Raw genomic sequence first — 114,311 nt, 5'->3', positions numbered from 1 at the left:
GGCAGGTCGAGCAGATGATGCGCGAGATCGCCAAGTTCGGGGCGGTCGGCGGCGCGGGCCTGCTCGTCAACCTGCTGGTGTTCAACCTGGTGCGCAACGTCACCGGTCTGCAGGTGGTCCGGGCGAGTGTCATCGCCACGGTCGTCGCGATCGTCTTCAACTACATCGGGTTCCGCTACTTCACCTACCGGGACCGGGACAAGAACGGCCGTACCCGCGAGGTGGGGCTGTTCCTGCTGTTCAGCGCCGCGGGCCTGTTGATCGAGAACGGCGTGCTGTACGCGGCGACGTACGGGTTCGGCTGGGACACCCCGCTGCAGAGCAACATTTTCAAGTTCCTCGGCATCGGCCTCGGCACCCTGTTCCGCTTCTGGTCGTACCGCTCGTGGGTCTTCCGGACGATGCCGGCCGGGGAGGCCGTGGCGGGCGCCGAGTCGATACTCGAGCAGGCGGAGAAGGACCAGCGCATCAACCGCTGACCTCGGACCTCCCGGCTCACCTGACCGTCGGCTCCGGTTCGTCGTCCGGCGGGGGCATCCTGAGCGGGGTGCGGGACAGGAACAGGCCGAAGACCGGAGGCTTGGTCTGGAGCATCTCCAGCCGGCCGCCGTCGGCCTCCGCGAGGTCCCGGGCCACCGCGAGGCCGATGCCCGTGGAGTTGCGGCCGCTGATCGTGCGCTCGAAGATGCGGGACCCCAGCTCCGGCGGGACGCCCGGCCCCTCGTCGGTGACCTCCACGACCGCCTGGTTGCCGGTGACACGGGTGCGCAGCGCCACCGTGCCGCCGCCGTGCATGAGGGAGTTCTCGATCAGGGCCGCCAGCACCTGCGCGACCGCGCCCGGTGTGCCCACGGCCCGCAGATGCCGCTTGCCCGAGCTGACGATCGCCCGTCCCGCGCTGCGGTAGGCGGGGCGCCACTCGGCGAGCTGCTGCTGGATGACCTCGTCCAGGTCGAAGGAGACCGCGGAGCCGGTGCGCGGGTCGCGGGCGTTCGTGAGCAGCCGTTCCACCACGTCCGTGAGCCGCTCCACCTGCGTCAGCGCGATGGTCGCCTCCTCCTTGACGGTGTCGGGGTCATCCGTGAGGGTGATCTCCTCCAGCCGCATCGACAGGGCGGTGAGCGGCGTGCGCAGCTGGTGGGAGGCGTCGGCGGCGAGCCGCCGCTCGGCCGTCAGCATGCGCCCGATCCGCTCGGCGGAGGCGTCGAGGACATCGGCGACCCGGTCCAGCTCGGGGACGCCGTACCGCTTGTGGCGCGGGCGGGGATCGCCGGAGCCGAGGCGCTCCGCGGTCTCCGCGAGGTCGGTGAGCGGCGAGGCGAGGCGGTTGGCCTGGCGCACGGCGAGCAGGACCGCGGCGATGATCGCGAGCAGCGCCACCAGCGCGATGATCAGCAGTGTGCGGCCGACCTCGCGGGTCACGGCGGAGCGGGGCTCCTCGACCCGTACGCTCTCGCCCCGCTCGCCCTCGGCCGTGGCGTGGATGACGTCACCGGCCGGTTTGGCGCCGATCTGGATGGGAGCCTGGCCGGGGATGTCGATGAGCGCGTAGCGATCCCCGGTGACCTGGGCCTCGAAGACCTCGCGGTTGACCTTCTCGTGGCCGAGGAGCCGGCTGTCCACGATGCTCGCGAGCCGCAGCGCCTCGGAGTCGACGCGTTCCTGAGCGCTGTTGCTGATCGTCCGGGTCTCGACGATCACGAGGGAGACCCCGAAGACGGCGATCACGACGAGGACGACGGCGAGGGTGGACTGGATGAGACGACGACGCACGGGGCCCTCCGGGCGATGGCTTTACGACGACCAGTGTGCCCCGGACACGCCGGCACCCCGCGAGGGGCGGCGGCCTTCGACGGGCAGCGAGCCGTGCCGTCGTACGGCTCGGCCGTCGTGGGCGCGGCCGTGGCGGGGTGACGCGCGTAGCCACGCGCGCCGCGTCCCGCCGTTCCGGCCGTGCCCGGCGGCAGCTCCCAGTGCCCCTGTCAGGGCACTAGTTCTTCTCGAAGCGGAAGCCCACTCCCCGCACCGTGGCGATGTACCGCGGGTTCGCCGCGTCGTCGCCCAGCTTCTTACGCAGCCAGGAGATGTGCATGTCGAGGGTCTTGGTGGACGACCACCACGTGGTGTCCCAGACCTCCCGCATCAGCTGATCGCGCGTGACGACCCGGCCCGCGTCCCGGACCAGGACCCGCAGCAGGTCGAACTCCTTCGCCGTGAGCTGCAGCTCCTCTTCGCCCATCCACGCGCGGTGGGACTCGACGTCGATGCGCACCCCGTGCGTGGCGGGCGGCTGCGCGGGCTCGGTGGCTCCGCGCCGCAGCAGGGCCCGCACGCGGGCCAGCAGTTCGGCGAGCCGGAAGGGCTTGGTGACATAGTCGTCGGCGCCCGCGTCGAGACCGACGACGGTGTCCACCTCGTCGGCCCGTGCGGTCAGGATGAGGATGGGGACGGTGTGGCCCTCGGCGCGCAGCCGGCGGGCCACCTCCAGGCCGTCCATGCCGGGCAGTCCGAGGTCCAGCACGACCAGGTCGACGCCGCCCTGCATTCCGGCGTCGAGCGCGGTGGGTCCGTCCTCGCGCACTTCGACCTCGTATCCCTCCCGGCGGAGGGCACGGGCCAGCGGCTCCGAGATGGACGCGTCGTCCTCGGCGAGCAGTACACGGGTCATGGGGTGATGGTAGTCCGCCCGCGACCTGAGCAAAGGTGTGATCGCGGGTGTGACCGGCGCACGGGCGTTCTTACCTTCGGCTGGCATCATCCGGCGTCCCCCACCTCGGTTACGCAGCGCATTCGTGCCTGCGGCTTCGAGGTGTCATCCTGGCAGAGACCTTCGAATGAACCTCCCGGGTTCCGATATCGCCTGTGATCCCGGTCTCAAGTCCTTCCATATCCGGCACTGTCATGTCGTAAGGTGACCGAAACGCCTCTAGCACCATCAGGGACCTTTGGCGGGCACTCGACGCTGAAGGTCTTTTTTGTCGTGCGGGCTGGTTCTCACCAGTCTTGGAAGGAATGACCTAGGGCCGGGCCCCGGGCGCATGCACGCGCTCAGGGTGTGGATCCCGGTGACCGTCGTCCGCTGCTCCGTGATCCGGAGTGGACACCCCGTGGGCGTGGGGTGGGCGACCGGTCCTGCCGGTGCCGGCCGCCCATACCGGGTGCGCATGCCCCTTGAACTCTCGGCTCCGCCCGAGTGTGAGGGACCCCCACGGCAGCGCGCCCCGACCAGCAAGGAACGACCATGGCGTCCAGCCTGACGAAGGACTCGGTCCACCCGGGCACACCCGGGTCCGAGAAGACCTTCTTCGGCCACCCCCGCGGACTGGCCACCCTCTTCATGACCGAGATGTGGGAGCGCTTCAGCTTCTACGGGATGAGGGCTCTGCTCGTCGTCTATCTGCTCTCCGGCGGCCCTGACGCCAAGAAGGGCAGCATGGGCGGTGGCCTCGGCATGGACCTGGCCACCACGACTGCGATCTACTCCGTCTACCTGTCGATGGTGTACCTGCTCGCCATGCCCGGTGGCTGGCTCGGCGACCGCGTCTGGGGGCCGCGCAAGACGGTGACCATCGCCGCGATCACGATCATGTCCGGCCATGTGGTGCTGGCGCTGCCCGGCGGCCAGGCATCCTTCTTCGCCGGTCTGGCCCTGGTCGCGCTCGGCTCCGGTCTGCTGAAGGCCAACATCTCCACCATGGTCGGTCACCTCTACAAGGGTCCGGACGACCCGCGCCGTGACGGTGGCTTCACGATCTTCTACATGGGCATCAACATGGGTGCCTTCTTCGCGCCGCTGATCATCGGCACCGTCGGTCAGCAGGTGAGCTGGCACCTGGGCTTCGGTCTGGCCGCCGTGGGTATGGCGATCGGCCTCGTGGCCTTCCTCGTCGGCACCCGAACCCTGAGCCCGCAGAGCAGTGTCGTCCCCAAGCCGCTGGACGCCGCGGAGCGCGCCTCCTGGCTGCGCAAGGGTCTGCTCTGGCTGGCCATCGCGGCCGTCTTCTACGGCATCGTCGGCGGCACCGGCCACTTCACCCTGAACTGGGCGATGATCCCGCTCACCGTCATCGGTCTGATCATCCCGGCCGGTGTGCTGCTGCGCATCAAGCGGGACAAGGAGCTGTCGGACGTCGAGCAGTCGAAGATGACCGGCTACATCTGGTTCTTCATCGCGGCCGCCGTCTTCTGGATGATCTACGACCAGGGCGGCTCCACGGTCCAGGCCTTCGGTGAGACCAAGGCCTCCGGCTCGCTGCTGGGCTTCGACTTCCCGTCCTCCTGGTACCAGTCGCTGAACCCGGTGTTCATCATGGCCCTGGCCCCGGTCTTCGCCTGGTTCTGGGTCTGGCTGAACCGGAAGAGCAAGGAGCCGAGCACCGTCACGAAGTTCGCGGTCGGCCTGTTCTTCATCGGTGTCTCGTTCTTCTTCTTCCTGCTGCCGCTGGGCATGGCCACCAACGGCACCCTGGTCAGCCCGATGTGGCTGGTGGGCATCTACCTGATCCAGACCGTCGGCGAGCTGTGCATCTCCCCGGTCGGCCTGTCGGTGACGACGAAGATGGCGCCGGCCAAGTACGCCAGCCAGATGATGGGCGTCTGGTTCCTCGCGGTCACCGCGGGCGACTCAGTGACCAGTCTGCTGTCCAACCCGGCCGTGGCCGGTGTGGACCTCAGCGGCAAGGGAGCCGTGGCCGTGGAGGCCGTCCTGGCCGCCCTCGCGGGCGTCGCGGTCTACCTGTACCGCCGGAAGGTCAAGTCCCTGATGGGTGACGTCCACTGACGTTCCCCGGACACACGGAACGGGCCGCCGCACCCTGGGTGCGGCGGCCCGTTCCGTGTGTGACGACCGGTCTGATCGTCAGGCCACGATCAGGACGGTCGGTCAGGCCTTCGTCTCGACCTTCCACGACCGGGTGAAGCTGCTGAAGCCGCACATCACCGTCGACTTCTCGCCCGGCTTCTTCCACGGACCGAACACCGTCCACGGGATCTCGTGCGGGTTGCCCCGGCCCCGGATGACATCGCAGACGAGCACGACGCGGTGCCGGGAGACCTTCTTGCCCGATCCCGACCTCGTGCACTTCGACGTTGCCTTGGGGCGGCCGAGGTCCAGATGGACCTCGGCCGAGCACTTGTACTTCGCGCCTGCCGCCTCCGCCGGTGCCGCCGCGGCCAGGCCCGCCCCCGTGGTCATGAGGACAGCCGCGAACGCCCCCGTCGCGGCCCTCTTCCCCCAGATCATCTGTTCCTCTCCCTGCCGGGCAACGGACTTGGGCGGATCCGCCCACCTGTGCGGTTGCTCGGCATGCGATGACTTCGCGCACGTGCCGGCGCGACGAGGAGGGACGCTATGGCGTGTTTGATCATGAAAGCAAACCAGAAGCCGCATTCTGAGCAAGATTTGAGGGGCCGGGGCCTGCTCCCCCTTGAATGCGAAGGGACCGACGCTGTCCAGCCCGGCTACGGGGCGTCCGCCTCCGTCGCGCTCCCCCGGTCCGTGTCCGGGGTGAACCAGGGCAGTGCCGCGGCGGTGCGGGTTGCGAGGCCGGGCCGGGAGAGGCGCGGCCCCGGCGGGCGCCGGATGAGCCCCGGCAGGCGTGGACCGGGCCGGCGGGCCCGCCGTCCCTCCGGTCCGCGCGGCCGGACCCGGTCCACGACGGCCACGCCCAGCCGGAAGACGGCGGTCGGCACGACCGCACAGGCCAGGATCCAGAAGACGGTGACGCCCCAGGGGCGGCCCACGCCCCACGGCTGCTCGGCGAGGACTCTTCCGCCGTACTCCAGGGAGACCGTGTAGTCACCGTGGGCGCCCGCCGGCAGCTCCACCGGCAGCGCGATGCGCGCCCGACCGCCGGGCGCGAGGGTGCCCTGCCACTGCTGCTCGTCCCACTGCGGGGCGAACACCCCGTGGGAGGTGCCGACCCGGAAGACCGGGTCCTTCACCGGCGACGGGCCGACGTTGCCGACGGTGAAAACGAGCGTGCGGGACGCCGGCGCACCGAACCGGGTCAGCAGGCCGTCGGTGCCGTCGAGCCGCGTGTCCGTCAGCACCGAGAGGCGTCCGGAGACGGACTCGGGGGGCAGTGGCTCCACCGCGTGCCCGGCGACCTCGAGGGCCGCGTCGGCGTCCGCCGCGGCCCCGGTGACCGTGGCGACGTGCACCACGCAGGGACAGGGCACGGGCGGTTCGGCGACCGGGAGCCTCCGGCGGAACGTCCCCCGTGCGTCGGTGGTGACGGCCCGTCCGTCGGCGTTGGCGCAGGAGCCGGTGCCTCCGGTCACCCCGCGGGAGGGCACCGACTGTCCGCAGATCAGGATCGTGAGCAGGGCCTCGGGCCGCCAGCCGCTGCCGGTCACGGTGATCGAACCGCCCGCTCCGCCCTGGGAGGCGGACAGGCCGACGGCCGGTCCGGCGGCGGCCAGGGCGGGCGCCGCCAGGGCCGCCGGAGCGAGCGCGAGCAGCGCCGTCAGCGCCGAGACTCTCCGCTTCACCTCACCGCTCCCGTCAACTCGACCTTGCTGCACGACAGTTCCACCGGCTCCGGTTCCGGCGGACGGCGGCGCCCTCGACGTCGTACGACCGTGCCCCTGGGCCGATGCGATCAGTGGCGGGCCGTCTGACGGCGGGTCAGCCACAGCGCCCCGGCCGCGCCGGCCAGCAGGACCGTGCCGCCGAGGGTGCCGAGGGCGATGACGGAGTCGTCGGGGCCCGTCCGCGGGAGCTGCCCGCCCGGGTCCGTGCCGCTCGGGGCGGAGCCGGAGGACCCGCCGCCCGCCGCGGTGACGTCCAGGCGCAGGGACGCGCCCGGACTGTTGGTCGGCGAGCAGGTGGTGGTCGTGCCGAGCGCCTTGATGGTCAGCACGCCCGCGGTGAAGGTGACCTTGCCGGCCTTCTTCGGTGTGTAGGCGCCGCTGAGGTCGTTGACCTTGATGGGGGTGTTCGCGGGGATCGCCGCCTGGTTGGCGGGGCCGGTCACCGTCATGGTGCCGCTGTCGGCACCGCCCAGCACGATGGTGGCGCTCGGGTTCATCGCGCCCTTGCCCAGTTCGACCGGGCTGGAGGAGACGCCCTTCTGCCAGGACATGGTGATCTTGTAGCCGTTCCCGCTTCTGACGCCCTTGATGTCGATGGGCGACACGGCGGTCTTGACGCCGATCGGCGTCTGACAGCGGTAGTTGACGTCGACGACATCGGCCCGGGCCGCCGGCGCGGCCAGCAGCACCGCCGAGCCGGCCAGGGCCGCGGCGGACGCGAGGGCGGCGGTTCGCTTGGGGTACGACACGATCCCCTCATTCCTGACGGCACATCAGATGGGCCGTCAAGGTACGCCCGGCACCTTGTGGAGGGAAGACACAGTGCGCGCCGGATCTGTGGTGATCCGGCGCGTATCGAGTGAGGTGCCTGTGCTGTCCGAGTGAGGTGCTCGTGCCGTACGGAGAGGGCTCGCACCGGCGGTGCGCACCTGAGGCGGGGTCAGGCGGGGGCGCCCAGCTCCGCCCACACGGTCTTGCCCGCCAGGCCGGGCGTGCGCACGACCCCCCAGTCCAGACAGAGCCGCTGCACGATGAACATCCCGTGGCCGCCGGGGCGCCCGGCGCGGTGCGGGGTGCGCGGGGCGGGCTGTCCCGGTCCGTGGTCGGCGACCTCGACGCGCAGCACCTTGTTGTCGCAGGCGATCCGCAGCTCCTGCGGGCCCTCGGCGTGCAGACACGCGTTGGTGACGAGTTCGGAGACGACGAGCAGCACATCCTCGGCGGCGGCCCGCCGGTCGGCGGTGGCGGCGGGCAGCCAGCCCCATGCGTACAGCGCCTGGCGGGTGAAGTCGCGGGCGAGCGGTACGACGCCGCTCTGGCCCTCGAAACTCAGCCTGCGGGCCTGCGGGGCGCGGTCCGGCGCCCCCTCGCCGGGCACGCCGGACGCGGCGTCCTCGGCGGGCGGCTCCTGCGCGGGCATACCGGAAGCGCCGCCGGGCTCAGGTCCGCGGTCGCCCGGCGAGCAGGGCCGGGTGGTGCTCATCAGCGCTTCACCTCACCGATTCACCAGTTCACGATTGAAGTCTCAGTACAGGGATGTACGGCGTTGCCGCCGGTTGTCACTCAAGCTGCGCGCGGGGACTCTCCCTGCGACCCCGCACCGGGCCGCCGGCATGCTCAGCATGTCTCCTGCCCGACCGGACCGCCGGAACACCCACGGATTCGGCCGGGACCTGTGACACCTGTAACGCACCGGTCACACAGGGGCGTCCCAGGGCGCGGGCGCGCACCCCGCGCTACTCGGACAGGGCCGCGTCCAACGTGTCATGAACAGTGAAGACGGCATCCGCCCCAGTGATCTCGAACACGCGGGCCACCACGGGCTGCATCCCGGCCAGATGGATCCCACCGCCCGCGGCCTCGGCCTTCAGCCGGGCGGCGAGCAGTACGTTCAGCCCGGTGGAGTCGCAGAACTCCAGTCGTGAGCAGTCCACGACCAAGCGCGCGAAACCCTTCCCGAGGCAGTTCTCGAGCGGTTCGCGCAACAAGTCGGCGGTGTGGTGATCCAGCTCACCCGCCGGAGTCACGACGGCACTCGTGCCTTCTTGTCGCACCTCGACCAGAAGCCGGCCCGACTGTGCGCTGCCGACCGTCCCGCGGTCCATGCCGTGTCTCTCCCGACGTCGTCGCTGTTGATGGACGCCCTCGAACACTACGCCTTCCTTGCGCTTCCCGACACCCGAACAACCCCACTAAAACGGACATTTCCTAATGAAACGCACTTGCGGACGGCCGATGAAAGCGGGTAGGGCTAGTAGAGACACCCGTACGACACGGCCGGCTTCGGAGGCGCCGCACACCGCAGTGCACGTACAGGCATCGGCGGCCATACGCCGAGAACGATGGAGGACATTCATGTCACCCCGGCTCGACGCGTCGCAGACCCAGAGGGCGACGTCGGCACCCTCTCCGGTACGACCGGACGATTACCCCACGACCGCCACGGCACACCACGACCGCATCCCCACACAGCGCGGTCCGGTCGATCTCCCGGAGATCCCCCCGTACGACGAGGTGGGGGCCGTGGACGCGCGGGCCCTGTCCAAGACGCTCTTCGAGCGGCTGGAGTCGCTCGAGGAAGGCACGCACGAGTACTCCTACGTCCGCAACACCCTCGTCGAGCTCAACCTGGCCCTGGTCAAGTTCGCCGCCTCCCGCTTCCGCTCCCGCAGCGAGCCGATGGAGGACATCATCCAGGTCGGCACGATCGGTCTGATCAAGGCCATCGACCGTTTCGAGCTCAGCCGCGGGGTGGAGTTCCCCACCTTCGCGATGCCGACGATCATCGGCGAGATCAAGCGCTTCTTCCGTGACACCTCGTGGTCCGTGCGCGTCCCACGACGGCTCCAGGAACTCCGCCTGGATCTGGCGAAGGCGGGCGACGAACTCGCCCAGCAGCTCGACCGCGCGCCCACCGCGACGGAACTGGCGGAGCGCCTCGGCCTGTCGAGGGACGAGGTCGTCGAGGGCATGGCCGCCTCCAACGCCTACACGGCGAGTTCCCTGGACGCACAGCCGGAGGAGGACGAGTCCGAGGGCGCGCTCGCGGACCGTATCGGATACGAGGACCACGAACTCGAAGGCATCGAGTACGTCGAGTCGTTGAAGCCGCTGATCGCCGAACTGCCGCCCCGGGACCGGCAGATCCTGTCGCTGCGCTTCGTGGCCAACATGACGCAGTCGGAGATCGGCGAGGAGCTGGGCATCTCGCAGATGCATGTCTCGCGCCTGCTGTCCCGGACGCTGGTACGGCTGCGCAAGGGACTCACGGTCGAGGAGTGAACGAGGCCGCTCTGCGGCAACCCCGCCCATGAGGAGGGGGGTTGCCGCAGGGCGGCCCCGGCAGCACACCTTGAGTTACCCCGGGACACCCCTTTCCACAGGAGTGCTCTTCCACCACTATGTCACCCACCAAACTGGCTGGTTCGTCAGCAACACGGCGGATGGCCGCCAGGGCGCGAGGAGGCAGGTGGATGGCCCGGGCCGACGGGACCGACGACGACGTCGAGGCCACAGGCGGGGTGCACGCGGACGCGTCCGACGGGCAGCTCACCGAGTTGCTGCAGGCCAAGACGCCCGACGTCTATACCGCACTGCAGGAGGTGCGCGCGCGGCATCGGCCGTCCGTGCTCCGGTACGCCCGTCTGTGCACGACGAGCGAGTCGTCGGCACGGCAGCTCGCCGCGCAGGCGTTCACCCTCGCGGCCCGGGCGACGGCACGCGGCAGCGACCCCGGTGTCCCGCTCAGGCACCAGCTCCTGCTGCTGACCGCGCGGCTGGCCGCCGCCTGGGCCCGCGACGAGCGGGCGGGCGGTCTCGACCCCGCCTTCCTGGTGGCCCTCGGACCGACGGGAGGCGACGGCCCCGTCCCGCCGATGCTGGCCGCGTACCAGTTCCTGCCGTCGCGCTCCCAAGGGCTCCTCTGGTACGGGGTCGTGGAGCGGGAGCCCGCGGACCGCACGGCGGTCCTCCTCGGCCTGACCCGCGAGGACGTCGACCACGGCATCCCGCAGGCGCTGGCGGCTCTCGGCCAGGCGTCCCTCCGATCCCGGCTGGCCGCCTCCCCCGACCCGCACTGCGCGGACTTCCGCCGCCTGATCGAGGAGTCCGTACGGCCGGACAACCCGCGCCACAGCAGCGATCTGCACGCCCACATGGCGCACTGTCCGCACTGCACGGCCGCGTTCGAGGAGCTGTCCGCCCTGCGCGACCAGCCGCGCACGGCACTCGCGGAGGGCCTGCTGCCCTGGGGCGGCGCGGCCTATGTCACCCGCCGCGAGACCGATCCCCCGGCCGGGCCCCGGGCGGCCACGGCCGCCTGGCCGCACTCCCGCCGGCTGGCCCTGGCCTCGGCGGGCCTCGGCGTGGCCCTCGTCCCGCTGCTCCTGTTCCTGGTCGCGTCCGGCAACGCGCCGCAGCGGCACTCCGTCCAGACCGCCGCGACCGCCGCACCCGTGGGGCCGCCGCCGGTCACGGTGACGGCGACGGTCTCGGCGCCCCCGCCGAAGCCGAAGCCCTCCCGGTCCTCCGCGTCCCCCTCCCCGGCCCCGAGTCCCACACCGTCGAGGACGGCACATCCGAAGCCGACCCCCAAGCCGACCCCGCGCCCCGTTCCGACACACGCGCCGAACGGCACCTTCGCGCAGGTGGTGAACGTCGCCTCGGGCCTGTGCCTGGAGGTCGCCGGGGACTTCGCCGACGGCACGGACGTGGTCATCGTGCCCTGCACGTCCTCCCCCAGCCAGCGCTGGCGCGTCGACTCCGACCGCGAGGTCCTGCAGTCGTCCGCCGACCCCGATTACTGCCTGGACAGCCGCGGCTCGGTGGACAACGGCCTCGGGATCTGGGAGTGCGACTCGGTCTACGGCCGCAACGGCCGGAACCTCAAGTTCAGCGTGGACGACAACGGTGTGATCAGCCCGGCCATCGACTACGACACCGCCCTCACCGCCGACGACTACGGCCTGTCGCTGTCGCCGCTGACCGGGGACGCGGACCAGCGGTGGCGGGCGGGCGCGACCTGACGGTCAGACCACCCGGACGCCGCGCCGCCACACACCGGTGACGAGCGGTACGCCCGGCCGGTAGGCCAGATGGACATGGCTCGGGGCCTCGAGGAGCGCCAGGTCCGCGTACGCACCCGGGGTGAGCCGGCCGATGTCCGTACGCCGCAGGGCCTGCGCTCCGCCCGCCGTCGCCGACCAGAGGGCCTCGTCCGGCGTCATCCCCATGTCCCGGACGGCCAGCGCGACGCAGAACGGCACGGAGGACGTGAAGGACGACCCCGGGTTGCAGTCCGTGGACAGAGCCACCGTGACACCCGCGTCGAGCAGCCGGCGGGCGTCGGGCCACTGCGCCCGGGTGGAGAACTCGGCGCCCGGCAGCAGCGTGGCGACCGTGCGGCTGCCGGCCAGCGCGTCCACGTCGGCGTCCGTGAGATGGGTGCAGTGGTCGGCGCTGGCCGCGTCGAGTTCGACGGCGAGCTGCACACCGGGGCCGTAGGACAGCTGGTTGGCGTGGATGCGCGGATGCAGGCCCTTCGCCTTGCCCGCGGTGAGGATCGCGCGGGCCTGGTCGCCGTCGAAGGCGCCCTTCTCGCAGAACACGTCGATCCACCGGGCGTGGGGGGCGCAGGCGTCGAGCATCTCGCCGGTGACCAGGGCCACGTAGGCGGCGGGGTCGTCGGCGTAGTCCGGGGAGACGATGTGCGCGCCGAGGTAGGTGACCTCGTCCGTGTGCGCGGAGGCGATGCGCAGGGCGCGCGCCTCGTCCTGGACGGTGAGGCCGTAGCCGGACTTCGTCTCGAAGGTGGTGGTGCCCTGGCGGAGGGCCTCGGCGAGGTAGCGGACGAGGCCCGCCTCCAGCTCCGCGTCCGTCGCGGCGCGGGTCGCCGCGACGGTCGTGCGGATGCCGCCCGCCGAGTAGCCGCGGCCCGACATACGGGCGTTGAACTCCTCGGTGCGGTCGCCCGCGAAGACGAGGTGCGAGTGGGAGTCCACGAAGCCCGGGATCACCGCCCGGCCGCCGGCGTCGACCCGGTTGTCAGTGGCCGGTGCTTTGCTTGACTCACCGATCCACGCGACGCGGTCGCCGTCGACGACGACGGCCGCGTCCCGGATCAGTCCGAGAGGAGAGGTGTCGCCGAAGGAGGGGTCGTTGGTGACCAGGCTGGCGATGTTGGTGATGACCGTGCTGCTGCTCATGGGTTCCTCGTGGGTGGCCGGGCCGGTGGGGGGCGTCAGGCGCGCAGGGCTTCGACGGCGTCCGCCAGCGCCCGCGGCACGTCCGGTACGCGGGTGTGCGCCCCGTCGCGGACGACATGGCGTCCGCCCACGACCGTATGGCGCACATCCGCGGCCGTCGCGGCGAATACGGCCGTCTCGGCGCCCAGCCGCGGCAGCGGTCCCGCGGTCCTGACCGAGTCGAGCGTGATCGTCGTGAAGTCGGCGGGCGCTCCGGCCTCCAGGATGCCCGCGTCCGGCCAGCCGAGCGCGGCATGCCCGTCGGCGGAGGCGGCCCGCAGCAGCGCCGCCGCCGTCCAGTGGCCGCGGGTGCGGGTGCGCAGCCGCTCGTCGAGCTCCATGGCGCGCGCCTCCTCGAACAGGTCGATGACGGCATGGCTGTCGGAGCCCAGCGAGAGCGGGGAGCCGGCCGCCTGCAGGGCCACGGCCGGGCCGATGCCGTCCGCGAGGTCCCGTTCGGTGGTCGGGCACATACAGGTGCCGGTGGAGGTGGAGCCGATCAGCCGGATGTCCTCGTCCGTGAGATGGGTGTTGTGGACGCCGGTGGTGCGCGGCCCGAGGACGCCGTGGTCGGCGAGGAGGCGGGTCGGGGTGCGGCCGTGGGCCTGCCGGCAGGCGTCGTTCTCCGCCGTCTGCTCGGACAGGTGGACATGCAGCGGGGCCCGCCGCTCCTCGGCCCACCGCGCCACGGTCGCCAACTGGTCGGCGGGCACGGCCCGTACGGAGTGGATGGCCGCGCCGATGCGCGCGTGCTCCCGTTCCTTGAGAACTGAACAGCGTTCGGCCCAGGCCTCGGCGGTGCCGTCGGAGAAGCGGCGCTGGTGGGCGTCGGGCGCCTGTCCGAAGCCGGAGGACAGATAGGCGGTGTCGAGGAGGGTGATGCGGATGCCGGCCTCGGCGGCGGCGTCGATGAGGGCCTCGCCCATGGCGTTGGGGTCGGCGTACGGAGTGCCGTCGGGGGCGTGGTGGACGTAGTGGAACTCGCCGACGGCGGTGATCCCGGCCAGCGCCATCTCCGCGTACACCGCGCGGGCGAGCGCGTGGTACGTCTCGGGGGTGAGCCGGTCGGCGAACGCGTACATCGCCTCCCGCCAGGTCCAGAAGGTGCCGGAGCCGACCTGGACCGTGGAACGCAGGGCGCGGTGGAAGGCGTGCGAGTGGGCGTTGGCGAGCCCGGGCAGGGTGAGTCCGCGCAGGATCTCGGCACCGGGCGGCGGGGTGGCGACGCCCCTGCGGACCGAGGCGATACGGCCGTCGGCGACCTCCAGGGCGACGCCCGGCTCGACGGCGGGGTCGAGCCAGGCGTGCTCCAGCCAGTACATCTGCGTCACCTGCGGACCAGCCCTTCCAGTACGTCGGCGAGTGCGGTCACCCCGGCCAGGCAGTCGTCCTCGGCGGCGTACTCGGCCGGGGAGTGGGAGACGCCCGTGGGGTTGCGCACGAACAGCATGGCGGTCGGGATGCTGCCGGAGAGGATTCCGGCGTCGTGTCCGGCACCGGTACCCAGCACGGGGACGGTCAGTCCCGGGTCCCGGTCCCGGCCGAGGAGGCGGGCCAGTTCGTCGCGCAGTGCGTGGTCGAACTCCACGACGGGCGTGAAGGACTCGCGGACGACGTCGAGTTCGATGCCGTGGGCGTCCGCATGCTCCCGGGCCGCCTTCTCGACACCGGCGACGACGGCGTCCAGGCTCTCCTGGCCGGCGGCCCGGGAGTCGAGCCAGCCGCGCACGAGGGACGGGATGGCGTTGACGCCGTTCGGCTCCACGGCGACCTTGCCGAAGGTGGCGACGGCACCGGCGAGTTCGGCCTCCCGGCGGGCGGCGAGGACGGTCTCGGCGTACGACAGCATGGGGTCGCGGCGGTCCACGAGCCGGGTCGTGCCGGCGTGGTTGGCCTCGCCCCGGAAGTCGAACCGCCATCGCCCGTGCGGCCAGATCGCGCTGGCGACGCCCACGCGGTCACCGCTCAGGTCCAGGGCCCTGCCCTGCTCGACGTGCAGTTCGACGAACGCGCCGATACGGCCGAGCCGCTCGGGGTCGGGCCCGATGGCCTCGGGGTCGTACCCGGCGGCCTCCATGGCGCGCGGCAGCGTGATCCCGTCGCCGTCGGTGAGCCGGTGCGCCTGCTCGACGGTGAGCTGCCCGGCGGTCAGTCGCGACCCGACGCAGGCGAGCCCGAACCGGGCGCCCTCCTCGTCCCCGAAGTTGACGACCGCGAAGGGCTTGGCGAACTCGACGCCCCGGGCGCGCAGTTCGTCGAAGGCGGCGAAGGAGGACACCACGCCGAGGGGTCCGTCGAAGGCGCCGCCGTCGGGCACGGAGTCCAGATGCGACCCGGTGACCACGGCGTCCCCGGCGGCGGGGTCACCGAACCAGGCCCACTGGTTGCCGTTCCGGTCCACCTCGTGGGCCAGACACCGGGCCCGGGCCTGCTCCTCGAACCAGGCCCGGCACTCTGCGTCGGCACCGGTCCACGCGAAGCGCCGGTAGCCGCCGGAGCCGGGGTGGCGGCCGATGGGTTCCAGCTCCCGCCACATCGCGTGGAAGGAGCTGCCGGAGACGGGCCGGGGCGGCACGGCCCCGTCCCGTCCGGCTGCCTCGTGCGTCACGCGTCGTCACCTTCACGCATCGGAACGCGCACGCCCCGCTCCCCGGCCACCGACTCCGCGATGTCGTAGCCCGCGTCGACATGCCGGATGACGCCCATGCCGGGGTCGTTGGTGAGCACGCGGCGGATCTTCTCCCCGGCCAGCCGCGTGCCGTCGGCCACCGTCACCTGACCGGCGTGGATGGACCGGCCCATGCCGACCCCGCCGCCGTGGTGGATGGACACCCAGGACGCGCCGGAGGCCACGTTGACCATGGCGTTGAGCAGCGGCCAGTCCGCGATCGCGTCGGAGCCGTCGAGCATCGCCTCGGTCTCGCGGTAGGGCGAGGCGACGGATCCGCAGTCGAGGTGGTCGCGGCCGATGACGATCGGTGCGGCCAGCTCCCCGCTCGCCACCATGTCGTTGAACCGCTCACCGGCCTTGTCCCGCTCGCCGTAGCCGAGCCAGCAGATACGGGCGGGCAGGCCCTGGAAGTGGACCCGCTCACCGGCCATCTTGATCCAGCGGGCGAGGGACTCGTTCTCGGGGAACAGGTCGAGGATCGCCCGGTCGGTCTTCGCGATGTCGGCCGGGTCGCCGGACAGCGCCGCCCACCGGAAGGGGCCCTTGCCCTCGCAGAACAGCGGCCGGATGTAGGCGGGCACGAAGCCGGGGAAGGCGAAGGCCCGGTCGTATCCGGCCAGTTGGGCCTCGCCGCGGATCGAGTTGCCGTAGTCGAAGACCTCCGCGCCGGCGTCCATGAAGCCGACCATCGCCTCGACGTGCCGGGCCATCGACTCCCGGGCGCGGGTGGTGAAGCCGGCCGGGTCCTTGGCGGCGTAGGAGGCCATGTCCTCGAAGGCGACACCGAGCGGCAGATACGCCAGCGGGTCGTGGGCCGAGGTCTGGTCGGTGACGATGTCGATGGGGGCGCTCATGGCGAGCAGCTGCGGGACGAGCTCGGCGGCGTTGCCGAGGACGCCGATGGACAGCGGCTTGCGCTGGTCGCGTGCCTCGACGGCCAGCTGGAGGGCGTGCTCCAGGGAGTCGGCCTGCACGTCCAGGTAGCGGTGCTCGATGCGGCGCTCGATGGCGCGCGGATCGCAGTCGATGCAGATCGCGACACCGTCGTTCATCGTGACGGCGAGCGGCTGGGCGCCGCCCATGCCGCCGAGGCCGGCGGTCAGGGTGATCGTCCCGGCGAGGGTGCCGTTGAACTTCTTGGCGGCGACGGCGGCGAAGGTCTCGTAGGTGCCCTGGAGGATGCCCTGAGTGCCGATGTAGATCCAGGAGCCGGCGGTCATCTGCCCGTACATGGTCAGGCCGAGGGCCTCCAGACGGCGGAACTCCTCCCAGTTGGCCCAGTCGCCGACGAGGTTGGAGTTGGCGATGAGGACGCGGGGCGCCCACTCGTGGGTCTGCATGACGCCGACGGGCCGGCCGGACTGGACGAGCATCGTCTCGTCCTGCTTGAGGGTCCTCAGCGTGCGGACCATCGCGTCGAAGGAGCGCCAGTCGCGCGCGGCCTTGCCGGTGCCGCCGTACACGACCAGCTTGTCGGGATGCTCGGCGACCTCGGGGTCGAGGTTGTTCTGCAGCATCCGCAGGGCGGCCTCCTGCTGCCATCCCAGGGCGCTCGGTTCCGTGCCACGCGGCGCTCGGACGGGGCGGGGTCCTGACATGGTCTGCCTCCTGGTGGACGGCCGCACGCGGCCCGGAGGGGGCGCGCGGGGACTGTTGCAGCGGTTATTCACATCCTCGCTTCCTGAATAGAGCTAGTCAATACGTTCTTGCGCCAGCACCGGAGGGGCCGGGATGTTTGGCTGGAGACAGGCCCGCGGCGGCCGGGGCTTCGAACCGGAGAACACCCGAGAACCGGGGGTCCGCGGGGCGCCACACGGGGGAACGGGGGCGTGGCGAACATGAGGCACGGCGGGACGGGGGACGCGGTGAATATGAGGCACAGCGGGACGAAACACAACAACCACCACGGGGACGACCGCCCCGACGACGCCGAGCGGGTGGCGCGCCGGGACGAGGCCGTGCGCAGCGCCGTGGAGCAGGGACTTCTGGGGCCGGACACGCCCCTCGTCGGTCTGCTGGACGTCGTCGGCATCCGGGACTCGGCGGCGGCGCTGCGGGCGGCCTTCGACGCGGTGGTCGCGCCCGGCACGGCGGTGCTGCACGCCTTCGCGGTGAAGGCCGCCCCGCTGGTCCCGGTGCTGCGGCTGCTGCGGGAGGCGGGCATCGGCGCCGAGGTGGCGAGCCCCGGGGAACTGGCGCTGGCCCGCACGGCCGGGATGGAGCCGGAGCGGACGGTGCTGGACTCGCCCGCCAAGACGGCTCAGGAGCTGCGCGAGGCGCTGGCGCTGGGCATCGCCGTGAACGCGGACAACCCCCAGGAGCTGGAGCGGATCGACGCCCTCGTCCGGGAGGCGAAGACGTCCTCCCCACTCGGGATGCGGGTGAACCCGCAGGTCGGCGCGGGTGTGATCGACGCGCTGTCCACGGCGACCGCGACCTCCAAGTTCGGTGTGGCGCTACGGGACGAGGGGGCGCGCGACTGGCTGATCCGCGCCTATGCCGAGCGGCCCTGGCTGACCCGGCTGCACGCGCACTCCGGCTCCCAGGGGGTCCCGCTCTCGCTGATGGCACGGGGCATCGCGGAGTGCTACGCGCTCGCCGAGGAGATCAACCGGCGGACCGGCCGCCGCCAGATCGACACGATCGACCTCGGCGGCGGGCTGCCGGTCAACTTCGCGTCGGACACGACGACCCCGACGCACGCGCAGTACGCACGGCTGCTGGCGGAGGCGGTGCCGGGGCTCTTCGACGGGCGGTACGGACTGGTCACGGAGTTCGGGCGGTCGCTGCTGGCCAAGCACGGGACCGTGGTGGCGCGGGTGGAATACGCCAAACGTGCGGGCGGCCGGGCGGTGGCGATCACCCATGCGGGCGTGCAGGTCGCGACCCGCACGGTGTACGCACCGGGGGCCTGGCCGCTGCGGATCGCGGCGTACGACGCCAAGGGGCACCCGAAGGAAGGGCCCGTCGTGGCGCAGGACGTGGCGGGGCCGGCGTGCTTCGCGGGCGACCTGCTGGCCGTGGCGCACCCGCTGCCGCTGCTGGAGCCGGGCGACCATGTGGCGGCCCTGGACACCGGGGCGTACTACTTCGCGCACCACTACGCGTACAACTCCCTGGCTCGGCCCGGGGTGTACGGCTATGCGCCGGGCGCGGACGGGGGGACGCGGTTCGCGGTCGTACGGGATCCGCAGACCGTCGAGGAGATCGTCACCGAATCGGGCGGGGGGCGCGTAGGCGCATTGACGGAGCTCTGAGAAGCGCGCGGGACGGCACCCCATCGGGTGCGCGCCGCCCGCATCCGCGCTGGTCAGCGCGGATGCGCCGGGTCCACCCCAACGTCCCCGTGAACAAGGTCAGTTGACCTACCCTAGCGATCCCGCGCATGTTCCACTGGAAAATGCCGGAAGCCTCACTCCCCACGCACACGTTGCGTAGCGTCAGGGTCACTCAGCCGTACCCGAGGCGGGAGGGGAGCCACGGTGCCCGGAATCGACGAGTGCCTGTTGGAAGCCATGCGACTACCCGGTGCCAGGGGCGCCGCGGTGGTCGACTGGACCAGCGGGCTCGCGCTGGGCACAGTCGGGGAGTCGCCCGGCGGTGACCACGAGACGACCGCGGCGGAGGCCGCGGAGCTGGCCCGGCTGGCCGCCGAGCACCGGGCGTTCGCCCCGGAGGAGGACGCCGACTGGTCCGACGCCGCTTGCCCGGTCGAGGACCTGATCATCGCCAACCGGGACAGCTACCACCTGCTGCGGTTCGTCCCGACGACGTTCGACAGCAGCGTCTTCCTGCATCTGTGGCTGGCCCGCTCGGAAGGCAACCTCGCCCTCGCCCGCATCCGGCTCGGCGAGATGGCCGGGCGGCTGGTGCTGGGATGACGATGGTCGCTACTCCTCCGCCCCCGCTGCCCGTGCGGCGGCGTACGCAGATCCCGAGCGGCGGTCTGTCCCCCATGCTCGGCCGGCTCGCCGTCGAACGGGCCACCGGAGTGCTGATGCGCGAGGGTGGTCTGCTCCATCTGGTCGACGGCCAGGTGGTGTACGCCGAGAGCCCCTCGACCCCCGGCCTCGACGTCCTGCTCATCGCGCACGGCGCGCTCGACGAGGACGGCTGGCGGGAGGCGGTCGCCGAGGCGGCGACCCGGCGGCGGGTGGGACGGTTCCTGGTCGACAGCGGCCGGATCAGCGAGGGCGCCCTGGAGCTGTGCCATCTGGGTGCGCTCTACGACGCGGCGTACTTCGTCCTCGGCCCGAGCAGCGCACCCGCCCGCTTCCGCTACGGCGAGGCGCACTGGCTGGGCCCGGTGCACCCGGTACCGGTGGCCGGGGTGGAACGCGAGACACTGCGCCGCCGCGAGTTGCTGCAACGCATCTGGCCCGACCCGGCCATCGACGAGGCCCCGCTCCAGCGCACCGGCCGCGAGGCCGGCCCGGCGGTCACCCCCCGCCAGGGGGAGGTGCTCGATCTGATCGACGGAGTACGCACGGCGGCGGACATCTCCCGGGCGCTGGGCCGACCGGCGTTCCACACGCTGGTCGACGTACGGCGGCTGGCGGGGGCGGGCGCCGTCACGACCCGTCCGCACCAGGCCCCCGGCCCGGCACCGGAACCGCGTCCGGTTGCGGACCCGTTGCCGAATCCGGTTCGCAATCCGGTTCCGGATCCGTCGCCGAGTCCGGTGCCGGAGGCGTTTCCGGCCCCGGCCCCGGTCGCGGCCCCCGACCCGGTCCCGATCCCGCTGCCTCCCGCACAGGCGCCGTCGCCCGCACCGGAGGCCGGGGCGCCCGTGCCCGCCGACGTGCTGCCGCCGTTCGCCGACCCCCACGTCACGTTGCTGAAGAGGCTGAGGGATGCGCTGGAGGCCCTTTGACCGGCTCGACCGCCCACGCCCCGCCGAGAGGAGACCCCTGATGGACGCGGAGCCCGAGGTCCTCGACGAACTCCGCCGCCTGAGAACCCGTATCCCCCAGCTGACCGGTGCCCTCGCAGCCAGCGTCGACGGACTCGTCCTCGCCCAGGACACCGCCGGCGTCGAACCGGAGGGGGTCGCCGCGCTCACCGCCGCCGCGCTGGGTGTCGCCCTGCGGCTGGCGGAGGCGACGGGACAGGGCGACTTCCGCGAACTGCTCGTGCGCGGCGTCCACGGTTACGTCGCCACGTACGCGGCGGGCCGCAACGCCGTGCTCACGCTGCTCGCCCAGGACCGCGTCAACGTCGGCCGGCTGCATCTGGAGGGCCGTCGCGCGAGCAGCCGGATCGGCGAGCTGATCGACGAGGCCGTCCTGCGGGCCGAGCCGCCGCAGTCCCGCACCGCCAGGACCCCCGCCACTGCCACCACCAGGTCCGCCCCCTTGCGGACCCGCACCGCGCGCACCCCCGCGAGCCCACGTTCGGCCGCGAACGCGCGTACCACCACGGAAAGTTGAAAGGACACACTCCGAAAATGGCCAACACCGAAACCACACTGAAAGAAGCTCTCGCCTCCATCGAGGGCGCGACCGCAGCCGCCCTCGTCGACTACACGAGCGGCATGGCGCTGGGCACGCTGGGCGGCAGCAAGAGCTTCGACCTCACGGTCGCGGCGGCCGGCAACACCGATGTCGTCCGGGCCAAGCTGCGCACCATGGAACACCTCGGGCTCAAGGGACAGATCGAGGACATCCTGATCACGCTGTCCGACCAGTACCACCTGATCCGGCTGCTCACCGGCCGCGGCGGCAACGGCCTGTTCCTGTACCTGGTCCTCGACGCCAAGCGCGCCAACCTGGCGATGGCCCGCCACCAGCTGAAGAAGATCGAGGAGGACCTGGAGGTCTGACCGCCCGGCCCCTCCGCTCCCGGTCCGCGCTACACCAGCTCCGCGGTACGGCGGCGCGCCCCGCCAGGGGCCGCGTCGCCGGCCGCGATGCCGGTGCTGCGGTAGCCCTTGACCGCTGTGCCCGCGGGCGTGCCGCCGCTGCGGCCGAGCCAGTCCACGCGCACCCAGAGCAGTGCGTCGTCGGCGCGCTCCCGGCGGCCGAGCCAGGCGGCCTTCAGCCACAGCCCGGCGCCCGTCCCGGCGAGCAGCATCCCGCCGGCGGCGGACACCGCGAAGGAGCAGGCGAGCGCGGCGGCGAAGGCGGCGAGCAGCCACCAGCGGTGCCCGCGCCGCCACATCCGCACGGTGACATGGCGGTCCTGGAGCACGTCGTACTTGCCGGCGCGGGCGGCACCCCGCGCGAGGGCCGTGTACCGCTTGCGGCGGGTGTACGCGACCACCGCCGCCGCCACGACGAACAGCGCGGCGCCCGCCAAGGCGCCGATGCGACGCCCCGTCACTCCGGGCACCAGGATCCCGATACCGGCCGCGAACACCCCGAGCCACCACAGCGGTGCGGCTCCGGCCCGTACGACGACGGCCACCCGTGCCAGTCCCTGACCTCCGTGCGCCACCTCAGCCTCCCGTCCTGCCCGGTCCAGTGCTTGGTGGCGCAGGCTAACGAGTGAACGTGAGACGAGTCTGAAAACGGGCTACTCCACGAACAGCCCCCGGGCCACCGCCCTCGTGTCGAACTCCTCCAGACGCGCCTGGGCGTCCGGCAGGTCGTCGCACATCGCCTCCAGAAGGACCCGGCCGAGCAGCATCGGCGCGCAGGCCGTGTCGAAGGCGAGCCCCGTGCCGACGGCGGCCGGCAGCAGCAGGTCCGAGACCTTGGCCACCGGCGCGAACACCGAGTCGGCCACCGTGACCACCGTCAGATCCGCCTCCCGGGCGTAGGCGAGGGTGTCCAGGACCTCGCGCGGATGCCGAGGCAGCGCGAAGCACAGCAGAGCGCTCGCGCCGGCCCGTACGGCCGCGTCGATGCGGTCGTTCAGCATCGTGCCGCCCTCGTGCAGCAGCCGGACGTCCGGATGGACCTTGGCGGCGAAGTACGCGAAGCCGTACGCCTGGGAGGCCGCGGCCCGCAGGCCGAGCACGGGCAGCGGGCGGGAGGCGGCGAGGATCCGTCCGGCCTGCTGCACGGGCCGGGGGTCGGCCAGCACCTCGGCCAGGTGCCTCAGGTTCTCGATCTCGGCCTCTACGGCCTGCTGGTACTCGTTGTACGCGCCGGGGTCCGCCGTCTGTTCCGCGGGCGCGACCTCACGCAGATGCCTGCGCAGCGCCGGGTAGCCGTCGAAGCCGAGGGCGACCGCGAACCGGGTGACCGACGGCTGGCTCACTCCGGCGAGTTCGGCCAGCTCCACGCTCGACAGGAACGGCACGTCGGCGGCGCGCCGCACCATGCTGTGCGCGATACGCCGCTGGGTCGGCGTGAGCCGGTGCCCCTCGAAGAGCGTCTGCAGCCGTGCCGCAGGGCTTTCGGTCACGCTCATCACGTCCTCCCCCTCCAGATGTTCCGCGCGCCGGGCCCGGCTCCGACGCGACGGGTTCCGGCGCCCACGGCCGCGGTCGGCCACCAGACGGTACGCGCTGCGGGCACGCGGTGTCTCACGTCCGGGCCCTCTTCCGGGCAGTGCACACCTATTCAAACACCACAGCACCTGCATGGCGATATGCAGGCGGGGCACGCGCCGTGGTGCGGCGCACGCTCCGGAGCATGCGGACGGATGCCCCGGCCGACGGCCAAGCCGCGGTATCGCGGCATCGATGATCCGACGACGAATCCGCCAAGCATCCTTAAATCGACACATACAGCCACCGTGCGAATACCTACGGTGAACAGGCGCCGCGCTCAACGCCCCCGGTGAGCGCGGCGCTCCAGGACTCTTCGGCGAGCCCCACCCCGAAGAGGGGGGCTTTCCCCAGTGCCCCGGGCCTCCCGGCTCCCTAGCGTGGTGTGCATGACGGGAATGGACGGCCGGGGCGCCGACCTCAAGAAGGAACTGGACGCCACCTTGGGGGCCCGCAGGGAACTGGGCGAGGAGTACGACGCGGCGCTGGTCGAGTCCTTCCTCGAGAAGGTCGACCGGCGCATCGACAGCGCGGTCGACCGCCGCCTGCGCAGACAACTGGCCGAGCAGCAGATGATGGAGGCGCGCGGCGCGCGGTCCCCGCAGGCCACGGACTCCTGGGGCGAGCGCTTCGGCTTCGGCATCGTCTCGCTGGTGCTGGCGATACCGCTCTCCGCGATCGGCGGCGGCATCGGCCATCTGCCCGGTCTGCTGATCGCCTGGGCGGGCATCGTCGGGGTCAACGCGGTCCAGGCCGCGCGCACAACTCCGGGCCTCTTCGGCCGCCGCCACCGGCCCTCGGGGGACGGCGACTGGGAGGACTGACGGACCGGACGGACCACGACGGCCCACCGGAAAGAGAGACCCCTTCAAGGAAGCGCGCGGGGACCGCTGAAAAGAAATGCGCGGGGACCGCCGCACCCCCGTTGCCGGGGGGCGGGACGACGGCGGTCCCCGCGAGGGACGCGGGCCGGGTCAGGGCCGGGCTTGCGCGTCCGTGGCGTCCATGGAGGTCCGGGAGCCGCTCCGGAGGTTCCTGGCGCCGTTTTGGTTGCCGACCGGGACGGGGAGCCGCTCCCGCCCTGCCGACACCCCTAATGTGCCGGACGCGTGTTAAGCGGGTGCTGCGCGCACGTGACGCGCTCGTACCACTTCCGAGAAGCCCCGCCCCCGCGTGTCACCGTGCGTTCTCCGGTGACACGCATGGTTCACCGGACGTTCGTCACTGCTTTCCGCCCTTGGCCAGGAACGCCAGCAGGTCCTGGCGGCTGACCACGCCGGTCGGCTTGCCCTCGACGATGACGATCGCCGCGTCGGCCGTACCCAGCACGGACATCAGGTCCGCGACCGGTTCGCCGGAGCCGACCTGCGGCAGCGGCGCGGACATGTGCTTCTCCAGCGGGTCGTCCAGCGAGGCGCGCTTGGTGAACAGCGCGTCCAGCAGTTCACGCTCGACGACGGAGCCCACGACCTCGGCCGCCATGACGTCAGGGTGCCCGGCGCCCGGCTTCACGATCGGCATCTGCGAGACGCCGTACTCGCGCAGCACCTCGATGGCCTGGCCGACCGTCTCGTCGGGGTGCATGTGGACGAGGGAGGGGATGCCGCCCTCCTTGTCGTTCAGCACGTCCCCGACACGGGCGCTCGGGCCGGCGTCCTCCAGGAAGCCGTAGTCGGCCATCCACTCGTCATTGAAGATCTTGGTGAGGTAGCCGCGCCCGCTGTCCGGCAGCAGCACGACCACGACATCGTCCGGCCCCAGCCGCTCGGCGACCCTCAGCGCCGCCACGACCGCCATACCGCAGGAGCCGCCGACCAGCAGGCCCTCCTCCTTGGCCAGCCGCCGCGTCATCTGGAAGGAGTCCTTGTCGGACACGGCGACGATCTCGTCGGTGACGGTCCGGTCGTACGCGGTCGGCCAGAAGTCCTCCCCGACGCCCTCGACGAGATACGGCCGCCCGGAGCCGCCCGAGTACACCGAGCCCTCGGGGTCGGCGCCGATGACCTTGACCCGGCCGTCGCTGGCCTCCTTCAGGTAGCGCCCGGTGCCGGAGATCGTGCCGCCCGTGCCCACGCCCGCGACGAAGTGGGTGATCTTCCCCTCCGTCTGCTCCCACAGCTCGGGGCCGGTCGAGTGATAGTGCGAAAGGGGGTTGTTGGGGTTGGAGTACTGGTCCGGCTTCCAGGCGCCGGGGGTCTCCCGGACGAGCCGGTCGGAGACGTTGTAGTACGAGTCCGGGTGCTCCGGGGCGACCGCCGTCGGGCACACGACCACTTCGGCGCCGTACGCGCGCAGGACGTTGATCTTGTCAGTGGAGACCTTGTCAGGGCACACGAAGATGCACTTGTAGCCCTTCTGCTGGGCCACGATCGCGAGACCCACGCCCGTGTTGCCGCTGGTCGGCTCGACGATCGTGCCGCCCGGCTTGAGCTCGCCGCTCTCCTCGGCCGCCTCGATCATGCGCAGCGCGATGCGGTCCTTCACCGAACCGCCGGGGTTGAAGTACTCGACCTTCGCGAGGACGGTCGCCTGGATGCCGGCGGTCACGCGGTTGAGTCTGACCAGCGGGGTGTTGCCGACCAGGCTGATCATCGAGTCGTGGAATTGCACCGTTGTCTCCGGTTGCTTGCCAAAAAGTGGTCGTGATGGTGCCGCCAGCGTAAGCGCTCCCGCGTCAGGACGGTCCGCAACAGCAAAGGTCCGGGCGTTCACGCGCCGTTGAGATTGGACGACGGTGCGTACGGGGCAAGCAGTGGATGTACGGCTACGAGGAGGTGGCGGCGACGCATGTCGAGCATGTCGAGGGCGAGAGTGGCCCGGCGCATCGCGGCGGGCGCGGCGTACGGCGGCGGCGGAATCGGCTTGGTCGGAGCAGCCGCCGCCGGGCTGCTGCTGGCCGAGGTACAGATGGCCAAGCGCCATGTGGGCAACGGGCACAGCCCCTACCCGCCGAGCGCTGACGGCCTGTACGGGCGAGGGTACGCCGGTCTGGACGGTCCGCCGCTGAGACTGATGATGCTCGGCGACTCCACGTCCGTGGGGCAGGGAGTGCACCGCTTCCGCCAGACCCCGGGCGCGCTGCTGGCCTCGGGGCTCGCGGCGGTGGCCGAGCGTCCGGTGGAGCTGCGGGTGGTGGCGGTTCCCGGAGCGCAGTCGGACGACCTCGACCGTCAGGTGTCGCTGGCGCTGGAGGGGCCGGACCAGGTCCCGGACGTCTGCGTGATCATCGTCGGCGCGAACGATGTGACACATCGCATGCCCCCGACGCGCTCGGTGCGCCATCTGTCGGCGGCCGTGCGCCGGCTGCGCACGGCGGGCGCGGAGGTCGTGGTGGGCACCTGCCCCGACCTCGGGACCATCGAGCCCGTCCAGCAGCCGCTGCGCTGGCTGGCCCGTCGGGCCTCCCGCCAGCTCGCCGCGGCGCAGACGATCGGCGTGGTCGAGCAGGGCGGCCGTACTGTGTCGCTGGGCGACCTGCTGGGCCCGGAGTTCGAGGCGAATCCCCGCGAGCTCTTCGGCCCCGACAACTACCACCCCTCGGCCGAGGGGTACGCCACGGCGGCGATGGCGGTCCTGCCGACGGTCTGCGCGGCGCTGGGCCTGTGGCCGGCGGACGAGGAGCGCCCCGACGCGTTCCGCCGGGAGGGTTTCCTGCCCGTGGCCCGCGCGGCCGCGGAGGCGGCCTCGGAGGCGGGCACCGAGGTCACGGCCGCTCTGCCGACGGGTCCCAGGGGCCCCTGGGCCCTCCTCAAGCGGCGGCGCCGCCGGCGTCTGCCGACCCCGGACGCGAGCCCGGCCACCGAACGGGAGCCGCTGCCCTGACGGGCGGCCACCCGTCCCGGCTTCCGGCCTCCGCCTCGCCCCGTCCTGGTCCCGGAGCGGCCCGGATCGGGGCGGAGGCGCCCGCACCCGGCTCGCGAAAAAGCAAGCGCTTAGAAAAGTGCGGCCGGTGTCACACCCCACGGCCCGTGACCTCCAACGTACGTACGGGTAACTTCCCCCACAGCCCTGCCCTCCTCGTGCAATGGAGCCGTGATGCCCGAAGCCGTCATCGTCTCGACCGCCCGCTCGCCCATCGGCCGCGCCGGCAAGGGTTCCCTCAAGGACCTGCGCCCCGACGACCTGACCGCGACCATCATCCAGACGGCGCTCGCCAAGATCCCCGAGCTGGACCCGAAGGACATCGACGACCTGATGCTCGGCTGCGGTCTGCCCGGCGGCGAGCAGGGCTACAACCTCGGCCGGATCGTCGCCGTGCAGATGGGCATGGACCATCTGCCGGGCTGCACGGTCACCCGTTACTGCTCCTCCTCGCTGCAGACCTCCCGCATGGCCCTGCACGCCATCAAGGCCGGCGAGGGCGACGTCTTCATCTCGGCCGGTGTCGAGACGGTCTCCCGCTTCTTCAAGGGCAGCTCCGACGGTCTCCCGGACACCCGCAACCCCCTCTTCGCCGAGGCCGAGGCGCGCACCGCCGCTGTCGCCGAGTCCGGGAGCGACGAGTGGCACGACCCGCGTGAGGACGGCCTGCTGCCCGACCCGTACATCGCGATGGGCCAGACCGCGGAGAACCTCGCCCGCCTCAAGGGCATCACCCGCGAGGAGATGGACGAGTTCGGCGTCCGCTCGCAGAACCTCGCCGAGCAGGCCATCGCCAAGGGCTTCTGGGAGCGCGAGATCACCCCGGTGACCCTCCCCGACGGGACGGTCGTCAGCAAGGACGACGGTCCGCGCGCCGGCGTGACCCTCGAGGGCGTGGCCGGGCTCAAGCCCGTCTTCCGCCCCGACGGCCGCGTCACCGCCGGCAACTGCTGCCCCCTGAACGACGGCGCCGCCGCCCTGGTCATCATGAGCGACACCAAGGCCCGGGAGCTGGGGCTGACGCCGCTCGCCCGGATCGTCTCCACCGGTGTCTCCGGGCTCTCCCCCGAGATCATGGGCTACGGCCCGGTCGAGGCCACCAATCAGGCCCTCAAGCGCGCCGGCCTCACCATCGGCGACATCGACCTCGTCGAGATCAACGAGGCGTTCGCGGCCCAGGTGATCCCCTCCTACCGCGACCTGGACATCCCGCTGGACAAGCTGAACGTCAACGGCGGTGCCATCGCCGTGGGCCACCCCTTCGGCATGACCGGCGCCCGCATCACCACCACACTGATCAACTCTCTCCAGTGGCACGACAAGCAGTTCGGCCTGGAGACGATGTGCGTCGGCGGCGGCCAGGGCATGGCGATGGTCATCGAGCGCCTGAGCTGACGGACTCACGTCCGGCACGCCCCCACGACAACGGTCCGAAGCCCCTGTCCCTCACGGGCTTCGGGCCGTTTTGTGATCCAATCTCCCCCAGGATGTGACCTATCTCCCTCCGACTAGGGTTTACCCAGGTCAGAGCCGTTTCCGGGGGAGGCTTGCACACCCGGACGCTGTCCGTTTCGTGACGTTACGCACTGACAGCTGGTTAGTCCACCCTTCAAGCTGATGTAGGAAGTCCGGGGCCGACCTTGAACCGGGAGTACGTCAGTGAGCGCCATGCCGATTGCCCTGCTGCTCACCACGACCGCCACCGCGGGCGTGGGCGTCGCCGTCCTGCGCAGCGTGCGCACGCTGCGCCGGCAGATCGCGGCCCTGCGCAGCGAACTCGCCGAGGGCCGCGCCGCGCAGGCACAGGGCCTGGTGCCCGCCGCCCGCCCCGGCACGGACGCGGAGGAGATACGCACCGCCGTGGCCGAGGCGCTGGCCGAGGAGCGGGAGCGTGAGCTGGCCGAGGCGCGGGCCTTCTGGGCCGCCCAGGAGGCCCGGGACATCGCCGACGCCCCCACCCTGTTCGGCCTGCCCGACAGCGAGCTGTTCGTGCCCCACCAGTCGGACTTCGCGGGCCTGGAGCACGACAGCCTGGAACCGGTGGCGGAACCCTTCCTCGAGAAGAACGAGTTCGCTCAGAACTCCTCCGTGGACGAGGGCCTCGGGGGGGAGTCCCCCGAGCTGGCCGCCGCCCGCCGTCGGCACCCCTCGCACCCCGACTTCGTCCCGTCCCCGTCCCCTGTGGTCAACGACCACGAGCGCACGGTCGCCCGTCTGGAGGAGCTGGCCGCCGCTCGTGTCGAACTCGCCGATGTGCGCCCCGGCCCGCTGGGGACCCTCGACGTCTACGTCTTCGCGGACGGTACGACGCTGTGCATGACGCCGGGCCACCGCGAGACGGCGGAGCGCCTGACGGCGGCCCTGGACGCCGGCCACGCGCCGGTCCTGCTCGGCGGCTCGGGCGTCTCGGGGGCGTACGCGCTGACGTTCGAGTGCGGCGACGAGAGCGTCTACATCCTGGCGGACCGCGTCATCGCGACCCTCTGACGAGACCGGTGGCACACGGCGGCCACCGGCACGGCTCCCGGGGGATGCGATCGCGCCGAAGGCGTACGCGCCTCAGACCCCGGCGCGTTGCTGTGCCTCCTGCACCAGCGTCACGGCCTGGGCGAGTTCCTCCTCGTCGCTCAGGACGACCGCGAGATCGTGTGCGGCGACCGTGATCTGGTCGGCGACCGCGAACATACCCGCGTCCGGCATGTCGCGGGGCTCGGCCGAGGGATCCTCCAGGAGCTGCGCGCGGCGCGCCAACTCCCTTGCCAGGCCGAGCGCCTCGGCCGCGGCGCTCCGTTGCAGCCGGCTCTGGGGCGCGGCCCGCAGGCGGTCGGCGAAGTGATCCACAGCCTGGGTCAAAGGCGTCGTATCAAGCACGCGGCGAGACTACGCGTCGCGGCAGGACTGTTGCCAACAGGCGAACACTCAGGCACGGTGACTTGAAGGACCGGCTTCGTCGAACGCGTCCGGAGGCGCCGATGTCCCAAGTCTTCTCCGAAGAGACCCATCGCAATCTGCTCGCCCGCATCCCGCACTGCACCGGTCGTGAAGTGTCCGACTGGCTTCGCACCGTCGCCGAAGGCCCCGCTCTCTGCTTCGAGGAGAAGGTCAGCTGGCTCCGGCACGAGCACAATCTCGCCTACGGCCACGCCAAGGCACTCATTCACGAGTACGACCTGAGAAGGGCCGCGCGCAAACTCGCCTGAGCGCGCACCGTCGAACCCGACTCCATATGCCGAAGGGCCCCCGAACCGTGGTTCGGGGGCCCTTCGGCTGAGACCGACCGGCACTGACCGGTACTAGTCGTTACTGCTGAAGATGGCGACCAGCCGCAGCATCTCCACGTAGATCCACACCAGGGTCATGGTCAGGCCGAACGCGGCCAGCCAGGACTCCTCGCGCGGTGCGCCGTACGCGATGCCGTCCTCGATCTGCTTGAAGTCGAGGGTGAGGAAGAACGCACCGAGCAGGATCGCGATGATGCCGACGAGCGCGCCCAGCGGGCCCATGCTGCGCAGCCCGCCGTCGGGGGCGGCGCCGAACGCGACCAGCAGCAGGTTGACCGCCATCACCAGGACGAACGCGATGGCGATGGCCATACCGATGCGGGCGTACCGCGCGGTGACCCGGATCCAGCCCGCCTTGTAGACGAGCAGGGTCGCGCCGGACACCGCCATGGTGCCGAGCACCGCCTGGAAGGGCGCGCCGGACCACTGCGCGTTGTACATCTCGCTGATGACGCCGAGGAAGACGCCCTCGAAGGCGGCGTACCCCAGGATCAGGGCGGGCGAGGGGGTGCGCTTGAAGGACTGCACCATCGCCAGCACGAACGCGATCAGCGCGGAGCCGACCGCGAGGCCGTAGCCGGTGGCCGAGATCGGCAGCAGCGTCCACGCGAGGATCGCGCCGACGGCGACCGTGCCGAGCGTCATCGCCGAGCGCATGACGACGTCGTCCATCGTCATCCGGCCGGTGGAGGCCGGGGCCTGCGGCGGGGCGCCGTACTGCGTCTGCTGGGCGTAGGGGTTCTGCGCGTAGGGGTTGGCACCGCCCGCGTAGGGGTTCTGCGCATACGGGTTGCCCTGCGTGCCGACAGCGGCTCCCCCGGCCTGCGGCGCGGTGTTGAAGCTCGCGTAGCCGTTGTCGCGGCTGAACCCCCGACGCGAGAAGACCGGGTTGCTGCTCCTCATTTCACTCCTCCATGGCCACCCTGCGTGGCCTTGGCTCAAGAGTAATAGGTAGGCAAAGGATTGACCCTACTGCTTGGGGAGGATCTTTCCCTCGTCCTTGCGCGCAACACGCTACGCACCTGCGTGATTCCCAGCACGTAAGCGGCCCATCCATGACCGAGTCGGAACAGAGTCGAGACCGGCCACGGACCGGCCACGGCCCGCTCTTCACCCGGACGGGTGACACCGGCCGCCGCCGACCCCACCCGGACGGACCTCCGAGGACCCACCCCGAGGAAACCCCGAGGTCTCCCCCTAGGGGGTGCGTCTGCCGGAAGCCCGTGCAACGGACCGCGGGCCAGGGGCCGGTCGGCGGCGCCCGCCTCATGACCTCCGCCCACCGGAAAACGCCCCCGGTCGGAACGGGAAAAGGGATCTCGGAAACCCTCGCTCTCGACGGCCGGAGGCACTTTCCACGGAAACGTCAACCAGCGCGCCAGCCATCACCGGTATTTCCCCGGGGAGGAGCGGGCGGAGCGGCAGGGAACGAATAGGTCTCCAGCATGTGCCCGTCTTCGTCACGGGCCGACAACGAGATCTCTGCCATGCCGTCCACTGTCAGACCGAAGGCGGCGACATTCACTCCGGGACAGCGCGGGACCGGATAGAGCCGGAGTTCGGTCGGCTCGGCCGATCCCACCGTCAGGGTCAGTTGTGCGACGGAATCCGCGGCTCGCACGACGATTCCGAGGAAATCGCCCTCTCTGCCCCAGTAGAGGTTGAGGTCGCGATGCTCCGCGAGCGCCGGTCCGCCCATGCCGCCGCCGAACACCGCGGCACCCCGTCTCCTGACGCCGAGCATCGTCGTGACATCGTCCGGGCGGACCGTGACGGTGAGCTGCCAGTCCTCTCCGGACGGAAGCACTCCCCGGGCGACGACCGCTTCATCGTCCTGCATGTCGCTCCTGTCGAACCGTATTTCGTTTCGTCTGCGACCGGATCAGCGGTGCACGGTGGCACACGGATATCCGGTGATTTTCGTCCACGCGTAGCACAGCTTGGTGTTCTGCGGATAGGTCGTGTTCGGGTTCGCGTAGGGGTAAACGCCCGGGTTGCTGTTCGGCGGACAGATGGGAGCCGACTCGAAGACCTGGTTCGAGTTCCGCACGTACTTCACCCGACTGCACCCCACATTGGCGTTGGCCGTGGTGTTCCACATGTTCGCCTTGAGCCCGGTGCCCCGGACGTCGATATACACGTCCGCGTTGCATCCGAAGTGGCTCTGCGGCTCCGCCGCGACAGATTTCGCCTGGTTCTCGAGGAACCCCGGGCGTGCTCGCAGACAGTCGTTGGACACCCATCCGCAGGCGGCATCACCGTTCTGCACCGACACCACCTCGTCCTGCTGCACGTCGGTCGACACCTCGGTGGTCGCCCCGTGAGGAGCGCGGCAGCACGTGCGGTGCCGACGGCGAGCATAGGGGCACATCAAGGCAATTCCCCCGTTTTCGGTGAGCGGCCCGCCCTCTGGGGCACTCGCGCCGAGTTGTGGTCGATCACGACATTAGCGGCGATTGATGCGCTCATGACATGAGCGGCGCGTTCCTTGGCGGTTCCTTGACCGGGCCTTTCAACGTTGAACGAGGTCCGGGCCACGGCCAGGCGGTCGGGGTGCGGCCGCTCGGGTCGGGAGAACTCGCGTCGGCGATGCCCACCCGACGTTCACACTCTCACCTCAAGCCGGCGGGTTCGTGAGGGCTCACGGTCCGTCAGATCCACGGCCGGGCCCCGAAGATGCCTCACAGCTCCCGCCACAGCCATGAGCGGCCGACCCGCCGACACCCCCTCCCCGTCACCCAGCGTCAGGCACATGCCACGCGCAAGCTCCCGAAGAATGCGGCAAACAGGGGCGAAAACGCACGCGAGAGGGCAGAAATGCAACCAGGGGGCCACCGTCGCGTCACTTCGACAGAGGCCCGCGGCCTACCGCCGCAGGCATGGAGGTGCCCGGAACCGGACTTGAACCGGTACGCCCGCGAGGGGCAGCGAGGTTTAAGCTCGCCGTGTCTGCATTCCACCATCCGGGCAGGCCATGGGCTCCGCATCGAGCGTTCCGAGCCTATCGGGAGGCATCCCCCGAACAGCGGGCGCACGATGCGATGTTGTCTTATTTTATTGAGGTCTGAGGGAGCATCAGCACTCGGTACGGGCCATCCGCACTTGCCAATAGCCTTTCGGGCGACCATGGGCCGTGTATGCGGAATGACGGAATTTCACCGTCCTGAAGGAGGGCACTGCGACCTGCACGTATCGGCTGACCAACCGCTTTCTGCTCTGGGCGGACGCGGGGACGCCCTCAGGGGCGCTCCTCATCCCCAGGTATGAGACCGATGGGCCCGGTCCGACTCGAGGCTGTCCCGGGAACGGGAACAGCGGCTGACTCCACGGGACCGATCGGCGGCGACGATGGAACACGTCCCCTTGACCTTCGTCGTCCCGACAGGAGCACCCGCCCGTGACCAGCACCCCTCTCGCCGACCGGACCACCACGGTGGCCGCCCGCGCCACGGACCTGTCGAAGGTCTACGGACAGGGCGAAACCCAGGTGGTGGCCCTGGACCGAGTGACCGTCGACTTCCAGCAGGCCCAGTTCACGGCCATCATGGGCCCCTCGGGCTCCGGCAAGTCGACGCTCATGCACTGCGTCGCCGGGCTCGACACCTTCTCGTCCGGCTCCGTCCGCATCGGCGACGTCGAACTGGGCTCGCTGAAGGACAAGCAGCTCACCAAGCTGCGCCGGGACAAGATCGGCTTCATCTTCCAGGCGTTCAACCTGCTGCCCACCCTGACCGCGCTGGAGAACATCACCCTCCCGATGGACATCGCGGGCCGCAAGCCGGACAAGGCGTGGCTGGACACCGTGATCCAGATGGTCGGGCTCGCGGGGCGGCTGAGCCACCGGCCCGCGCAGCTGTCCGGCGGTCAGCAGCAGCGTGTGGCGGTGGCGCGGGCGCTCGCGTCCAAGCCGGACATCATCTTCGGCGACGAGCCCACCGGAAACCTGGACTCGCGCTCGGGCGCGGAGGTGCTGGGCTTCCTGCGCAACTCCGTGCGGGAGCTGGGGCAGACGGTCGTGATGGTCACGCACGACCCGGTGGCGGCGGCCTACGCGGACCGGGTGATCTTCCTGGCGGACGGCCGGATCGTGGACGAGCTCCACGAGCCGAGCGCCGACGCGGTGCTGGACCGCATGAAGCAGTTCGACGCCAAGGGCCGGACGAGCTGAGGTCCCCGTACCCCGCCCCCGGGGCCCGCGCCCCAGGACCCCCGTCGGCCTGACCGGCCCGTCCCCCGTCCCGACCCCAGCCCAGGAAGAGAAATGTTCCGTACCGCCCTGCGCAATGTGCTCGCGCACAAGGCCAGGCTGCTCATGACCGTCCTCGCCGTGATGCTCGGCGTAGCCTTCGTGTCGGGCACCCTGGTCTTCACCAACACCATCTCGGACGCCTACCAGAAGAGTTCGGCCAAGGGCTTCGACCAGGTCGACGTGGCCATCCGGCCCGACGGCGGCCACCAAACCCGTAGCGACAGGATCGCCGAGGAGCCCCAGCTCACCCAGGCCCTCCTCGACAAGGCCGCCAAGGTGCAGGGCGCCGGGTCGGCCGTCGGCGTGGTCAACGGCTTCACCGCCATCGCCGACAAGCACGGCAAGCTCATCGGCGGCGGCTTCCAGTCCCAGGGCGGCAACTACTGGAAGACCGCTGACGCCCGGTACCCGATCGTCGGCGGGCATGCCCCGACGGGCGCGGACCAGATCCTCATCGACTCCAAGACCGCCGAGCGCGCCGGATACAAGGTGGGCGACACCGTGCGGCTGTCGATCGACGGCCCGGTGCTGACCCCGAAGGTCACCGGCATCTTCACCACCGACGACGGCAACGTGGCGGCCGGCGGCAGCCTCGTCCTCTTCGACACGGCCACCGCCAGCGCCTGTTCCACAAGCCCGGCGCCTACGACGAGATCGATGTGAAGGCGGCCTCGGGCACCAGCCAGATCGCGCTGCGCAACGCCCTCGACCAGATCCTGCCGAAGGACACCGCCTCCACCACCACCGGCAAGCAGCTCGCCGACGACCAGGCCAAGGAGATCGCCGACGCCACGAGCAGCATGCGCACCGCCCTGCTGGTGTTCGCGGGCATCGCGCTGTTCGTCGGCACGTTCATCATCGCCAACACCTTCACCATGCTGGTCGCCCAGCGCACCAAGGAGCTGGCACTGCTGCGCGCCGTCGGCGCCTCCCGCCGCCAGGTCACCCGGTCCGTGCTCATCGAGGCGTTCGTGGTCGGCGCGGTCGCGGCCGTCACCGGTCTGGTGGCCGGCATCGGCATCGGCGCGGGGCTGCGCTCGCTGGTGGGCTCGCTGGGCGGGACCGTTCCGGACGGGCCCCTCGTCATCACCCCGGGCACGGTCGTCGCCGCCCTCGCCGTAGGCATCCTGATCACGATGCTGGCCGCCTGGCTGCCGGGCCGCCGCGCGGCGAAGATCCCGCCGGTCGCCGCGATGAGCAGCGTGCACGCGAAGGCCACCACCAAGTCCCTGGTCGTACGGAACACGATCGGCGCCCTGTTCGCCGCGGCCGGCGTCGGCACCGTGGTGTACGCCACCACGCTGAACGCCTCGGACGGCCAGGGCCCGATGGGCCTCGGCGCGGTCCTCCTCATCATCGGTGTCTTCGTGCTCACCCCGCTGCTGTCCCGCCCGCTGATCGCGGCCGCCGCGCCGGTGATGCGCGTCTTCGGGATCGCCGGGAAGCTGGCCCGGCAGAACTCGGTGCGCAACCCGCGCCGCACCGCGGCCACCGCGTCGGCCCTGATGATCGGCCTGACCCTGATCACCGGTCTGACGGTGATGGCGGGCAGCCTGCAGACCGCGATCGACAAGATGGCGTCCTCCGCCATCAAGGCCGACTACGTGGTGTCCATGGCGAACCGCAACGAGCTGTCGCCCGATGTCGAGAAGACGCTCCGGACGACGGACGGCGTCACCGCGATCAGCCCGCTGCGCAACGCTCCCGCCCGCATCGAGGGCGACACCGAGTACGTGACCGGCGTCAACGGCCCCGCCATCGGCAAGCTGACGGATCTGAAGGTCGACGACGGCGCCTTCAAGGTCGGCGGCAGCCAGGTCGTCGTGGACGACGAGACCGCCAAGAACCACCACTGGACGGCGGGCTCGCGGTTCACGGTCGCCTACGAGGACGGCCGCAAGCAGCAGCTGACGGTCACCGGTGTCTACCAGAGCACCGAGATGATGCGCGGCATCATGCTGGACAACGCGACGCTCTCCCCGCATCTGCGCCACCCGGCCGACATGCAGGTCATGGTGAAGATGGCGGACGGCGCCACCGCGTCGGCCAAGAGCACGCTGCAGAAGGCGCTCGGCGACAACCCGGCCATCCTGGTCCAGGACAAGAAGGACATCTCCAACGGCATCGCGCAGATCTTCACGCTGATGCTGAACATGCTCTACGGCCTGCTGGCCATGGCCGTGATCGTCGCCGTCCTCGGCGTCATCAACACTCTGGCCATGTCGGTCTTCGAACGCTCGCAGGAGATCGGCATGCTGCGGGCGATCGGCCTCGACCGCAAGGGCATCAAGCGGATGGTCCGGCTGGAGTCCCTGGTCATCTCGCTGTTCGGCGGAGTCCTCGGCATCGGCCTGGGCGTGTTCTTCGGCTGGGCGGCCGGTGAACTGCTCGGCACCAAGATGTCGACGTACGAACTGGTCCTGCCCTGGGGCCGGATGGCCGTCTTCCTCCTGCTGGCGGGGGTGGTCGGAGTGCTGGCCGCCCTGTGGCCGGCCCGGCGGGCGGCTCGTCTGAACATGCTGGCGGCGATCAAGTCGGAGTAGCGGCAACCGTCGCGAAGGGGCCCCGTTCCCACCGGAACGGGGCCCCTTCGTCGTACCGTCGCCCGCCTCCTACGGGCTCGCCCGCACGGATGTCAGCCGTGCCAGGTGCGGGGACGCAGCGGCAGCCCGGACGCGCCCGACTCCGGCGTTCGCACGGCGAGGACCTGGTTGACGCCGATGCGGTTGCGTTCGAACGCGAGGGCGGAGGCGGCCATGTACAGACGCCACACACGGGCACGGCCCGGGCCGGCGAGGGACTGCGCACGCCCCCACTGCGCCTCCAGCCCGCCGACCCACGCGCGCAGGGTGAGGGCGTAGTGCTCGCGGAGCGACTCCACGTCGCGGACCTCGAATCCGGCGCGCTCCAGCTGGGTCACGGTGGTGCCGACGGGGGCGAGTTCACCGTCGGGGAAGACATAGGCGTCGATGAACGCGTCGACGGAGTACGCGGACTCGTCCTGCTGGGGGCGCCGCCCGATCTGGTGGTTGAGCAGCCGCCCGCCGGGCCTCAGCAGGCCGTACAGATCGCGGGCGTACTCCAGGTACCGTTCGGCACCGACGTGCTCGGCCATGCCGATGGAGGAGATCGCGTCGTAGGGGCCGTCGACGACGTCCCGGTAGTCCTGCACCCGGATCTCGACGCGGTCGGCGAGACCCTCCTCGGCGATCCGCTTACGGGCGTAGGTGGCCTGCTCCTGGGAGAGGGTGACGCCGACGACGCTCACCCCGTGCTCGCGGGCCGCGTGGATCGCCATGGAGCCCCAGCCGCAGCCGACGTCGAGGAGACGCTGACCGGGCTTCAGCCCGAGCTTGCGGCAGACGAGTTCGAGCTTGTCGCGCTGGGCGTCCTCCAGGGTGGCCCCGGGCGCGTCCCAGTAGGCGCAGGAGTACACCATGGACGGGCCGAGAACGATCTCGTAGAAGTCGTTCCCCACGTCGTAGTGGTGGCTGATGGCGCGTTTGTCACTGCGCCGGGTGTGGAGGTGCCCGCGGACTCTGCGGATCTCCTCACGGGGCGGCGGGGGCGGCGGGAAGGGGCCGGCCAGCCGGGCGAGCCCGCGGACGGCGGCGCGCACGTCCGGGTCGCGGACCGCCTGGAGGAGGGTGCGGGAGTCGTCGCCGCGCTCCCAGACGAGACCGGCCATCAGACCGAGGGCGGTGTACAGATCGCCGTCGATGGTGAGGTCCCCGGCGACCCAGGCACGGGCCAGCCCCAACTCCCCCGGCTTCCACAGCAGGCGGCGCAGGGCACGGCGGTTGCGTACGACGAGGACGGGAGCACCGGGAGGGCCGGCTTCCGAACCGTCCCAGGCGCGGATGCGCACCGGGAGCGGTGCCCCCAGCAACTGTTCGACGAGACTCTTCAGCCGCGGCGCGGCGTCGGCCATGGTGCACACCTCCGATGGAGATATCCCCTGCTCGCACCGGACGGAGAACCGCACGGGGAGCCCGGGGAAGGGTTCCGGGATGTCCAACACCACGTAAACACCTGCGGGGCCGCGCCGCAGTCCCCCGATGGCGTTACGGCTGGGCAAAATGCCCGTGTACGAAGGCTGGTGGGCGCCGCTTTGCGAGGTCAGGCACCGAAAGCACGCCGAACGCCGAAGGGCCTCCCGCACCACGGATGGCGGGAGGCCCTTCGGCTGGAACGGTGACCTTCAGGTCAGGAGGCCTTGGCCTTCTCCCCGGTCTTGGCCGCGGCGACCGGCGCCGGCTTGGCGGCCTCGTAGAACTCCTCGCGCGGAGACTCGATGGCGCCGAGCGAGACGACCTCGCGCTTGAGGAACATGCCGAGCGTCCAGTCCGCGAAGATCCGGATCTTGCGGTTCCAGGTCGGCATCGCCAGACCGTGGTAGCCACGGTGCATGTACCAGGCGAGACGTCCCTTGAGCTTGATCTTCGTCTTGCCCATGACGATCATCGCGACGCCCTTGTGCAGACCGAGGCCCGCGACCGCGCCCTTGTTGGCGTGGCTGTACTCCTTCTGCGGGAAGCCCCGCATACCGGAGACCACGTTGTCGCCGAGGACCTTGGCCTGGCGCAGCGCGTGCTGCGCGTTCGGCGGGCACCAGGCGTTCTCGTTGCCCGCCTTTCGGCCGACGAGGTCGGGCACCTGGGCGTTGTCACCCGCGGCCCAGATGTAGTCGGTGCCCTGGACCTGGAGGGTGGCGGCGGTGTCCACGTGACCGCGCGGACCGAGCGGGAGGCCGTAGCGGGCGAGCGCCGGGTTCGGCTTGACGCCGGCCGTCCACACGATGGTGTTGGAGTCGACCTCGAGGCCGTTCTTGAGCACCACGTGCCCGTCGACGCAGGACTCCATCGAGGTGGACAGGTAGACCTCGACGCCGCGGCCCTCGAGGTGCTGCTTGCCGTACTGGCCGAGCTTCGGACCGACCTCGGGGAGGATCTTGTCGGCGGCGTCGACGAGGACGAAGCGCATGTCCTCACGGGACACGTTCTTGTAGTACTTGGCCGCGTCCCGGGCCATGTCCTCGACCTCACCGATGGTCTCCGCACCGGCGAAGCCACCGCCGATGAAGACGAAGGTCAGCGCCTTGCGGCGGATCTCCTCGTCGGTCGTGGAGTCGGCCTTGTCGAGCTGCTCGAGGACGTGGTTGCGCAGGCCGATGGCCTCCTCGATGCCCTTCATGCCGATGCCCTGCTCGGCGAGGCCGGGGATCGGGAAGGTGCGGGAGACCGCGCCGAGCGCGATGACCAGGTAGTCGAACGGCAGCTCGTACGCCTCGCCGACCAGCGGCGCGATGGTGGCGACCTTGCGGTCCTGGTCGATGGTGGTGACCCGACCGGTGAGGACCTCCGCCTTGGGCAGGACGCGTCGCAGCGGGACGACGACATGCCGGGGGGAGATGCTGCCGGCGGCGGCTTCGGGGAGGAAGGGCTGGTAGGTCATGTACGAGCGCGGGTCGACGACCGTGACGGTCGCCTCGCCGTAGCGCATCTTCTTCAGGATGCGTCGAGCTGCGTACAGGCCTACGTACCCACCGCCTACTACGAGGATCCTGGGACGCTCCGTGGTGCTCATGCCATCGAGTATCCACCCGCCCCCGAGGGGTCGCTCGTGCGCCCCTTCACAAGGTTCTTGAGGGCCCGTGCTACACTCCGCGACCCGCGTGACACAGGTCATGGCGGCGGACGGGAACCGCGGCACACCATGATCCGTTGTCAATGCCGCGTGAGCTGCCTCTCTGGGCGTACAAGGCGACCGTGAGGGTGCCCGAACACCCCTGGAACATTCCCTTCCGGGCCCCTCTCACACCTACCGACTGAACATGTTCAAACGGTTCAGAGTCCCGCGCAAGGGCCGACCGGCCCCCTTTGACGGCGGCACGCGGCGGTTTTCCTTGTGAAGAACTTCACGAAGTTTTCCGACCGACCGTCGGCGAGGCGCCCCGAAGGGCCCCTCGGCGTCGCTCAGACGTTATCCGACCTGCTCAGTCGATGACTACCGATGAGTAACAAAAGAGAGCTACACCACCGCCCGACGGCGCAGACCACGCCACAGCCTGGCGACGCGCCACGGCGTCAGAGTGATCGCGACTCCGCCCGCGAGCAGGCTGCCGATGGCGATCCCCCAGCAGGGAATTGAGGCTCCGGGCTGATCCGTCCAGTCCCACCACCGGAACCGTCCCAGGCCGTCGGTCTGCCAGTACGTCAGGGGGAACAGGGTGACCAGCGGAAGGATCCAGGAGAACCGCCACCCCTTGGTGATCACTGGCCCGCGAACAAGCCGGACCCCGACCGGACCCGACCGTGCCGGGGCGCGGTGAATGCCCTGCAACAACCGCAGGCCCGGCTCCCGTTCGAGGGGAGTCGGGCCTGCCGGTTCGTTGTCCGAGTGGTTCCTACGCCACCGACCACGCGATGCCGTCGAGGATGTCGTGTTCGCTGACCACGACCTCGGTGGCCCCGATCCGTTCCATGATCGCGAGCAGGACGAGGGCGCCCGCGCCGATGACGTCCACGCGTCCCGGATGCATCGACGGGATCGCCGCCCGCTCGGCGTGCGTGGACCGCAGGAGCCACTCGGTGATCTCGCGCACGCGCTCCAGGGAGACGCGGGAGTGGTGGATCCTCGTGGAGTCGTACTCGGGGAGTTCCTGGGCGATCGCCGAGACGGTGGTGACCGAGCCCGCGAGGCCGACCAGCGTGTGCGCCTCGTGCAGCGGCACGGTCTGCTCCACCAGGTCCAGCGCGGCCTCGATGTCGGACCGTATGGCGGCGATCTGCTCCTCGGTGGGCGGGTCGGTGACGGCCCCGTGGTGCACAAGATGCCGCTCCGTCATACGGACGCAGCCGATGTCGACGGACCGGGCACCGTCCACCCGCTCGTCGCCGACGACGAACTCCGTGGAGCCGCCGCCGATGTCCACGACCAGATAGGGCCTGGCGAGGTCGTCCCGGCCCGCCAGTTCCTTGGTCGCGCCCATGAAGGAGAACTCCGCCTCCTGGTCGCCGGAGATGACCTCGGGCTCGACACCGAGGATGTCCAGGACCCCGCGGACGAACTCGTCCCGGTTCTCGGCGTCCCGGGAGGCGGACGTGGCGACGAAACGCAGCCGTTCGGCGCCGTACCCCTTGATGGTCTCCGCGTACTCACGGCAGGCTGCGAACGTGCGCTCCAGCGCCTCCGGGGCGAGCCGCCCGGTGCGGTCCACGCCCTGGCCGAGCCGGACGATGGTCATCCGCCGGTCCAGCTCGACGAGTTCACCGGTGGCGGGGTCGGCGTCCGCCACCAGGAGCCGGATGGAGTTCGTACCGCAGTCGACGGCGGCTACGCGTGTCACTTGCCCTTCCCCTTCTCTCCGGCCCCGTTCTCCTCGGCGGCGGGAACCTGGACGGGCTGAACGGCGAACCAGCCGGTGTCCGTCGTCTCCACCTCCCACTCGTCGCCGGACGGCGGCCCGGCGGGCGACACGCACGACCCCTTGCGCCACCACTCCGGCAGCATCTCGATCGCCTCGTCGCCGAGCGGGTTGACCCCCGGCCCGGCGGCCAGCGAGTGGGCCACGAGCACATGCAGGCACTTCACCCGGTCCGGCATGCCGCCCGCGCTCGGGAAGCCCTCCAGGACCTCGATGGCGTCGCGGCGGGCGATGTAGTCCTCGTGCGCGGCGCGATAGGCGGCGGCCAGCTCCGGGTCGGTCCCGAGGCGCTCCGTCATCTCCTTCATGACGCCGTTGGCCTCCAGCGTGCCGATCGCCGAGGCGGCGCGCGGACACGTCAGGTAGTACGTCGTCGGGAAGGGGGTGCCGTCGGGGAGCCGAGGCGCCGTCTCCACGACGTCCGGCTGCCCGCACGGGCAACGGTGCGCGATCGCGCGCAGCCCGCGCGGTGTGCGGCCGAGCTGCTGCTGGATGGCCTCGACATCCGCGTCCGTGGGCTCGGTGGGCGGGGTGGGCGGCGGGGGCGTTTCCATGCGGTACGAAGTCTCTCTTGGTCTCTCTTGTGTCGCTGCCGGGCTCTGGCGGGATCCGGCAGGTACGGCGGGCGGGGTCCGGCGGGTCACCGGGCGGGGTTCGGCGGGTTCACCGGGTGGGGTCCGGCGGGTTCACCGGGCGGGGTCCGGCGGGTTCACCGGTCCGACGCGTCGGCCTTGTCCACCCCGTCCCAGACGCCGGTGTACCAGGGGCGCGCGAAGGCCGTCCGGTGTACGCGGGACTGCCTGGCCGGGTCCGGGGCGACCACGATGTACCCGGTCTCGCCCGGCATCACATAGTGCAGCCGCTGCCGGATCTGCTGCTCCGCGTACGCGTCGTCCTGCCAGCGCGCCTTGAGGTCGCGCAGCTGCTCGACCCGGTTGCGGGCCTCCTGGCGCTGCCGCTCCAGGCCGGCGATCTGGGCACGCTGGGAGACGTACTGCCGTATCGGGTACGCGAGCGCCACGATCAGCGAGCACAGCACGAGGGCGAGCAGCGCGGCCCGGCCCGTGAGCCGGGAACGGCGGGCCTGCCGTCTGGTCTGGGAACGGTAGACCCGGGCCGCCGTCTGCTCGCCGAGCAGCCGCAGCCTGGTCGCGGTGGAGAACCGGTCACGGTCCTTCACGGCCATGTCTTCCGCCTCCCCTTCACGTGCGTACGTCCCCGCACACGGTACGGGACCGCGTACGGGGACGTACGGACGACTGGCTAAGGCGTTGCCCTGCGTGCTCAGCCCTTGAAGCGCGGGAACGCGCTGCGGCCGGCGTACACCGCGGCGTCGTCGAGGATCTCCTCGATGCGCAGCAGCTGGTTGTACTTGGCGACGCGCTCCGAGCGTGCCGGGGCACCGGTCTTGATCTGACCGCAGTTGGTGGCGACGGCCAGGTCGGCGATGGTGACGTCCTCGGTCTCGCCGGAGCGGTGGGACATCATGCACTTGAAGCCGTTGCGCTGGGCCAGCTCGACGGCGTCGAGGGTCTCGGTCAGCGAACCGATCTGGTTGACCTTGACCAGCAGGGCGTTGGCGGTGCCCTCCTCGATGCCGCGGGCGAGGCGCTCGGGGTTGGTGACGAACAGGTCGTCGCCGACGAGCTGGACCTTGTCGCCGAGGCGGTCGGTGATGACCTTCCAGCCGGCCCAGTCGTCCTCGAACAGCGGGTCCTCGATGGAGACGAGCGGGTAGGCCGCGACGAGCTCCTCGTAGTACTCCGTCATCTCGGCGGCGGAGCGCTCCTTGCCCTCGAAGAGGTACTTGCCGTCCTTGTAGAACTCGGAGGCGGCGACGTCGAGGGCGAGGGCGATCTGCTCACCGGGGACGTACCCGGCCTGCTTGATGGCCTCGAGGATGAGGTCGAGGGCCTCGCGGTTGGAGCCGAGGTTCGGGGCGAAGCCGCCCTCGTCGCCGAGGCCGGTGGACAGGCCCTTGCCCTTCAGCACCTTCTTGAGGGTGTGGTAGACCTCGGTGCCCCAGCGCAGGGCCTCGGAGAAGGACTCCGCGCCGATCGGGGCGATCATGAACTCCTGGATGTCCACGTTGGAGTCGGCGTGCGAGCCGCCGTTCAGGATGTTCATCATCGGCACCGGCAGCAGGTGCGCGTTCGGGCCGCCCAGGTAGCGGAAGAGCGGGAGGTCGCTGGCCTCGGAGGCGGCGTGGGCCACGGCGAGGGAGACGCCGAGGATGGCGTTGGCGCCGAGGGAGCCCTTGTTGTCGGTGGCGTCCAGGTCGAACATCGCCTGGTCGATCAGGCGCTGCTCGGTGGCGTCGTAGCCGACGAGCTCCGGGCCGATCTGCTCGATGACCGCGAGGACGGCCTTCTCGACACCCTTGCCCTGGTAGCGGTTGGGGTCGCCGTCGCGGAGCTCGATGGCCTCGAAGGCGCCGGTGGAGGCGCCGGACGGAACGGCGGCACGACCCGTGCTGCCGTCGTCGAGGCCGACCTCGACCTCGACCGTGGGGTTGCCTCGGGAGTCCAGGATTTCCCGGGCTACGACGACGTCGATGGACGGCACGAGCATCTCCTTCGTGGAATGTGACGCTGAAAGTGCGGGGCTGGTGTGCCTTGCGACTAGAGCCTAACCGTCCCGGGGCATCGGCCAGCCGACCGACCGTCCCGCGGACAGGGTGACGGTACACATTGTTCGTTCCCGGAACAAAGGGCGGGTGACGAAGGAGGGACGCCGAAGCGAAGAGCCCCGCTCCGATGCGTTCGGGGGTGTACGCATCGGAGCGGGGAGCCCGTGGGGACGGGGCGTCCTCAGGGGGCGCCGACCGTGGGGGGCGCGACCCGGGGGAGGCCGCGGGCCGGCCGCCTCACAGCTGTCACTTCAGGTGCAGCTGCTGGCCCGGGTAGATGAGGTCGGCGTTCTCGACGATGTCCTTGTTCAGCTGGAACAGCTTCTCCCAGCCGCCCTGGACGTGGTGCTTCTCGGCGATCGAGCTGAGGGTGTCGCCCTTGACCACCTTGTACTCGCCGTCACCCTTCTTGACCTTCTTGCCGGTCGGGGTGGTGACGGTCTTCTTGGCGGCCGGACGCTGCGCGGAACGATTGGCCGCCTGCGGCTCGGTCGAGCGGGTGGTGGTGCTCTTCACGGAGTTGCCGGAGCCGGTGGAGCTGCCCGTGGAGGCCGCGCCGCCGTTGTAGGGGGCACTGGTCAGACCGGTGCCGCACACCGGCCACGCGCCCTTGCCCTGACCCGCGAGGACCTTCTCGGCGACGGCGATCTGCTGGCCCTTGGAGGCCAGGTCGGCGCGCGCGGCGTAGGCGGTGCCGCCGTAGGCGGCCCAGGTCGAGTTGGTGAACTGCAGGCCACCGTAGAAGCCGTTGCCCGTGTTGATGGACCAGTTGCCGCCGGACTCGCACTGCGCGACGGCGTCCCACTGGGAGGCGGTGGCGGCGGAGGCGCTGCCGGCCGCCATCAGCGGGCCGGCGACGGCGGCGCCGGCGACACCGGCGAGCGCGATGGCGCGGACGGCCTTGGACGGACGGCGGTGCTTTCCCTTGCCGGAACACAGCATGGTTCGATCCCCTCACCGACGCCTGCGAGGTGAGCTGTCGGGTTCGGGCCGGTTGAGTTGCCCGGCCGCGCGCCTCCCCGGCGCACGGCTCCACCCCTAGCCGCACCCGGTCAACTCCCGGGCGCGGCACTTACCTTGGGTCCCCCGCTCCTGCCTACGGCGCTGGAAGCGTCGACTGTTCCCGTACGGCCGCTGGCAGGATTCGGCGTTGCGACCGTCGGGGCCCGCTGTGGCGAGCGGTCACGACCGTAAGCAGGCGACGCGCCGAATTTCAAAGACGATCAGGGCTTATGAGACTCATATCTCACTCTCGCCAAACCGGACATTCAGCGCGAAGCGGGGCGTGAAATAGCTTCGTCGAGGCGGCAGTTCGAGCGACTGTTCAGGACTCGTCGCCGGACAGTCCAGCCGTCACCACAAGGCTCAGACCGGGCATGATGTGGTTGGGGTCGGCGCCGATCTCCTGCTTGTTCGCGTCGTACAGCGCATGCCAACCGCCCTTGAGGTCAAGGAAGTCGGCGATGCTCGACAGGGTGTCTCCGAGACGGACGAGGTACGAGTCGTCGGCGGTCTCGCGCCCGGCGGCGGAGCCGCGCGAGGCATGACGGCCGGCCGACTCGCCGCTGCGGCCGTCCGTGTCGCCCTCGTCGGCGCTGTCGCCACGGTGGCGGCCGGCACCCGAGGCCGAAGACGCCCCGTTCTGCGCGACCTTGTCCGACTCGTCGCTCTTCGTCGTGGCCGAGAGCGTGCCGAGCAGGTCGTCCGATCCGTTGTCGTCCTCGTTGCCCCCGGTCGAGCCGTCCGTCGCCGTCGAGGACGACGGGGAGGACGGCGAGGACGAGGGGGAGCCGGAGTCGGACGAGGAGGGAGCGGAGGGGGACGACGGGGACCCGGAGGAAGACGGAGACGACGAAGGCGACGTCGACGGCGAGTCGGACGAGCCCGACGAGTCCGACGGCTTGGCCGAGTCCGACGCTCCCGACGAGTGGTGCGACTTGGACGACTGGGATGCGTCGTGCGTATCGGGCGACCCGAAGCCCACCCCGGTGTCCGAGAAGAAGACGGCGCCGCCGCCGGAGGGGTGGTCGCCCACGCCCGTGTCGACGTCCGCGGTGGCCGAGTCCTGACCCAGGCCGGCGGCCACGCCGCAGGTACCCCACGCGAGAGCGCCGCGCTTGTCCAGGATCTTCTCGGCGACGGCGATCTGCTGGGAGCGGCTCGCCTGGTCGGGACTGGTGGCGAACTCGAGGCCGCCGTACTTGTCCCAGTCCTCCTGCGTCAACTGGAGTCCGCCGTAGTGGCCGTTGTCGTGGTCGGCGCTCCAGGCGCCACCGCTCTCGCACTCCGCGACCCGGTCCCAGGTCGTACCGCTGGCCGCGCTCGCGCCTGTGGCGGCCAAAAGCGGGATGGCGATCGCTGAGCCGGTGACCCCTGCGGCGACAAGGAGTGCCGGAGCCTGGCGGGGGCGACGGTGTCGACCGTTCCCGGAGAGCATGCGGTTGCCTTTCACACGACAGCAGGGGCCAACGCGGCGGCTGTGGCGTTCCGCCGTGTTGATGCGTGAAGGTATCCGCAGACGATCACTTGTCACAAGTTAATGCAGCACAGATCACGTGAAGATTACGGAGCTGAGAAACTGTCACTTTTCTGTGACCGTCCGCGTGTCCGCCACCTCATTCGGCGGCATCGGCGGTACGGCAGTGATCTTCCCCCGGAATCGGGGTGAACTCCACCGGAAGCGTGCGCAATCCACGCATAATGAGCCCTCCGCGCCAGCGCAAATCAGCGGAATCCACCGCGAGTCGCAGGTCCGGGAGACGGGTGAGGAGCGTGGCGAGCGCGGTCTGTCCCTCCAGCCGGGCGAGGGGCGCACCGAGGCAGTAGTGGATCCCGTGCCCGTAGCCGAGGTGCTGATTGTCACGGCGGGAGAGATCGAGCACATCGGGCTCGGCGAACCGCTCAGGGTCCCGGTCCGCGGCCGCGAGCACCACGAGAACGGGATCACCGGCGGCGACGTCCTGCCCGCCGATGGAGAGCGGCCGGGTCGCGAACCGCCACGTGGCCAGCTCGACCGGGCCGTCGTAGCGCAGGAGTTCCTCGACGCCGGTCTCCAGGAGGTCCCTCTCGCCACGGCTGATCGAGGTCTGGAGGCGGGACCGCTGCTCGGGGTGGGTGAGCAGGGCGTACGTCCCGTTGCCGATGAGGTTGACGGTGGTCTCGAACCCGGCGAAGAGCAGGATGAACGCCATTGCGGCGGCCTCGTTCTCGGTGAGGTGCTCTCCGTGGTCGGAGGCGCGGATGAGCCCGGAGATCAGGTCCTCGCCGGGGCCGGGCGTCTCGGACAGGGCCTCGCGCTTGCGGTGGATGAGGTCGGCGAGATAGCCGCGCATCTTCTTCACGGACCGCGCGACCCCGCCCCGCGGGCCTCCCCCGTGGCGGATCATCATGCCCGCCCAGTCCCGGAAGTCGTCCTGGTCCTCGCGGGGGACGCCGAGCATGTCGCAGATCGCGTAGATGGGGAGCGGGAAGGCGAACTCGTGGATGAGATCGGCGGTCCCGCGGTCCGCGAACCGGTCGATGAGCTGGTCGGCCAGCTCCTGCACCCGGGGCGCGAACTCGGCGACGCGGCGGGGCGTGAACGCCTTGGAGACCAGTCGGCGCAGCCGGGTGTGGTCCGGTGGGTCGATGTTGAGCAGGTGCGTCATCAGCTCGGCCTTGCGCTCACCGGGGATGCCGGTCTTCCCCTTGGCGTGCGCGGGCTCGTCGTGGTGTGCCGGGTTCTTGCTGAGCCGCTGGTCGGCCAGGGCCTGCTTGGCGTCGGCGTAACGGGTGACCAGCCAGGCCTCCACACCGCTCGGCAGCCGCGTCCGGTGCACGGGGGCGTGCTCGCGGAGCCAGGCGTAGGCGGGGTAGGGGTCGGCGGCGAACTCCCAGGTGAAGAGTTCGGGGCCGGGGGCGGAAGCGGGGCGGGCGGGCTGGTGCTGGTCGGTCACTCCCCGACGGTATCCACGGCCGCCCCGGCCCGCCCTGCCAGGTCGCCCCCGGCCCCCGGGACACCTCCGGCCGACGAACCCACCGGCCTTCGCCCCCGGCTCCGCGGCCATCGACGGCTTTCTGCGGGAGCTGCTCCTAGACCTCCGACCCGAGCCCGTCGCTCTCCGGCCCGGACTCCTCGGTGCCGGGCCCGAGCCCCTCGGCGGCCCGTACGGCGTCGCGGTAGGCGCGGGCGGCGGCGCGCAGGGCCGCCTCCGGGTCCACCCCCTCCGCCTCCGCGTGCGCGGCGAGCGCCAGCAGTTCGTAGCCGACGCCCTCGCCCTGCGGGAGCGGCACGTCCAGGCCCGCCGAGCGCACCCGGGAGGACAGCTTCGCCGCCAGGGCCAGACCCGGCTGCCCCAGGGGAACGCCCTCCGTCACCGATGTGCGCTGCTTCTCGATCGCCTTGGTGCGCAGCCAGTGCTCCTTGACCTCCTCCGGCGTCGTCGCGGTCTCGTCGCCGAAGACATGCGGATGGCGGTGGATCAGCTTGGCGACGATGCCGCCCGCCACGTCGTCGACGGAGAAGGGCGCCTCGGGGTCCTCCTCGGCTATCCGGGCGTGGAAGACGACCTGGAGCAGGACGTCGCCCAGCTCCTCGCGCAGTTCCTCCCGGTCGCCCGCCTCGATCGCCTCGACCAGCTCGTACGCCTCCTCGATGCCGTACTTGGCGAGGCCCTTGTGGGTCTGCTGCGAGGACCAGGGACACTCGGCCCGGATGCGGTCCATGACCTGCACCAGGTCGAGCAGACGGGCGCCCGGAAGGTCGTAGGAGGCGGGGAGCAGCTCCAGATCCGGCATCCGCACCCGGCCCGAGCCCGCGAGCCGGGCGAGGCCGTCGGTGAGACGCGGCTCGCCCTCGCCGGTCGCGACGACGACCACCGTGCGGCCGCCGGCACAGGCGTCGACCAGGTCCTGGGCGCTCGGGGCGCCCTGCTCGACGGCTATGCCCGCCTCGCGCAGATACGGCAGCTGCGGATGCGCGCCGTCCGAGCACAGCACCCGGTCGGCGTCGCGCAGCGCCTGCCACGCGGGCCAGGACAGCAGCCCGGGGGCGACCCGGTGGCTGGTGGTGAGCAGGACGACCCGGCCGGGGGCGGCGGATGCCGCCGCGTCCCGGCCCTGGTCGGGGGCGCCTTCGAAGCTGGTTGCGTTCACCCTTCGAACGTAACCCACGGCACCGACGGCCCCGGAAGTTTTCCACAGACCGGCGCGCGGAGGCCCGCCGGACTCCGCCGCCGGTCGTCCCCGCTACGCCGGCTGCGGTGCCGCGGCCGCCGTGGCCTCCTTGACCCAGGGCGTCTTCGCGTCCACCCGGCTGCTCTTCCGCACGTCCCAGGTGCCGTAGCGCGGATTGAGGTCGATGTTCAGTTCCTTGGACGCCTGAGCCATCGCCTTCCAGAACGTGGCCTTGCCGTCCGCCGTGCTCATGTCGGCGCCGAGCGCGGCGGACAGCTTCTGCGCCTGGACCTCGGTGCGCAGGTTGTCGTCGATGCGCCGGGGCGCCACCCCGTACTGCTCCAGCCAGATCGACTGCAGCGCCCGCGCGCCCCCCGCCTGCCGTTCGAGGTTCGCGCGCATCTGTTCGACGTCCCGGCGGCTGACCGACACGCCCGCGTCACCGGCCGCGCGGTCCAGGACCCGGTCGAGGACCAGGCTCTGGAGCGTGTCGCGGGCGAGGCTGCTGGTCCGGGCGATCGTCTGCTGGTACTGGGTGTCGTCCGGGGTGGCGGCGCGCTGCGCCGTGCGCACCTCCTTCACCCGGCCCTCCAGCTGGGCGACCGTGATCCGCTCGCCTCCGACGACGGCCACGGCACCGGGGTGCTCGGTTTCACCGCACGCGGTGAGGACGGGGGCCGCGACGAGGGCGGCGCTGACGGCGATCGCGGTGCGACGGCGGTGCAAGGTGGCCTCCCGAGGAGATTGTGCGACAGTGCACAAGGTCTTGCGGTGATCGATGGTAGGCAGTGGCCCAGCTCTGGCCAACCCGTACGACCAACGATTCACCGGGACTTCGGGCACCGTCGTCACATGCGCGCCACTCACTTCGCCGGTTGCCCGGCCGCCGCCCGGACCCCCGCTCCCGCCTCCTGCGGCCGGTCCAAGGGGCTCAGCCGGTTCAGCCGGTGATGGCGACGGGCGCGTCCCACGCGTCACGGTCGACCGTGAGCGTGTAACCCCCGCGGGTCTCCTTGCTGTTGACCATGTACTGGTGGCCCCGGCTGTGGCTGGTGTACTGGGTGGAGCCCCACGGCCAGTCCGTGGTGGTCGTGTAGCTCTTGTCCCACAGGGCGTACCAGAGGTTGCCCGGCAGGTCCGTCTTGTCCTTCGCGGTGGCGATGGCCTTGGCGCTGGAGCTGGTGAAGCCGTAGAAGCCGGCGCGGTAGGTCTTGGCGTGCAGCTGCTTGTCGAAGGCACGCACATAGGCCAGCACGGCGTTGTTGCACGACGTGTTGGTGGTGTCGTACGGCTCCATGTCGAGGTAGATCGGGCTGCCGGCCTTGATGCCGAGCGCCGACGCCTTGGCCACCGCGTCCGAGGCGTCGCTCGTCCCGAGGGAGGTGGCGTTGGCGGCGGTGAGTTTCTCGGGGTTGGAGCTGGTCTGGCAGGGCGGCTGGGCGCCGACGTAGATCGGGATGAGCTTCCATCCGACGGAGCTGACCGACTTCACCCAGGACGCGGTCAGGTTCGGCTGGTTGCAGCCGCGGTTCTTGCCGCCCACGTACACGGCGGCGGCACCGTAGAAGCCGTCGTGCCAGCCCTTCATCGCGGACAGCGACGGCGCGGTGCACGTGTCGAAGGCGTGCCCGGTGAACGTCTTCTGCGCCGGCCAGGTCGTCGCGGCCATCGAGGTCTGCGCCGCGATCCCGGCGCCCGCGACGACGGCGGCCCCCGCCGCCGCCCATGAGATGTATCGGAACTTCTTGGACTGCCGGTGACCGGCCATCCCCAACCCCACTTCTCGACAGGCGGCACGCGCGCGGCGGCCGCCGGAAGAATCCCTGAGCCCCGGGCGGCGGCGCGCGTCCGGCGCGGCCGCGCCCATGACGGCGTCCGCACAGACGTCCGAGGATGACTGAAACCTACACCCCATCCAGGGAGCCGCGTGACCGTTAACTCGGTTCACACAGCCCGGCTTGAGGAATCTTTGACCGTTCGTCCATCTGCGCGTGATCTGTGTGCCGCCCGGCGCACCTCACACCCGCCGGGTGCGCCGCAGAATCCGTACGGCGGGCCAGGCCAGCAACGCGGCGACGCCCCACAGGAAGCCCGAGATGCCCAGCCACTCGCCGGTGGTCGTCTCCGGGTCGCCGGCGCCGAACACCGTCAGCAGCAGGGCGAAGAAGGCGAAGAGACCGCCGAGGAGGCCGAAGACGACCACCGCGGCCGTCTGCCGCCCGGTGCGCCGGGTGGGGGCGGGCCGCCCGGACGTCTCGGTGCCCGTGGCGGCCGCCGCGGCCGCCTGCGGTGCCGGCCGCTGCTGCCGGGGCGGCAGCGACACCACGGCGTGCGGCGGTACGGCCGCGTCGACGGCCGCCATCGTGTGCGCGTCCACGCCGTACAGCCCCGGATCCACCTCGATGACCAGGCCGTCGGTGCCGACGAGCCGGCGGCCGCCGTCGGGCCAGGTCAGCATCGCGGCGCAGGCGCGGTAGAGCACGGTCACCGCGCCCTCCGTCCCGTCCCTCTCCCGGCCCGTCACGCTGATGCCCTCGTCCCCCACCACCAGCGCCGTCCCGTCACCGCGCACCGAGGCGAACCGGCGCCCGGTCACCGCGTACGTCGAGCTGGTGGGGGCCTCCGTGTACCCGGCCCAGTCCGCGCGGTGCCCCGCGGGCACCTGGAGCAGGGCCGTCCCGGCGGCTTCCAGAGCGACCGCGTGCAGATGGCCCGGCGTCACCGCCCACAGCTCCGACCTGAGTTCGTCGGTGCTGCGCACCGGACGCCCGGCGAGCAGGTCCTCCGCCGCCCCGGGCAGCCGGCGCACGGCAGCGTCGGGCGCGGTGAGCGCGCCGTCGGCCCGGGTGCGCACCGCCTCCAGGCCGGCCTGGCCGATCCGGCCCACCTGGAGCCCGGCGAGGACGTCGACGAAGCCGCCGAGCACCGCGTCCTGCTTGGCGGGCAGGGCGTCCGCGAAGGCGGTCACCAGGGCGAATCCGTCGCGGCGTGAGGTGTAGTCGGTGGCGGTCGTGTAGGAGTAGCCGCCCTCCTGGCGCAGCGCGCGGGAGAGTTCGCGCTCCAGGACGCCCGCGTACAGCCGGGCAGCGGTGGTGTCCTCGACGACGGCGTCCAGCAGGACACCGCCCTTGCCCTCGGAGAAGTAGGCGGGGGTGGCGGGCAGCGCGGAGGTGACCGCGGGCAGCGGGCGCCGGCCGCCGGCGGGCAGCCTGAGGCCGAGTCCGGCCGGCAGCCGCTCACCGGCCACCCAGAGAACGGCGTTGCCCTGGGTGAACCAGGTCCGCGCCCAGTCCCGTACGTCCTCCGGGCGAAGGTTCCTGACGCCCCACTCCGGATAGCTGACCAGGCCGTGCCCCTGGGCCCCGTAGCGCCACAGCGGGAGCGGCCCGACATCGCGCCGGGACTCCTCGGTGCGCAGGATCTCCTTCTCGGTCTCCAGGCGCTCCATGGGCAGATCGGTCAGGGAGGCGCAGACGCCCTGGAGGTAGGCCACGACCTCGTGCTCGGCGCCCTCCACATGGAAGTGGGTGAAGGCGGCCTTGGTCGCGCCGTTGAAGTGGTAGTCGGCCAGGCCCTGCCGGTGCAGGGCGAGGTGCTCGACGAGATGGGTGACCCCGGCCCGGGCGAGCGTCTCGTCGGCGACCCCGACACGGAAGACGAGTCCGGCGCGCACGGGTCCGGTGGCGTACGCGAAAAGGGTGGGTATGCCGTCGACCTCGGTCGGGTGGATGGCGGCCTGGGGGTTCATCTTCGGCCTCTGTTCGGCGTGTTCGTCGTCATGGAGGGTCAGCCTCGGGCGAGGGCGGCGTCGCGGTGTTTGACGTAGGCCGCGGCGGCGTCGCCGCCCAGGTCGGCCCACGGGTACTCGGAGGCGAGGTTGCCGAGCACGCGGAAGCAGGCGGCGGCCCGCGGCAGGTCCCCCATGAGGGAGAACACCGCGGCGAAGTAGCCCTGGGCGGTGACCCAGCCGTAGGCGCGCCGGAATCCGGGATGGAGCGCGGACCGCTCGGCGGCCTCGACGAGTTCGGCCCGCACCGGGTCCTGGCGCAGATAGGCCTCGCGCTCGGCGCCCCGCAGGGCGAGCCAGTGCTCCATGTGCGCCTCGGCCACCAGCCCGCCGTTCACGGCGCCTTCAGGCGCGGCCAGCAGGCATTCCCGCGCGAAGGTGTGGGCCGCCTCCCAGCTCCCGCCCCATTTGGGGCAGAGCTTCTGGAGCAGCCGGCCCTGTGCCGTGAAGTGGTGCGGGTGGTGCGCGGCCAGCCGGTCGTAGCGGCGTCGCGCCTCGTTCTGCCCGAGTTGCAGACCCATGGCCGTGGTGAGGCGCTCGGCCCAGGCCGCGTCGAACGACGGGTCGAGGGCGGTGGCCCGGATCAGCAGCTGCTCGGCCTGGCGCAGATGCGCGTGCAGCCCGGCGAACTGCTCCCGGCTGACCTTCGTGGCGGGCGCCGCGGTCCGGATCTCCCAGCCGATGCGCACCTCCCGGCCGCCGAGGACGGTGAGGGCGAGCACGTCGTCGGGTGTCGCGGCGAGGATCTCGCGCATCCACTGCTCGACTCCGGCCAGTTCGGACAGCACACCGACGGCGAAGCTGCGGTTCGTCTCCCGCGGCAGCCCGTCGACGTAGTTCCGGATCGAGGCCCAGTCCCACGCGGCGGCGGCCTGCTTCAGCCAGGTGACCTCGGGGAAGGCGGAGGCGGTCGCGAAGTCGGGAGGCGGCAGGGCGGAGGCGGAAGCGTGCGGCATGCGGCGGATCCTAGGGGAGCGCCATGACCGTCGCGCCGACGGGGCAAACCGGGCCCTCGGCCGGGAGAAAGACAACTCCGACTTGACCGTTCCCACACCACTCATTCACCATGCGTTAACCAACCCTCCGTAGCGTCCGCCCGTCTCGATCACCGCCGTGATCCGCGCGCCGCTCTCGCCGGCCCTGCTCATCGATGCCTTGCCGAACGCCCCTGTGTGCGTACGAACAGCCCGCGCGGCCCCACGTCCTTTTTCGCACCAGGAGTCCCCATGGCCCTCAACGCCCGCCGCGCCAGGCAACTGCAGGAAGCCGTCGCCCCCTTGCTGCTGCAGGGCGAGCAGGTGCAGATGACGACCCTCGCGGGCGTCGGGTCGGTCTCCGTGCGCAAGCAGGCGCTCACCGCGGCCGTCGTCGGCGTGCTCAGCGCGGGCACCGTGATGGCCACGGTCACGCCCCGCCCGATGTACATAGCCCTGACCGACCAGCGCGTGCTCTTCTTCGACGGCAACCGCGGCGGCAAGCCCGGCAAGCTCGTGCTCAACCTGCCGCGCCCGTACGTCTCCGCGGGCGGCTCGAAGAAGGCGTTCCTGGGCCTGCAGTACGTGACCCGCCTGACGCTGGCCGGCCAGGAGAAGGGCCTCAAGGTCACGTTCCCGGTCCAGCACCGCGGCGACGGACCGCGGTTCGCGTCGGCGCTGCCCGTCACGCGCTGAGCGACGCCGGAGGGACGCAGAGCGCCTGAGAGCTCCGAACGGCTCTCAGCCGCGGACCTGTCCCAGCCACTGCAGGGTCCGCCGGATGTCCCCGGCCAGCGGATGCCCCGGTCCGCGCAGGCGCTCGACGTCGTGCAGCAGTCGTACGAGGGTGTCGTGGGCGGCGGCGCGGTCGCCGAGGGCGAGCAGCAGATGGCCGATACGACGGCGGACGTCATGGGCCAGTTCCGGGTCCCCCGCGACGTACTGGTTCTCGTAGTACGGCAGCAGCGCCCGGTACTCGGCGAGCGCCGACGCCGGTTCGCCCAGTTGCTCCAGGCACTGCGCGATCTCGTAGCGGAAGCGCAGGGACTGGGGGTCGGCCTGGCCGGACTCGGTCGCGCGCTCGTCGGCGAGGCGGCGCAGTTCGGGCAGTGCGCGCCGGTACTGGCCGTCGTCCATGAGGGTGGCCGCGTACTGCTTGCGCAGGCTGCGGACGACCGGTGAGTGCTCCCCGTGCTGGGCGGCCGCCGCCGGGAGGATCGCGCCGAGGATGTCCACGGCCTGGGTGATACGGCCCTCCCCGAGGAGGCGCTTGACCTCGTCGACGGCGCCCACGACATCCGGTTTCGCGACCGCCGGCGCGGCCTGCGGCTGGGACGCCGGAGTGCGTGCCCGGTCCGGCCAGGGGGCGTGCGGGCGCAGGAAGGGGCGCGTGGGGTCGAGGGGGGCTCCGGAGGGCATACCGCGGGCGGGCAGCAGCGGGAGCAACTGCTCGTACGTCTCCTGCGCCGAGGCCGGGCGGTGCTGGGGATCCTTGGCGAGCAGCCGCAGCACGAGCGACTCCAGCGCCTCGGGCACTTCGGGGCGCAGCCGGCGAACCGGCAGCGGGGGCTCGTACAGATGGCGGTGCAGCACACCGAGCGCGGTCGAGCCCGCGAACGGCACATCGCCGCTGAGCAGTTCGTGCATGAGCACGCCGAGCGCGTAGAGATCGGTGTACGGGCCGACCGCGCCGCCCATCGCCTGCTCGGGCGCCATATAGGCGGGCGAGCCGATCGGGGAGCCGGTGTGGGTGAGACGGGTCGTGTCCGTGTCCATCACCGACGCCACGCCGAGGTCGAGCACGGTGACCGTGCCGTCCTGCTTGACCATGACGTTGCGGGGCTTCAGATCGCGGTGGACGATCGGCACCGCGTGCACGGCGGACAGCACGGCGCACAGCTGCGCCGCGACGGCCACCACCCACGGCCAGGGGTACGGGTCGTGCTCGGCGAGGTGGTCGGCGAGGTCGGCCCCGTCGACGTACTGCATCACGAGGTACAGCTCCTCGCCCTCGCTGCCCGCGTCATGGACGGTGACCAGACCGGGGTGGTCGACCTGCGCCGTGACCCGGCACTCCCGCATGAACCGGCGGCGCAGCTCGTCCGCCTCCTGGCCCGCGACCTTGTCCGGCCGCAGCAGCTTGACGGCCACACGCCGGTCCAGGCGCTGGTCGTACGCCGTCCAGACCTGTCCCATGCCGCCCTGGCCGATGAGTGTGGACAGCTCGTAGCGCTGCGCGACGATGCGTCCGGCCGTCGCGCTCACCTGCCGTCCTCGTGCCTGCGCAGATAGTCGCTCAGTTCGTCGAGTTCGGCCCGGACCTGGTCGATACGGGCGGGCGCGGGCCGCTGCGGCTGCGGGGGCGTCGGCGGGTACGGGGGCGGCGGGGTCCGGGCCGGCGGGGCGGCGGGGTAGGGCGCCGGGGCGGGATAGCCGTAGCCCGTCCGGGGCGGTGCGTAGGGGGCGGCCTGCGGGGGCGCCGTCCCGGTGGGCGGCAGAGCGCGGTGGTGGCGTATGTCGAACACCAGGAAGTACGCCCCGCTGAAGGCGCCGAGGATGAGCACGACCGCGAGCGCCAGGTCCCCCCGGTGGTCGCTCTCCGGGACCGAGCCGACGACCGCGAGGCAGCCGATGGACACGGGCAGGCTGATCCAGGCCAGGAGCCAGTCCGCCCCTCTGCCGCGCAGCATGGCGACCCGGAACAGCGGGATGCACGCGAGCAGTCCGCAGCTGAGGAAGCCGGCGATGGCGAGCAGCACCCGCAGGGTGATGACCGTGCCCGAAGTGCGGGTGGGCGGCGGCGCGCCGTGGCCGTGCATGACTGCTCCTGGGACCGGATGAGGACGGACGTACGAGTGTCGACGTCCGAGCGTATAGCCCGACTGCGACAGACGGTCCGGGTTGTACGGAACCGTAGTCGTACCGCGTCCGAGGTGCGGGCGGGGGCCGCACGACGGCACGGGCGCGCAGGCCCGTCCGATGGCGTCGGTCCGGTGTCCGGTGCTCGTCAGTCCGGCGCGACCGTGCCGTCCGTCAGTCCGTCGTACAGGCCGCGGACGAGCTGCTCGCCGAGCCGGCCGGCCAGGCGCAGGGCGTCCTCGAACCCGGCGAGTGCACGGAACCGCTCGCCGTAGCGGCGCTGCTGGTCCAGCGGCAGCCGGGGCAGTTGGAGCCGGCGCACGTCGAGCCGGGTCGCGGTGGAGGCGTAGCTGCTGGCCTGGCGGGTGTTGGCGGTGCCGCGCAGAAAGCCGGCGAGGAACCAGGGGTCGAGCGCCGCCGGGTCCGGGCGCAGCAGCGTCAGATTGCGCCCGAGCGCGGCTCCCGCGGCCGCCGCGTCGATCACGCGCGCGACGGCGCCGCCGCCGAGCACGGGCACGACGACGTCGCCCTCCGCGACGAGGACCGGCTCCTCCCCCGTCCCGGGCAGGGTCCCGGAGGGTGCGGTGCCGGCGAGCACGTCGTGGTCGGTGAGCACGCGCGTGTGGGGGCCGTGGCCACCGGTGCGCATCACCAGGGCGCCACCCCGGGCGAGTTCGCCGACGGTCGTGAGCGGCCAGCGGGTCTGGTCCGTGGTGTCGTGCGCGGGCGGGTTGAGGTCGACGGTGAGCCGGAGGGTCTCGTCGAGACGGGCGCGCAGGGCCGTGAGCTCCTGGGCCCCGCCGCCGGCCGAGGGCGGCGGGAGATGGCGGGCGGGGGCCAGGTCCACGTCGTCGTCGAGGAGTTCGATGACCGGCACGGACCGGCTCACCCCCGGCACCTCGGGCGCGGTTCCGGTCCGGGCGAACGGCCGCCAGGCGCCGAGGACGGCGTCCCGCACGGTCGGCCAGTCCGGGCCACCGCGCCCCTCGGGGTCGAGCGCGCCGACGTCCGTGAGCAGCAACTCCGGCTGCGCGGGCGCCTTCTCGGGCCGGCGCAGCACCCACAGGTGCAGCGGGATGTTGTACGGGGGCGCCACGCCCACCGGCAGGGCGATCACGGCGCGCAGGGCGCCGCGGCGCAGCAGGTCGGCGCGGATACGGCGGCCCGAGCGCCGGGAGGCGGCGGCGGGCGGCATCAGCAGCACGGCGGTGCCGCCCTCCCGCAGCCGGGCCAGCGCATGCTGCACCCAGGCGAGTTCGGACTCCGTGCGCGCCGGGAAGCCGTACTCCCAGCGGGGGTCGTAGGCGAGTTCGTCGTGGCCCCAGTTGCGCTCGTTGAACGGGGGATGGCACAGCACGGCGTCCGCCCTGAGGGTGTCGAACGCGTCGGCCCTGAGGCTGTCACCCGCGCTCGTGCGCACGACGGCCCTGGTCTGCAGCGTGAGGCGCAGACCGGTGAGCGCGGCCAGTCCGGGATCGCTGTCCTGGCCGTGCAGTTCCTGTCCTTCGGGCTCCCGGCCGGACACGGCGGCGACGGCCCGCAGCAGGGCGCCGGTGCCGCAGGCCGGGTCGAGGACGCTGCGGGCGGGCCCGGCGAGCTCGGCCATCAGTGCGGCCAGGTCGGCCGGGGTGAGCGTGTACTGGCGGGGGTTGGCGTCGAGGTGCCGGCCGAGCAGGAACTCGTACGCCTGCTGGGGGCCCAGTTCCGCCGCGAGGTCCGCGGCGCCGCGCAGCAGCGGGGCCGACGGGAGGAGTTCCGCGGGGGTGGGGAAGGGCGTGGCGGGGCCCCGCGGGCTGCCGAAGCGAGGGGTCAGCACCTGTTCGAGGGCGGTGGGCAGCAGTTCGGCCAGGCGGGCGTCGGAGCCTTCGCTCGCCTCCTGCCAGACCGTCGGCCGGTCGTGGACGAGCACGAGGACACAGCCCGCGTGGACGAGTGCCGTGACGGGTCCCTCCGGATGGCCGGCGACCTGCTGCCAGACCCGCTCCCGCAGGGGCACCTCGGCGAGCTTGCCCTGCCGGCGCAGCCAGTTCTCGACCTCGGTGAGCGCGAAGGAGGGGCTGGTCTCGGTGCCCCCCACCGGCTTGGGGAAGTCGGTGTGGCGTCGGCGCCAGTTGCTGACGGCGGCACGGCCGACCCCCGCGAGCCGGGCGATTCCGGCGGCGGTCACCTCTGTCCCGTTGTCCTGCACCCGCCCGGCTCCCCTCTGCCCTGTGCGGCACCCTCGCCGTCCGGCGCTCCGGTCTCGGCGCCCTCGGCCCGCGGCTCTCGGCCTCGGCACTACGTCCCTGTGGCGCCGAGCATACCGAGATGTGCAAGATCCACCGCTTCACGTGCGTGTACAAGACCCATTCATGGATTCATGTTGACTCGGTTCACAGGCTCTGGTCTTATTGCCCTCGTGAACGGGCGACTCGCCACAGCGGCGAACGCCCCGAACAGGGGAGGGAAACAGCCGTGTCCATGAGGGGAAGGATCACCTTCGGGGCCGTCGTCGGCCTCGTCGTCATCGGCACGGTCTCGGCCCACGCGGACAGGGTGGCCGGAACAGGGGCGCCCCGGAGCGACAAGGACGCGCCCCCGTCCACGTCCGCCGGTCAGCACCCCGAACCCACGTCAGGCCGGGCGGCGGACGGGGGTACGCCCGGCCGCGTGGGTGGGGGTGCGCCGGGCCGCGCGGGAGGGGACCGCGGCGCGACGGGGACGCCCCGCGCGACAACGGCCCGCTGACCGGGCCGGCCCGTCGCACCGCGCCCGCCCCGCCCGGCTCCTCCGCTCAGCTCCCGCGCGCCGTCTCCGCGCGCACCACTCACCGCACGCCGTCTCCACGCGTGCAGTCACCACGCACGCCGCACGCACGCCACTTCACCTCAAGGAACTCTCATGCGTCGCACCGCACTTGCCGCTCTCTGCCTGGCCGCCGCGGCCACCGCGGGCCTGACCGGCTGCCTGCCCGGCCAGAACTCTGCGGACGACAAGCCCAAGGGCCCGTTCGCCGGGCTCACCGGCGGCGACATCGCCGACCGGGCCATGAAGGCCACCACCGACGCCACGTCGCTGCGGATGACGGGCGATGTCCGCGACGACGAGAGCAGCGGCACCATCCGGATCGACATGGCCCTGAACAAGAAGGGCGAGTGCGCCGGCACGATGGCCATGGGCGGGCAGGGCAAGGCCGACCTGATCAAGACCGGCGACAGCGTCTACATGAAGTACGACGAGGCCTTCCTGCGTGCGCAGGGCAAGGGCGACTCCAAGTCGGACACCGACGCGGTCGTGGCCATGATGGCCGGCAAGTGGACCAAGATGGCGGCGAAGGGCAAGGACGCCAAGGACATCGCGGGCTTCTGCGACCTGGACTCGGTACTGGCCGACGCCAAGAACGTGAACTCCGACGCGACGCGGGGCGCGACGACCACGGTCGACGGCACCCCGGCGATCGTTCTGCACGAGAAGGACGGCAAGGACCGCTACACGCTCTACGTCGCCACCCAGGGCAAGCCGTACCTCCTGAAGGTCACGAGCACCTCCAAGAAGGACCCGGGCACCATCACCTTCACCGACTTCGAGAAGCGGGTGCCGGCCGACGCGCCCAAGGGCAAGGTCCTCGACCTGGACAAGCTGGGCGGCTGACCGGCAGGAGGCAGCCCCTCTCCCCGTGCGCCGCCCGTGCGGTGGCGCACGGGTGGCCGTCGGCCCTGCGGGTCAACCGCCGCACTGCTCCAGCATCATCCGCTTGTCGGCCGCCGTCACGGGAAGCTCGTACTTCAGTGACACCTGGGCGACGCGCACCGAGTAGGAGCAGCGGATCTGCTTGTTCGGGGGCAGCCAGGTCGCCGGACCGGAGTCGCTCTTGGCGCCGTTGGCCGGTCCGTCCACCGGGATCAGATTGAGCGGGTCGTTGGCGATGTCCTCCCGCTTGTCCTTCGTCCAGCGGGAAGCGCCCATCTGCCAGTCGTAGGACAGCGGCATGACATGGTCGATCTGGACCGTGGTGGCACGGGACTTGGTCCACTCGATCGTCTTCGTGGTGTACGGATCGTGCAGCGTCATGGAGACCACGACGCAGTTCGAACCGGACCGGAACCGGACGCTCTGACCATCGCGCTTGAGAAGGTCGTTCCGGGTGTCGCACCCGTTGTGGGCGTACGGGATGCCACCGGGGGCCGAGTCCATCCACGCGTACCCGAACTTGTCCCGGGCGTAGCCCGTCTTGGGGCCGCGTCCCTTGGTCGCCACCTTCCCGATCAGCGTCCGCGCCTTCGCCCGGTCGGCATCCGAGGTGATGGGTGCCAGTCCGGGCCTGGTCCCGTCCGGGTTGTCCAGCGGGCTGACGGCATGACCGTCGCCGGCCCCCGCCGCCGAGGACCCGGAGGCCGAACCGGCCTTGGGCACATCCATCCCCTGGCAGCCGGTCACCGTGACCACGACCAGGGCGGCGACCGCGACCCCACCCCTCAACTGCAGCACGCGAAGCCCTCCCCTTGCCCACACCGCTTGTCCGGACCGCCCCGCACGGGCGCGGCGTGCCCGCTCTCACGGTAACCGCCCGCAGGTCGTGCTCCTACGACTGCCCCATGGCGACGGAAGCACGCCGGGCGTGCGGCCGGTGGTGAGCCGACCGCACCGCTTCCCGGGCCAGGGCCGAACGGGCGCTCGGGCCTACGACCCCAGGACCGACGTCAGGAACTCCCCGACCCAGCCCAGCAGTTCCCGGCCGACCAGCGGCTTTCCACCCACCTTCGCGGTCTTGGGGCGGGGCACCAGGACCTGGTGGAGTGCCGGCTTGATGACGGTCCCCGGGTACAGGCGCTTGAGCCGCAGTTCCTGGGACTCCCTCAACTCCACCGGTGCGAAGCGGATGTTGGCGCCCTGCAGGACGATCTCGCCGACGCCGCACGCGCGGGCGAGCATGCGCAGACCCGCCACCAGCAGCAGGTTCTCGACCGGCTCAGGGAGTTTGCCGTAGCGGTCGACGAGTTCCTCGCGTACGTGCTTGATGTCCTCCTCCGTGTTCACGGAGGCGATCGCGCGGTAGGCCTGCAGGCGCAGCCGCTCGCCGGGGGCGTAGTCGTGCGGGACGTGCGCGTCGACCGGCAGCTCGATCTTGACCTCGAGCGGCGGTTCCTCCTCCACGCCGCCCTCCAGGGACGCGCGGTAGTCCGCGACCGCCTCGCCGACCATCCGTACGTACAGGTCGAAGCCGACGCCCGCGATATGGCCCGACTGCTCGCCGCCGAGCAGATTGCCCGCGCCGCGGATCTCCAGGTCCTTCATCGCCACATACATGCCCGCGCCCATCTCCGTGTGCTGGGCGATGGTCGCCAGGCGCTCGTGGGCCGTCTCCGTCAGCGGCTTCTCCGGCGGGTACAGGAAGTAGGCGTAGCCGCGCTCGCGGCCCCGGCCGACCCGGCCGCGGAGCTGGTGCAGCTGGGAGAGGCCGAAGTTGTCGCCGCGCTCCACGATCAGCGTGTTGGCGTTGGAGATGTCGATGCCCGACTCGACGATGGTGGTGGAGACCAGGACGTCGTACTTCTTCTCCCAGAAGTCCACGACCACCTGCTCCAGCGTCTGTTCCGACATCTGGCCGTGGGCCGTGGCGACACGGGCCTCCGGGACGATCTCCCGCAGCCGTGCCGCGGCCCGGTCGATCGACTCCACCCGGTTGTGGATGTAGAAGACCTGGCCCTCGCGCAGCAGTTCACGGCGGATGGCGGCGCCGATCTGCTTCTCCTCGTACGGCCCGACGAAGGTGAGCACCGGGTGGCGCTCCTCCGGCGGCGTCGTGATCGTGGACATCTCGCGGATGCCCGTCACCGCCATCTCCAGGGTCCGGGGGATCGGGGTCGCGGACATGGTCAGCACGTCGACGTTCGCGCGCAGCTTCTTCAGCTGCTCCTTGTGCTCGACACCGAAGCGCTGCTCCTCGTCGACGATGACCAGGCCGAGGTCCTTGAACTTCGTCTCCGACGAGAACAGCCGGTGCGTACCGATCACAATGTCCACCGCGCCCTCGCGCAGGCCCTCCAGGACCCCCTTCGCCTCCGTGTCGGTCTGGAAGCGGGAGAGCGCCTTCACGCTCACCGGGAACTGGGAGTAGCGCTCGGAGAACGTGCCGAAGTGCTGCTGCACCAGCAGCGTGGTGGGCACGAGGACCGCGACCTGCTTGCCGTCCTGCACCGCCTTGAAGGCGGCCCGGACCGCGATCTCCGTCTTGCCGTAGCCCACGTCGCCGCAGACCAGGCGGTCCATCGGGATCGACTTCTCCATGTCCTCCTTGACCTCGGCGATCGTGGTCAGCTGGTCCGGGGTCTCCGCGTACGGGAACGCGTCCTCCAACTCCCGCTGCCACGGTGTGTCCGAGCCGAACGCATGGCCGGGCGCCGCCATCCGCGCGCTGTACAGCTTGATCAGGTCCGCGGCGATCTCCTTGACCGCCTTCTTCGCGCGCGCCTTCGTCTTCGTCCAGTCGGCGCCGCCCAGGCGGTGCAGGGTCGGGGCCTCGCCGCCGACGTACTTGGTGATCTGCTCCAGCTGGTCGGTGGGGATGTAGAGCCGGTCGCCGGGCTGGCCGCGCTTGGCCGGCGCGTACTCCACCACCAGGTACTCGCGGGTCGCGCCCTGGACCGTGCGCTGCACCATCTCGATGTAGCGGCCCACGCCGTGCTGCTCATGGACGATGTAGTCGCCGGACTCCAGGGTCAGCGGGTCGATCGTCTTACGGCGGCGGGCCGGCATCCGGGCGCCGTCGCGGCCGGCGGTCTTCTGGCCGGAGAGGTCGGTCTCGGTGAGGACGGCGAGCTTGAGGGCCGGGTCCACGAAGCCGTACTCGATCGAGCCGCACGCCACGTGCACCACCGACGGGGACGGCACCCCGAGGTCGGCGTCCAGACGGGCCGCGATGCCCTCGTTGCCCAGCACCTCGACCGTGCGGGTCGCCGGGCCGTGGCCCTCCGTCACGAACACCGTGCGCCAGGCGTCGGCGAGCCAGCCCTTGGTGTCGGCGAGCGCCTTCGCGGTGTCACCGCGGTAGGTCTCCGGGGCGTGCATACCGAGCTTGAGGGTGTCCCCGTCGAGGGAGTCCAGGTCGTCGTCGCCCGCCGCGAACGGCGACACCGACCACCACATCATGCCCAGCTCACGGGCGCGGTCCCGGACGTCCGCGATGGACCACAGGGACGCCGCGCCGACGTCGATCGGGGCGTCGCCGCCGCCCGCCGTGGCCGCCCAGGACGCCTGCAGGAACTCCTGGCTGGTCGCCACCAGGTCGGCTGCCCGCGTCCGCACCCGCTCCGGGTCGCACACGACGGCCATCGCGCCCCGGGGCATGACGTCGAGCAGCAGCTCCATGTCGTCGACGAGCACGGGGGCGAGGGACTCCATGCCCTCCACGGCGATGCCCTCAGCGATCTTGCCGAGCAGCTCGCCCAGCTCGGGGTGCTGTTCGGCGAGCGTGGCGGCCCGCCCCCGCACCTCTTCGGTGAGCAGCAGCTCACGGCAGGGCGGCGCCCACACGCCGTGCTCGGCGACCTCCAGGGAGCGCTGGTCGGCGACCTTGAAGTAGCGGATCTCCTCGACGTCGTCGCCCCAGAACTCGATGCGCAGCGGGTGTTCCTCGGTGGGCGGGAAGACGTCCAGGATGCCGCCGCGCACGGCGAACTCGCCGCGCTTCTCGACCAGCTCCACCCGGGAGTACGCGGCCGCCGCGAGGGCGTCCACCACCTCGTTCAGATCGGCCTGCTGTCCGCTGCGCAGGGCGACCGGCTCCAGGTCGCCCAGGCCCTTGACCTGCGGCTGGAGCACGGAGCGGATGGGGGCGACGACGACGGAGACCGGGCCGGTCTCCGGGTCGTCCTGGCTCGGGTGAGCGAGGCGTCTGAGGACGGCGAGGCGGCGGCCCACGGTGTCGCTGCGCGGGCTGAGCCGCTCGTGCGGGAGCGTCTCCCACGACGGGTACTCCACGACGGCGTCCGGCGGCAGCAGGGAGCGCAGCGCGGCGGCGAGGTCCTCGGCCTCGCGTCCCGTCGCGGTCACGGCGAGGACGGGCCTGCCCGCGTCCCGGGCCAGCGCGGCCACGGCGAAGGGGCGCGCGGCCGGGGGGCCGACCAGGTCGACATGCATCCGGTTGCCGTCGGTCGCGGCCTTGACCGCTTCCACGAGTGCGGCGTCCTTGACGACGGCGTCGAGCAGACCGTGCAGGCTCATGAGGGGGTATCCCGTCCCGGGTGGGCAACACGAACGCCCGGCCACGAGGTTTTCGGGGGCCGGGGGTGTCCAGCGTACGACGCCGGATTCGCCGATGCCGGGGCTGTGGACAACCGTCTGCTCGTAAGGACGAGCGGCGGGAGTGACCCGAGTGGCGCCCCCACCATGCGGAACGGGCCGAGGAAGACCTCGGCCCGTCGACGCACACCCCCTGCCCCCGTGGTGTCGGCTACTCCGTCGCGATCGCGTTCAGGACGTTCATCCGGCCCGCCCGGAACGCCGGGATCAGGGCCGCGAGCAGGCCCACGAACGCCGAGCCGATGAAGACCGTGATGATCGTGGACCACGGGATCTCCAGGACGGTCAGTCCCTGCAGGGCGAGGAGCTTCTGGGCCGTCGCGCCCCAGCCCATGCCCAGCCCCAGACCCAGCAGGGCGCCGAAGAGGGCGATCACCACCGACTCCAGGCGGATCATGCGGCGCAGCTGGCGGCGCGAGAGGCCGATCGCGCGCATCAGGCCGATCTCCCGCGTGCGCTCCACCACCGACAGTGCCAGCGTGTTCACCACACCCAGGACCGCGACGATGATCGCGAGGGCCAGGAGGCCGTAGATCATGTTCAGCAGCTGGCCTATCTGGTCCTTCAGCGCCTTCTTGTAGTCGGTCTGGTCACGGACCGTGTACTGCGGATAGTCGTGCAGCGCCGACTTCAGCGACTTGTACGCGGCGGCCTGCTGCCCGTCCTTGGCCGAGGCGAAGACCAGCGCGTCGAGCGGCATCCTGTCGGCCGGCACGTACGTCGCCGCCGTCGCGGTCGCCACATACATCGCGCCCTTGTCGATCAGCGCGTCGTCGCTGGTGATCGCGCGGACGGTCAGCCGGGCCGTCCTGCCGTCCTTGAAGGCGACCGTGATCTTCGAGCCGAGCCGGACACGGTGCTTCTTGGCGAAGCCCTCGAAGACGGACATCGAGTCGGGCCGGTAGGCGTCCGCGAGGTTGCCGGCGACCGTCTTGATCCGCAGGTCCTGGGCGTACGTCGGGTCGGCGGCGTTGACCGTCCCCTTCGCGGCCGTACGCCCGTCGGGCGTGGTCAGCGAGACGTCCAGCAGCCGGTACTCGGTGACCCGCTTCAGGCCCGGCGTCGACTTCACCGCCCGCACCGCCTGCGAGGTGATCAGCTGGCCGCTGTCGGACTGCACGATGAAGTCGGTGCCGACCGTCTTGTCGAGCTGGTTCGTGGCCGAGGCCACCATCGAGGAGCCCACCACCGACAGGCAGGCGACCAGTGCGAGACCGATCATCAGCGCGGCGCCCGTGGCGCCGGTGCGGCGCGGATTGCGCAGGGCGTTGCGCTCGGCCATGCGTCCGACGGGTCCGAAGACCCGCAGAAGGACCGCGGCGAGCGCCCGGACCACTCCGCCCGCGAGCAGCGGGCCGATGACGACGAAGCCGATGAGCGAGAGGACCACACCGAGACCGAGCCACAGCGAGCCGTTCTGGGCCCGGTCGTCCGCGGCGGCCAGACACAGGGCGGCGCCACCGGCGCCGGTGAGGACCAGTCCGAGCACGGCCCGCACCCGTCCGGCCTTCGCGTCCACGGGGGCGCCCGCGTCGCGCAGCGCGGCCATCGGGGAGACCTTCCCGGCACGCCGGGCCGGCACATACGCGGCCAGGATCGTGACCAGGACACCCAGGACGAGGCCGACCACCGGGGTCGTCCAGGCGATCGTCAGATCGTCGGTGGACAGATGCATGCCCATCGACCCCATGAGTTTCATCAGGCCGACCGCGATGCCGACGCCCGCGCCGACACCGAGCACCGACCCGAACACCCCGAGCAGCAGTGCCTCCACGAGGACGGAGCGGTTGACCTGCCGGCGCGAGGAGCCGATGGCCCGCATCAGGCCGATCTCGCGGGTGCGCTGGGCGACCAGCATGGAGAAGGTGTTGATGATCAGGAAGATGCCGACGAGGAAGGCGATCCCGGCGAAGCCGAGCATCGCGTACTTCATCACGTTCAGGAAGCTCGCGATGCTCTTCTGGTTGGCGTCGGCGACCTCCTTGGCGGTCTGCACCTTGTAGCCGCCGCCGAGCCGGCTCCCCACCATCCGCTTCAGCTGTGCGTCGCTCACGCCGGAGGCGGCGGTGACATTGACGTTGGTGTAGACGCCGGTCCTGCCGACCAGGGTCTGCTGGGCGGTCCTCGTGTCCTCGTAGAAGATCGCGGCACCGGGGTTGGTGACGGTGAACGCGGCGATGCCCGAGATCTTCGCGGTGTGGGTGCCGACCGCGCTGATCACGCCGATCTCGTCGCCGAGCCTCAGGTGGTGCTTGTCGGCGGTGTCCTCGTCGACCATCACCTGGCCGGAGCCGTGCGGCGCCGCACCGGAGGTGATCTTCATGGTGCGGGCGTCGTTGCGGTTCCAGCTGCCCACGATGGTGGGCGCGCCGCTCGTGGGCGACAGGCTGTGCTTGTCCGCGTCGACGACGGTCACCGAGGTCGAGAAGACCGTGCCCTCCGCCGACTTCACGCCGGTGATGCCGCGCACCTCACCGAGCAAGGAGGCGGGCAGGACGGGCGGCTTGCCGTTGCCGGAGCGGGTCTCGCCGGTGTCCGAGGCGCTCTTCGCGGTGACCGTGACGTCGGACGCGGTCGCCTGGAAGAGTTTGTCGAACGTCGTGTTCATCGTGTCGGTGAAGACGAGCGTGCCGCAGACGAACGCCACCGACAACAGGACAGCGACGGCCGACAGGGCCATGCGTCCCTTGTGCGCGAAGAAGTTGCGCAGAGAGGTCTTCAGCACGGTCATGACGTACGCCCCCGGGCGTCGAAGTCCTTCATGCGGTCCAGGACCTGGTCCGCGGTGGGCTGGTGCATCTCGTCGACGATCCGGCCGTCGGCCAGATACAGCACCCGGTCGGCGTAGGAAGCGGCGACCGGGTCGTGCGTGACCATCACGATGGTCTGGCCCAGCTCGTCGACCGAGCGGCGCAGGAAGCCCAGCACCTCCGCGCCGGCCCGCGAGTCCAGGTTCCCGGTGGGCTCGTCACCGAAGATGATCTCGGGGCGGGCGGCCAGTGCCCGGGCCACGGCGACGCGCTGCTGCTGGCCGCCGGAGAGCTGGGCGGGCCGGTGCTTGAGGCGGCCCGCCAGGCCGACGGTCTCCACGACCCGGTCCAGCCAGGCGCGGTCGGGCTTACGGCCCGCGATGTCCATGGGCAGCGTGATGTTCTCGAGCGCGTTCAGCGTCGGCAGCAGGTTGAACGCCTGGAAGATGAAGCCGATCCGGTCCCGGCGCAGCTGGGTGAGCTTCTTGTCCTTCAGGCCGGTTATCTCGGTCTCGTCGAGGTGGATCTGACCGCTCGTCACGGTGTCCAGGCCGGCGAGGCAGTGCATCAGTGTGGACTTGCCGGACCCGGAGGGGCCCATGATCGCGGTGAACTGGCCGCGGGCGATGTCCACGTCCACGTGGTCGAGGGCGACGACCCGGGTCTCCCCGGTGCCGTACGCCTTGACGACCTGTCGCGCTCGCGCCGCAACGGCCGTACGCCCTCCAGTACCCCCGTGCCTGGGAATGGTTACGGCCGTTGTCATGACATATCTCCTCTGTCGATCAACGAAAGAGACGCGCGGTGACGCGTCGGGTGGTGGCATGGGACGAGACGCGGAGAAACGCGCCTCGTGAGTGAATGACCGGCTGTGTCGATCAGTCTGGTGGCGGAGGGGCCCGGACCGCGCTGGTGCACGGCCCCGTCTTCCGCTGGGGAAAACCCCACCCCCTCCGCTGCGGCCGGCACGACCCCCGTCCGTCCCGGCCGCTCCCCAGCGGCGTAAAGCCAGGTTAAGGACGACCCGCCCGCCTCCTCGTCCTCCGCCGGGACGAACCCTCCCCGAGCCCTTGTACGGAGGTACCCCTAAGGGCTGTCCACCGTCAGGTGGAGCCCTTCTCAGGGTTGGGTCCACCCTCCGGCGGACCGAGCTTCCACCCTCCCGCCGCGTCAGGGTCAAGTGGGAAGCTTGCGTGCGGGGGACAACGGACAAGGGGGGAACCGGTGGACAGCACGAAGCCCGCGCTACGCGACACCGCACGCGGCGTCGGAGCCGACCGGCGCGGCGCCGTGGTCACGGCCCTGATGCTGGCGATGGCGCTCGCCGCGCTCGACTCGACGATCGTGTCGACGGCCGTCCCGCAGATCGTCGGCGACCTCGGCGGCTTCTCCGTCTTCTCCTGGCTGTTCTCGGGATATCTGCTGGCCGTGACGGTGACCCTGCCCGTCTACGGCAAGCTCTCCGACACCTTCGGCCGCAAGCCGGTGCTGGTCGCGGGCGCCGTCGTCTTCCTGCTCGGCTCACTGCTGTGCGCCCTCGCCTGGAACATGGGGTCGCTGATCGCCTTCCGTATCGTGCAGGGCCTGGGCGGCGGCGCGCTCCAGGGCACGGTCCAGACCCTCGCCGCCGATCTGTACCCGCTCAAGGAACGCCCGAAGATCCAGGCCAAGCTGTCCACGGTGTGGGCGGTGTCCGCGATCGCGGGCCCGGCGCTCGGCGGGATCCTCGCCGCGTACGTCGACTGGCGGTGGATCTTCCTCGTCAACCTGCCCATCGGCTCGGTCGCCCTGTGGCTGCTCGTCCGCCACCTCCACGAACCCGACCGCCGCACCACCGGCGCCCGCCCGCGCGTCGACTGGGCGGGCGCACTGGCGGTGTTCGCGTGCGGCGGCGTCCTGCTCACCGCGCTGGTGCAGGGCGGGGTCGCCTGGCCGTGGCTGTCGGCCCCCTCACTCGCCCTGTTCGGTACGGGCCTCGCGCTCGCCGCGCTCGTCGTGGTGATCGAACGCCGGGCCGCCGAGCCGATCATCCCGGGATGGGTGTGGCGCCGCCGCACGATCGCCGCGGTCAATCTCGCCCTCGGCGCGCTGGGTCTGCTGATGGTGGCACCCACGGTCTTTCTGCCGACGTACGCGCAGGCGGTCCTCGGACTGGCCCCCGTCGCGGCCGGATTCGTGCTCTCCGTATGGACGTTGAGCTGGCCGGTGTCGGCGGCGCTCAGCCAGCATGTGTACCGGCGCATCGGCTTCCGCGACACGGCCGCGCTCGGCATCGGCACGGCGGCGCTGATCCTGTTGGCGTTCCTGTTCCTGCCGTACCCCGGCCAGGCGTGGCAGCCGACCCTGCTCATGCTGTTGCTGGGCAGCGCGCTGGGCCTGTTCCAGCTCCCGCTCATCGTCGGCGTGCAGTCGACGGTGGGCTGGGCGGAGCGCGGTACGACGACCGCGTCCGTCCTCTTCTGCCGCCAGACCGGTCAGACCGTCGGGGCGTCGGTGTTCGGCGCGATCGCCAACGGTGTGCTGGCCGCACGCCTGGGAGGCGCGGGCGATCTGGACACGGTCACCCGGGGCCTGGACTCGGGCACCGTCCCGGAGGCGACGCGCCGGGCGGTCGCGGACGCGGTCCACGCGGTGTATCTGGGCGCGGCGTGCGCGGCGGCGCTGGCGTTCCTGGTGCTGCTGTTCGTGGCCCCGCGCCGCTTCCCGGTCCTCCAGGACTGAGCCACGCCCGCGACCGTCTCGATCCGGCCGTAGACGGCATCATGTACGGCACCAAGTGCCTGGACGCCTACAACCTCGGTACGGCCAACGGCACGAAGGTCGTCATCTGGGACTGCAACGGCCAGGACAACCAGAAGTGGACCGTCAACCCCGACGGCACGATCACCAACGTCCATGCGGGCCTGTGCCTGGACGCCTACAACGCGGCCACGTCCGACGGGACGAACCTCGTCCTGTGGTCCTGCAACGGCGGCGACAACCAGAAGTGGACGGTGTCGTAGACCGACGACCGACAACCCGACCGGCATCGGGAGCCGTTCAGAATTGGAGTAAACGCGGGTAACACCGCAGGTCAGCGCAGTAAGCGCATACCTACCGGTCAGTTCGGTGAAAACCCTGCGGGCCCCCGATCGCCGCGAGTAGCGTGCGTCGCCGCCCACCGCTCCCTGCGGTCCGCCGCCACGGACCCGAGCCACGCAAGGAGAAACGGGATGTCCGACGCATTCTGGTCGCCGCACTCGTACCCCGAGCACCCTCCGCCCCATCAATCCGCACCGCCGTATCCCACCTACCCCTGGCAGCCGCAGCCCGCCCCCCAGGGGCGGCGGCGGCCGCCGAGCCACCCGCCCCTCGGGCACCACAGCGACCTGAGGGTGCTGCGCACCGCCTATCGACGGCAGCGGCGCGTGGCCACCCTCACCGCGCTGGGCTACTTCACGCTGTTTCTGATCCTGTCCGCGTTCGCCCCGTCCTTCATGACCACCCCCGTCTCCGGCGGCCTGACCACGGGCCTGCTGCTGGGCCTGGTCCAGGTCCCCGTCACCTGCCTCGCGATCGGCCTCTACGAGTACAGCGCGCGCCGCACCGTCGACCCGATCGCGGACCGCATCCGCCGGCAGGCCGCGCTGGACGTCAGGCGGGAGAGCGCACGATGACCGCCGCGAACGCGCTCGTCACCACGAACGCCGCGGGCCCCGCCGTCGGATTCACCGGATTCAGCGACTCCGCACAGACCATGTCGCTGGTGGCGTTCACCGCCATCGCCACGGTCACCCTGCTGCTGTGCGTGATGACCGGCCCCGACCGCGACGACCTCGACGAGTTCTACACCGGCTACAACTCCCTCTCCCCGATGAGCAACGGCCTCGCCATCGCCGGGGACTACATATCCGCCGCGACCGTCCTCGGCACCGGCGGGATCATCGCCCTCACCGGCTACGACGGTGTCGTCCTCGCCCTGAGCACGGCCCTGTTGCTGATGCTGCTGATGTTCCTGCTGGCCGAACCCCTGCGCAACGCGGGCCGGTTCACCATGGGCGACGTGCTGGCCCGGCGCATGCCGGGCCGGGCGGTGCGCATGGCCGCCTGCGGCGTGACCCTCGCCGCGCTGCTGCCGATGATGCTCGTCCAGCTCGCCGGCACCGGCAACCTGCTCGCCTTCCTCCTCGGATTCTCCGGCGACTCCCTGAAGACCGGCTGCATCATCGGCCTCGGCGCCCTGATGATCAGCTACGCGGCGATCGGCGGCATGAAGGGCACCGCCCTCATCCAGATCCTGAAGATCGTGATGCTGCTCGGCACCGGCATCGCCGTCGCCGCACTGATCCTGCGCCGCTTCGACTGGGACCCGGGCGCGCTGCTCACGGCCGCCGCCGGCAACAGCGGGGCCGGCGGCGCCTTCCTGCACTCGGGCCTGGAGTTCGCGGGCGGCCCGGCCCCCCGCCTCGACATGATCAGCTCGGAGCTGACGGTGGTGCTCGGCGGCGCCTGCCTGCCGCACATCACCATGCGGATGTACACCGCGAACAGCGCCCGGCAGGTGCGCCGTTCACTGTCCTGGGCGGTGCCCTCGGTGACCCTCTTCGTCCCCGTCATCGCGGTGGTCGGGTTCGGCGCGACCGCCCTGGTCGGACGCGAGACCATCGCGGCCGCCGACCCCGAGGGCAACACCGCCTATCTGCTGGGCAGCCGGGCCGCGTTCGGGGCGACCGTGTCCACCGCGGGGACCGCGCTGTTCACCGCGGTGGCCACGGCGATCTTCCTGACCCTGCTCGCCTCCGTCGCCGGGATGATCCTCGCCTGCGCCAACTCCCTGGCGCACGACGTGTTCGCGGCCCGGGTACAGGAGATGCCACCGCGCCGCGAGATGGCCCTGGCCCGGCTGTCTGCGCTGGCGGTGGGAGCACCGGCGATCCTGCTCGCCACCCTCGTCCAGCATCGCGGACTGCAGCCGCTGGTGACGCTCTCCTTCTGCATCGGCGCCTCCGCGCTCGCACCGGCCCTCGTGTACGGGCTCTTCTGGCGCCGCTACACCCGGACCGGGCTGCTGTGGACGCTGATCGGCGGCACGCTGACGGTGCTGCTCCTGATGACCGGCACCAATCTGGTCTCCGGGTCGCCGACCGCCTTCTTCCCCGACGCCGACTTCAACTGGTTCCCCTTCACCACCACCGGGCTGGTCTCCATCCCGCTGGGCTTCGCCTACGGCTGGCTGGGCACGATCGCCTCCGGCCGCCGCCAGGCCGCCGAGCAGCGCCGCCAGTACGAGGCCGTGGAGGGCTGGATCCTGGCCGGGGCGATCCGCAGAAGCGGCTGACCCGCGCGGACGGTCCCCTGCGGGGTCCTGCTCCGCGGGCCCCGCAGGGGACCTACTCCGCCGCCGCGCGGCCCGTCAGCATGGCGAGGCTGTTGCGCACATGGTCCATCTGGGCCTGCACGCCGTCCCACATCTCGCCGTGCTCCCGCAGCACCCGCTCCGTCTCCCGCGCGATCCGGTCCTCCCGCAGCCGCGCCTCGGCGACCAGTTCCGCCGCGCGCGCCTGGGCGTCCCCCTGCACCCGCCGGGACGACTCCCCGGCCTCGGCGAGCGCCCGCTGCGCCTCCGTCAGAGCGGCCTGCGCCTGCGCCACCCGCCCCTCCTCCCACGCCTGGAGCTCCGCGAGCCGTTCGGCCTCCGCGCGCTCCTCGCCCTCCCACCGCTCGGCCTGCTCCCGCTCCTGCTCCGCGAGAAGGGCCTCGGTGCGCCGCCGCACCTCCCGCAACACCGCCAGCGCCTGCGCGCGCCCCTCCTTGACCTCGCGCCGCGCCACGACCCGTACCTCGTCGGCCTCGGCCCGCGCCGCCAGCAGCCGGGTCCGGATCAACTCCTCGGCCTCGCCGCGCACCTCGTCGGCGTACGCCTGCGCGGCCTGGCGCACCCGCCGCCCGTCCTCCTCCGCCTGCGTGACCCGGTGGACCGCGTCCTGCCGCGCGCCCTCCCGCACGGCCTCGGCCTCCTCCTGCACCAGGCCGAACACCCGCCGGGCCCCGTCGCCGAGCGCCTCATAGCTCTGCGCGGGCAACTGCGCCACTCTCTCGTGCAGCCGCGCCAGTCCGGCCTCCATGTCCTTGGCCAGCACGGTCAGCCGGGCGGCCCGCTCCCAGGCGTCGTCACGCTCCCGCGAGAGGGCCGCGGTATACGCGTCGACCTGGTCGGGACGGTAGCCGCGCCGCACGGACACAAAGCCGTGCGGCGACCCCGATGCGCTGCTCATCGTGGAACCCCTCTCCACCTGACCCACACGAAGCGACGATTCGCGCACATCCTTGTGGATCAGACGGAAGTGTTCATAACACGACACTCCGCACATAAGCAATGGACCGGGGCAGGCCAGGAGGCGCACGCGGGGTACCGCGCGCACCCTCGCACCGAGGGCCCCACACGCCGTCGCACGCCACGGCGCACACACAAGCGCATCACCCGCGCCCCCGCCTCGCATCCACCGACACGGAAATGGCCGGGCCCGGTCGCACGAAGGAGTGCGACCGGGCCCGGCCCTTGACGGAACGTCAGCAGCGAGCCGTCACAGCAGACCGTCCCACATCTGCTCCAGCAGCACCGACCACCAGCTGTCCGGCGAACCGAGCGCCGCCGGATCGAGCGCCGCCAACTGCGCCTGGAAGTCGACGGTCCAATGGCCCGCCTGCTCCTGGTTCAGCCCGTACCTCAGCCGCCACATCCGGCCGAGCAGCGCCAGACAGCGCACGAACTCCGGCAGCCCGGTGTTCACATACTGCGGCGGTACGGGAGCACCACCGGGCCCCGCCTCCACGGGCACCGCGACGATGTTCGCCGTGCCGTACTGCACACAGATCGCCTTGCCGAAGTCGCTGCCGACAACGAGATACGAGCCCGCGTCCGAGGCCGGCGGCAACCCGCGCTCCTGCGCCAGTTCGGCCAGCGTCGGCACCGGCCGACCCGGCTGGGCCTGCGCCCAGAAGAACGGGCCCATGTCGAGCGGCAGTCCCGCCACCATCAGAAGCTGCGCCACGATCGGCGGCACGCCCTGCCGGGAGACCGCGGCCTGCTCGAACCGGAAGATCCCCGGCCCGAAGGCGGCGGCCAGCTCCTGCGCGATGCCCTCCGGGGGGACCGGCGGCGCAGGCTGCACGGGCGGCAGCGGCGCACGCACCGGAGCCGGACGCGCCGGACCGTCCGCGACCTGATGCAACTCACCCTGATGTGCGAGCAGTTGCTGCATGCCCTGCTGACGCGAGGCATGGTCGGTGCCGTACGGGGCGATGCTCGCGATCCTGGCCTGCGGCCAGTTCTCCCGGATCATCCGCGCGCAGTAGGCACCCGGCAGCTCGCACGACTCCAGCTCCGTGTGCAGCTCCAGCACCTGGCCCGGCGGCACGTTCATGGCGCGCAGCTCATGGAAGATCTGCCACTCCGGGTGCGGGGTGCCCGGCGCCGAACGCCGGATCAGCTGCTGCTCCGAACCGTCCTGCGCGCGGTAGCGCAGGACGGCCTGGTAGCCGGGGCCCACGGTGGGCCTGCTCTGCGGATAGCCGTACGAGGGCCGCTGCCCGGGCACCGGCTGTCCCGGCACCGGCTGCGGAGCCCCCGGGGGCGGCGGGGGCGCACCCGGACCGCCCACGGGAGGACCGGCAAGCATGGTCTCGGCGTGGTGCACGGCACCGGGGGCGGGGGCACCGGACCGGTTGGGCGCGCCCGGCGGGTTCGGGGCGCCCGGGGCCGGAGGCACGCCCGGACCGTCCGGGAGCTGCGAGACGACTTGAGTGGGGGCGTAACCGCCCGCGGGAGCGCCCGGCGTGACAGCGGGCCGCGCCCCCGGCGCGCCAGGGGCGCTGGGCGGATGCGGCGCACCGCCGGCGCGCGGGGCCCGCGGCGGCGCCGCCTTGCTGGTCGCGGCGTCCGCGATGTCCTCGGCGTTCGGCGCCCGCCGCGGCCCGGGCGCGGACGGACCGACCGGAGGCTGCGGCACACCCGGAGGCGTAGGCGCACCGGGCACACCCGGCACGCCCGGAGCCGGAGGCACACCCGGAGGCTGCGGCCCACCGACCGGGGCGGGCCCCGGAGGCGGAGGCGGACCCTGCGGCCCACCCGGAGGCGTGGGCGCACCGGGCACACCCGAAGCCGTAGGCACACCCGGCACGCCCGGAGGCTGCGGCCCACCGACCGGGGCGGGCCCCGGAGGCGGAGGCGGACCCTGCGGCACACCCGAAGCCGGAGGCACACCCGGCACGCCCGGAGGCCGCGGCCCACCGACCGGGGCGGGCCCCGGAGGCGGAGGCGGACCCTGCGGCACACCCGAAGCCGGAGGCACACCCGGCACGCCCGAAGCCGGAGGCACACCCGGCGCGCCCGGCGCTCCCGGCGGCTGCGGCCCACCGACCGGGGCGGGCCCCGGAGGCGGAGGCGGACCCTGCGGCACACCCGAAGCCGTAGGCACACCCGGCGCGCCCGGCGCTCCCGGAGGCGCCGGCGTCTTGGAGGCCGCCGCGACCGAGAGGGCCGCCGCGGGCGGCACAGGCGGCGCGACCGGCGCCGCACCCCTGTCGGCGTCGCTCGGCTGCGGCGCGAACACGGTCTCCGGCAGCGGCACCGAACCGTCCTCGCCCGCCTCGGCGCTGGTGTCGGTCCCCGCCCACGGAGTCACCCCCGCGGACGCCACCGGCACCGCGTCCCGCACCTCGTCATCGCCGCCGGCCGCGGGCCACGACGCCGCGGACGCCGGACCCGCGCCCCCAGCGCCTCCCGACGTACCGGAGACATCCCGCGCACCCGCACCCGCACCCGTGGACGCGGGCGCAGGCGCGGAAGCCCCCGCCCCCGCCGGCCCCCCGCCGCCCAGTCGCTGCTCCGGAGTCCCCTTCCGGTCCGCCGCCTCCTCGCCCCACTCCGGCGGGGTCAACAGGAACGACGTCTGGTTCAGATCCGACCGGGCCGCCGGAGCCGGCGCCGGCTGCGCCGCCGTCTCCTTCGTCCCGTACTCCTCCTCGTAACGGCGGATCACCTCACCCACCGGCAGACCCGGCCACAGCGTCGCCTCGCCGCTGTCACGCGCGATGACGATCCGCTGCGCACCCCCGTCCGACCGCGGCCCGTCGGCCCGGTCCTCCGCCCACACCACGAAACCGAGCCCGAACTCCCGCACCCGCACCTCGCGATGCTGGTACGACGGGACGTCCCCGTTGATCCACTCCTCCGCGCGCTCCTGCGCCTGAGCGAAGGTCACCATCGTCCGAACTCACTCCCCTGCCTCGGACGCCGACGCCACCGGCACCGCACGCGCGAACCCGCCGTCCACCATCAGATTCGCCACCGTCTCCAACTCCGGCGGATTACCGGCGAGTCGCGACAGAAAGGCGTCGAAGTCGTCACCGCACGGCACCAACAGCCGCTCCACCCGCTCGGCGGGCGTCCACGAAGCGTCCACGTCACGCGCGTCGTCGTACGCACAGAACCAGACCGAACCGATCCGGTCGCCCTTCACCTTCACGGCCAGCAGACCGCCCTGCACAAAACCGACGCCCAGGTAGTCCTTGGTCAGATGGTCGCGCAGACACTTGTTCACGTACACCAGGTCGTTGACCGCCGCCTCGTCGCGCACCGTCAGGAACGGCTGGTCGACCAGCAGCCCCAAGTCCACGTCCAGCGCCGCGCCCACCGGCGCACAACCGCCCGCCGCCTTCAGGAACGACCGGTACGCGCCCGGCAGCCGATAGCCGAGATCCTCCTCGGCGCCCTGGACCTGCTGCTCGGTCACCGCCACCGCGGACTTCGGCAGCCCGAAGTGCGCCGGACGCTTCTCCTGCAACGGCCGCGTCCCCCGCTTGCCCTGGTCGACGGCCGCCGTCGCGATCCCGCCGTGGTGCCGCAGCAACGCCTTCACCTCGACCGGGACCAACTCCAGCCGGCGCGAGCCACGGACGTGATGCCACGTCCAGCCGTGCGGCGTCGCCACCGCCGGCGTCGCGTCCCACAGCTCATGCCCGGACAGCGCCAGCGCCGCGTTCGCCGACACATAGTCGGTCAGCCGCAACTCGTCGACGCCGAAACCCTCCGGAGGGTCCGCGATCTCCGCGACGGCACGGGCGTAGAACGAGAAGTCCGGATAGCCGTACGGGTCCACCCGCACCCCTCCCGGATGACGAGCGGCCCGGACCGGGTCCGGAAAGTGCACGACCTGCCCCGCGTAGGCCGCGTTGGGCGGTGCGGCGTGTCCCCCGGCCTGGCTGCCGGGAGGCACCCCCAGCCCGAGCCGACCTGTCGTCATGACGGTTGCCCCCTGCGGCGATCTGTCTGGCCTGTACGGCGGTGTCTTCACGGACATCGACAGCCTATGCGGTACGACGACACCGGTCACCGGGCCACCGGGCCACCCCGGCCGACCGGCCGCCGGTACCGTGACCAGCCGTCACCCGGCCGTGACCGTACGCCGAAGCCCTGGCGTGTCGTGCTGCCCCAGCTTCCGCACCCGGCACGGCATTTGGCAGTCTGTGTTCCCGCCGGGGGGATGCAAGGGAGGGGAAAAAGATCATGAACGCGACACAAACAGACACGTCAGGCGACCCACGTATCGGCTGGAGCTCCGCCGAGGCCGCCGTCGTCCCCACCCTGCTTCACCGCCGCGACGGCATACTCCCGACCGTCGCCGCCGCCCTCTCCGTCCGCGGCGCCACCCTCACCGGCACCGCCGCACGCGGCGACCAGCCCCCCGCCCTGCACCCGCTCGTCCAGGACTTCCTCGACAGCCTCACCAGCGGCCAGCGCGACCGCTTCACCGGACGGTGCGCCGAGGCGATCCTCATCTCCCGCCACATCACCGCCGCCGACGCCGACCGCAGCAAACGCGCCGCCCGCAAGCCGATGACCAACGGCGAGGCCCGCAAGGCCCTCAAACAGGCCAAACTCACCGCCCGCCGCATCCGCGAGGACGGCGACCCGCTGCACGGCAGCTTCGCCGCGCCCTGTCGCGCCTGCACCGCGCTCAGCAACCACTTCGGCGTACGCATCGTCGACCCCACGGCGCAGAGCTGACACTCCCCCGCCTCGACCCACCGCACACCACACACCGCACGACGGCGCACGCGCCGGTCCACGGCACTCGACGAACGAAGGGCAGATGCACGCCGACCGCTCCTCAAGCACACGTTTCCCCGTCCCCGTGGACGCCGCACTGCGCACGGCCGGCTGGCAACCCGGCCGATGGAACATAAAACAGGCCGAACTCTGGGCCGACACCCTGCGCGGCCACGCCTCACCGGCGGGCCACCGGCACGCGGTGTTCCCCGCGGCCGTCGAGGCATGGGCCGAATTCGGCGACCTCCACATCACCGCACAGGGCCCCGGACGCCAGCTCGCCCCGGCCACCCTCCACCTGGACCCCCTGCACGGCCTCCACATGGCCCGCACCCTCGGCGACCTCGGCCGCGCCCTCGACACCCAGGTCTGCCCGCTCGGCGAGGAGTCCGACAGCCGCGCCCTGCTCGCCATCGACACCGAGGGCCGCGTCTACTCCCTCGACCACACCGGCGACTGGTACCTGGGCCCCGACATCGACCACGGCCTCGCCACCCTGCTGACGGGCATCGAGCCGGTACGCCTCACCGCCGGGTGACCGCACACGCCGTGCGACTCGCGACGCGACCGGCCTGACGACACCCCGCTACGCCGCCGCCTGGGCCGGGATCACCGCCGACACCCGGAACCCGCCCGCGTCCGTCGGCCCCGACACGAACACCCCGCCCAGCGCGCTGACCCGCTCCTTCATGCCCACCAGGCCATTGCCCCCGCTGGGCAGCCGCACGGCCCGAGCCGACCCCGGCTCCGGCGGCGGCTCGTTCTCCACCTGCATCGCGATCTCCGCCGTACGGTGCGCGAGCCGCACATGCGTCTTCGCGCCCGCCGCGTGCTTGTGCACGTTGGTCAGCGCCTCCTGCACCACCCGGTACGCGGTCTGCTCGACCATCGGCGCATACAGCCGCACCTCACCCTCCACCGACAGGTTCACGACCATCCCGGCCGCGGCCGACTGCCCGATCAGCTCCTCCAACTCGGCAAGACACGGCCCCTCGGAGGACTCCTCGGCCACCCGCGACGCCGCTGCCGCGGCCGCCGCCCCCACGGCCGCCAACGGCACCGCGGACGGAGCGGCCCGCCCCACGGCACCCTCCCCCGTCCGCAGCACCCCGAGCATCTCCCGCAACTCGGTCAGCGCCTGTCGCCCCATGTCCCCGACCAGCGCGGCGTTCCGCACCGCCTTCTCCGGATCCTTCCGGGCCACGGCCTGCAACGCGGCGGCATGCACGACCATCAGGCTCACCCGGTGCGCCACGACGTCGTGCATCTCCCGGGCGATCCGGGTCCGCTCCTCGTTCCGCGCCCACTCGGCCCGCTCCTCCGCCCGCTCCGCGAGCAGCATCAACTCCCGCTCCAGCGAGTCGGCCCGCTCCCGCAGGCTCTCCATCAGCCGGCGCCGGGCACCGACGTACAGGCCGAGCAGCACCGGCGGAGCCGTCATACCGAGCGCCGTGGTGACGGACAGAAAGGGGATGAACCCCCCGGCGATCGACAGATCGCCCCGGACCACCCCCTGGTGCGCCCGCACATACGTCACGATGAACATCCCGAAGAACGACATGCCCGCGAGGGCGGCGGTGATCCGCCGCGGCAGCTCCGAGGCCGCCAGGGTGTACAACCCGACCACGCCCATCAGAAACCCCATCTGGGCGGGCGTGATCGCTACGGACACGAGGACGACGGCGACCGGCCACCGGCGCCGCAGCAGCAGGCTGAGACCGGCGAACAGCCCGAACACCATCCCCACAGGGACGAACATGCCGGCGTCCCGCGAGAACTGGACCCCCTCGATCGCGCACTCCATGGCGGACAGCGCGGCGAGCGATATGTCGAGCACGGCACTGCGCCACCGCCCCCACCACCAGGGGCCCTCCTCGGCCCCCGCGCGGACTTCCCCCGTCGTGGTCATGGCTCCAGCCTACGGGCGCGGAGCGGCGGTTTTCCGGTGAGTTTCCACGGCCGCGTCACACCACACTCCGTAATCAAACAGAAGCGAAACCGTCCGGAATCCCTCGAACTGCTGAATCGCACACCGTTCGACCCCGGAAGCCCGGATTCCACCCGAGGTTGTGCCCATGGCACACACACGGGGCAGGTACGCGGACTTCGAGGGCTTACGGGAGCGGGCGGTGGCGCTGCGCCGCGGGGGCCACAGCCTCCGGCAGATCCGCGACGAGCTGAAGATCTACGACAACGACATCCTCAACCAGCTGGTGAAGGGCGAGCCCCCACCGGCCTGGACGAAACGCCCGAACGCCAAGGACGACCTGCGCGCAAGGGCGAGGGAGCTACGACTGGAGGGCTGGACCTACGACCGGATCGAGGCGGAACTGGGATGCTCCCGGAGCTCGGTCTCCCTGTGGGTACGGGACCTGCCGAGGCCCGAGCCGCGCTTCACGCCGGAAGAGCAGCAGACGCTCATGCGCGAAGACCTGGCAAGGCGCCGCGCCGCGGAGGACGAAGAGCGCAAGAGGATCAGACTCGCCGCGGTCGGCGACATCGGGGAACTGACGGACCGCGAGCTCTTCGTGGCGGGGGTCGCGCTGTACTGGGCCGAAGGGTCGAAGAGCAAACCGTACGACCGGCGCGAGCGGGTCGTCTTCGTCAACAGCGACCCAGGGGTGATCCGGACCTACCTCGCCTGGCTCGACCTGCTCGAGGTGGACCGGGAACGCCTCGGCTTCCGGGTGCTCATCCACGAATCCGCAGATGTGGAAGCCGCGCAGCGCTACTGGGCCGACATCGCCGACGTCGACGTGTCGGTCTTCGCGAAGCCGACGCTCAAGAAGCACAACCCGAAGACGGTCCGGAAGAACATCGCCGACGACTACCACGGCTGCCTGGTCGTCCACGTGGCGAGGAGCGCCGGTCTGTACAACCGAATCGAGGGCTGGTGGGAGGGAATCGTGGCCCAAGCCCAGGCACGTCTCCGGTAAGGTCTGAAGCGCTGTCCCCCGTGGTGTAACTGGCAGCACACTGGTTTTTGGTACCAGCAGGACAAGGTTCGAATCCTTGCGGGGGAGCCACAGCGCACAAGCCCCAGGTTCGGGCCCTGACAGCACCGTCAGGGCCCGCTCTCATGTCCCCCCAGGAACACCCCGGTATCCTGCGGATGTCCACCCCACCCCATGAAGCCGAAGGGCATCCCCGTGAGCGCCATCCGCCCGGCCGCCGTCGTCGTTCTCGCAGCGGGTGAGGGCACCCGTATGAAGTCGGCCACACCCAAGGTCCTGCACGACATCTGCGGCCGTTCCCTCGTCGGACATGTACTCGCCGCCGCGCGCGAGTTGGAGCCCGAGAACCTCGTCGTAGTCGTGGGCCACGCCCGCGAGAAGGTCGGCGCCCACCTCGCCGAGATCGACCCCGGCGTGCGCACCGCGGTCCAGGCGGAGCAGAACGGCACCGGCCACGCCGTCCGGATGGGCCTGGAGCAGCTCGGCGGTTCCGTCGACGGCACGGTGGTCGTCGTGTGCGGAGACACCCCGCTGCTCACCGGCGAGACGCTCCGGCGCCTGGCCGGCACCCACCAGGAGGACGGCAACGCCGTCACGGTGCTCACCGCGGAGGTCCCCGACGCCACCGGCTACGGCCGTATCGTCCGGGACGGCTCCGGTGCCGTCACCGCCATCGTCGAGCACAAGGACGCCTCCGACACCCAGCGCGCGATCCGTGAGATCAACTCCGGTGTCTTCGCCTTCGACGGGCAGCTCCTCGCCGAGGCCCTGAAGCAGGTCAGGACGGACAACAGCCAGGGCGAGGAGTACCTGACCGACGTCCTCGGCATCCTGCGGTCGGCCGGGCACCGGGTCGGCGCGTCCGTCGCGGGCGACCACCGGGAGATCGCCGGCATCAACAACCGGGTGCAGCTGGCCGAGGCCCGCCGCATCCTCAACGACCGGCTGCTGACCGAGGCGATGCTGGCGGGCGTCACGGTCGTGGATCCGGCGACCACCTGGATCGATGTGACGGTGACCTTCGAGCAGGACGCGGTGGTGCAGCCGGGGACGCAGCTGATCGGTGCCACGCACATCGGCGAGGGGGCCGAGGTCGGGCCCAACTCGCGGCTGACGGACACCCGGGTGGGTGCGGGGGCGCGGGTGGACAACACCGTCTCCGACGGCGCGGTCGTGGGGCCGCAGGCGTCGGTGGGGCCGTACGCGTATCTCCGTCCGGGCACGCGTCTGGGGCTGAAGTCGAAGATCGGCACGTATGTGGAGACCAAGAACGCCGCGATCGGCGAGGGCACGAAGGTGCCGCATCTGTCGTACGTGGGCGACGCGACGATCGGTGAGTACACGAACATCGGTGCGGCCAGCGTCTTCGTGAACTATGACGGACAGGACAAACACCACACCACCGTGGGGTCCCACTGCCGTACCGGCTCGGACAACATGTTTGTGGCTCCTGTCACGGTCGGGGACGGCGCGTACACCGCCGCGGGGTCCGTGATCACCAAGGACGTGCCCCCCGGTTCGCTGGCCGTGGCCCGCGGCCAGCAGCGGAATATCGAGGGTTGGGTTGCCCGCAAGCGTCCGGGGAGCGCGGCCGCGAAGGCGGCCGAGGCGGCCTCCCGGGAACCGGATGGCGAAGACTGAGTGGAAACAGGTACGTCTGACACGGCGTACCGTGATAAGTGCACACCCTTACCCCACCAGCCGAGACAGCCGCTCGCGTCCCGCGGGGACGGCTGCGCAAGGCCTCTCGCACCGAGCCGAGAACACCTCTGAGGAGACAGTGCTGTGACCGGGATCAAGACGACCGGCAAGAAGAAGTTGATGTTCTTCTCCGGCCGCGCCCACCCCGAGCTTGCCGAGGAGGTCGCCCACCAGCTGGGTGTCGGGGTCGTCCCGACGAAGGCCTTCGACTTCGCGAACGGCGAGATCTACGTCCGCTACGAGGAGTCGGCGCGCGGTGCCGACTGCTTCCTGATCCAGAGCCACACGGCGCCGATCAACAAGTGGATCATGGAGCAGCTGATCATGATCGACGCGTTGAAGCGCGCGTCGGCCCGTTCCATCACGGTCATCGTGCCCTTCTACGGTTACGCGCGGCAGGACAAGAAGCACCGGGGACGTGAACCGATCTCGGCGCGCATGGTCGCGGACCTGATGAAGACGGCCGGCGCGGACCGCATCCTCACGGTGGATCTGCACACGGACCAGATCCAGGGCTTCTTCGACGGCCCGGTGGACCACCTGTTCGCGCTGCCGCTGCTGGCGGACTACGTGGGCCAGAAGGTGGACCGCGACAAGCTGACCGTGGTGTCGCCGGACGCGGGCCGGGTGCGGGTCGCCGACCGCTGGTGCGACCGTCTGGGTGCGCCGCTGGCCATCGTGCACAAGCGGCGCGACAAGGACGTGGCGAACCAGGTGACGGTGCACGAGGTCGTCGGTGATGTGAAGGGCCGCATCTGTGTCCTGGTCGACGACATGATCGACACGGGCGGCACGATCTGCGCGGCTGCGGACGCCCTGTTCGCGCACGGCGCGGAGGACGTGATCGTGACGGCCACCCACGGTGTGCTGTCGGGTCCGGCGGCGGACCGCCTGAAGAACTCGAAGGTGAGCGAGTTCGTGTTCACGAACACGCTGCCGACGCCGGGTGAGCTGGAGCTGGACAAGATCACGGTGCTGTCGATCGCGCCGACGATCGCGAGCGCGGTGCGCGAGGTGTTCGAGGACGGCTCGGTGACGAGCCTGTTCGACGAGCAGTGATCCTGTTCGGCCGGCGGTGACGCCGGCCGGTGATCCTTTTGGGTGCGGCCTCCCTCTCCGAGTAGACTGCTGAAGTTGCTCGGCGAGGGAGGCCGTACTCATGCGGTACGGCGGTCCGTAATCGACGCGCTCTTCGTAGCAGGCCGTTCGTGGCCGGGTGACCACGTCCGTTCTCTGATTTCTACGAGGAGTGAAGATGTCCGAGGTAAAGCTCGCCGCCCAGACGCGCACCGAGTTCGGCAAGGGTGCCGCGCGTCGTGTCCGCCGTGAGAACAAGGTTCCGGGTGTGCTGTACGGCCACGGTACCGAGCCGCTGCACCTGACGCTGCCGGGTCACGAGCTGCTGATGGCGCTGCGTACGCCGAACGTCCTGATCTCGCTGGACATCGACGGCAAGACCAACGAGCTGGCCATTCCGAAGGCTGTGCAGCGTGACCCGCTGAAGGGCTTCCTTGAGCACGTCGACCTGCTGCTGGTGAAGCGCGGCGAGAAGGTCACCGTCGAGATTCCGGTGCACACCGAGGGCGAGCTGGCTGCGGGTGGCAACCTGCTGGAGCACGTTCTGAACGCGCTGCCGGTCGAGGCCGAGGCCACGCACATCCCCGAGGCGCTCACCGTGTCGGTGGAGGGCCTGGAGGCCGGTGCCTCGGTCCTCGCCAAGGACATCACCCTCCCGAGCGGTGTGACGCTGGCCGTCGACGAGGACGCCGTCGTGCTGCAGGTCCTGGCCGCCCAGGCCGAGGAAGCGCCGGCCGAGGAGGCCGCGGGCGAAGAGGCCGCCGAGGCCTGATCCTCACCGTCATCGTTTCGTCAGCCGCTGTTCCCGGGAGGGGCAGCGGCTGGCGCGTATCAAGGAGACATGGACGTGACGACCGATGCGGGCGGTCCCTGGCTGATCGTGGGCCTCGGCAATCCGGGGCCTGATTATGCGATGAACCGGCACAACGTCGGGTTCATGGTGGCCGATCTGCTGGCCGGGCGGATCGGGGGGAAGTTCAAGCGGGCGGGCAAGGCGCAGGCGCAGGTCGTGGAGGGGCGGATCGGTCCGCCGGGGCCGGCGAACCGCCGGGTGATTCTGGCGAAGCCGATGTCGTACATGAACCTGTCGGGTGGCCCGGTGAACGCCCTGCGGGACTTCTACAAGGTGCCGGTGGGCAATGTCGTGGCGGTGCACGACGAGCTGGACATCGACTACGGGACGCTGCGGCTGAAGCTGGGCGGCGGCGACAACGGGCACAACGGGCTGAAGTCGATCACGAAGGCGATGGGCGCGGACTACCACCGGGTGCGGTTCGGGATCGGGCGTCCTCCGGGGCGTATGCAGGTCGCGGATTTCGTGCTGAAGGACTTCTCGTCGGCGGAGCGCAAGGAGCTGGACTACTTCGTGGACCGTGCGGCGGACGCGGTGGAGTGTCTGGTGATCGAGGGGCTGGAGCGGGCGCAAAGCACGTACAACTCCTGACTTGTCGGGGCGCCTGGCGGAGCCGGAGTTGACCAGGCGTGCGGGCATGGCCAAGGATCGCGGCCATGCCTTCTGCCGTCTCCTCCTCTCAGGGTGCCGTCGCGGTGCTGCGGTTCGGGCGGCTCGCGGTGATGGGTACGGTCGCCGCGTTGATCGTCGTCGCGGGTGTCTGGGGTTCGTGGGGCACCGCGCAGTACGTGATGCTGACCAAGGGCCGCGAGCAGGGCACGATGACGGTGGCCCGGTGCTCCGGCGACACGTGCAGTGGCCCGTATGTGCCGTCGACGGCGGGGTCGGCGGCCCGGAAGCGTGTCGTGATCGGCAACTCGGTGGCCGCGCGGCGGGGTGAGGTCCTCGCGGTGGCGGTGAAGCCGGAGTCCGACGAGGTGGTGCGGACGGGCCCGGCGGGCATGTTGTACGCCTGGCTTCCGCTGGCCGGTGCGCTGCTGCTGGCCTCGGTGGTGGTGGCCGGCGGGCTGCGGATGACGCGTACCGCCTGGGTGCTGGCGGGGACGGGGCTCGCGATGCTGACGGCGACGTTCTTCGCTCTGCAGTAGCCGACGTGGCAGGGCCTGTTGTGCTTGGGGCGGTGTCCCCCGTACGTCTTACGTCGTACGGGGGACACCGCCCCTGGCGTTGTGTGGTGCTGGTTCAGCCGGTGTTGCGCAGGCCGGCCGCCACGCCGTTGACCGTCAGCAGCAGGGCGCGGGAGAGCAGCGGGTCGGGTTCGGCGCCGCCGGCGGCGGCGTCGCGCTGGCGCTTGAGCAGGGCGACCTGGAGGTAGGAGATCGGGTCGAGGTAGGCGTCGCGGATGGCGAAGGTCTGCTTGAGGACGGGCTGGACGTCCAGCAGTTCGCTCTCGTCGGTGATCCGCAGGACCTCGCGGACGGTGAGCTCGTGTTCGGCCTGGATGGTCTCGAAGACGTGCTTGAGCTCGTCGGGTACGAGGGTGTCCACGTAGTGGCGGGCGATCCGCAGGTCGGTCTTCGCGAGGGTCATCTCGACGTTGGAGACGAAGTTGCGGAAGAAGTGCCACTGTTCGTGCATCTCGTGGAGCACGGTGTCGAGGCCCGCCTCGCGCAGTGCCTTGAGGCCGGAGCCGACGCCGTACCAGCCGGGGACGATCTGCCGGGACTGGGTCCAGCCGAAGACCCAGGGGATGGCGCGCAGTCCGTCGAGGCCGGCGCCGGAGTCGGGGCGCCGGGACGGGCGGGAGCCGAGGTGGAGGTCGGCGAGCTGGTCGACCGGGGTGGAGGCGAAGAAGTACGCGGGCAGGTCGGGGTCCTCGACCAGCCTGCGGTAGGCGGCGTGGGCGGCGTCGGAGACGACGTCCATCGCGGCGTCCCAGCGGGCGAGGGCCTCGTCGGACTGGCGGGGGGCGGTGTGCAGGGCGGATGCCTGCAGGGTGGCGGCGACGGTGAGTTCGAGGTTCTCGCGGGCGAGGGAGGGGATGAGGTACTTGTCGGAGATGACCTCGCCCTGCTCGGTGACCTTGATCTCGCCTTCGAGGGTGCCCCAGGGCTGGGCGAGGATCGCGTCGTGGGTGGGGCCGCCGCCGCGGCCGACGGTGCCGCCGCGGCCGTGGAACAGGCGCAGGCGTACCCCGTAGCGGTGGGCGACGTCGCGCAGCCGGCGCTGGGCGCGGTGGATCTCCCACTGGGAGGTGGTGATGCCGCCGAACTTGGAGGAGTCGCTGTAGCCGAGCATGACCTCCTGGACGTCGCCGCGCAGGGCGACGAGTCGGCGGTAGGAGGGGTCGGCGAGCATGTCCTCGAGGATGGTGTCGGCGGCCTTGAGCTCGTCGGTGGTCTCCAGGAGGGGGACGATGCCGATCTTCGCCCAGCCGGCGTGCAGGTCGACGAGGCCGGCCTCGCGGGCGAGGACGGCGGCGGCGAACACGTCGTCGGCGCCCTGGCACATGGAGATGATGTAGGACTCGATGACCTCGGGGCCGAAGACCTCCAGGGCCCGCTTGGCCGTCTCGAAGACGCCGAGGGTCTTGGCGCCGGCGGCGTCGAGGGGGGCGGGGGTGGGGGCGAGGGGCCGCCGGGAGCGGAGTTCCTTGGCGAGGAGCTTGTGCCGGTACTCGCGGGGCATGTCGTCGTAGCGCCAGGATTCCTCGCCGAGCCGGTCGAAGAGCTGGCCGAGCGCGTGGTGGTGGGCGTCGGCGTGTTCGCGGACGTCCATGGTGGCGAGCTGGAGGCCGAAGGCGGCCAGGGTGCGGATGGTGCGGGCGAGGTGGCCGTCCGCGAAGAGATGGCCGCGGTGGGTGCGCAGCGAGGTCTGGATGATCCGCAGGTCGCTGAGGAGTTCGGTGGTGCCGAGGTAGTCGCGTCCGGGCTGGTGCGTGGTGCCCTTGGCGAGGCGCTTCTTGGTGTTGACGAGCTTCTGGCGGATGCAGGTCGCCTTGAGCCGGTAGGGCTCCTCGGCGTTCAGGCGCTTGTAGCGGGGGCTGATGCCGGGCAGCCGGTCCAGGTCGGCCTGGAGGGACGCGAGGAGTTCCTCGGTGGCGCCGGTGTAGCGGATGGACTGGGAGAGCAGGCCGCGCAGTTCGTCGATCATCTCCAGCGCGTCGTTGATGCCGTGCTCGTGCTGGAGGATGAGGACGTCCCAGGTGACCTGAGGGGTCACGTTGGGGTTGCCGTCGCGGTCGCCGCCGATCCAGGTGCCGAAGGTGAGGGGGCGGGTCTCGTCGGGGAGCTTGACGCCGACGCGCTCCAGTTCGGCGGTGAGGTCCTCCAGGACGTCGCCGACGGCGCCGGCGTGGAGTTCGTCCAGGTAGTAGATGGCGTTGCGGGCCTCGTCGGCGGGTTCGGGCCGGACGACCCTGAGTTCGTCGGTCTGCCAGACGAGGTCGATGTTCTCGGCGAGGCGGGTGTCGTGGCGGCGGCGGTCGCTGTCGAGGACCGGCGTCTCCAGGAGGGTGGCGATGCGCCGCAGCTTGTTGAGGACCGAGCGGCGTGCCGCCTCCGTGGGGTGCGCGGTGAAGACCGGGCGCACGTTGAGGTTGCGGACTGTGTCGCGCACGTGGTCGTGGTCGGCGTCCTTGAGCCGGTCGGCGGTGCGGGCGAGGAGTCCGCCCTCGGCGGCGCGCTTGGCGCGCAGTTCGCGGCCGCGGTGGACCTGCTCGGCGACGTTGGCCAGGTGGAAGTAGGTGGAGAAGGCGCGCACCAGCTTGGCGGCGGTCTCCAGTTCGGTGCCGCGCAGCAGTTCCGCGGCGGCCTCTCCGTCCTCGCGGGTGAGCCGGCGGACTCGCTCGACCAGGTCCAGGAGTTCGGGGCCCTCCTGCCGGACGAGGGTCTCGCCGAGCAGATCACCCAGTCGGCGGATGTCGGCGCGCAACTCACTGCTGGTCGTCGTGGTCTGGTCGTCGGCACTGCTCACAGGTGCGGCTCCTTGCAGTGTTGAAGCTCGTCTGGGAGGGGACCCGGACGGGTGCCGCGCGGCGGGCGCCGCATACGGACCGGGCATCCGGGAAGAAAACAGAGCGGACCGCGCTGTCCGACCGATTCCAAGGATAGGTGTCCACGCGGACGCGCAGGCTCTTGGGCTCTTGCCGCTGAGCAACGCACTGCCATACTTACGTCGCCGTAGGTTACGGAACCGTAAGGTCTCCGGTCAGATCCCGGAAGAATCCTGGAACCTGTAGCCCGGCATCTGCCTCGACCACTCGACCCCACAGGGGACGCCCATGACCACAAGCTCCGATGTGATGGAAGACGCCCCGCAGGCGAACGACGACACTTCGCTGCCCTCGGCGACGCTGGGCGGCGAGCAGAAGGGCTCGATCGAACAGATCACTCTGCTGCTGTTCATCACCGTCCCGTTCCTGGCGCTCGTGGCTGCGGTGCCGCTGGCCTGGGGATGGGGCCTGAGCTGGCTCGATCTGGGCCTGCTGGTCTTCTTCTACTACCTGGGCTGTCACGGCATCACGATCGGTTTCCACCGGCACTTCACGCACAGCTCGTTCAAGGCGAAGCGGCCGCTGAAGATCGCTCTGGCGATCGCGGGGTCGATGGCCGTGGAGGGGCCGCTGGTGCGGTGGGTCGCCGATCACCGCAAGCACCACAGGTTCTCGGACGCGGAGGGCGATCCGCACTCCCCGTGGCGCTACGGGGAGACGGTGCCCGCCCTGCTGAAGGGCCTGTGGTGGGCCCATATCGGCTGGATGTTCGACGAGGAGCAGACGCCGCAGGACAAGTACGCGCCGGACCTGATCAAGGACCCGGCCCTGCGGGCGGTGTCCCGCCAGTTCGTGCTGTGGACGGCCGCGTCGCTGGGGCTGCCGCCGCTGATCGGCGGCCTGGTCACGATGTCCTGGTGGGGCGCCTTCACCGCCTTCTTCTGGGGGTCCCTCGTCCGGGTGGCGTTGCTGCACCATGTGACCTGGTCGATCAACTCGATCTGTCACGCGGTGGGCAAGCGCCCGTTCAAGTCGCGGGACCGTTCGGGGAACGTGTGGTGGCTGGCGGTCCTGTCGTGCGGTGAGTCCTGGCACAACCTGCACCACGCGGACCCGACGTCGGCGCGGCACGGGGTGGAGCGGGGGCAGCTGGACTCCTCGGCCCGGATCATCCGCTGGTTCGAGCAGCTGGGCTGGGCGTACGACGTGCGCTGGCCGTCACGCTCACGTATCGATTCCCGCCGCAGCACCGACGGGGACGGCTCCCGGCGCGGGAAGGCGAACGCCGGCACGGCATGATTGACGATGTGGCGACCGACTCCAGTACTCCCAGCACCGACAAGCCGAGGCGCACCCGACGCACCCGGATGACCGGGGCGGAGCGCCGCCAGCAGCTGCTGGAGATCGGTCGCACGCTGTTCGCCGCGAAGGGGTTCGAGGGCACGTCGGTGGAGGAGATCGCGGCGAAGGCCGGGGTCTCCAAGCCGGTGGTCTACGAGCACTTCGGCGGCAAGGAGGGCCTGTACGCGGTGGTGGTGGACCGCGAGATGCGGCGCCTGCTGGACATGGTGACGAGTTCGCTGACCGCCGGGCATCCGCGTGAGCTGTGCGAACAGGCGGCCTTCGCGCTGCTGGACTACATCGAGGAGTACACGGACGGGTTCCGCATCCTGGTCCGCGACTCGCCGATCCCGCAGTCGACGGGTTCCTTCGCGTCCCTCATCTCGGACATCGCCACGCAGGTGGAGGACATCCTGGGCCGCGAGTTCAAGAGCCGCGGCTTCGACCCGAAGCTGGCCCCGCTGTACGCGCAGGCACTGGTCGGCATGGTCGCGCTGACGGGCCAGTGGTGGCTGGATGTGCGCCGGCCGAAGAAGGCCGAGGTCGCGGCGCATCTGGTGAACCTGGCGTGGCACGGTCTGGACGGTCTGGAGCCGAAGCCGCGGCTGATCGGTCACCGCAAGAGCTGAGGGGCTCCCGCCGCACGGTCACCCGTTGTGATGACTCTCTTCGGTGGAATGACCATGACTGCCGAGCCGATCGCCGAGCCCACCCCCGAGCCCGCCGAACAGCCCGGTACCCGCTCGCCCGCCGCCGCCCGAGGGCTACACGGTGGACGACCTGCTCACGCTGCCCGACCTCCCGCCCACACCGAGTTGATCGACGGGAGCCTGGTCCCCTGATTCCGGGGCCCGCGACCGCGGCACCAAGCCCCTGAAGTGTGCGGCCGCCGGAATCCCGCACTTCTGGCTGGTCGAGATGGCCGAGGGGAATCAACACCCGGTGGTCCGGACCTACGAACTCGATCCGGCGACACAGACGTACGCCGTCACCGGCATCCACCACGACGAGCTCGAGCTCTCCGTGCCGTTCGCCGTCGACATCGACATCACGCTGGACGCTCTCAGGCGTCTGTAGCCACCGGCTGAAGGAACTCCAGCCGGTTCCCCACCGGATCCTCCGAGTAGAAGCGCCGGTGGCCCGGCAGGTTGTCGTCCCAGGTCACCGCCGCTCCCCGCGCGGCGAGCCGGGCGGCGTAGGCCTCGATTCCCGTGACCCGCAGGCCCGGGTGCGCCTTCCGTGCGGGCCGGAAGTCCTCCTCGATGCCCAGGTGCAGTTGGACGGCCCCCGCCTGGAACCAGCAGCCGCCGCGCGCGGCGAGCGCCGGCGGCTTGGGGATCTCCGTCATGCCGAGGACGTCGGCGTAGTAGCCGCGCAGCCGGTCCTCGGAGCCGGGCGGCGCAGCGAGCTGGACGTGGTCGACGGCGGCCAGCATCGCTCAGGCCCCCTTCGTGGCGACGGCGAAGATACGGCGGAACGGGAACACCGTCCCGTGGGCCGTGGGCGGGTACGCCTCGCGCAGGGCCGTGCGGTAGTCGGCGAGGAACTCCTCCGCCTCGTCGCCGAGCTCGGTGAGGACCGGCCGCAGTCCGGTGCCCTTCACCCAGTCCAGGACCGGGTCCTCGCCCTGAAGCAGATGCAGGTACGTCGTCTCCCAGACGTCCGTCTCGCAGCCGAGGCCGGTGAGGTGCTCCAGGTAGGCGTGGGGCGTGAGCACGGCGTCGTCGTGGCGCAGGGTGTGGGCGAGGCGGTCCTTCCAGCGGGCGCAGTGGGCGATCTCCCGCAGGAGCTGGTGGCTGGGGGAGTCGAAGTTCCCGGGCACCTGGAAGGCGAAGGTGCCGCCCGGCTCGAGTGCGGCCACCCAGTCGGCGAAGCGCCCGGCGTGGTCGGGCACCCATTGCAGGGTGGCGTTGCTGATGATCAGGTCGTACGACTCCGGGGGCGTCCAGGTGCGGGCGTCGGCGTGGGCGAAGTCGAGGCGGCCGCCACCCGCGGTGGGACCCTCGTGGTGGGTGTGGGCCTGATCGAGCATCTCGGACGAGTTGTCGTAGCCGGTGATGTGCGCGGTGGGCCAGCGGTCCGCGAGCAGGACGGTGACATTACCGGGGCCGCAGCCGAGGTCGGCGATGCGGGGCGGGTTCTGGCCGCTCGGGTCGGGGACGCGGGCGAGCAGGTCGACGAAGGGGCGGGCACGGTGGCCGGCGTGGCGCAGGTACTGGGCGGGGTCCCAGAGGGGCGCGGTGGACATGGCGGGGCCTCCTGGTGAACGGCTCGACGTCCTCGTACGGAGGCGTCGCCCCCGTTTGACGACGCCTCCGTACCAGGGTCATCCTTGTACCCCAACTATCTCGACGTCAAGAGACTCCACATCAAGAGACTTCATGTCGACACAACCACTACACTGATCGTCATGGAGGACGAGGTCGATCGGCTGGTCGCGGCGTGGCGCCGGGAGCGCCCGGACCTCGACGTGGAACCGCTCGAGGTCCTCAGCCGGGTGAGCAGGCTGGCCCGGCACCTCGACCGTGCGCGTCGGCTGGCGTTCTCCGAGCACAGTCTGGAGCCCTGGGAGTTCGACGTTCTCACGGCGCTTCGCCGGGCCGGCAGCCCTTATCAGCTCTCCCCCGGCCAGTTGCTGACCCAGACGCTGGTCACCTCGGGCACGATGACCAACCGCATCGACCGCCTGGCGAAGAAGGGCCTGGTCGAGCGGTTGCCCGATCCCAGCGACCGTCGTGGGGTGCTGGTGCGCCTCACCGACGAGGGCCGGGACCGGGCGGACCAGGCGCTCGCCGGTCTGCTCGACCAGGAGCGCGCGATCCTGTCGGAACTGAGTTCGGCCCAGCGCGGTGAACTGGCCGCGCTGCTACGCCAGCTGACCGCCCCGTTCGACAACATCCCCGGTTAGGTCGACCGGCCCGACCCCGGCGCGGCGGGCGAGGGCGACGGCGGCGAGGGTGGAGTGGACGCCCAACTTCCCCAGCACGTTCTGCATATGGGTACGGACGGTGTGCGGGGAGAGGAACAGCCGCTCGGCGACGGCCTTGCGGCCCAGTCCGGCGACCATGCAGCGCAGCACCTCCCGCTCCCGGGGGGTCAGCGACTCCACCAGCCGCTCGCTCTCGGTGCGGTGCTTGCGGGCCGCGGTCAGCTCGCGCAGGACGCCCGTGAGCAGGGCGGGCGGAAGGTGCGTCTCGTCGCGCAGCACACCCCGGATGACGGTGAGCAGCCGGGACAGCGAACAGTCCTTGGCGACCCAGCCGGAGGCGCCCGCCTGCAGGGCGAGGGCCGCCCGGCGCGGGTCGTCCTTCTCGGCGAGGACGACGGTCCGCACCCCCGGCTGCGCTGAACGCACGCCGATGACCAGGGAGATGCCGTCGACGAGCCCGTCCTCGTTGGCCTCCTGGACGGGGACCGCCGGGCGCGATCCCGGAAGGTTGCCGCCGAGGTCCGCGTCGACCAGCATCACATCGAATCTGCGGCCCTCCGCGGCCGCCCGGTCCAGGCAGCGCAGGGCGGCCGGACCACTGCCGGCGGCGGACACGTCGACATCGGGCTCGGCCGCCAGGGCGGCCGCCAGCGACTCGGCGAAGATGCGATGGTCGTCGACGACCAGGACTCGGATGCGCACCACTGAAACCCCCACTGCTCGGGGGACGTCCGGCGCGGGCACGGCGCCCGGAATGTTCCCCGGTTGTCCGCCTGGGACGGGGCGCCGCAGCCGCACGGCCGCCGCCGTGCTGGAACTGTTACCCCCACCCCGGGCGTCGTACCCGACTGTTTCGCCCCCTGATGAGCACCGGCCCCCACCGGCGCTGTTCACAGGGTAGGGCCGTCGGCCTGGAGCGGAAGGAAATTTGCAGAACTGGTTGGCCAGGGCGTTTATGGTGTGCCGCATGTTTCGTATCGAGACAGAAGTCGACAAGGAGCGGCGCGATCTGCTCCGTACACGGCTGATGGAGACGAACACCGCGGCCTCACCGGTGCTGCGCGCGCTGCGTGGTACGCCCGCGGAACGTGAAGTCCCGCTCCAGGTCTGGGCGTTGGACGCGGCGGGGGAGCTGGCGGGCGGACTGGCCGGCCACACCTGGACGGCCTGGCTGCACGTGGACTACCTGTGGGTGGACGGCCGCCGTCGCGGCGCGGGGCTCGGCTCACGGCTGCTCGCCGAGGCGGAGCGCATGGCGCGCGAGGAGCGCGGCTGCACCGCCGCGCGCCTGGAGACCTGGGACTTCCAGGCCCCGGAGTTCTACAAGAAGCAGGGCTACGACGTGGTGTGCGTGATCCCCGACTATCCGCCGGGGATCACGGAGTACACCCTTACGAAGCGCTTCGGCCGACCCGGTGCGCCCCCGCCGACGGCACCGCCGGGAACACCCGGGGCGCCGTGAAGCCGGCGGCGGCGAACGCCTCCTCGATCGCCTTGGTGACCGTGTCCGCCTCGGCGGCCTCCGTCAGGACGACCGCCGATCCGCCGAAGCCGCCGCCCGTCATCCGGGCGCCCAGCGCACCGGAGGCGTTCGCGGTGTCCACCACCAGGTCCAGCTCCGGGCAGGAGATCCGCAGGTCGTCCCGCAGGGAGACATGACCCTCCGTCAGCACCGGCCCGATGGCCCGGACGTCGCCCGCGTCCAGCAGGGCGACGACCCGGTCGACCCGGTGGTCGTCGGAGACGACATGGCGCACATAGCGGCGCACCCGCTCGTCCGACAGGCGCCCGAGCGCGGCCTGAAGGTCCTCGTAGGCGACATCCCGCAGATGCGAGACCCCGAGCTGCCGTGCGCCCTCCTCGCACCCTTCGCGCCGCTCGGCGTACGCCCCGTCGCCCAGCGCGTGCTTCACGCGGGTGTCGACGACGAGCAGCGCGAGTCCCTGCGCGGCGAGGTCGAAGGGGATCTGCCGGATGGACAGGTCCCGGCAGTCGAGGTGCAGGGCATGGCCCTCGGTGCTGCACGCCGACGCCATCTGGTCCATGACACCGCACGGCACACCCACGAAGTCGTTCTCGGCGCGCTGGGCGAGCCTGGCCAGCTCGGGGCGGGTCAGGCCGAGCCCGAACAGGTCGTTCAACGCGAGGGCGGTGACCACCTCCAGCGCCGCCGACGAGGACAGGCCCGCGCCCGTCGGCACCGTCGAGGACAGATGGAGATCGGCGCCGGTGACCGGGTGCCCCGCCTCTCGCAGCACCCAGACGACACCCGCCGGGTAGGCGGCCCAGCTGGCGTTCGTCAGCGGCTGGAGCTCGTCGACGTGCAGTTCGACGATCGGGCCGTCGATGTCCGCCGAGTGCAGCCGCAGTATGCCGTCGGTGCGGCGGGAGACCGCCGCGACGGCGGTGTGCGGCAGGGCGAACGGCATCACGAACCCCTCGTTGAAGTCCGTGTACTCGCCGATCAGGTTGACCCGGCCCGGTGCCGACCAGACCCCTTCGGGAGCCGTTCCGTACAGTTCCGTGAAGGCCTCGCGTACGCCCATCTACTGCTCCCTGGAGATGTTCTGCGCGAACTCCCAGGCGTCCGCGACGATGCCCCCGAGGTCCGCGCGGGACGGGTTCCAGCCGAGCCGCTCGCGGGCCGTGGCCGCGGAGGCGACGAGAACCGCCGGGTCGCCGCCCCGGCGCGGGGCCACCACCTCGGGGATCGGGTGCCCGGTGACCCGGCGCACGGTCTCGATGACCTCGCGCACCGAGAAGCCGTTGCCGTTGCCGAGGTTGCAGATCAGGTGCTCCCCGGGCGTGGCGGCGTCCACGGCGAGCAGATGGGCCTCGGCGAGGTCCGCGACATGGATGTAGTCGCGGACGCAGGTGCCGTCCGGCGTCGGGTAGTCGTCGCCGAAGACCGAGATGGCCTCCCGCCTGCCCTGCGCGACCTGGAGGACGAGCGGGATCAGGTGGGACTCCGGGTCGTGGCGCTCGCCGCAGCTGCCGTAGGCGCCCGCGACGTTGAAGTAGCGCAGGGAGACCGCGGCCAGGCCGTGCGCGGCCGCCTCACCGCTGATCATGTGGTCGACGGCGAGCTTCGAGGCGCCGTAGGGGTTGGTGGGCCGCGTCGGCACGGTCTCGACGATCGGCACCTGCTCGGGCTCGCCGTAGGTCGCCGCCGTGGAGGAGAAGACCAGCTTGCGCACGCCCGTCTCGCGCATCGCGCCGAGCAGCGCCATCGTGCCGCCGACGTTGTTGTCCCAGTACTTCTCGGGCTTCACGACCGACTCGCCGACCTGCGAGAACGCGGCGAAGTGCAGGACCGCGTCGAAGGTGGGGTCCAGCCACTTGGCGGCGTCGCGGATGTCGCCCTCGATGAGGGAGGCACCCGCCGGCACACCCTCGCGGAAGCCGGTGGAGAGGTTGTCGAGGACGACGACCTCGTGCCCCGCCTCCAGCAGGTGCTGCGCGACCACGCTGCCCACGTAGCCCGCACCGCCGGTCACCAGGTACTTCCCACTCATGAACTCGCTACCTCTCGCAGTCGCTGGGCCGCAGCTTCCGGCGGCACGTCGTTGATGAACACATTCATGCCGGACTCAGAACCTGCGAGGAACTTCAGCTTGCCGGAAGTGCGGCGGATGGTGAAAAGCTCGAGGTGGAGCGCGAAGTCGTCACGGGTGACGCCGTCGAACTCCGTCAGGGCGCCGAACGGCGCCTGGTGCCAGGCGGCGATGTACGGCGTCGGACTCTCACTCTCCCCGAAAATCCGGTCGAAGCGCGCCAAGAGTTCCAGATAGACCTTGGGGAACTCTGTGCGGGCGGCCTCCTCCAGGGCGAGCAGGTCCGGGACGCGGCGCCGGGGGTAGAGGTGGACCTCGTACGGCCAGTGCGCGGCGTAGGGAACGAACGCGACCCAGTGTTCACCCGTGAGGACGACCCGCTCGCCGGCCAGCTCGCGCTCCAGGACGGTGTCGAAGAGGTTCTCGCCGCCGGTGGCCTTCTTGTGGTCGGCGAGCGAGCGGAGCATGAGGGCGGTACGCGGGGTGGTGAAGGGGTAGGCGTAGATCTGCCCGTGCGGGTGGCCGAGAGTGACGCCGATCTCCCGGCCGCGGTTCTCGAAGCAGAAGACCTGCTCGACGGAGGACAGATGGGACAGCTCCCCGGTGCGGTCGGTCCAGGCGTCCAGGACCAGGCGCGCCTGCTCCTCGGTGAGATCGGCGAAGGACGCGTTGTGGTCCGAGGTGAAGCAGACGACCTCGCAGCGTCCGGAGTCGCCGGCGAGCGAGGGGAAGCGGTTCTCGAAGACGACGACGTCGTAGGAAGAGTCCGGGATCTCGCTGAGCCGGCCCTCGCGGGAGGGGCACAGGGGGCACTCGTCGGCGGGCGGGAGGTACGTGCGGCCCTGGCGGTGCGAGGCGACGGCGACCGAGTCGCCGAGCAGCGCGTCCCGGCGGATCTCGGAGGTGGTGACGGTCCGCTCCAGCGGCCGGCGGTCGACCGCGTCCCGGACGGCGTCGTCGCGCAGGTCGTAGTAGATGAGTTCACGACCGTCGGCCAGCCGGGTCGGGGTCTTCTTCACGACACCTTGCCTTTCTGCTGCGCGGCCGGGCGCCTCATCCACTCGGATCCGCCCTTCAAACATAACCCAACACAACAAATCACAACCGACCACGCCAGTCAACATCACAATCCAACAAAGAGCATCATCAAAAGTGTTCAAATATCGAACGTCGAGGCGTAGGTTCCGCACTGATTGGTTCACGCAACGAAGCGAGTCATCATGCAGACCCCCACATATCCGGCCGTCGGCCCCACACTTCTGGCAGCCGGCCTACGACTCCCGACCAACGGCCTCGACTACGCGATCCTCGGGATCTACTTCGCCGTCGTCCTGGGCATCGGCCTCGCCGCGCGCCGCTCCGTGAAGACCAGCCTCGACTTCTTCCTCTCCGGGCGGTCCCTGCCCGCCTGGATCACGGGTCTCGCGTTCATCTCGGCGAACCTGGCCGCCACCGAGATCCTCGGCATGGCCGCCAACAGCGCCCAGTACGGCGCCTACACCGTGCACTGGTACTGGATCGGTGCCATCCCGGCCATGGTGTTCCTGGGCCTGGTGATGATGCCCTTCTACTACGGCTCGAAGGTCCGCTCGGTCCCCGAGTTCCTGCTGCTCCGCTTCGACAAGTGGGCCCACCTGCTCAGTTCCGCCCTGTTCGCCTTCGCCGCCATCCTGATCGCCGGCGTGAACCTCTACGCGCTCGCGATCGTCGTCCAGGCGCTGCTCGGCTGGCCGCAGTGGGTGGCGATCGTGGTCGCGGGCTTCTTCGTCCTCGCCTACATCACCCTCGGCGGTCTGTCGTCCGCGATCTACAACGAGGTGCTGCAGTTCTTCGTGATCCTCGCGGCCCTCATCCCCCTCACCGTGCTCGGCCTGAAGAAGGTCGGCGGCTGGGGCGGACTGACCGACAAGCTCAGCGCGACCCACGGCCACGACTTCGTCACCGCGTGGGGCGGTACCGGCATCGGCCACGCCAACCCGCTCGGCGCGAACTGGCTGACGATCGTCCTCGGCCTCGGCTTCGTGCTGTCCTTCGGCTACTGGACGACCAACTTCGCCGAGGTGCAGCGCGCCCTGTCCGCGAAGAATCTCTCCGCCGCCCAGCGCACCCCGCTGATCGCCGCGTTCCCGAAGATCTTCATCGTGTTCCTGGTGATGATCCCGGGCCTGGTCGCCGCCGCCCTGGTCCCCAAGATCGGCACCCCCGGCTCCGGCCTGCAGTACAACGACGCCATCCCGTACCTGATGCAGGAGCTGCTGCCCAACGGCGTGCTCGGCATCGCGGTGACCGGACTGCTCGCCGCCTTCATGGCAGGCATGGCGGCCAACGTCTCGTCCTTCAACACCGTCTTCACCAACGACATCTGGGCGAAGTACGTGGTCAAGGACCGTGAGGACACGTACTACGTGCGGTTCGGCCGCCTCATCACGGCCGTCGGCGTGCTGGCGTCGGTGGGCACGGCGTTCCTGGCGTCGTCGTTCTCGAACATCATGAGCTATCTGCAGACGCTGTTCTCCTTCTTCAACGTGCCGATGTTCGTGGTGTTCATCGTCGGCATGTTCTGGAAGCGCGCGTCCGCGAAGTCCGGCTTCTGGGGCCTGCTCGCCGGCACGGTGACCGCGATGGTGAACTACTTCGTCGTCTACAAGCACGGCATCATCGGCATCCCCACCGACCAGGGCGCCAACTTCGTCTCCGCGATCGCCGGCTTCGTGGCCGGTGCGGTGGTCATGGTGGTGGTGTCGCTGTTCACCTCGCCCAAGCCGGAGGAGAGCCTGCGGGGCCTCGTGTACGGCACCCGGTCCCCCGGCCTCGCCGAGCCGCCCGCCGAGGGCGACGACGCCTGGTACCGCAAGCCGGCCCTGCTGGGCTGGGGCGCGGTCGTCATCGCCGCCGCCTGCTACATCCCGTTCTCGATCTGACCGCGGGAGGATGGAAAGACCATGTCCGAGTACCCCGAGCACGACGTCCAGCGCCAAGTCACCGAGCTGGAGGGCAAGTCCGCGACCGCGGCCCGCATCTTCGACCTGCGCCGCATCATCGGCGGCCTGTTCGTGATCTACGGCGTCATCGTCATGATCGCGGGCTTCACGGCCTCCGACGCCGAGATCGCCAAGGCCGAGGGCGTCAACATCAATCTGTGGACGGGCCTGGGCATGCTGCTGCTGGGCCTGTTCTTCCTGGCCTGGCTCAAGCTGCGGCCGACTGCCCCGCCGGCCCCGCCGCTGACGGAGGACAACACGTCCGAGTGATCCGGACGGCCGGGGCCCGACCCCGGGCCCCGGCCGGTTCCCGTTCGCCGGGAGGTCTGCGCGACGGCTACCGAGGAGTCCCCGGACCCGTCCCCGGTGGGGCGGGCGGTGGTGGGCCCGCCCGGTCCAGCAGGCCGGTCCTCGCCGCGAGGGCCGCCGCCTCCAGCCGGGAGCCGACGCCCAGCTTCATCAGGACCCGCTGGACATGGGTCCGGGCCGTCGACGGGGCTATCCCCATCCCCGCCGCGATCAGCCGGGTGTCCTCGCCGTCCGCGACCCGCACCAGCACCTCCACCTCGCGCGGAGTGAGCATCTGCAGCAGCCGCTGGCCCTCGTCGTCCGGCTGCGCCGCCGGGTTGAGCAGTTCGCTGAACGCGCCCTGCAACAGCTGCGGCGCCACGGCCGCCTCACCCGCCCGCGCCTTCATGATGGCCCGCTCGACGCCCTCGATGCGCTCGTCGTGACGTACGTAGCCCGCGGCGCCCGCGGCGAACGCGGCCGCGATGCCCCGCGGGTTCGGCACCGGCCCGAGGACCAGCACCGCCACCTGCGGGCGCTCCCGCTTGATGCGCACCACCGGGTCGAAGACCCCCGGCTCGGCGGGTGCCGCCGTACCCAGCAGGCACACCTCGGGTGCCCTGGTGATCACCAGTTCCGCCGCGCCCGCGGCGGGTGCCGCCGCGGCGAGCACCCGGTGCCCCCGCAGCTTCAGCGCCGAGGCCAGTGCCTCGGCGAGCAGCCGGTGGTCGTCGACCACCATGAGCCGCACTCCCATCGAGCAACCCCCCAGTCCCCCCATGGATGCCCACTATGGATGCCCACTGGCCCGCTCGGACAGAGGCCCACCGGCGCATCCCCCGCCCTCCATGTCCCCGGAAGCTACACGCTTGTTCGACGTTGCGCTTCCCTTACCGGTGAGAAGCGCCCCGGATTGCCGAAATCCAACGCATTCGCGCCTGATGAGGGGTACGTGCCGGGTCCCGCTCCTGAACTGGAGCGAGACCCTTCTCACGCGCGCCGGTGTGCTCCTTCACGCCGAAGCGGGCGCGCCGGTCGGACCGCGGGAACGCTCAGGCGTCCTCGGCGAGTTCGAGCCAGCGCAGCTCCAGCTCCTCCCGCTCGCCGGCGAGTTCCCGTAGTTCGGCGTCCAGCTTGGCCACCTTCTCGAAGTCCGTGGCGGACTCGGCGATCTGCTCGTGGAGCTTGGTCTCCCGCTCGGAGATCTTGTCCAGCTGCCGCTCGATCCGCTGCAGTTCCTTCTTTGCGGCCCGGGCGTCGGCGGCGGAGACGGCGGTCTTCGCGGCCACGGGCGCCGGGGTCACGGCCGCGGCGGCCGCTTCCTCCATGCGGTGCCGCCGCTCCAGGTACTCGTCGATGCCGCGCGGCAGCATCCGCAGCGTGGCGTCGCCGAGAAGGGCGTAGACCCGGTCGGTGGTGCGCTCGACGAAGAACCGGTCGTGGGAGATCACGATCATCGAGCCGGGCCAGCCGTCGAGCAGGTCCTCGAGCTGGGTGAGGGTCTCGATGTCGAGGTCGTTGGTGGGCTCGTCGAGGAAAAGGACGTTCGGCTCGTCCATGAGGAGACGCAGCAGCTGGAGGCGTCGCCGCTCACCACCGGACAGGTCGCCGACGGGCGTCCACTGCTTTTCCTTGGTGAAGCCGAAGGTCTCGCACAGCTGCCCCGCGGTCATCTCGCGCCCCTTGCCGAGGTCGACCCGCTCCCGCACCTGCTGCACGGCCTCCAGGACCCGCCGGCTCGGGTCGAGTTCGGCGACCTCCTGCGACAGATAGGCGAGCTTGACCGTTCGGCCCACGACGACCCGGCCGCCGGCGGGCTGCTGCTCGCCCTCGCTGCGCGCGGCGTCGGCCAGCGCCCGCAGCAGGGAGGTCTTGCCGGCACCGTTCACCCCGACCAGGCCGATCCGGTCGCCGGGACCGAGCTGCCAGGTGATGTGCTTCATCAGCACCTTGGGTCCGGCCTGCACCGTGACGTCCTCGAGGTCGAAGACGGTCTTCCCGAGCCGGGAGGAGGCGAACTTCATCAGTTCGCTGCTGTCCCGGGGCGGCGGCACGTCCTTGATCAGCTCGTTGGCGGCCTCGACGCGGAAGCGGGGCTTGGAGGTGCGGGCGGGCGCGCCGCGCCGCAGCCAGGCCAGCTCCTTGCGGACCAGGTTCTGCCGTTTGGCCTCCTCCGTGGCGGCGATGCGCTCACGCTCGGCACGGGCGAAGACGTAGTCGGAGTAGCCGCCCTCGTACTCGTGGACGGTGCCGCGCTGCACGTCCCACATCCGGGTGCAGACCTGGTCGAGGAACCACCGGTCGTGAGTGACGCACACGAGCGCGGAGCGGCGCTCACGCAGATGCTGGGCGAGCCAGGAGATGCCCTCGACGTCGAGGTGGTTGGTGGGCTCGTCGAGGACGATCAGGTCCTGCTCCTCGATGAGCAGCTTGGCCAGCGCGATACGGCGCCGCTCGCCACCGGACAGCGGGGCGATGACGGTGTCGAGGCCCTGAGGGAACCCGGGCAGGTCGAGTCCGCCGAACAGACCCGTGAGCACGTCCCGGATCTTGGCGTTGCCCGCCCACTCGTGGTCGGCCATGTCCCGGATGACCTCGTGCCGGACGGTGGCGGCGGGGTCGAGGGAGTCGTGCTGGGTGAGCACACCGAGGCGCAGCCCGCCGGAGTGGGTGACGCGTCCGGAGTCGGCCTCCTCCAGCTTGGCGAGCATCCGGATCAGGGTGGTCTTGCCGTCGCCGTTGCGTCCGACGACCCCGATCCGGTCGCCTTCGGACACGCCGAGCGAGACACCGTCGAGCAGGGCACGGGTGCCGTACACCTTGCTGACGTTCTCGACATTGACCAGGTTGACGGCCATTTCACTCCTGCGCACGGGGGTCGGTCAGCCTTCAAGCGTAGGGCCTCCGGGGGCGGTGGCGACGCGCGAGGGGGTCGTCACTCTTTGTGGTGACGTGATCCGAAGACGGCCGCTAGGTCGACAGGCCGTACGACATCGACATCGACCTGACCGCTGTCGACGAGCTCTGAGCCCTGGCCCCGTCAGGCAGTGGCGCCCCGGTCCCGCCCCGCCCGTTCCACCAGCAGCCACCCCGCGAGGGTCATCGCCACGGCCGCGGGAGCGGTCACAGGAACGGCTATCAGCAGCGCCGTACGGCCTTCGAGGAGTCCTCCGAAGCCGACCATCGACAGGCCCAGCACCCCGAACAAGGACAAGGTGACACCGAGCGCGGCAGCGGGTCCCGCCCAGGCGCGCGGCGCACTGGACTCCCTTACGCCCGAGGGTTTTTCGAAGGTACGGAAGGCGGCCACCAGGACCGCGGTGAGCGTCGCGGCGGCCGTGAGCCGCAAGGGTACCTGTATCCACCACGCACCCGAGCCGGGCTCCGGCATACGGACACCCGCCGCCAGCAGCGCCCCGTAGACGCCGAGCATCGCCGTCAGATGCCACAGGAAGGCGGTCATGGAGACGCCGCCCGCCATGACGACCGCGCGCCACACCCGCGGGCGCCGCAGCCATCGTGTGACGGGGGGCGCAGCAGTTCCACCGCCCCGACCAGCCACAGTCCGTGGCACAGCAGCGCGAGGGTGGGCGGCGCCATGTTGGAGATCCTCTCGCCGGGCATGCCGACCATGGACAGCGGATAGGGCCCGTACGCGACAAGCAGCGCGGCCGCCGCGAGTCCGGCGCCGGCGAGGAGGTACGGCCGGCGGAGTCTGCCGTCCGCGCGCAGGAATCCGAGCTGGTGGATCGCGAGCCAGACGAAGGCGAAGTTGAGGAACTCGACGTAGGGGACGCCCAGGCCGAGGCGGAGCACGTCGACGGCCGCGGCGGCGGCGACGAGCCCGCCGAACACGCCCCACCCCCGGCGTTCGTGGAGCCGGAGCAGCGGCGGCGTGAAGGCGACCATCGCGAGGTAGATCCCGACGAACCACAGCGGCTGCGCCACGAGCCGCAGCGCGATGTCGAGCAATCCGCCGCGCGCCCCGGTCAGTTGGAGCACGAGGGCGGCGGCGCCCCACACCCCGATGAACACGACCGTCGGCCGCAGCAGCCGCCGCAGCCGGGCGCGCAGGAAGGCCGAGTAGGCCTTGGGGCTCCCGCGCCGGGCGGAACGGCAGGACAGGGCGTGGGCGAAGCCACCCACGTAGAAGAACACCGGCATGACCTGGAACAGCCAGGTCAGCGGCTGGAGCCGGGGCTGGAGGGCGAGCAGGTTCCCCACCTGCACCTGCCCGTCGGTGTCCACGGACACGGCCGCCATCAGCCAGTGCCCGAGCACGACGACACCGAGGGAGCCGGCTCTCAGCAGATCGACGAACCGGTCACGGGACTCCGGAGTGGCGGCGGCGAGATCACTGGGTCTCATGGGGGTACGGTCGCGCGGCGCCCGGGGGCCCCGGCAGCGCGTTCGTACTCAACCGGCGTCTGAGTAGCCGCGTGAAGCGCCGTCCGAGCCCGCGCGCACGCCGGGGCGCACGCACCCGTCGCCCGCCGACCGCCTCGGACGACCACCCCTTACGACGACCGCCTCGGACGCCCCACTACGACGACCGCCTCGGACGGCGATCGCCTCAGCTGACGGTCGCCCCAGGCGCCGGCGCCTGGGCCACCCGGGCCGAGCGGCAGGTGCCCGAGGCCAGCAGGACCCGAGCGATCTCCGCCGCCGCGACGGCGTCCTTCGCGAGGAACGCCGTCGTCGGTCCCGAACCGGACACCAGGCCCGTGAGCGCCCCCGCCGCGCGCCCGGCGGCCAGCGTGTCCGCGAGCTCGGGGAACAGGGACAGCGCGGCCGGCTGGAGGTCGTTGGAGACCGCCGCCGCGAGCGCATCCACGTCGCCCTTCGCCAGCGCGTCGAGCAGCTCCTGCGCGGCGACGGGCTCGGGGATCCGTACGCCCTCGTTCAGACGGTCGAACTCGCGGAAGACGGCCGGCGTCGACAGTCCCCGCCCGGCCATCGCGAACACCCAGTGGAACGTCCCGCCGACCTCCAGCACCTGGAGCTTCTCGCCCCGCCCGGTGCCCAGCGCCGCCCCGCCCACCAGGCTGAACGGCACGTCGCTGCCCAACTCGGCGCAGATGTCGAGGAGTTCCTCGCGAGAGGCCCCCGTTCCCCACAGCGCGTCGCACGCCACCAGCGCCCCGGCGCCGTCGGCGCTGCCGCCCGCCATACCGCCCGCGACCGGGATGTCCTTGGCGATGTGGAGGTGCACATCGGGTGCCCGGTCGTAGCGCTCGGCGAGCGCGAGGGCCGCGCGGGCCGCCAGGTTCGTCCGGTCCAGGGGCACCTCGCCCGCGTCCGGGCCGGAGCAGGTGATCCGGAGCCCCTCTGCGGACGGGGTCGCCGTGACCTCGTCGTACAGGCCGACGGCGAGGAAGACGTTGGCCAGGTCGTGGAAGCCGTCGGGGCGGGCGGCACCGACCGCGAGCCGGACGTTGACCTTGGCGGGGACGCGGACCGTCACGCTCACTTACTCGGACTCCTCTGTGCGGGATGCGGCCCGTCGCGCAGCCGCCGTCAGTTGCTCTGCCGCGCGCGGTGCCGCGGCCTCGGCGATGCGCGCGAAGTCCTCCACGGTGAGGGACTCACCGCGCGCCTGGGGCGAGATACCGGCGGCGACGAGCGCGGCCTCCGCCGCCGCGGCCGACCCCGCCCAGCCGGCGAGCGCCGCCCGCAGCGTCTTGCGCCGCTGTGCGAACGCCGCGTCGACCACCGCGAACACCTCCGCCTTGGACGCGGCGGTCTTGACCGGCTCGGCCCGCCGGACCAGCGAGACCAGCCCGCTGTCGACGTTCGGGGCGGGCCAGAAGACATTGCGCCCGATGGCTCCGGCGCGCTTGACGTCGGCGTACCAGTTGGCCTTCACGGACGGCACCCCGTACACCTTGGAGCCCGGCGCGGCGGCCAGCCGGTCGGCGACCTCGGACTGCACCATCACCAGCGTCCGCTCGATGCTCGGGAACATGTCGAGCATGTGCAGGAGCACGGGAACGGCGACGTTGTAGGGCAGGTTGGCGACGAGCGCGGTGGGCGCGGGGCCCGGCAGCTCCCGCACCTGCAGCGCGTCGGAGTGCACCAGCGCGAACCTTTCGGCGCGCCCGGGCATCCGGGCGGCGATCGTCGCGGGCAGCGCCCCGGCGAGCACGTCGTCGATCTCGACGGCGGTGACCCGCTCGGCGACCTCCAGCAGCGCCAGCGTCAGTGAGCCGAGCCCAGGTCCCACCTCCACCACCACGTCGTCGGGCCGCACCTCGGCCGTGCGCACGATGCGCCGCACGGTGTTGGCGTCGATGACGAAGTTCTGGCCTCGTTGTTTGGTGGGGCGTACGCCGAGGGCCGCCGCCAGTTCACGGACGTCGGCGGGGCTCAGCAGGGCGTCGGGGGTGGAGCTGCTCACGGACCAAGGGTACGGGGCGGCGCGGGGCGCCCGTGTCCGCGCCGCCCGCCCCGCGCATCCGCCCCGCCGCTCAGCGATACAGCCGTGGCCCGCAGTGCGGCCAGGGACTGGATCCCTGGCGCACGTAGAGCTTCTTGGCACGGTAGGTCTGTTCCTCGGCCGGGGCGTCCTGCGGCCGGCCGGCGCCGCCGAGGCTGCGCCAGGTGCGCCGGTCGAACTGGTAGAGGCCGCCGTACGTGCCGGACGGGTCGACCGCGCTCGGGCGGCCCCGGGACTCGCAGAACGCGAGCCCGTGCCAGTTGAGGCCCTCCGCGCCCGAGACCGACTCCGGGCGCGGGCGGGTGCCCACCCGGATCAGCTGGGCCATGGGCTTCTGCACCACCTCGACCTCGATCCGGCGGGGCCGCTGCCGGACGCCGTTGACCGAGCGCAGCACGTAGGTCACCCGGCGGGTGCCGAGCTGTCCGGCGCGCGCCACGAGCACGGTGCCCCGGAGCAGGGTCGGATCCTTGGTGCGCCGTACGGTGAACGGGATTTGCTCCTCGCGGACCTCCCGGGATCCCCGCACCCGCAGCACGGTCACCGTCTGCCCGTCGGCCGGGAAGCTTCCCGGTGCCACGGAGGTGGTGTCCTCCCCGCGCAGGGTGATCCCGGCCTGCTCGACTACCTCCTGAACGGTGGCGGCATTGGTGCGGATCGTGCGCGGCCGTCCGTCCGCCAGAACGGTCACCGTGCGCTCGGTGCGGACGTCGAGTGTGAGCCCTTCGCGATGGATGGGCAGGGAGCGCGAAGTCGATACGTACGCGCCCTCGGCGCGCACCCCGAGCTGCTGGAGCGCGCCGTCCACCGTGCGCGCCGTCGTCCACACCTGTCTCCGGTGTCCGTCGAGGGTGAGGAACACCGGGCGGCCGTAGTGCACCGCGACCTCTTCGCCGCTGGTGAGCGGGGTGCCGGGCGCGGGCACGACGAGATCGTGCGGCCCGGCCGCCACGCCCTCCTGGGCGAGCAGTTCACCCACGTCCGCGGCGAAGGTGTGCAGGGTGCGGTGTCTGCCGTCCACGGTCAGGTCGATCGCCTTGTCCTTGGCGACGAACGCGGTGGTGCCGCCGGCGAGGAAGGCGACCACCAGCGCCTGCGGGAGCAGACGGCGCACGGGGTGACTGCGCGCGCCGCCCTTTCCGCGCCGCGCCGCGTGCCGGGCCTGAGTGCGCCCTACGGGGCGCGGGGGCGCCTCTGCCGGCCGCAGGGGTCCTGTGGCGTCCACCGGCCTCCGCAGCGGTCCTATGGTCTCCGCCTGGGGGCGCGGCAGCGGTGCCGTCGGTGCTCCGGCGCGCGCCGCGGCGACCCGCGGCTCGTACGCGGGCCGGTAGGTGTCCTGGTACATCCGGCCGTACGGCTCGTGGTCCTCGTACGCCGGTCTCGTGCCGTACGTCCCGTACGGCGGGTACTCCCGGTTGCTCACGACGACACGCTCCAGAGAAGGTCCGAAACGGGCGACCCAACCTAGCGGCTGGTCGTCACTCTCCAAAGCAACGTCGTCACACGGTGTTGCGACACGCCCACCGGGCGGTTGTGGTGAGGACTCCGGGCGGCCGACAGCCGCCCGGTCGGTGACGGTCAGTAGCCGAAGGCGCGTGCCGTGTTGTCCGCGAGGGCCGCCGCCAGCTCGTCCTCCGTGATCCCCCGCACCGCGGCCATCGCCCGGACGGTGACCGGGACGAGGTAGGGCGCGTTGGGCCGTCCGCGGTACGGCGCGGGCGTCAGGAAGGGCGCGTCGGTCTCCACCAGGACGAGCTCCAGGGGGGCGACGGCGAGCGCGTCGCGCAGCGGCTGTGCGTTCTTGAAGGTCACATTGCCGGCGAACGACATGAAGTACCCGGCGCGTGCGCAGACCTCGGCCATCGCCGCGTCGCCCGAGTAGCAGTGGAAGACGGTCCGCTCCGGCGCGCCCTCCTCCTTGAGGATGCGCAGCACATCGGCATGGGCGTCGCGGTCGTGGATGACCAGCGCCTTGCCGTGCCGCTTGGCGATCTCGATGTGCGCGCGGAAGGACCGCTCCTGGGCGGCCTTGCCCTCGGGCCCGGTGCGGAAGTAGTCGAGCCCGGTCTCGCCGACGCCCTTGACCTGCGGCAGTGCGGCGAGGCGGTCGATCTCGGCGAGCGCCTCGTCCAGGGCGGCGTCGCCGCCCGGCTCGCGTGCGCCCTGCCGGGACCGTCCTCCCCCAGCCCCAGGAGGCTGGGAGGTGCCCCCAGGATCGCCGTGGACGACACGCGGGGCCTCGTTCGGGTGCAGGGCCACCGCCGCGTGCACCGCGTCGTGGGCGGCGGCCGTCTCGGCGGCCCAGCGCGAGCCCCCCACATCGCAGCCGACCTGGACGACCGTCGTCACACCGACCGCCGCCGCCTTGGCGAGGCTCTCCTCGACGGTGCCGGACTGCATGTCGAGGTGGGTGTGCGAGTCGGCGACGGAGATGCCGAGGGGCTCGGGGAGCGGCGGCGGCACGTGCTTGTCGGACGCGGGGGAAGGCATGCCTCGATCCTACGGAAGGGGCATGCCGCCCCGGAAAGGGCCGCCTGTGGGGCTCAGCCCGCCTTGCGATGGTGGAACAACGGGTGGAGCAGGTCCATCAGATGCCAGTGGTGCTGTTCCTTGGGCTCTGCCGGTTCCGTCCGCGGCTCGTCGAGGTCCTTCCCGACGGCCGCCGACACCGGGCGGTGGTGCCGGTGCAGGGAGTTCTGCGCGGAGGACACCTGACCGGGACGCATGATGCGCACCACATGGCTGTCGCAGTTCAGGCAGGCGGGACGGCTCAGCGGCGACGGGACCACACGGCCGCCCGCCACGTATACGACGAACTCGTTGCCGTCGCCGTCGACGTGGTGCTCTATCTCGTACGACTGCTCCCAGCCGTGCCCGCAGCGCATGCAGGCGAAGGAATAGGACTCGTGGACGACGGCGGTCGCCGCACCTCGGTCGTACTGCCCGGTGACGTCACCGACCGCTGCGACCTGGCCGGTCCGCCCTGCGCTCTCACTCATGCCAGCTCCTCTTGTCCGCTGGACAAGCGCCCGGGTGGGGCGGGGTTCCCCCTGAATCCCGCGGTTCCCACGATGGGCGAGGGACGGGTACGTCCCTGCCCCCAGTGGACGCCTTCGCCGACGCGAAGGCACAGGGGCCTGTCGAGTGTTGGAGGCGATTTGGCAGTCGCTTGCCTAAGTGACCCGGATGGCGGCGTTACGGCTTTGCCTTCCACGACAGCCCTTTGCTCTCGCATGGGTCACCTGCTCATGGGAGATGAGCGCTGCTCAGAGCGGGTGTGAGCGGCACCACTCACCGTTCGGACGCACGGTGGCCGCCACCCAACCGCCCGGGCCCTACGCCGCACCCGCCACCCCCGCTCGGTGCCTCCGCCGCACCCGCCACCCCCGCTCGGTGCCTCCGCCACGCCCGCCACCCAACCGCTCGGTGCCCCCGCCACGCCCGCCACCCAACCGCCCGGGCCCCACGCCGCACCCGCCACCCAACCGCCCGGGCCCTACGCCACGCCCGCCACCCAACCGCCCGGTGCCCCCGCCACGCCCACCGCCCAACCGCCCGGGCCCTACGCCACGCCCGCCGCCTAGGCGTTCGCGTTCTTCGCGGCGACCACCGCGTCGAAGACCTCCCGTTTCGGCAGGCCCGCCTCCGCGGCCACCGCCGCGATCGCCTCCTTGCGGCGCTCCCCCGCCTCCTCCCGCACCCGGACCCTGCGCACCAGTTCCGCGGCGTCCAGTTCCCCGGCGGCCGGCTCGCCGGCCCCCTCCACCACCACGGTGATCTCGCCCCGGACGCCCTCCGCGGCCCACTCGGCCAGCTCGCCCAGCGGACCGCGCTTGACCTCCTCGTACGTCTTGGTCAGCTCACGGCAGACGGCGGCCCGCCGCTCGGGCCCGAACGCCTCGGCCATGGCGGCGAGGGTCGCGTCCAGCCGGTGCGGGGCCTCGAAGTAGACGAGGGTGCGCCGCTCGCCGGCCACCTCGCGCAGCCGCGACAGCCGCTCGCCCGCCTTGCGCGGCAGGAACCCCTCGAAGCAGAAGCGGTCCACCGGCAGCCCGGACAGCGCCAGCGCCGTGAGGACGGCGGACGGACCCGGCACTGCGGTCACCCGGACGTCCTTCTCCACGGCTGCGGCGACCAGCCGGTAGCCGGGGTCGGACACCGAGGGCATCCCCGCGTCGGTGACGAGCAGCACCCGCGCCCCGCCCGCAAGCGCCTCAACCAGCTCCGGGGTACGGGCGGACTCGTTGCCCTCGAAGTAGGACACGACGCGTCCGGCGGGCTGCACCCCCAGCGCCTGGGTGAGTCGGCGCAGTCGGCGGGTGTCCTCGGCCGCGATCACATCGGCGGTGGCCAGTTCCTCGGCGAGCCGGGGCGGCGCGTCCGCGATGTCCCCGATGGGAGTGCCGGCGAGGACCAGAATTCCGGGCGTTACTGTCACGTTTCCATCCTCGCAGGCGCCATGCACGGGACTCACACAGACGTGTTCCCTACGATGGCGCGGTGACCAGTACCGCGTCCTCCACGGACACCCGGCAGGCCAAGGCCACCGCAGACGAGCGGCCGACGTGGCAGCAACGGCTGCGCCGGTTCGGCTACGCCGCGCCCCCGAGAAGCGACGTCCGCGACCGGCTGGTGCCGCCCTACAGCGAGCCCAGCCCGCGCATCTGGGCGGCTCTCGGTCTGCCCCAGGGGGTCGCCGACCGCATCACGCGCTGGTCCGCGTGGGGCGGGCCGCTGATCGTGACGCTCCTGGCCGGGCTGATGCGGTTCTGGAACCTGGGCATCCCCCGGGCGGTGATATTCGACGAGACGTACTACGCCAAGGACGCCTGGGCGCTGATCCACAACGGGTACGAGGCCAACTGGGCCAAGGACGCCAACGACCTGATCCTGCAGCACAGCGGCCATGTGCCGATCCCCACGGACCCCGCGTACGTGGTGCATCCGCCGGTCGGCAAGTACGTCATCGGCCTCGGCGAGCTGATCTTCGGGTTCAATCCGTTCGGCTGGCGCTTCATGACGGCGCTGCTCGGCACGCTCGCGGTGCTGCTGCTGTGCCGCATCGGCCGGCGTCTGTTCCGCTCGACCTTCCTCGGCTGCCTGGCCGGCGCGCTGATGGCGGTGGACGGGCTGCAGTTCGTGATGAGCCGCACCTCGCTCCTCGACGGTGTCCTGGAGTTCTTCGTCCTCGCGGCCTTCGGCTGTCTGCTCGTCGACCGCGACCGGGCCCGGGCGAGACTGGCGGCCGCGCTCCCCGCGGACGCCGACGGGCGGGTACGTCCCGACGCGCACACCGCCGAGAGCACCCGTCTGGGATGGCGGCCGTGGCGCTGGGCGGCGGGCCTGATGCTCGGACTGGCCATCGGCACCAAGTGGAACGGCCTCTACATCCTGGCGGCCTTCTGTGTGATGGCGGTGCTGTGGGACGTGGGCGCGCGCCGGGTCGCGGGCGCCCCTCACCCGTACCGGACCGCCCTCAAGCGCGACACGGGCATCACCTTCCTGGCGACGGTCCCGGTGGCTCTGGCCGTGTACCTGGCCTCCTGGATCGGCTGGATCCTCTCCCCGGCCGACGGCACGGGCGGCTACTTCCGCAACTGGGCCGCCACGGACGGCAAGGGCGGCAACTGGACCTTCCTGCCCGACTGGCTGCGCAGCCTGTGGCACTACGAGCACGAGGTCTATCTCTTCCACGTCCATCTGTCGTCCCCGCACACCTACCAGTCGAACCCGTGGAGCTGGATCGTCCTGGGCCGCCCGGTCTCGTACTTCTACGAGTCCCCCTCCCCCGGCCAGTCCGGCTGCCCCGCGGACGCGGGCCAGAAGTGCGCCCGCGAGGTCCTCGCGCTCGGCACCCCGCTGCTGTGGTGGGCGGCCTGCTTCGCGATCCTGTACGTCCTGTGGCGCTGGGCGTTCCGCCGGGACTGGCGGGCGGGCGCGATCGCCTGCGGCATCGCGGCCGGATACCTGCCCTGGTTCCTGTACCAGGAGCGCACGATCTTCTTCTTCTACGCGGTCGTCTTCCTGCCGTTCCTGTGCCTGGCGGTGGCGATGATGGTCGGCGCCCTCGTCGGCCCGCCCGGCGCGGACGAACGCCGCCGGGTGGTGGGAGCGGCGGGTGCGGGCGTCCTGGTCCTGCTGATCGCCTGGAACTTCATCTACTTCTGGCCCATCTACACGGGCACGGCCGTCCCGATCGACCAGTGGCGGTCGCGGATGTGGCTGGACACCTGGATCTAGCTGGACGGACACACGACGAGGGCGCGGCGGCCGGCCGCGCCCTCGTGGTCGTTGTTGGTCGTCAACGGTCGCCGATGGCCACCCTCGGACGGCGCGGAGACGGCCCGGAGACGGCCCGGTTCCGGCGACACGGCAGATTTCAGCGGGCTGGCCCCGTTCGGCCTGAGCAGGCCCCTTTCTCGTTCGTGGCTCCATCGGGGGACACCTGGGGGCCCGAGATGTCCCCGCCCCAAGCGATTGAGTTGCGGGCCGTCCCAGGCCGTGTGCCGTCCGGCGCGAAATGGTAGGAGGACGGTTTTCAAGACCGGCCGGACTCGCACGGCCAGATGGGCCCTGCCCTGCTCTGAAAGTACCTTCGGTCGCACCGTTCGGCCCGTGTCGGCCGGAGGATGACCACAGAGCAACCTGAGGGTCTGCTCCTGTTCCGCCGACCGTCCGCTTTTCAGGCCGTGACCAGGAGCGACCGAGCCTGATCCTCGAACTGTCGGTGGTCTCAGTCGGGCGTGGTTGTCTGCTGCTGTTGGCGTATCGCCGAGGATGCCTCCAACCATGGTCACGCGGCGAATCACGTGCATTCTCGCCAAAGTGATGTAAGTCACCCACCGGGGCCTTCGGGCGTGGGCGTGACGCCTGCACATACACAGGCCTCCATGTGCAGGTCTGCTGTCTGCACATGGAGGCCCATGCGGAGCGGCGGAGTGCCGCTACTTGGTGCAGACGGTGTGCGGCTTGACCCAGACCT

The 114,311-nt window shown here is 71.4% G+C and carries 95 protein-coding genes, 2 tRNA genes, 3 pseudogenes and 1 riboswitch (1 of these 101 running past the window's edge); of the genes and pseudogenes, 39 read left to right on the top strand and 61 right to left on the bottom strand.

Annotated elements, in window-relative coordinates; genetic code table 11:
- Nucleotides 1–479: the 3' portion of a GtrA family protein gene (locus ACFY2Z_RS26065; protein ID WP_390746515.1), read on the top strand. Its footprint begins 52 nt before the window's first position; the window shows 479 of its 531 coding nt (coding positions 53–531); its start codon lies off the left edge, out of view; the stop codon is at nucleotides 477–479.
- 16 nt (nucleotides 480–495) lie between these two features.
- On the opposite strand, the gene ACFY2Z_RS26060 is transcribed toward ACFY2Z_RS26065, so the two are convergent.
- Nucleotides 496–1,773 (bottom strand): ATP-binding protein, encoded by a 1,278-nt coding sequence (locus ACFY2Z_RS26060; RefSeq protein ID WP_390746514.1) that lies wholly within the window; start codon nucleotides 1,771–1,773, stop codon nucleotides 496–498.
- A gap of 217 nt (nucleotides 1,774–1,990) precedes the next feature.
- The gene (locus tag ACFY2Z_RS26055; RefSeq protein ID WP_390746513.1) at nucleotides 1,991–2,668 is read right to left on the bottom strand and encodes a response regulator transcription factor; all 678 of its coding nucleotides are present in this window, start codon (nucleotides 2,666–2,668) and stop codon (nucleotides 1,991–1,993) included.
- A 573-nt stretch (nucleotides 2,669–3,241) separates the two neighbouring features.
- Between ACFY2Z_RS26055 and ACFY2Z_RS26050 the strand changes: the two genes are divergently transcribed.
- Nucleotides 3,242–4,780: a peptide MFS transporter gene (locus tag ACFY2Z_RS26050; protein WP_390746512.1), complete on the top strand. Its 1,539-nt coding sequence runs from the start codon at nucleotides 3,242–3,244 to the stop codon at nucleotides 4,778–4,780.
- A gap of 102 nt (nucleotides 4,781–4,882) precedes the next feature.
- Here the strand turns inward: ACFY2Z_RS26050 and ACFY2Z_RS26045 are convergent, their stop codons facing one another.
- From ACFY2Z_RS26045 to ACFY2Z_RS26025, 5 genes are all read right to left on the bottom strand, one after another.
- A complete protein-coding gene (locus ACFY2Z_RS26045) occupies nucleotides 4,883–5,242 on the bottom strand; it encodes a hypothetical protein (RefSeq protein ID WP_390746511.1) in 360 nt (119 codons plus the stop codon).
- A 218-nt stretch (nucleotides 5,243–5,460) separates the two neighbouring features.
- Nucleotides 5,461–6,492 carry a hypothetical protein gene (locus tag ACFY2Z_RS26040; protein WP_390746510.1) on the bottom strand — a complete coding sequence of 344 codons (1,032 nt, stop codon included), beginning with the start codon at nucleotides 6,490–6,492 and terminating at the stop codon, nucleotides 5,461–5,463.
- Nucleotides 6,493–6,602: 110 nt separating this feature from the next.
- A complete protein-coding gene (locus ACFY2Z_RS26035; RefSeq protein ID WP_390746509.1) occupies nucleotides 6,603–7,283 on the bottom strand; it encodes an LPXTG cell wall anchor domain-containing protein in 681 nt (226 codons plus the stop codon).
- A 191-nt stretch (nucleotides 7,284–7,474) separates the two neighbouring features.
- The gene (locus ACFY2Z_RS26030) at nucleotides 7,475–8,017 is read right to left on the bottom strand and encodes an ATP-binding protein (protein WP_390746508.1); all 543 of its coding nucleotides are present in this window, start codon (nucleotides 8,015–8,017) and stop codon (nucleotides 7,475–7,477) included.
- 253 nt (nucleotides 8,018–8,270) lie between these two features.
- Entirely contained in the window at nucleotides 8,271–8,639 is a 369-nt protein-coding gene (locus ACFY2Z_RS26025; protein WP_311700371.1) for an STAS domain-containing protein, read from the bottom strand.
- A 250-nt stretch (nucleotides 8,640–8,889) separates the two neighbouring features.
- Between ACFY2Z_RS26025 and ACFY2Z_RS26020 the strand changes: the two genes are divergently transcribed.
- Both ACFY2Z_RS26020 and ACFY2Z_RS26015 read left to right on the top strand, forming a co-directional pair.
- Entirely contained in the window at nucleotides 8,890–9,816 is a 927-nt protein-coding gene (locus tag ACFY2Z_RS26020; RefSeq protein WP_390746507.1) for an RNA polymerase sigma factor SigF, read from the top strand.
- 191 nt (nucleotides 9,817–10,007) lie between these two features.
- Nucleotides 10,008–11,558 (top strand): RICIN domain-containing protein, encoded by a 1,551-nt coding sequence (locus tag ACFY2Z_RS26015; RefSeq protein ID WP_390746506.1) that lies wholly within the window; start codon nucleotides 10,008–10,010, stop codon nucleotides 11,556–11,558.
- Between the two features lie 3 nt (nucleotides 11,559–11,561).
- On the opposite strand, the gene hutI is transcribed toward ACFY2Z_RS26015, so the two are convergent.
- The 4 genes from hutI to hutU all read right to left on the bottom strand — a co-directional run bounded on the left by hutI (nucleotide 11,562) and on the right by hutU (nucleotide 17,045).
- A complete protein-coding gene (gene hutI, locus ACFY2Z_RS26010; protein WP_390746505.1) occupies nucleotides 11,562–12,737 on the bottom strand; it encodes an imidazolonepropionase in 1,176 nt (391 codons plus the stop codon).
- A gap of 35 nt (nucleotides 12,738–12,772) precedes the next feature.
- Entirely contained in the window at nucleotides 12,773–14,098 is a 1,326-nt protein-coding gene (locus ACFY2Z_RS26005) for a formimidoylglutamate deiminase (RefSeq protein WP_390746552.1), read from the bottom strand.
- Nucleotides 14,099–14,103: 5 nt separating this feature from the next.
- Nucleotides 14,104–15,312: an allantoate amidohydrolase gene (locus ACFY2Z_RS26000; RefSeq protein ID WP_390746551.1), complete on the bottom strand. Its 1,209-nt coding sequence runs from the start codon at nucleotides 15,310–15,312 to the stop codon at nucleotides 14,104–14,106.
- Between the two features lie 68 nt (nucleotides 15,313–15,380).
- Nucleotides 15,381–17,045 (bottom strand): urocanate hydratase, encoded by a 1,665-nt coding sequence (gene hutU, locus ACFY2Z_RS25995; protein WP_390746504.1) that lies wholly within the window; start codon nucleotides 17,043–17,045, stop codon nucleotides 15,381–15,383.
- A 273-nt stretch (nucleotides 17,046–17,318) separates the two neighbouring features.
- On the opposite strand from hutU, the gene ACFY2Z_RS25990 reads away from it, so the two are divergent.
- The 5 genes from ACFY2Z_RS25990 to ACFY2Z_RS25970 all read left to right on the top strand — a co-directional run bounded on the left by ACFY2Z_RS25990 (nucleotide 17,319) and on the right by ACFY2Z_RS25970 (nucleotide 21,268).
- Nucleotides 17,319–18,704 carry a diaminopimelate decarboxylase gene (locus ACFY2Z_RS25990; RefSeq protein ID WP_390746503.1) on the top strand — a complete coding sequence of 462 codons (1,386 nt, stop codon included), beginning with the start codon at nucleotides 17,319–17,321 and terminating at the stop codon, nucleotides 18,702–18,704.
- Between the two features lie 225 nt (nucleotides 18,705–18,929).
- Nucleotides 18,930–19,328, top strand: a complete 399-nt coding sequence (locus ACFY2Z_RS25985) for a hypothetical protein (RefSeq protein ID WP_311700364.1) — start codon at nucleotides 18,930–18,932, stop codon at nucleotides 19,326–19,328.
- Nucleotides 19,325–20,320: a hypothetical protein gene (locus tag ACFY2Z_RS25980; protein ID WP_390746502.1), complete on the top strand. Its 996-nt coding sequence runs from the start codon at nucleotides 19,325–19,327 to the stop codon at nucleotides 20,318–20,320. Before ACFY2Z_RS25985 ends, ACFY2Z_RS25980 begins: the two co-directional genes overlap by 4 nt.
- A 40-nt stretch (nucleotides 20,321–20,360) precedes the next feature.
- On the top strand, nucleotides 20,361–20,876 hold the full coding sequence (locus ACFY2Z_RS25975; protein WP_390746501.1) for a roadblock/LC7 domain-containing protein: 516 nt from the start codon (nucleotides 20,361–20,363) through the stop codon (nucleotides 20,874–20,876).
- A 17-nt stretch (nucleotides 20,877–20,893) separates the two neighbouring features.
- Entirely contained in the window at nucleotides 20,894–21,268 is a 375-nt protein-coding gene (locus ACFY2Z_RS25970) for a hypothetical protein (protein ID WP_355911532.1), read from the top strand.
- Nucleotides 21,269–21,297: 29 nt separating this feature from the next.
- Here the strand turns inward: ACFY2Z_RS25970 and ACFY2Z_RS25965 are convergent, their stop codons facing one another.
- Both ACFY2Z_RS25965 and ACFY2Z_RS25960 read right to left on the bottom strand, forming a co-directional pair.
- Entirely contained in the window at nucleotides 21,298–21,882 is a 585-nt protein-coding gene (locus ACFY2Z_RS25965; protein ID WP_390746500.1) for a hypothetical protein, read from the bottom strand.
- Nucleotides 21,883–21,960: 78 nt separating this feature from the next.
- Complete coding sequence (locus ACFY2Z_RS25960; RefSeq protein ID WP_390746499.1) at nucleotides 21,961–22,803, bottom strand: MurR/RpiR family transcriptional regulator; 843 nt, start codon at nucleotides 22,801–22,803, stop codon at nucleotides 21,961–21,963.
- A gap of 477 nt (nucleotides 22,804–23,280) precedes the next feature.
- On the opposite strand from ACFY2Z_RS25960, the gene ACFY2Z_RS25955 reads away from it, so the two are divergent.
- Nucleotides 23,281–23,706 carry a hypothetical protein gene (locus ACFY2Z_RS25955; protein WP_390746550.1) on the top strand — a complete coding sequence of 142 codons (426 nt, stop codon included), beginning with the start codon at nucleotides 23,281–23,283 and terminating at the stop codon, nucleotides 23,704–23,706.
- Between the two features lie 397 nt (nucleotides 23,707–24,103).
- On the opposite strand, the gene ACFY2Z_RS25950 is transcribed toward ACFY2Z_RS25955, so the two are convergent.
- On the bottom strand, nucleotides 24,104–25,492 hold the full coding sequence (locus ACFY2Z_RS25950) for a cystathionine beta-synthase (protein WP_311700358.1): 1,389 nt from the start codon (nucleotides 25,490–25,492) through the stop codon (nucleotides 24,104–24,106).
- A gap of 177 nt (nucleotides 25,493–25,669) precedes the next feature.
- Here ACFY2Z_RS25950 and ACFY2Z_RS25945 point away from each other — a divergent pair, with 177 nt between their 5' ends.
- The 3 genes from ACFY2Z_RS25945 (at nucleotide 25,670) to ACFY2Z_RS25935 (ending at nucleotide 29,230) form a co-directional block, all read left to right on the top strand.
- A complete protein-coding gene (locus ACFY2Z_RS25945; RefSeq protein ID WP_390746498.1) occupies nucleotides 25,670–26,704 on the top strand; it encodes an SGNH/GDSL hydrolase family protein in 1,035 nt (344 codons plus the stop codon).
- Between the two features lie 213 nt (nucleotides 26,705–26,917).
- Nucleotides 26,918–28,138 carry an acetyl-CoA C-acetyltransferase gene (locus ACFY2Z_RS25940; RefSeq protein ID WP_390746497.1) on the top strand — a complete coding sequence of 407 codons (1,221 nt, stop codon included), beginning with the start codon at nucleotides 26,918–26,920 and terminating at the stop codon, nucleotides 28,136–28,138.
- Nucleotides 28,139–28,411: 273 nt separating this feature from the next.
- Nucleotides 28,412–29,230 (top strand): hypothetical protein, encoded by an 819-nt coding sequence (locus tag ACFY2Z_RS25935; RefSeq protein ID WP_390746496.1) that lies wholly within the window; start codon nucleotides 28,412–28,414, stop codon nucleotides 29,228–29,230.
- Nucleotides 29,231–29,302: 72 nt separating this feature from the next.
- On the opposite strand, the gene ACFY2Z_RS25930 is transcribed toward ACFY2Z_RS25935, so the two are convergent.
- Nucleotides 29,303–29,614: a hypothetical protein gene (locus ACFY2Z_RS25930; protein WP_388969098.1), complete on the bottom strand. Its 312-nt coding sequence runs from the start codon at nucleotides 29,612–29,614 to the stop codon at nucleotides 29,303–29,305.
- Between the two features lie 101 nt (nucleotides 29,615–29,715).
- Between ACFY2Z_RS25930 and ACFY2Z_RS25925 the strand changes: the two genes are divergently transcribed.
- A complete protein-coding gene (locus tag ACFY2Z_RS25925; RefSeq protein ID WP_311700353.1) occupies nucleotides 29,716–29,943 on the top strand; it encodes a DUF4287 domain-containing protein in 228 nt (75 codons plus the stop codon).
- A gap of 93 nt (nucleotides 29,944–30,036) precedes the next feature.
- On the opposite strand, the gene ACFY2Z_RS25920 is transcribed toward ACFY2Z_RS25925, so the two are convergent.
- From ACFY2Z_RS25920 to ACFY2Z_RS25905, 4 genes are all read right to left on the bottom strand, one after another.
- Nucleotides 30,037–30,927: a Bax inhibitor-1/YccA family protein gene (locus tag ACFY2Z_RS25920; protein ID WP_390746495.1), complete on the bottom strand. Its 891-nt coding sequence runs from the start codon at nucleotides 30,925–30,927 to the stop codon at nucleotides 30,037–30,039.
- 463 nt (nucleotides 30,928–31,390) lie between these two features.
- Nucleotides 31,391–31,864, bottom strand: coding sequence for a hypothetical protein (locus ACFY2Z_RS25915; RefSeq protein WP_390746494.1), 474 nt, complete (start codon nucleotides 31,862–31,864; stop codon nucleotides 31,391–31,393).
- A 42-nt stretch (nucleotides 31,865–31,906) separates the two neighbouring features.
- Nucleotides 31,907–32,317 carry a hypothetical protein gene (locus ACFY2Z_RS25910; protein ID WP_390746493.1) on the bottom strand — a complete coding sequence of 137 codons (411 nt, stop codon included), beginning with the start codon at nucleotides 32,315–32,317 and terminating at the stop codon, nucleotides 31,907–31,909.
- Nucleotides 32,318–32,910: 593 nt separating this feature from the next.
- Nucleotides 32,911–32,993, bottom strand: a tRNA-Leu gene (locus ACFY2Z_RS25905).
- Between the two features lie 428 nt (nucleotides 32,994–33,421).
- On the opposite strand from ACFY2Z_RS25905, the gene ACFY2Z_RS25900 reads away from it, so the two are divergent.
- Both ACFY2Z_RS25900 and ACFY2Z_RS25895 read left to right on the top strand, forming a co-directional pair.
- Complete coding sequence (locus ACFY2Z_RS25900; RefSeq protein WP_390746492.1) at nucleotides 33,422–34,192, top strand: ABC transporter ATP-binding protein; 771 nt, start codon at nucleotides 33,422–33,424, stop codon at nucleotides 34,190–34,192.
- A 93-nt stretch (nucleotides 34,193–34,285) separates the two neighbouring features.
- Nucleotides 34,286–36,816: pseudogene (locus tag ACFY2Z_RS25895) on the top strand (ABC transporter permease).
- 92 nt (nucleotides 36,817–36,908) lie between these two features.
- Here the strand turns inward: ACFY2Z_RS25895 and ACFY2Z_RS25890 are convergent.
- The 15 genes from ACFY2Z_RS25890 to ACFY2Z_RS25820 all read right to left on the bottom strand — a co-directional run bounded on the left by ACFY2Z_RS25890 (nucleotide 36,909) and on the right by ACFY2Z_RS25820 (nucleotide 54,225).
- Nucleotides 36,909–38,204 (bottom strand): class I SAM-dependent methyltransferase, encoded by a 1,296-nt coding sequence (locus tag ACFY2Z_RS25890; RefSeq protein ID WP_390746491.1) that lies wholly within the window; start codon nucleotides 38,202–38,204, stop codon nucleotides 36,909–36,911.
- Nucleotides 38,205–38,479: 275 nt separating this feature from the next.
- Complete coding sequence (locus tag ACFY2Z_RS25885; RefSeq protein WP_390746490.1) at nucleotides 38,480–39,859, bottom strand: NAD(P)/FAD-dependent oxidoreductase; 1,380 nt, start codon at nucleotides 39,857–39,859, stop codon at nucleotides 38,480–38,482.
- Between the two features lie 444 nt (nucleotides 39,860–40,303).
- The gene (locus ACFY2Z_RS25880; RefSeq protein ID WP_390746489.1) at nucleotides 40,304–40,549 is read right to left on the bottom strand and encodes a hypothetical protein; all 246 of its coding nucleotides are present in this window, start codon (nucleotides 40,547–40,549) and stop codon (nucleotides 40,304–40,306) included.
- A gap of 130 nt (nucleotides 40,550–40,679) precedes the next feature.
- Nucleotides 40,680–41,621, bottom strand: coding sequence for an exopolyphosphatase (locus ACFY2Z_RS25875; protein ID WP_390746488.1), 942 nt, complete (start codon nucleotides 41,619–41,621; stop codon nucleotides 40,680–40,682).
- Complete coding sequence (locus tag ACFY2Z_RS25870) at nucleotides 41,618–42,253, bottom strand: DUF501 domain-containing protein (protein WP_390746487.1); 636 nt, start codon at nucleotides 42,251–42,253, stop codon at nucleotides 41,618–41,620. The genes ACFY2Z_RS25875 and ACFY2Z_RS25870 overlap by 4 nt, the downstream gene beginning before the upstream one ends.
- A gap of 155 nt (nucleotides 42,254–42,408) precedes the next feature.
- On the bottom strand, nucleotides 42,409–42,885 hold the full coding sequence (locus ACFY2Z_RS25865) for a septum formation initiator family protein (RefSeq protein ID WP_390746486.1): 477 nt from the start codon (nucleotides 42,883–42,885) through the stop codon (nucleotides 42,409–42,411).
- 98 nt (nucleotides 42,886–42,983) lie between these two features.
- On the bottom strand, nucleotides 42,984–44,270 hold the full coding sequence (gene eno / locus ACFY2Z_RS25860) for a phosphopyruvate hydratase (protein WP_351223471.1): 1,287 nt from the start codon (nucleotides 44,268–44,270) through the stop codon (nucleotides 42,984–42,986).
- Between the two features lie 304 nt (nucleotides 44,271–44,574).
- Nucleotides 44,575–45,270: a transglycosylase family protein gene (locus ACFY2Z_RS25855; RefSeq protein WP_390746485.1), complete on the bottom strand. Its 696-nt coding sequence runs from the start codon at nucleotides 45,268–45,270 to the stop codon at nucleotides 44,575–44,577.
- 4 nt (nucleotides 45,271–45,274) lie between these two features.
- Nucleotides 45,275–45,442, bottom strand: a riboswitch (cyclic di-AMP (ydaO/yuaA leader).
- Nucleotides 45,443–45,652: 210 nt separating this feature from the next.
- A complete protein-coding gene (locus ACFY2Z_RS25850; protein ID WP_390746484.1) occupies nucleotides 45,653–46,669 on the bottom strand; it encodes a transglycosylase family protein in 1,017 nt (338 codons plus the stop codon).
- Nucleotides 46,670–46,943: 274 nt separating this feature from the next.
- The gene (locus tag ACFY2Z_RS25845) at nucleotides 46,944–48,263 is read right to left on the bottom strand and encodes a cytochrome P450 (protein WP_390746483.1); all 1,320 of its coding nucleotides are present in this window, start codon (nucleotides 48,261–48,263) and stop codon (nucleotides 46,944–46,946) included.
- 136 nt (nucleotides 48,264–48,399) lie between these two features.
- Complete coding sequence (locus tag ACFY2Z_RS25840) at nucleotides 48,400–49,461, bottom strand: nucleoside triphosphate pyrophosphohydrolase (protein WP_390746482.1); 1,062 nt, start codon at nucleotides 49,459–49,461, stop codon at nucleotides 48,400–48,402.
- 93 nt (nucleotides 49,462–49,554) lie between these two features.
- Complete coding sequence (locus tag ACFY2Z_RS25835) at nucleotides 49,555–50,208, bottom strand: SurA N-terminal domain-containing protein (protein WP_390746481.1); 654 nt, start codon at nucleotides 50,206–50,208, stop codon at nucleotides 49,555–49,557.
- Between the two features lie 214 nt (nucleotides 50,209–50,422).
- Nucleotides 50,423–51,250 (bottom strand): glycoside hydrolase domain-containing protein, encoded by an 828-nt coding sequence (locus ACFY2Z_RS25830; protein ID WP_390746480.1) that lies wholly within the window; start codon nucleotides 51,248–51,250, stop codon nucleotides 50,423–50,425.
- 249 nt (nucleotides 51,251–51,499) lie between these two features.
- A complete protein-coding gene (locus ACFY2Z_RS25825) occupies nucleotides 51,500–53,230 on the bottom strand; it encodes an insulinase family protein (RefSeq protein ID WP_390746479.1) in 1,731 nt (576 codons plus the stop codon).
- Nucleotides 53,231–53,268: 38 nt separating this feature from the next.
- Nucleotides 53,269–54,225 (bottom strand): hypothetical protein, encoded by a 957-nt coding sequence (locus ACFY2Z_RS25820; protein ID WP_390746478.1) that lies wholly within the window; start codon nucleotides 54,223–54,225, stop codon nucleotides 53,269–53,271.
- Nucleotides 54,226–54,495: 270 nt separating this feature from the next.
- Between ACFY2Z_RS25820 and ACFY2Z_RS25815 the strand changes: the two genes are divergently transcribed.
- Complete coding sequence (locus ACFY2Z_RS25815; RefSeq protein WP_390746477.1) at nucleotides 54,496–54,939, top strand: hypothetical protein; 444 nt, start codon at nucleotides 54,496–54,498, stop codon at nucleotides 54,937–54,939.
- A 45-nt stretch (nucleotides 54,940–54,984) separates the two neighbouring features.
- Here ACFY2Z_RS25815 and ACFY2Z_RS25810 read toward each other — a convergent pair whose 3' ends face one another.
- The 3 genes from ACFY2Z_RS25810 to ACFY2Z_RS25800 all read right to left on the bottom strand — a co-directional run bounded on the left by ACFY2Z_RS25810 (nucleotide 54,985) and on the right by ACFY2Z_RS25800 (nucleotide 59,290).
- Complete coding sequence (locus ACFY2Z_RS25810) at nucleotides 54,985–56,466, bottom strand: protein kinase (RefSeq protein WP_390746549.1); 1,482 nt, start codon at nucleotides 56,464–56,466, stop codon at nucleotides 54,985–54,987.
- 38 nt (nucleotides 56,467–56,504) lie between these two features.
- Entirely contained in the window at nucleotides 56,505–57,062 is a 558-nt protein-coding gene (locus ACFY2Z_RS25805; RefSeq protein ID WP_390746476.1) for a hypothetical protein, read from the bottom strand.
- 188 nt (nucleotides 57,063–57,250) lie between these two features.
- Nucleotides 57,251–59,290, bottom strand: a complete 2,040-nt coding sequence (locus ACFY2Z_RS25800; protein WP_390746475.1) for an N-6 DNA methylase — start codon at nucleotides 59,288–59,290, stop codon at nucleotides 57,251–57,253.
- A 692-nt stretch (nucleotides 59,291–59,982) separates the two neighbouring features.
- Between ACFY2Z_RS25800 and ACFY2Z_RS25795 the strand changes: the two genes are divergently transcribed.
- A complete protein-coding gene (locus ACFY2Z_RS25795) occupies nucleotides 59,983–60,732 on the top strand; it encodes a hypothetical protein (protein ID WP_390746474.1) in 750 nt (249 codons plus the stop codon).
- Between the two features lie 72 nt (nucleotides 60,733–60,804).
- Here ACFY2Z_RS25795 and ACFY2Z_RS25790 read toward each other — a convergent pair whose 3' ends face one another.
- From ACFY2Z_RS25790 to ACFY2Z_RS25775, 4 genes are all read right to left on the bottom strand, one after another.
- Nucleotides 60,805–61,569, bottom strand: a complete 765-nt coding sequence (locus ACFY2Z_RS25790; RefSeq protein ID WP_390746473.1) for an HNH endonuclease family protein — start codon at nucleotides 61,567–61,569, stop codon at nucleotides 60,805–60,807.
- 192 nt (nucleotides 61,570–61,761) lie between these two features.
- On the bottom strand, nucleotides 61,762–65,304 hold the full coding sequence (gene mfd, locus ACFY2Z_RS25785; RefSeq protein WP_390746472.1) for a transcription-repair coupling factor: 3,543 nt from the start codon (nucleotides 65,302–65,304) through the stop codon (nucleotides 61,762–61,764).
- A 229-nt stretch (nucleotides 65,305–65,533) separates the two neighbouring features.
- Nucleotides 65,534–68,113 (bottom strand): ABC transporter permease, encoded by a 2,580-nt coding sequence (locus ACFY2Z_RS25780; protein WP_390746471.1) that lies wholly within the window; start codon nucleotides 68,111–68,113, stop codon nucleotides 65,534–65,536.
- Nucleotides 68,110–68,898, bottom strand: a complete 789-nt coding sequence (locus tag ACFY2Z_RS25775) for an ABC transporter ATP-binding protein (protein WP_390746470.1) — start codon at nucleotides 68,896–68,898, stop codon at nucleotides 68,110–68,112. Before ACFY2Z_RS25775 ends, ACFY2Z_RS25780 begins: the two co-directional genes overlap by 4 nt.
- A 458-nt stretch (nucleotides 68,899–69,356) precedes the next feature.
- Here ACFY2Z_RS25775 and ACFY2Z_RS25770 point away from each other — a divergent pair, with 458 nt between their 5' ends.
- From ACFY2Z_RS25770 to ACFY2Z_RS25755, 4 genes and pseudogenes are all read left to right on the top strand, one after another.
- Entirely contained in the window at nucleotides 69,357–70,853 is a 1,497-nt protein-coding gene (locus ACFY2Z_RS25770) for an MFS transporter (protein WP_390746469.1), read from the top strand.
- Nucleotides 70,854–70,891: 38 nt separating this feature from the next.
- A pseudogene (locus ACFY2Z_RS25765) lies at nucleotides 70,892–71,134 on the top strand (ricin-type beta-trefoil lectin domain protein); the annotation flags it as partial.
- Between the two features lie 210 nt (nucleotides 71,135–71,344).
- Nucleotides 71,345–71,788: a DUF485 domain-containing protein gene (locus ACFY2Z_RS25760; protein WP_390746468.1), complete on the top strand. Its 444-nt coding sequence runs from the start codon at nucleotides 71,345–71,347 to the stop codon at nucleotides 71,786–71,788.
- Nucleotides 71,785–73,449, top strand: a complete 1,665-nt coding sequence (locus ACFY2Z_RS25755; RefSeq protein ID WP_390746467.1) for a cation acetate symporter — start codon at nucleotides 71,785–71,787, stop codon at nucleotides 73,447–73,449. Before ACFY2Z_RS25760 ends, ACFY2Z_RS25755 begins: the two co-directional genes overlap by 4 nt.
- A 52-nt stretch (nucleotides 73,450–73,501) precedes the next feature.
- On the opposite strand, the gene ACFY2Z_RS25750 is transcribed toward ACFY2Z_RS25755, so the two are convergent.
- The 3 genes from ACFY2Z_RS25750 to ACFY2Z_RS25740 form a co-directional block, all read right to left on the bottom strand.
- Nucleotides 73,502–74,386 carry a cellulose-binding protein gene (locus ACFY2Z_RS25750; RefSeq protein WP_390746466.1) on the bottom strand — a complete coding sequence of 295 codons (885 nt, stop codon included), beginning with the start codon at nucleotides 74,384–74,386 and terminating at the stop codon, nucleotides 73,502–73,504.
- 309 nt (nucleotides 74,387–74,695) lie between these two features.
- Complete coding sequence (locus tag ACFY2Z_RS25745) at nucleotides 74,696–77,377, bottom strand: SUKH-4 family immunity protein (protein ID WP_390746465.1); 2,682 nt, start codon at nucleotides 77,375–77,377, stop codon at nucleotides 74,696–74,698.
- A 9-nt stretch (nucleotides 77,378–77,386) separates the two neighbouring features.
- The gene (locus tag ACFY2Z_RS25740) at nucleotides 77,387–78,415 is read right to left on the bottom strand and encodes an SMI1/KNR4 family protein (RefSeq protein ID WP_390746464.1); all 1,029 of its coding nucleotides are present in this window, start codon (nucleotides 78,413–78,415) and stop codon (nucleotides 77,387–77,389) included.
- Nucleotides 78,416–78,678: 263 nt separating this feature from the next.
- On the opposite strand from ACFY2Z_RS25740, the gene ACFY2Z_RS25735 reads away from it, so the two are divergent.
- Nucleotides 78,679–79,179, top strand: a complete 501-nt coding sequence (locus ACFY2Z_RS25735) for a YwqJ-related putative deaminase (protein WP_390746463.1) — start codon at nucleotides 78,679–78,681, stop codon at nucleotides 79,177–79,179.
- An 85-nt stretch (nucleotides 79,180–79,264) separates the two neighbouring features.
- Complete coding sequence (locus tag ACFY2Z_RS25730; RefSeq protein WP_390746462.1) at nucleotides 79,265–79,759, top strand: SUKH-3 domain-containing protein; 495 nt, start codon at nucleotides 79,265–79,267, stop codon at nucleotides 79,757–79,759.
- Nucleotides 79,760–79,807: 48 nt separating this feature from the next.
- Here ACFY2Z_RS25730 and ACFY2Z_RS25725 read toward each other — a convergent pair whose 3' ends face one another.
- Nucleotides 79,808–81,130, bottom strand: a complete 1,323-nt coding sequence (locus ACFY2Z_RS25725; protein ID WP_390746461.1) for a sensor histidine kinase — start codon at nucleotides 81,128–81,130, stop codon at nucleotides 79,808–79,810.
- Nucleotides 81,131–81,296: 166 nt separating this feature from the next.
- On the opposite strand from ACFY2Z_RS25725, the gene ACFY2Z_RS25720 reads away from it, so the two are divergent.
- From ACFY2Z_RS25720 to ACFY2Z_RS25690, 7 genes are all read left to right on the top strand, one after another.
- A complete protein-coding gene (locus ACFY2Z_RS25720; protein WP_390746460.1) occupies nucleotides 81,297–82,157 on the top strand; it encodes a hypothetical protein in 861 nt (286 codons plus the stop codon).
- 14 nt (nucleotides 82,158–82,171) lie between these two features.
- Nucleotides 82,172–82,247: transfer RNA gene (locus ACFY2Z_RS25715), tRNA-Gln, on the top strand.
- Between the two features lie 123 nt (nucleotides 82,248–82,370).
- On the top strand, nucleotides 82,371–83,816 hold the full coding sequence (gene glmU, locus ACFY2Z_RS25710) for a bifunctional UDP-N-acetylglucosamine diphosphorylase/glucosamine-1-phosphate N-acetyltransferase GlmU (protein WP_390746459.1): 1,446 nt from the start codon (nucleotides 82,371–82,373) through the stop codon (nucleotides 83,814–83,816).
- 144 nt (nucleotides 83,817–83,960) lie between these two features.
- Nucleotides 83,961–84,935 carry a ribose-phosphate diphosphokinase gene (locus tag ACFY2Z_RS25705; protein WP_390746458.1) on the top strand — a complete coding sequence of 325 codons (975 nt, stop codon included), beginning with the start codon at nucleotides 83,961–83,963 and terminating at the stop codon, nucleotides 84,933–84,935.
- Between the two features lie 196 nt (nucleotides 84,936–85,131).
- Nucleotides 85,132–85,725, top strand: coding sequence for a 50S ribosomal protein L25/general stress protein Ctc (locus ACFY2Z_RS25700; protein ID WP_390746457.1), 594 nt, complete (start codon nucleotides 85,132–85,134; stop codon nucleotides 85,723–85,725).
- A gap of 69 nt (nucleotides 85,726–85,794) precedes the next feature.
- Entirely contained in the window at nucleotides 85,795–86,397 is a 603-nt protein-coding gene (gene pth, locus ACFY2Z_RS25695; RefSeq protein WP_311697569.1) for an aminoacyl-tRNA hydrolase, read from the top strand.
- Between the two features lie 65 nt (nucleotides 86,398–86,462).
- A complete protein-coding gene (locus tag ACFY2Z_RS25690; RefSeq protein ID WP_390746456.1) occupies nucleotides 86,463–86,954 on the top strand; it encodes a hypothetical protein in 492 nt (163 codons plus the stop codon).
- A gap of 94 nt (nucleotides 86,955–87,048) precedes the next feature.
- Here the strand turns inward: ACFY2Z_RS25690 and ppc are convergent, their stop codons facing one another.
- Complete coding sequence (gene ppc / locus ACFY2Z_RS25685) at nucleotides 87,049–89,781, bottom strand: phosphoenolpyruvate carboxylase (RefSeq protein WP_390746455.1); 2,733 nt, start codon at nucleotides 89,779–89,781, stop codon at nucleotides 87,049–87,051.
- A gap of 307 nt (nucleotides 89,782–90,088) precedes the next feature.
- Between ppc and ACFY2Z_RS25680 the strand changes: the two genes are divergently transcribed.
- The 3 genes from ACFY2Z_RS25680 (at nucleotide 90,089) to ACFY2Z_RS25670 (ending at nucleotide 92,218) form a co-directional block, all read left to right on the top strand.
- Nucleotides 90,089–91,099: an acyl-CoA desaturase gene (locus tag ACFY2Z_RS25680; RefSeq protein ID WP_390746454.1), complete on the top strand. Its 1,011-nt coding sequence runs from the start codon at nucleotides 90,089–90,091 to the stop codon at nucleotides 91,097–91,099.
- Complete coding sequence (locus ACFY2Z_RS25675) at nucleotides 91,096–91,770, top strand: TetR/AcrR family transcriptional regulator (protein WP_355917165.1); 675 nt, start codon at nucleotides 91,096–91,098, stop codon at nucleotides 91,768–91,770. Before ACFY2Z_RS25680 ends, ACFY2Z_RS25675 begins: the two co-directional genes overlap by 4 nt.
- A gap of 289 nt (nucleotides 91,771–92,059) precedes the next feature.
- Complete coding sequence (locus ACFY2Z_RS25670; protein ID WP_390746453.1) at nucleotides 92,060–92,218, top strand: hypothetical protein; 159 nt, start codon at nucleotides 92,060–92,062, stop codon at nucleotides 92,216–92,218.
- On the opposite strand, the gene ACFY2Z_RS25665 is transcribed toward ACFY2Z_RS25670, so the two are convergent.
- Nucleotides 92,205–92,576: a VOC family protein gene (locus tag ACFY2Z_RS25665; RefSeq protein ID WP_390746452.1), complete on the bottom strand. Its 372-nt coding sequence runs from the start codon at nucleotides 92,574–92,576 to the stop codon at nucleotides 92,205–92,207. The genes ACFY2Z_RS25670 and ACFY2Z_RS25665 overlap by 14 nt on opposite strands.
- Before the next feature lie 3 nt (nucleotides 92,577–92,579).
- Nucleotides 92,580–93,389 (bottom strand): trans-aconitate 2-methyltransferase, encoded by an 810-nt coding sequence (locus ACFY2Z_RS25660; protein ID WP_390746451.1) that lies wholly within the window; start codon nucleotides 93,387–93,389, stop codon nucleotides 92,580–92,582.
- Between the two features lie 162 nt (nucleotides 93,390–93,551).
- Here ACFY2Z_RS25660 and tamR point away from each other — a divergent pair, with 162 nt between their 5' ends.
- Nucleotides 93,552–94,049 carry a MarR family transcriptional regulator TamR gene (gene tamR, locus ACFY2Z_RS25655; RefSeq protein WP_390746450.1) on the top strand — a complete coding sequence of 166 codons (498 nt, stop codon included), beginning with the start codon at nucleotides 93,552–93,554 and terminating at the stop codon, nucleotides 94,047–94,049.
- On the opposite strand, the gene ACFY2Z_RS25650 is transcribed toward tamR, so the two are convergent.
- Entirely contained in the window at nucleotides 94,008–94,775 is a 768-nt protein-coding gene (locus ACFY2Z_RS25650; protein ID WP_390746449.1) for a LuxR C-terminal-related transcriptional regulator, read from the bottom strand. The two genes, tamR and ACFY2Z_RS25650, sit on opposite strands and share 42 nt — an antisense overlap.
- A gap of 250 nt (nucleotides 94,776–95,025) precedes the next feature.
- Here ACFY2Z_RS25650 and ACFY2Z_RS25645 point away from each other — a divergent pair, with 250 nt between their 5' ends.
- Nucleotides 95,026–95,532 (top strand): GNAT family N-acetyltransferase, encoded by a 507-nt coding sequence (locus tag ACFY2Z_RS25645; RefSeq protein WP_390746548.1) that lies wholly within the window; start codon nucleotides 95,026–95,028, stop codon nucleotides 95,530–95,532.
- Here the strand turns inward: ACFY2Z_RS25645 and galK are convergent.
- From galK to galT, 3 genes are read right to left on the bottom strand one after another with little or no spacing between them, the layout of a single operon-like run.
- The gene (gene galK, locus ACFY2Z_RS25640) at nucleotides 95,462–96,616 is read right to left on the bottom strand and encodes a galactokinase (protein ID WP_390746448.1); all 1,155 of its coding nucleotides are present in this window, start codon (nucleotides 96,614–96,616) and stop codon (nucleotides 95,462–95,464) included. The genes ACFY2Z_RS25645 and galK overlap by 71 nt on opposite strands.
- Entirely contained in the window at nucleotides 96,617–97,585 is a 969-nt protein-coding gene (galE, locus tag ACFY2Z_RS25635) for a UDP-glucose 4-epimerase GalE (RefSeq protein ID WP_390746447.1), read from the bottom strand.
- Nucleotides 97,582–98,643 (bottom strand): galactose-1-phosphate uridylyltransferase, encoded by a 1,062-nt coding sequence (gene galT / locus ACFY2Z_RS25630; RefSeq protein ID WP_390746446.1) that lies wholly within the window; start codon nucleotides 98,641–98,643, stop codon nucleotides 97,582–97,584. The genes galE and galT overlap by 4 nt, the downstream gene beginning before the upstream one ends.
- Before the next feature lie 201 nt (nucleotides 98,644–98,844).
- On the opposite strand from galT, the gene ACFY2Z_RS25625 reads away from it, so the two are divergent.
- A complete protein-coding gene (locus ACFY2Z_RS25625) occupies nucleotides 98,845–100,545 on the top strand; it encodes a sodium:solute symporter family protein (RefSeq protein WP_390746445.1) in 1,701 nt (566 codons plus the stop codon).
- 21 nt (nucleotides 100,546–100,566) lie between these two features.
- Nucleotides 100,567–100,875 (top strand): hypothetical protein, encoded by a 309-nt coding sequence (locus ACFY2Z_RS25620; protein WP_390746444.1) that lies wholly within the window; start codon nucleotides 100,567–100,569, stop codon nucleotides 100,873–100,875.
- Between the two features lie 67 nt (nucleotides 100,876–100,942).
- Here ACFY2Z_RS25620 and ACFY2Z_RS25615 read toward each other — a convergent pair whose 3' ends face one another.
- The 9 genes and pseudogenes from ACFY2Z_RS25615 to rsmI form a co-directional block, all read right to left on the bottom strand.
- On the bottom strand, nucleotides 100,943–101,650 hold the full coding sequence (locus tag ACFY2Z_RS25615) for a LuxR C-terminal-related transcriptional regulator (protein WP_311697596.1): 708 nt from the start codon (nucleotides 101,648–101,650) through the stop codon (nucleotides 100,943–100,945).
- 295 nt (nucleotides 101,651–101,945) lie between these two features.
- The gene (locus ACFY2Z_RS25610) at nucleotides 101,946–103,751 is read right to left on the bottom strand and encodes an ABC-F family ATP-binding cassette domain-containing protein (RefSeq protein WP_390746443.1); all 1,806 of its coding nucleotides are present in this window, start codon (nucleotides 103,749–103,751) and stop codon (nucleotides 101,946–101,948) included.
- Between the two features lie 182 nt (nucleotides 103,752–103,933).
- Nucleotides 103,934–105,261, bottom strand: a pseudogene (locus tag ACFY2Z_RS25605) (acyltransferase).
- A gap of 205 nt (nucleotides 105,262–105,466) precedes the next feature.
- On the bottom strand, nucleotides 105,467–106,363 hold the full coding sequence (locus tag ACFY2Z_RS25600; protein WP_390746442.1) for a 4-(cytidine 5'-diphospho)-2-C-methyl-D-erythritol kinase: 897 nt from the start codon (nucleotides 106,361–106,363) through the stop codon (nucleotides 105,467–105,469).
- Entirely contained in the window at nucleotides 106,364–107,290 is a 927-nt protein-coding gene (rsmA, locus tag ACFY2Z_RS25595; RefSeq protein ID WP_390746441.1) for a 16S rRNA (adenine(1518)-N(6)/adenine(1519)-N(6))-dimethyltransferase RsmA, read from the bottom strand. It lies immediately after the preceding gene.
- Between the two features lie 70 nt (nucleotides 107,291–107,360).
- On the bottom strand, nucleotides 107,361–108,674 hold the full coding sequence (locus tag ACFY2Z_RS25590) for a ubiquitin-like domain-containing protein (protein ID WP_390746547.1): 1,314 nt from the start codon (nucleotides 108,672–108,674) through the stop codon (nucleotides 107,361–107,363).
- A 233-nt stretch (nucleotides 108,675–108,907) separates the two neighbouring features.
- Nucleotides 108,908–109,819, bottom strand: coding sequence for a TatD family hydrolase (locus tag ACFY2Z_RS25585; protein ID WP_390746440.1), 912 nt, complete (start codon nucleotides 109,817–109,819; stop codon nucleotides 108,908–108,910).
- A gap of 53 nt (nucleotides 109,820–109,872) precedes the next feature.
- Nucleotides 109,873–110,328, bottom strand: a complete 456-nt coding sequence (locus ACFY2Z_RS25580) for a hypothetical protein (protein WP_390746439.1) — start codon at nucleotides 110,326–110,328, stop codon at nucleotides 109,873–109,875.
- A 581-nt stretch (nucleotides 110,329–110,909) separates the two neighbouring features.
- Nucleotides 110,910–111,767, bottom strand: a complete 858-nt coding sequence (gene rsmI / locus ACFY2Z_RS25575; protein ID WP_390746438.1) for a 16S rRNA (cytidine(1402)-2'-O)-methyltransferase — start codon at nucleotides 111,765–111,767, stop codon at nucleotides 110,910–110,912.
- Between the two features lie 62 nt (nucleotides 111,768–111,829).
- Between rsmI and ACFY2Z_RS25570 the strand changes: the two genes are divergently transcribed.
- A complete protein-coding gene (locus tag ACFY2Z_RS25570) occupies nucleotides 111,830–113,569 on the top strand; it encodes a dolichyl-phosphate-mannose--protein mannosyltransferase (RefSeq protein WP_390746437.1) in 1,740 nt (579 codons plus the stop codon).
- Nucleotides 113,570–114,311 lie beyond the last annotated feature (742 nt).

Origin of the sequence: Streptomyces sp. NPDC001222 (assembly GCF_042896945.1) — a bacterium.
Lineage (GTDB): Bacteria > Actinomycetota > Actinomycetes > Streptomycetales > Streptomycetaceae > Streptomyces > Streptomyces gibsoniae.
This window is presented reverse-complemented; position numbering and strand designations above follow the sequence as displayed.

Coding starts and splice junctions, on each gene's coding strand:
- ACFY2Z_RS25830 (WP_390746480.1), bottom strand. CDS start 51,250: ATGGCCGGTCACCGGCAGTCCAAGAAGTTCCGATACATCTCATGGGCG.
- ACFY2Z_RS25890 (WP_390746491.1), bottom strand. CDS start 38,204: ATGGCCGACGCCGCGCCGCGGCTGAAGAGTCTCGTCGAACAGTTGCTG.
- ACFY2Z_RS25750 (WP_390746466.1), bottom strand. CDS start 74,386: ATGAGCAGCGCATCGGGGTCGCCGCACGGCTTTGTGTCCGTGCGGCGC.
- ACFY2Z_RS25700 (WP_390746457.1), top strand. CDS start 85,132: ATGTCCGAGGTAAAGCTCGCCGCCCAGACGCGCACCGAGTTCGGCAAG.
- ACFY2Z_RS25745 (WP_390746465.1), bottom strand. CDS start 77,377: ATGGTGACCTTCGCTCAGGCGCAGGAGCGCGCGGAGGAGTGGATCAAC.
- ACFY2Z_RS25855 (WP_390746485.1), bottom strand. CDS start 45,270: ATGCTGTGTTCCGGCAAGGGAAAGCACCGCCGTCCGTCCAAGGCCGTC.
- ACFY2Z_RS25990 (WP_390746503.1), top strand. CDS start 17,319: ATGAGGCACAGCGGGACGAAACACAACAACCACCACGGGGACGACCGC.
- ACFY2Z_RS25735 (WP_390746463.1), top strand. CDS start 78,679: ATGAACGCGACACAAACAGACACGTCAGGCGACCCACGTATCGGCTGG.
- ACFY2Z_RS25970 (WP_355911532.1), top strand. CDS start 20,894: ATGGCCAACACCGAAACCACACTGAAAGAAGCTCTCGCCTCCATCGAG.
- mfd (WP_390746472.1), bottom strand. CDS start 65,304: ATGAGCCTGCACGGTCTGCTCGACGCCGTCGTCAAGGACGCCGCACTC.
- ACFY2Z_RS25610 (WP_390746443.1), bottom strand. CDS start 103,751: ATGGCCGTCAACCTGGTCAATGTCGAGAACGTCAGCAAGGTGTACGGC.
- ACFY2Z_RS26055 (WP_390746513.1), bottom strand. CDS start 2,668: ATGACCCGTGTACTGCTCGCCGAGGACGACGCGTCCATCTCGGAGCCG.
- ACFY2Z_RS26015 (WP_390746506.1), top strand. CDS start 10,008: ATGGCCCGGGCCGACGGGACCGACGACGACGTCGAGGCCACAGGCGGG.
- ACFY2Z_RS25865 (WP_390746486.1), bottom strand. CDS start 42,885: ATGGCCGTGAAGGACCGTGACCGGTTCTCCACCGCGACCAGGCTGCGG.
- ACFY2Z_RS25940 (WP_390746497.1), top strand. CDS start 26,918: ATGCCCGAAGCCGTCATCGTCTCGACCGCCCGCTCGCCCATCGGCCGC.
- ACFY2Z_RS25620 (WP_390746444.1), top strand. CDS start 100,567: ATGTCCGAGTACCCCGAGCACGACGTCCAGCGCCAAGTCACCGAGCTG.
- ACFY2Z_RS25690 (WP_390746456.1), top strand. CDS start 86,463: ATGCCTTCTGCCGTCTCCTCCTCTCAGGGTGCCGTCGCGGTGCTGCGG.
- ACFY2Z_RS25980 (WP_390746502.1), top strand. CDS start 19,325: ATGACGATGGTCGCTACTCCTCCGCCCCCGCTGCCCGTGCGGCGGCGT.
- ACFY2Z_RS25740 (WP_390746464.1), bottom strand. CDS start 78,415: ATGACGACAGGTCGGCTCGGGCTGGGGGTGCCTCCCGGCAGCCAGGCC.
- ACFY2Z_RS25915 (WP_390746494.1), bottom strand. CDS start 31,864: ATGCAGGACGATGAAGCGGTCGTCGCCCGGGGAGTGCTTCCGTCCGGA.
- ACFY2Z_RS25675 (WP_355917165.1), top strand. CDS start 91,096: ATGATTGACGATGTGGCGACCGACTCCAGTACTCCCAGCACCGACAAG.
- ACFY2Z_RS26045 (WP_390746511.1), bottom strand. CDS start 5,242: ATGATCTGGGGGAAGAGGGCCGCGACGGGGGCGTTCGCGGCTGTCCTC.
- ACFY2Z_RS25825 (WP_390746479.1), bottom strand. CDS start 53,230: ATGAACCCCCAGGCCGCCATCCACCCGACCGAGGTCGACGGCATACCC.
- ACFY2Z_RS25820 (WP_390746478.1), bottom strand. CDS start 54,225: ATGCCGCACGCTTCCGCCTCCGCCCTGCCGCCTCCCGACTTCGCGACC.
- ACFY2Z_RS26025 (WP_311700371.1), bottom strand. CDS start 8,639: ATGGACCGCGGGACGGTCGGCAGCGCACAGTCGGGCCGGCTTCTGGTC.
- galE (WP_390746447.1), bottom strand. CDS start 97,585: ATGAGTGGGAAGTACCTGGTGACCGGCGGTGCGGGCTACGTGGGCAGC.
- ACFY2Z_RS25960 (WP_390746499.1), bottom strand. CDS start 22,803: ATGAGCGTGACCGAAAGCCCTGCGGCACGGCTGCAGACGCTCTTCGAG.
- ACFY2Z_RS25885 (WP_390746490.1), bottom strand. CDS start 39,859: ATGAGCACCACGGAGCGTCCCAGGATCCTCGTAGTAGGCGGTGGGTAC.
- ACFY2Z_RS26050 (WP_390746512.1), top strand. CDS start 3,242: ATGGCGTCCAGCCTGACGAAGGACTCGGTCCACCCGGGCACACCCGGG.
- ACFY2Z_RS25775 (WP_390746470.1), bottom strand. CDS start 68,898: ATGACAACGGCCGTAACCATTCCCAGGCACGGGGGTACTGGAGGGCGT.
- ACFY2Z_RS25725 (WP_390746461.1), bottom strand. CDS start 81,130: ATGACCACGACGGGGGAAGTCCGCGCGGGGGCCGAGGAGGGCCCCTGG.
- ACFY2Z_RS25795 (WP_390746474.1), top strand. CDS start 59,983: ATGCGTCGCACCGCACTTGCCGCTCTCTGCCTGGCCGCCGCGGCCACC.
- ACFY2Z_RS25935 (WP_390746496.1), top strand. CDS start 28,412: ATGCCGATTGCCCTGCTGCTCACCACGACCGCCACCGCGGGCGTGGGC.
- ACFY2Z_RS25670 (WP_390746453.1), top strand. CDS start 92,060: ATGGCCGAGGGGAATCAACACCCGGTGGTCCGGACCTACGAACTCGAT.
- ACFY2Z_RS25720 (WP_390746460.1), top strand. CDS start 81,297: ATGGCACACACACGGGGCAGGTACGCGGACTTCGAGGGCTTACGGGAG.
- tamR (WP_390746450.1), top strand. CDS start 93,552: ATGGAGGACGAGGTCGATCGGCTGGTCGCGGCGTGGCGCCGGGAGCGC.
- ACFY2Z_RS26030 (WP_390746508.1), bottom strand. CDS start 8,017: ATGAGCACCACCCGGCCCTGCTCGCCGGGCGACCGCGGACCTGAGCCC.
- ACFY2Z_RS25945 (WP_390746498.1), top strand. CDS start 25,670: ATGTCGAGCATGTCGAGGGCGAGAGTGGCCCGGCGCATCGCGGCGGGC.
- ACFY2Z_RS25780 (WP_390746471.1), bottom strand. CDS start 68,113: ATGACCGTGCTGAAGACCTCTCTGCGCAACTTCTTCGCGCACAAGGGA.
- hutU (WP_390746504.1), bottom strand. CDS start 17,045: ATGTCAGGACCCCGCCCCGTCCGAGCGCCGCGTGGCACGGAACCGAGC.
- ACFY2Z_RS25815 (WP_390746477.1), top strand. CDS start 54,496: ATGGCCCTCAACGCCCGCCGCGCCAGGCAACTGCAGGAAGCCGTCGCC.
- ACFY2Z_RS25870 (WP_390746487.1), bottom strand. CDS start 42,253: ATGGAAACGCCCCCGCCGCCCACCCCGCCCACCGAGCCCACGGACGCG.
- ACFY2Z_RS25805 (WP_390746476.1), bottom strand. CDS start 57,062: ATGCACGGCCACGGCGCGCCGCCGCCCACCCGCACTTCGGGCACGGTC.
- ACFY2Z_RS25660 (WP_390746451.1), bottom strand. CDS start 93,389: ATGTCCACCGCGCCCCTCTGGGACCCCGCCCAGTACCTGCGCCACGCC.
- ACFY2Z_RS26020 (WP_390746507.1), top strand. CDS start 8,890: ATGTCACCCCGGCTCGACGCGTCGCAGACCCAGAGGGCGACGTCGGCA.
- ACFY2Z_RS25955 (WP_390746550.1), top strand. CDS start 23,281: ATGGACGGCCGGGGCGCCGACCTCAAGAAGGAACTGGACGCCACCTTG.
- ACFY2Z_RS25580 (WP_390746439.1), bottom strand. CDS start 110,328: ATGAGTGAGAGCGCAGGGCGGACCGGCCAGGTCGCAGCGGTCGGTGAC.
- ACFY2Z_RS25585 (WP_390746440.1), bottom strand. CDS start 109,819: ATGCCTTCCCCCGCGTCCGACAAGCACGTGCCGCCGCCGCTCCCCGAG.
- ACFY2Z_RS25680 (WP_390746454.1), top strand. CDS start 90,089: ATGACCACAAGCTCCGATGTGATGGAAGACGCCCCGCAGGCGAACGAC.
- ACFY2Z_RS25645 (WP_390746548.1), top strand. CDS start 95,026: ATGGTGTGCCGCATGTTTCGTATCGAGACAGAAGTCGACAAGGAGCGG.
- ACFY2Z_RS25975 (WP_390746501.1), top strand. CDS start 20,361: ATGGACGCGGAGCCCGAGGTCCTCGACGAACTCCGCCGCCTGAGAACC.
- ACFY2Z_RS26005 (WP_390746552.1), bottom strand. CDS start 14,098: ATGTACTGGCTGGAGCACGCCTGGCTCGACCCCGCCGTCGAGCCGGGC.
- ACFY2Z_RS25590 (WP_390746547.1), bottom strand. CDS start 108,674: ATGTACCAGGACACCTACCGGCCCGCGTACGAGCCGCGGGTCGCCGCG.
- ACFY2Z_RS25615 (WP_311697596.1), bottom strand. CDS start 101,650: ATGGGAGTGCGGCTCATGGTGGTCGACGACCACCGGCTGCTCGCCGAG.
- ACFY2Z_RS25730 (WP_390746462.1), top strand. CDS start 79,265: ATGCACGCCGACCGCTCCTCAAGCACACGTTTCCCCGTCCCCGTGGAC.
- pth (WP_311697569.1), top strand. CDS start 85,795: ATGGACGTGACGACCGATGCGGGCGGTCCCTGGCTGATCGTGGGCCTC.
- ACFY2Z_RS25760 (WP_390746468.1), top strand. CDS start 71,345: ATGTCCGACGCATTCTGGTCGCCGCACTCGTACCCCGAGCACCCTCCG.
- ACFY2Z_RS25665 (WP_390746452.1), bottom strand. CDS start 92,576: ATGCTGGCCGCCGTCGACCACGTCCAGCTCGCTGCGCCGCCCGGCTCC.
- ACFY2Z_RS25755 (WP_390746467.1), top strand. CDS start 71,785: ATGACCGCCGCGAACGCGCTCGTCACCACGAACGCCGCGGGCCCCGCC.
- ACFY2Z_RS25925 (WP_311700353.1), top strand. CDS start 29,716: ATGTCCCAAGTCTTCTCCGAAGAGACCCATCGCAATCTGCTCGCCCGC.
- ACFY2Z_RS26000 (WP_390746551.1), bottom strand. CDS start 15,312: ATGTGGCGGGAGCTGGAACCCATCGGCCGCCACCCCGGCTCCGGCGGC.
- ACFY2Z_RS25625 (WP_390746445.1), top strand. CDS start 98,845: ATGCAGACCCCCACATATCCGGCCGTCGGCCCCACACTTCTGGCAGCC.
- hutI (WP_390746505.1), bottom strand. CDS start 12,737: ATGAGCAGCAGCACGGTCATCACCAACATCGCCAGCCTGGTCACCAAC.
- eno (WP_351223471.1), bottom strand. CDS start 44,270: ATGCTCGTGCCGTCCATCGACGTCGTCGTAGCCCGGGAAATCCTGGAC.
- ACFY2Z_RS25920 (WP_390746495.1), bottom strand. CDS start 30,927: ATGAGGAGCAGCAACCCGGTCTTCTCGCGTCGGGGGTTCAGCCGCGAC.
- galK (WP_390746448.1), bottom strand. CDS start 96,616: ATGGGCGTACGCGAGGCCTTCACGGAACTGTACGGAACGGCTCCCGAA.